Source organism: Neoehrlichia mikurensis (genome assembly GCF_019186785.1).
Classification (GTDB): Bacteria; Pseudomonadota; Alphaproteobacteria; order Rickettsiales; family Anaplasmataceae; genus Neoehrlichia; species Neoehrlichia mikurensis.
The window spans coordinates 1-115,343 of sequence record NZ_CP066557.1; the positions used below are offsets into that span (position 1 = coordinate 1).

Consider the following 115,343-nt stretch of genomic DNA (forward strand, 5'->3'; position numbering starts at 1 on the left):
TTCAATAAATTTCTCGCGGCGAAAACTGCTACATCCATTACCACCACTTCCAGCTTTCAAATATATCTTAGCTTCATCAATGAAATTCATATTTTATAATTATATATTGAAGAAATACCTAAATGTTCCTCTATACGCAATAGCTCATTATATTTTGCTAGGCGTTCAGATCTAGATAAAGATCCGGTTTTAATTTGACCACAGTTTGTCGCTACTGCTATATGCGCAATAGTAACATCTTCTGTTTCTCCTGATCTATGAGATATGATTACATTGTAATTATATTTTTGTGCAAGCATAATAGCATTTAATGTTTCGGTTAATGTACCAATTTGATTTGGTTTAATTAATACGGCATTTGCTATATTTTTTTGAATTCCATTTTTAATTAGATTACAATTAGTAACAAATAAATCATCTCCTACTAATTGGACCTTATTTCCTAATTCTTTAGTGAGAATTTGCCATCCTTCAATATCGCTTTCTGCCATTGCATCTTCTATTGATGTAATAGGATACTGAGTAATAATATCTTTATAATAATTAATTAACTCTTTACTTGTCGATATATGATTTGCAAAATTGTATATGTTATTATTGTAAAACGTTGATGCTGCAATATCTAATCCTAATGTAAAATTTTGATAAAGTTTATATCCAGATTTTTCTATTGCTTCAATCATAATATCAAATACTTCTGTATTTGTTTTAATATTGGGTGCAAATCCTCCTTCATCACCTATATTTGTATTGTATTTTTTTTTACGTAGTATTTTTTTTAAATTATAAAATACCTCAGCAGACATTCTTATGGCTTCTTTAAATGTGGTAGCTCCCGAAGGTATAATTATAAATTCTTGAAAATCTAAGTTATTATCTGCGTGTAATCCCCCATTTATTACATTAATTAAGGGTATAGGCATTATTTTAGCTGTTGTTCCACCTAAGTATTGATATAAGGGAATATTCAAACTATTTGCTGCAGCTTTGGCAATTGCTATAGATACACCAATAGTGGAATTTGCACCTAATCTAGATTTATTTCTAGTATCATCTATTTTAATTAGAAGATTATCAATTTCTTCTTGATGAAAAGCATTCATTTGTATTATATTACTTGCAATTTCGGAATTGATAATTTGTATTGCTTTTGTTACTCCATATCCACAGTAATAATGAGGGTCGCCATCTCTTAATTCAATTGCTTCAAATTTTCCTACTGAAGCTCCAGAAGGAACTGAAAATCTTCCTATTGCTCCATCTGATAATGTTACTTCTACTTCTACTGTAGGATGCCCTCTGCTATCAAGAATTTCCCGTGCAAATACCTTTGTAATAGCTACCATAAATTTATTTTGTGTTTATTTTAATAATAGTAACTATAAAAAATTTTTATAAAAAGTAAACAATAGTTTATACAGGTTATGAATACTTGGTGATGGATTAATGTTATAAATAAGTAAAATATATTATATAATTAGCATTATAACTGATTGTTCAAAACATAATGCAAATACTTCTAAAATGATAGGTATATTTCATAATATTTTAAATATATATTTATTTTTTTAATAAAAATATTTTAATTATTAATATTAATAAGGAATTAATTATGATTAACTTATATTTGAAAGATAATATAAAAATATTTATGTAATCATTTAGAATTTTTCAATTTATAGAAAGTAAATATTTCTAATGATTACTACAGAAATGATTATATTATTTAGAAAATATAAAAAAATAACATTAAATAAGGATAAATGTCCTATTATTTCTGGAAGTATTAATATTTATTATATATTTTATATAAAGTAGAATGTTACAACTAAGACAATAAATTATTCTATAATATACGTTTTATTATTGCTTATTTTACTATTAATAATTATAATCTACCACGTTACTGTTAATTATTTTTAATAAAGTAAAAAACTAAGATAGTGTAATTTTATTAGTAGCGATTATTTAATATTAATTTTAATAATGCTATTGACATATTATTGCATATTGATCAATATTCTTTATAAACTTGAGAGATTTATATGTTTGCTATTATTGAAACTGGTGGAAAGCAATATAAAGTAAAAGAGCAGGATGTTATTAAAGTTGAAAAAATCAAGCATGATGTAGGTGAAACTATAACATTAAATAATGTTGTTGCTTTTAGTAGTAGATTAAATCATCTTTCTTGCATGGGGAAAATTTCTGTAATTGCTGAAGTGATAGAACAGTGTCGTGATAAAAAAATTATAGTTTTTAAGAAAAAACGTCGTAAGAACTATAGAAGGAAAAATGGTCATAGACAATATATGACAGTTTTACGTATTACCAAGATAAATGATAATATGGAGTAATGTATGGCTACAAAAAAATCTGGTGGTAGTTCCTGTAATGGAAGAGATTCTAAGGGCAGGAGGTTAGGGGTTAAAAAATTTGGCAGTGAGAAAGTTATACCTGGGAATATAATAGTACGTCAAAGGGGTACAAAATATCATCCTGGTAAAAATGTTGGTATAGGAAAGGATCATACTATTTTTGCTAAAATTTCAGGTTTTGTTTATTTTAGAAAAGGTGCTTTAAAAAGAACTTTTATTGATGTTCTTGAAGAAAAAAATATTGGATAGCTTTAAGGGTTTGTAGCTCAGGTGGTTAGAGCGCACGCCTGATAAGCGTGAGGTCGGAAGTTCAACTCTTCCCAGACCCACCATTTAAAGAGTTTACTGAGGTAAATTATATTTAATTTTATCCTGAAGGAATTATAAGGGCTTTTTTATTTATTTTACCCGATAAAGTGTTATATTTTATTGTATGAATATGTTTTATATTACGGTCTTTTATAATTTATATTAATTCTATAATACAAGTTTATGTCATATTTTAAAATGTTATTTAAGTAAATAATTTGGTATAAATCTTTCAGTATAGGTAATATAATAATTATTATGCTTTATTTTAACCAACTTGTTATATTTTTTCTACACAAAAAAGAATGTGCTTATATAGCTGAATTTTATATAAAGTAAATTAATTGTTAGGCTTTTATGTTTATTTAAAATGTAAAAGAAATTTTGTTTTTTTATACTAAAAGTATAAAAAGGCAAATTTTAATAATATTAAAGAATTATTTTTTGATGAATTATTTCATTTTAGAACTAAATAATTTTTATTATATGATTAATATAATTATTGTCATTCATCGAATGTAGTAATATCAATAAAAATCGAACTCTATTTTTTGTAGTATCATCTATTTTTCTTTTAATTATGAAAGGATTTATACTATTAAGTATAATTTCTATTATTAATAATTACTAAATTCTTGACATAAATAAGGTTTTTTATTAATTAGTGTAATTATAACATATGTAAATGATGACTACTCAAAAATTAGAGTTATGTAAGGTTTTATTAAAGAATCTTATACATGATATATATGGTTTTTTTTTTGATAGTATAAAAAAAATTATTATTGCTGATTCCACTAAAGAAGAATTATTGGGAAATGTTTTTATACAGGATATTGTGCTTGATATTAACAATGACCAATGCAGTAGGTTACTTGATCACATAATAAGTGACTTAACCTTTTTTAAAGATTTAGCTAAGGAAGTAGATAATAAAGTTATATTTATAAATTTTCAAGATGTTGCTTTAGAACAAAGACCATTAATAATAGGACATATATTTTCAGTAATTATTAACATAACAAGTAACTATATAACCTTTGATAAGGTACAAATATTATTTTCATATGATAGTAGGTTTTTTAAAAATAAAATTTGTCAAAAAGGTATTTGCCTTTTTCTATATGATATTTTGACAAAATTCAAAAATCATATTAGAGAATTACAAGCTGATTTAAGCTATGTAAGTGATATTTTTGATAAATTAAAGCAATATACTAATTATAAAAAATCATTATCAAATTGTTGCAATCAGGATTTTAGAATTTTAGTATATGTAATATTAGCTGTACTTAGTGGATATTGTGAAATTAAGGTAATAAAAAATCAGTTATCATGTAACATACCAGATAATGAGCAGATACAAAAGAAAGCTATGTTTTTTTTGCGGTACATACTATCTACTTGTGATATTTATCAGGACTTGATTAATAAAATATATATGTATCATCATAAGCAAATATTTCATCATGTTTTATATGAGGGTATTACTAAAGTATTAGCTACTAATAAACATCAACAAGAAATTGCTGATAAGAAAAAAGTTAATATGCATAAATTTATTGTTTTAAATAGTGCAATTTTAATATTGTTTAATATTCAAGAAAGCTTATGTGTTAGTTTTTATTCTAAAAATAGTGATATAAAAGCTGAACATAAATTGAATAATACACATATAGAACCAGTGACTATTAAGAAGAAGTTTAAATTATAATTTATTATTACTGTAAAAAATAAGGCTCATAATATTTATTATAATAAGAAATTATGATAGGTAAATCTATATACAAGTATTAACAAGTATATACATATATTTTTCACATTTGTATTCGTATTATCATATGAATTAGCACTTGATTTATTTACTGATCTTAAAAATTTGCAGAATAGAAATTCTATATTGTAAGATTTATTATGTTCTAATTATAAAAATAGCATTCCTATAATTTTACTATTTATAATAATGATTCCTACAAGTATTTATATATAATTGTTGAATAACATATAATATAGGAGTGTTGATAAAGCAAAATGATAAAAAAGTATATCTTTTTACATAAAAAATATGTCGTAATTTTTTATAAGCGCTTTTTTAGTTATTATATCTTTTAATTAGCTTTAACATTAGTTAATAAAATATCTTATTGAATAATATACTTAATTACATAGTATATAAAATACAATTTATTTATATTGTTAGGGTAGAAGGTTCTTGCAAAAAAAAACTATAATTGTTTTTTAACTATTATTATGTTACACTAATAAATTAAACTTAACATATTAATATTAGTGTAAAATCATATAAGATTTTATCTTAATAAGATATATGTAGTATATTATATGTATACAACAAAAAATTATTATTTTAAATATATTATGTTATACTTTATGATAAGTTTTTTTAAAGCAGGATAGCATAAAGAGAAGTGGTTACTATGTTATCAAGAGTATCTTTTTAAATATAAGGAGAGAAATTCAATATTAAAGTGCGATTTTATAATTTCAATATTGTTTTTTCTATCTTTATTCATGTTATGAAATAGCATTTTTAATAATTTTATTATATGCAATTATCAATATTAAAAGTATTTTATTATCCACAATTATGATATATAAATGTATTCAATTATAAATTAAGTATATTTCTTTATAAGACAACGCCTTATATTGTAAAAAATTATTTAGTATCTTATAAGTCTTTTATAGATAAAAGGTAATTCATAGTAAATTTAACTCATTATTTTAGAAATAGTATTTTTTATAAACTCTGCTTTTTATATAAAATGAATTTACTAGTATTTTTATTAATAATAATATATTGACGAACTATCATGAATTTCTATGCTTGTAAAGTAGTGATTTTAACGTAATTTCTTAGTTATATCATAAAATTTATATGTTTTGGCAACTTCCTGCAAATTTTAATATTGAAGTATTACAAGACAAGCTTGATGCATTTTTACAAAAAAATAAGTTAATAAATAAAAATATGTCAGCACATGCACTTCAATCACAATTAGGTATTAATAATTATTTTGAATATTTCGGTATATGCAAAAGTAAAAGTAATCTTGTAATAACATCAGATTGCAGCTGGTATAGCGAACACCAAAATATGCTGTATGAACACAAAAGTGCTAAAAATAAAACATACAGCCATAATAATCCAGTAATACAAAATCCACAACCTCAAAATGTCATTTCGTATTATGAAATAACAATTAAAAGATAAATCTATAAATAAAATTATGATAAAATGTTGTACTTGATATATTTGTATAAGAATTAACTAATATTATATTTTAATGAATTATTTAAAATTAAAGATCAACAAAATTAATAACACACTGTATTTTTTCAATTTTATAAAATTATCTTTTTAATATATATGTTAAACTATATTAAATTAAAAATGAGTTCTGGTACGCAAAATATTATAGTGACTTCAATCACTCAACCATTATATAAGAAAAAAATTATTTCAATAGCAAAGGATGCTGCTAAAGCTGCAAATCTTTATAATAAAGTAAAAGAACTAAATGATAAAGATACTCAATCCCCTGTTCTTGGAATAAAAGATGCAATTAGAATTTCTCAAATGTGATTATATGCTAATTTAGATAGTATTAAAACTTTATTATTAAAGTACATTTTTGAGTTTCTTTTACTATTATTTACTATATTTGCATTGTTAGATAGTATGTAACTAACTGAATTAGATATAAAATTAAAAAAATTATAAAAGGTAGTATTGATTGTATTTATATTATTTTTTAAACTAAAAGTAATTAAGTAATAAAGGCTATTATAAGTTGTAATATTACTGTCAATTATATTGTACTAGGTTTTATTGATACACTTGTGATAAAAGTATTATCGGAAAAGTAAAATTATATCTTGAAGAATAAAGTATTGAATGTAACTATATAAATATAATCTTTATCTAATAATATATTAAGTAATATATATCAACTGCTATAAAGATAATAAGCTGTATATTTTTTATTAATTTGTGTACCTAAAGGTACTTTTATTATTGTATTTTTACCTGACAATCCATATTTATTATTACTAGATCCATTTTTGCCATTAGCTGATTTTATATGATGTTTATATTTTAAATGTAATAGCGTATTTAAATGAATATCAGTAACTAAAATAATGTCACCTCCATCACCACCATTGCCTCCATTAGGACCACCAAATTCAATAAATTTCTCGCGGCGAAAACTGCTACATCCATTACCACCACTTCCAGCTTTATATATAATAGATAAGAGCCATATATTTATTTAAAATATATTACTAATATAAAATTAGCAGTACTTAACTTTAAACTATTAATCATATTTACTGATTAAAAAATTATTATATAATCATATATAATTCATTATATTTTAATAAAATTATTTATCCTTTAATTTTGCACTTGCAACTAAACTTTCATTAAAAAAATTACCTTTAACTTGCTTTGCTAACACAATATAGTTATTACGCTTTAAGTATTTTGCTGCAAGTTTTATTAATCTATCAGGACGATTAAGATAATGCCATTCTGCTTGTAATTCATTAATTTCAGCATTAATTTTTATAATATCTTTTTTAACTTGTAGTAAAGATCTTTGCATATCTTGAACGTAAAACTTAATCTTAAATAAACTTACAATACTTAAACACAATATAAATATAAATAATGTTAACTTATATTTCATAGTTATAACCTTATAGTTTTAATATTGAACGTAATTTTGCAGATCTTGATCTTGGATTATTATTGATTTCTTCTAATGTTGGCTGAATGATCTTTTTATTTAATAATTTAAATTTTTTCGTATCATTACACAAATATTTAAAGATTCTTTTTGTAATTCTATCTTCTAATGAATGGAAAGATATTACAATAATTTTACCATTAGTATTTAATACCTCAGATGCACATTTTAATCCTTTTTCTAATTCTTCTAATTCATTATTAACTAATATCCTTATTGCTTGAAAGGTTCTAGTGGCTGGATCAATACTATTAACTTTACTACGAGGAACAACAGAACTTATAATTGATGCAAGTTCTTTCGTATTCTTTATTAATTTTCCTTTTCTAGCATTAACAATAGCTTTAGCAACTTTTCTTGCATATCTTTCTCCTCCATATTGATAAATAATATTTGCCATATCTTCTTCACGCATTGTGTTAACAAATGTTGCAGCATTTATAGGTGAAGAAACATCCATTCTCATATCAAGGGGACCATCTCTCATAAAAGAAAATCCCCTACTACCATCATCAAGTTGTACTGAAGATAATCCTAAATCAAATATAACTCCGTCAACTTTATTAATATTAAGATCACAAATAATATTTTTAATATTACTAAACTTATCTCTATAAAAAGCAATCCTGCTAGGAAAATCTTGAGCTAATTGGTAATAAAAAATTTTTGCATTAGCATCTTGATCAATAGCATATACTTTACAATTAGCAGATTTTTGTAATATTTCTCTACTATATCCACCAGTTCCAAAAGTAGCATCTATGTATATATTATCATCTTGAGGAGATAAAATATCAATTACTTCTTTTAATAAAACAGGAATATGCATATTAACTACTTATTAAAAAATATTTTATCTTTTTCGGATTCAACAATTTGTGTCATTTTTTCTTTATATTTTTCAAATTTATCAGGATTCCAAATTTCAAAAATTCTTCCTTTCCCTACAAAAATAGCTTGATCTTTAATACCAACTTCAGAAAGTAATTTTTTAGGTATTACAACCCTTCCATCTTGATCGAATGATACATTAATACTATTACCTAATAAAAATGTAAAAAATGCATCTTTTATCTCAGGTAGTACTTGCATTTGCTCAATATTAATATTCAACATTTCCATACGTTTTATACTTGAACCTTCAAGACAATCATTTAAATAGGATTTATTTATAATTAATCCTGATAATATAGAATTTTCATTTTCTAACACCAATCTAAATGATGCAGGTATTGATACTCTACCTTTAACATCAACCTTATTATAGTATGTAGATAAAAATAACTTCATAGTAAAACATTATCATCTAATATGGTAAAATATGGGTTAATATGGAAATTTATGGAATAATAATCAAATTTATATAAAATAGTCAATTTTTTTTATCTTGATCTGTGACCATAAATTAAATTTATTATTTTGATAAGACATTTTACGTCAAACATTAGCACTATTTCATTGAATTATCTTGCCTTATTATAAAGATTTGCAGCTTTAGTATTGTTTTTTATTATTGAAGTAATTTTTTCTGATGTAATAATTTCATTATTAAGGTTATTACTAAATTTTATGTTTAAAAGATTACTATCTTTAATGAATTTATTAGTTAATATACTACCTATTAATACAATTATAGATAGTGTATAATAGTAAAAGAAAGTCAAAAATATACTCAAGTAAGTATTAAGAAATATCTTTAAATGTATTATTAACTATGTATTTTTGATTTATTGATTACATTTAGTTGTAACAAATTCTTTTAATTTTTGTACATTTTTATCATTAGATTCTATAGTGTTTATATAATGTTGTAGTCAATTCAAGTTTGCTTGTTGTTATATGACACTGTGTTAATACAGTGAAAACACATTTATATTCCTTACTGCATTGCTTATTATTAGCAATATTATTTTGCTAGATAATTAAGGATTTACCGTTAAATAAACACAATCAACATATTCATGATTTTGCAAATAACCCATTAATGGCAATACATCTATCTCACCATCAATAGGAATATATGCTACAATAATTGAATTATTATCCATCAATACATGATTAATGTAATTAGTCATAAATAAATATGATAATACAAATGGATTACTAATGTTTTTGCGGTAATAATCTATACCTATTTCTCAAATTTTGATTATCAATATTACACATTTATACTACATTATATTAATGCATATAATACACTATATACGGTATTATTTTATATATTAAGATCTGCAGCACCATTTTTACCTATCATAACAGAATCAATTTGGCAAAAACGGTATTACATATAAACTAAGATATTTCATATTAAATTATATAATAGATCATATAATCAAATATAAATAACCAATTCAATATTTTAAATATCATGTAAAATTTATAACTGCTTTATTTCTTCAATAACACAAGAGACATGATTTGTAACTTTAACATTACGCCATATTTTCCTTATTATCCCTTCTTTATCAATCAAAAATGTTGATCTATCTATTCCCATATATGTTTTATTAAACATGCTTTTTTCTACTAAAACATCATATGCTTGTATTAATTTAGATTCTGTATCTGCAATTAAATGAAAAGGTAGATTATATTTTTTTTTAAAATTTTCATGTGATTTTACATTATCTTTAGACACACCAATAACTACGGCATCTAGTGAAGAAATTTCCTTATAAGCATCTCTAAAATTTGCTGCTTCCATTGTACATCCAGGAGTATCATCTTTAGGATAAAAATATAAAATTATATTTTTATTATTTTTGTAAAATTCAGAAGTAACAAATCTTCCATCATCTAACAATATCGTAAATATGGGAGCAATATCTCCTATTTGTATACTCATATATTAACCTGGTAATTAACCTTTTGATCATAACATAAATATATTTACCATTACAATCATTTTTATTTTTACAATTTTTCGCTAAAGTATATAATCAAAATCAAAATATTAATTTTATAATTTATGAAAAAGTACTATCCTGATGCAAATAATAACCCACATTTTCCTTCTATAGAAAAAGAAGTCCTACAATACTGGGATGATAATGCTATTTTTCAACAATCAATAGATAATAATCCACAAGATAAGCATTTTATATTTTATGATGGTCCACCATTTGCAAATGGTTTACCTCATTATGGACACTTACTTACAGGATTCATTAAAGATACCATAGCAAGGTATAAAACAATGATGGGCTTTAGAGTAGAAAGAAGATTTGGATGGGACTGTCATGGATTACCTGCAGAAATGTTAGCAGAAAAAGAATTAAAAATTTCAGGTAAGTCCATGATTGAACAATTTGGAATCGAAAATTTTAATCAATATTGCCGTGATTCAGTTATGAAGTTTTCTAAAGACTGGAAAAAATACGTAAATAGACAGGCACGATGGGTTAACTTTGACAATGATTATAAAACCATGGATAATTCATTTATGGAATCCGTTATGTGGGCTTTTCATGAATTATGGAATAAAGGATTAATTTATGAATCTATAAGGGTAGTACCATATAGTTGGGCATGTCAAACTCCTTTATCAAATTTTGAAACTAAAATAGATAATTCGTATAGGGAAAAAATAAGTAAATCCATTACTGTAATATTCGAATTATTACAGAAACCAAAATTCGTTCAAGATCATATAAAATCATGTAAAATTCTAGTATGGACAACTACTCCCTGGACTTTACCTGTTAATTTTGCACTAGCTATTAATCAGAATATCAAATATATAGCTGTAATAATTGATTTAGAAGTTTATATCTTTGCTCAAAATTATCTTAATACCTTTAAAAATCATTGCACAAAAAATAATATACAATATCAAATATATAATGATAATATTGATTGTAATGATTTAATATCTTTGAACTATAAACCTTTATTACCTTACTTTAAAAATATTCAAAATGCTTTTTATATTATAGATGCGGACTTCGTTAACGAAAAAGAAGGAACAGGTATAGTACATATTTCACCAGGATTTGGAGAAGAAGATTTTACATTATGTAAAAAATATAACATACCTGATGTTGGTGAAAAAGTATCAGAATTATTATCTATTATTTGTCCAATTCAAGATGATGGAAAATTTACAACAATAATGAATGATTTAGCAAATTATCATATCTTTGATACAAATGATATCATTATTAGAAAATTAAAAGAGCAAAATTCTTGGTTTAATACTGAACAATATTTACATAATTATCCACATTGCTGGCGTACTGATACTCCTTTAATATATCGTGCTATGTCATCTTGGTATATAGAAGTAACTAAGCTTAAAGAAAAAATGATTCAATTAAATAAAAATGTTAATTGGATTCCTAGTCATATTAAAGATGGACAATTTGGTAAATGGCTTGAAGGAATCAAGGATTGGTCAATATCGCGTAATAGATTTTGGGGAACTCCTATACCGGTATGGAAATCTGATAACCCTGAATATCCTAGAATAGATGTTTATGGATCTATTAAAAAAATATTTCCTAATGTTAAAGCATTAGAAGAAGACTTTGATATAAATATCGAAGATTTACATCGCCCATATATTGATACTCTTACACGTCCTAATCCAGATGATCCAACAAAAAAATCAATGATGAGACGTATACCTGATGTATTTGATTGTTGGTTTGAATCAGGATCAATGCCATATGCTCAAGTTCATTATCCATTTGAAAATAAAGCTTTATTTGACAATAACTTCCCTGCAGACTTCATTACCGAATATATAGCTCAAACTAGAGGGTGGTTTTATACTTTATTTGTACTATCTACAGCTATATTTAATACTCAGCCGTTTAATAATTGTATATGCCATGGTGTAGTATTAGATATCAAAGGTCAAAAGCTTTCAAAAAGGCTTAACAATTATACTGACCCTATGGAAATCTTTGAAAAATATGGTGCAGATGCAATGAGATTTTTAATGCTATCTCACCCTATATCAGTAGGTGGAGAATTATTATTAGATATAGAAGGAGAAATGATACGCGATGTATTAAAAAACATCATTAAACCTATATGGAATAGTTATACTTTTTTTACAATATATGCTAATACTGATAACGTAAAAGCAGTCATTATAGAGCATATTGATCAAATAAGTAATATTATGGATCTTTATATAATAAATGAATGTATTAATACAATACAGGCAATATTTAATGCAATGGAAACAAACAATAAACAATGCGGATATAATATTCAATTATCATGTGAATATATTAAAAAATTTTTTGACATATTAAATAATTGGTATATTCGCAGATGTCGTGAAAGGTTTTGGTCATCACAAAAAAATACAGATAAAATAAATGCATATAATACACTATATACGGTATTATTTTATATATTAAGATCTGCAGCACCATTTTTACCTATCATAACAGAATCAATTTGGCAAAAATTAGATTTCAATCAAGAAGCTTCAATACATTTATCGAAATTTCCTCATAAAAACCCTTTTCAATTTACAACATTACATGCAAATAATATGCAGTATATGAAGCTTTCAATGGAAGTATGTAATACTGCATTATCGCTTAGAAATACACATAATATTAGAATCAGACAGCCTCTTAATAAAATTATCATATTTCCATACAATTGCGAAGAGTTATCAGATTTACCTATGGATTATCAAAATATAATACTTAATGAAACCAATATTAAAAAACTTACAATCAATTATAATATAAAAAGCATTGCAGATTTTAACGTAAAATTAAATTTTTCCATATTAGGAGCTCGTATACCAAATAAAATAAAATATCTTATATCATTAATAAAAAGCAATAAATGGAAATTGCTAAAGAAAAAACAATTACTAATTGGGGATGAATTTGGCGATTATTACATTCTTAATGAAGAAGAATATACTTTACAATTTACTATTAATAATCCTTACGCTTCTGCTATTATGTATAATAATGTATTAGTTGGTGCTGCATTGATAGATAGTAAATTAACCAACGAATTAATTCTTGAAGGATTAGCACGGGATATAGTAAGGTCAATTCAAAAAATTAGAAAAGATAGCAATTTTTCAATTACTGATCATATTTCTGTTACTATTCAAACTGAAAATAATCAATTACATAAAGCTATTGAATATTGGGAGCACTATATAAAACAACAAACTTTATCTGATAATATATTAGTTACGCATATACAACAAAATATAGCAGAAGAGTGTTATTATTCCGTTACTAAAGATAATAATGCATGCATTTTTATTAAAAAAGTAGATCATAAATTATAATGATAAAGACAACAACTTATAGTGCTGTATTAGGAATAATTGGTGCAAGTTCCTGTATGACTATTAATCTTGGTTTTTCAAAAGTTATTCTAGAAATGGACTTTGTGTACAATTTTTTTATTACAAGTCATAGTATAATAATATGTATTACATAATATATACCTTACTTGAGATTTAATAATATTTACGAATGGTAATACATTTTTTAGTTAATAAAAAATTGATTAAATATTAAAATAATAGGTATTACTTGTTATTATATATTAGTATCTTTCCATTTTTAAAATTAAAATTTATTGTAGCAAATACATCATTTCCTTCTAATTGAATAAAGATAGCTTAAGTTGTAAAAAAAAAAGCCTATGAGATGCTTCTTTTAACAATTTATTGCTATCAATTTTTGGCTTATTATAATGATGTTCTGCTACATTAGACTCCATGTAGCAAATTCAGCAGCTTCCTTTTATTGCCTAATATTTGTGAATAATTATATATTAAAATAGCAGCAGCTTCTTTTACAATCACTTTACTAAAAATCCTCTTATTATAATCTTGCTTAAGTGCATTGTTAATTATATATTTTCAATGGCTACAGAATTATTATTGCTAGCGTTTCAATTTCTAATTTAAAAATATAAAGAAAACAATAATAGAAAGAAGAAAAAGCCTACCTATGCTACAATGAATCCAGTTAAAAATAACAAAGCATATTCTTTTTTGTTGCACTATAACTCTTCTGATTATTAAAAGAATTACTAACTTAATCAATAAAACTATTTAATAAAGATGTTTTGTTATCTAAATGCAAGTATTTATCTATTTATTATTCAAATAAATTTGTTGTTTATCTGTTATACTTTAATGAACTTTATTAAAAAATCAGATTAAAAACAAATAATATTAGAATATTTGTATTACTAACTCTTATAATATAAGATCAAAAAATTAATACCTATAAAGGTTTTTCATATATCCAATATTGCAAATATCCTGCTTATATTCAATATGTCTTATTAAGCACAATCAATAAAAAAGATGATAATTTTAAGAAGAATTAATATAAAATACATACCAAAGTGTTAACTTTATATCAAATTACAGTATTACCGTAAATTCTTTTATGTTCTTGTATTGCAAAACGATCAGTCATGCCAGATATAAAATCGCAAATAACGATAGATTTTCTTATGTTACTATTCAACTTTCCCTGCCAATCTAATGGTAAATATTTTATTTCTTTATAATACGCTTTAAATAAATTCTTTATTATATACTTTAATTTATTTGTTATTCTCCTTACTTTATCATGCTGATATAACTTTCTATGTAAAAATAATTTTATTCCCTTTATATAAGAAATATATTCTAAAGAAAAATTAACTAATAAAATATTAGCATCTTTAACATCATATTGATTAACAATATTATATTCTTTAAGATTATGCTCTACTTGTAATACTACATTATCTATTACAATGTTATAGAATTGACGCAAAGACTCATTAATAATATATTTATTAGATAAACCTTTATTGGCATCAATAGTATTTTTTATAATCTTACCTATTAAAGGTAATTCTAGTAATTCTTCTATAATTAAAATACTTTCTCTGAATCCATCATCAATATCATGAATAGTGTAAGCAATATCATCCGAAATAGATGCTACTTGAGCTTCTAAAGTAGGAAATTTTTCTAATTCTAAATCGTAAATATTATCGCACTCTATGATAAATTCATGAATTTCCTTATCTTGATTCGTATCGTTTTTTACAATTAAAGGCCCATTATGCTTTGCTATCCCTTCTATCATCTCCCATGATAAATTTAAGCCATCAAATTCTATATATTTTTTTTCTAATAATAACAATATTCTCAATGTTTGAACATTATGATCAAATTTAAAGTCATTTTCTTCTATATCATTTAATGCATATTCTCCTGTATGACCAAAAGGTGTATGTCCTAAATCATGTGCCAATGATATTGCTTCCGCAAGATCTTCATTTAACTTTAATCTTCTAGATAACGATCTTGCTATTTGAGCAACTTCTAAACTATGTGTTAATCTTGTTCTATGGTAATCACCAACATTATAATTTATAAAAACCTGAGTTTTATATTGTAATTTACGGAATGCAGTTGAGTATATAATCCTATCACGATCTCTTTGATAACAATTACGATATTTATCTTCTTGCTCTTTATAAATTCTTCCCCTAGAATATAATGGGTTAGATGCATAAGCAATTGTATCAATGTTATTTGACATATATAAAATTTATGCTACAATCCAAATATAAATTTTACTAGAGATGATAATTATGTCAAATTTAAAAAATTCTAGCCTCATCCTCACAGATAATGCTATTAATAAAATAAAATCATTAATAAATCAAAAAAATAACTCATCTATATTTAAAGTTTCAGTTGAAGGTGGTGGATGTTCAGGATTTCAGTATAAGTTTTCCATTGATAATTCTTTTTCAGATGATAATGATCTAGATGATGATGAATATTATGAAGAAGAAGATGATGATGATGATTTTGATGAACTTGAAGGAGAAAAGAATGCCAGTAAATCAGACATCATTATATCAGATAATTACGGCAATCCATTAGTATTAATAGATCGCCACTCTAGTAAATTTTTAAAAGATGCTATAATGGATTATATAGAGGATATAAATGGATCAGGATTTACAATTAATAATCCAAGTACAAAATCTAGATGTGGGTGCGGTAATAGCTTTTCTATATAAATTATATGTTATGAAGTCACTGGTATACAATGGTTAAGAAAGGTTTTTCTATATTAAGGTTTTTTTGTACTTTATTTTTTGCTTTATTAATGGCATTAGTATTTCGTAGTTTAGCATTTGAACCATTTCATATACCTTCTGGTTCAATGAAAAGTACGCTATTAGAAGGTGATTATATATTTGTTAGTAAATATAGTTATGGATATAGTAGATATTCTTTTCCTTTTTCTTTTCCGTTATTTAGTGGTAGAATCTTTTATAAGGAGCCAAAAGCTGGAGACGTAATTGTATTTCGTAATCCCTATAAAACAAATATTAACTTTATTAAAAGGGTAATAGGGTTACCAGGAGATAAAGTACAAATTATAAATGGTCATTTATATATCAATGGCTCTAAAATGCATTACAAAACAATAGATAACTTTATTGATAATGATAAGACAATAACCCGTTATATTGAAACTTTGTATAATGGAGCATCATATGAAATATTAGATGAAGTAGAAAATAGTTCATTGGATAATACTCCTGTATACACAGTACCACAAGGACACGTTTTTGTTTTAGGAGACAATAGAGATAATTCAAGAGATAGCAGATTTATTACAGAAGTTGGATACATACCTATTGAAAATATTGTAGGTAAAGCACTGATAGTTGCATTATCATTTAAAAAAAGCAGCCCTAATAGTTGGTTGCCTTTTATCATTAGGAAAGAAAGAATTATTTGCCTTATTAAGTAGTACATTTTTTTATATTAATAGCTATGAATATTAGATATTACATTCATTTTTTTATTGAGCTAATAAGTAGTTTATTTCTTAATATGAAGGGAATGTTATATACATTAACATATATTTTTAAGCGTAAGGTTACATTAAATTACCCATTTGAAAAAGGATATTTAAGTACTAGATTTCGTGGAGAGCACGCATTACGAACATACAATAATGGGGAAGAACGTTGTATAGCATGTAAATTATGTGAAGCTATATGTCCTGCTCAGGCTATAACTATAGAAGCTGAAGAAAGGTCTGATGGTAGTCGTCGAGCTACACGATATGATATAGATATGACTAAGTGTATATATTGTGGTTTCTGTCAAGAGGCATGTCCAGTAGATGCTATTGTAGAAGGGCCAAATTTTGAGTATGCCACAGAAACAAGAGAGGAGCTTATGTATAATAAAAAAAAGCTACTGTATAACGGAAAAATATGGGAAGAAGCTATAGATTTAAGAATAAAAAAGAATCAAATTTATTATTAACTTCTTAATAATTAATGCAGCTTATTATATTTTGCCATGATATTATGTTTTATCATTAAATACTTGTCAAATTTTATACATAGCATACTTAATGTCTCTATCATTTTATCATTTGTACAATATAATATAATATTCTTATTATTTTTAATTTTATTATATTTATCATTCAGCAAAATAAGTAAATCTCCTTCTATAACTTGTAAAGCTTTAAACTCATAAAAATTAAATGTACGCAAATATTCTATCTCCTTCGTTATTATATAAATAATATGCATTTTTAATTCAATAATTTCTTCTAAAATATTAGACACCAAATCCTCTAAAAGTATTTTATATATCATTTTACGATAAAATATTAATTTTACTTTAACATCATAATTTAATTAATATCAAGAAGGTACATTTTTAAAGTACCTTTTTTAAAACAGTAGCTTTTTTTAATAAATTAATAAAAAAACATACTGATAAAATACTTAACAATATTTAAGAGCTTTTTTCTTCAAAAGATTAATAAATCATTTTTTCTGTACTCAATAAATAATACTTATATTAGCATAAAATCTTAATACCACATGTATGCTATTTTATTAATAAATATTAATATTATACTTTATATCAAGATTCATCTATTGAATATTTTAAATAAGTGCATTCTTTCAATAAAATACTTTACTAGAAAAATTTAGATAAGTATTCAATTTTAAAGCCATCTTTTGTTATGAAAAAAAATCGAATATCTTAATCATTACAAAGATAGACCTTTTATATGCCATAAAATGAATTTTGCTCTTTATTTCTAGTAGCACGTTTTCGATCATTAGGATCAAGAAATTTTTTTCTTATTCTAATAGATTTTGGTGTACATTCTACAAGTTCATCATCATTAATAAATGCTATCATTTCTTCTAAAGTCATTAACTTTGGAGGAGTTAATCGTACAGCTTCATCTGACCCAGAAGCCCTTACATTAGTTAATTGTTTCCCTTTTAAAACATTTACCTCAATATCATTATCACGATTATGCAATCCAACTACCATACCAGCATATACTTTATCTTGAGGCTTAATAAACATTATTCCCCTATCTTGTAAATTAAAAATTGCATATGCAACTGCATCACCCTTATCAGTTGAAATTAAAACACCATTATTTCTACAAGGAATAGCACCTTTATGAGGAGAATAACCATAAAATATACGATTCATAATACCAGTACCACGTGAATCTGTCAAAAACTCTCCTTGATAACCTATCAATCCACGTGATGGCATTAAAAATACCATTCTTACTCTATTTTTGCCTGATGGACGCATATCTTGCATATCTCCCTTACGAAAATTAAGCTTTTCCATAATAACGCCACTATATTCTTCATCTACATCTATTACAACTTCTTCAACAGGCTCAAGAATTTGATTATTCTCTCTTTTAATTAACACTCGAGGACGAGATACAGATAATTCAAATCCTTCTCTCCTCATAGTTTCTACTAAAACACCTAATTGTAGTTCTCCTCTACCACCAACTTCATAAGCATCACCTTTTTCTGTTTCCTTAACTGTAATTGCAACATTAGTTTCAGCTTCTGCCAATAATCTATTTCTTATCACAGTAGAAGTCAATTTAGTACCCTCTGTACCAGCAAAAGGAGAATCATTAACACTAATAGTTATAGCCATTGTTGGTGGATCAACAGGAGTAGATTTAATAGGTAGAGTAATAGCATTATCAACAATACTATCAGCAACTGAAGCCTTTTCAAGTCCAGCAATAGCTATAATATCCCCTGCCTTACCCTCTTCTACAGGAACTCTCCTTAACCCTATAAATGATAGCAATTTAGTTAACTTACCATATTCAATCACTTCTCCTTGTAAATTCAGAACTTTAACTTGAGAATTAATTTTTGCAACCCCCTGATATACTTTACCAGTTAATACCCTTCCAAGAAATTTATCAGATTCCAATAACGTTAATAACATACTAAATGGAGCATTATAATCATACTTCATAGGCTTTACATATTGAAGTATTAACTCAAATAATTGTACTAAATTCTCTCTTTTATCCGATAAATCTTTAACACACCATCCATTTCTTCCCGAAGCATATAAAATTGGAAAATCTAATTGTTCACTTGTTGCATCTAAATTAATAAATAACTCATATATTTCATCTAAAACTTCATCAATTCTACTATCAGGACGATCTACTTTATTAATAATAACAATTGGTAGTAAATTTGCTTTTAATGCTTTAGAAAGCACAAATTTAGTTTGAGGCATTGGACCTTCTGCAGCATCAACAAGCAATAAGACACCATCAGCCATAGATAATACTCTTTCTACTTCTCCACCAAAATCTGCATGACCAGGAGTATCAATAATATTAATCTTATGACCCTTCCACATAATAGCTGTACATTTTGCTAATATAGTAATTCCTCTTTCACGCTCCAGATCATTACTATCCATAACTCTATCAGCAATTTCTTGATTATCTCTAAATGTGCCGCTTTGCTTGAGCATATTATCTAAAAGAGTAGTCTTTCCATGATCTACATGAGCAATAATTGCTAAATTACAAACAGACTTATAATTATTTGGCATAAAACTTTTTTCTATTATTGATAAGAGAATCAATTAAATCTATAGATATCTATCAAAATAATCAATAACTTATTCATAAAAAAGTTATGCTAATTTATCACTTACTGATAAATCACAAAAATCATATATAAAACTTTTATTTTTAGCATCAAATATAATATTTACTTTCCCTCCATAAGATAATCGTCCAAATAATATCTCATTTGCTAAATGCTTTTTTATCTTTCGTGAAATAATATTTTCAAGACTTCTTACGCCATAATTTTTATTACATCCAATCTTTGCTAAATATAATATAGATGCCTCATCTATATTGATAGTCACTTTCTTCTTCAGTAATTGCTCCTTTAATTGTAAAATAAATTTATTAATTATTTTAATAATAACATCTGAATTTAAATATGAAAACGATATAACTGAATCTAGTCGATTACAGAATTCTGGAGAAAAAATTCTTTCTATAATTTTATCATCATTACTATAATTAAAATTCTTATCACGATGAAATCCAATAATATTTTTACTAAATTCATCTGATCCAGCATTAGTTGTTAAAATAATAACTACATTGTAAAAATTTACTTTTTTACCACATGTATCAGTTAAATATCCATAATCCATGATTTGCAATAATATATTATATATATCTTTATGAGCTTTTTCTATCTCATCAAGCAATAAAACACTATATTGATTCCTCGCAACTAAATCTGTTAACAATCCACCTTGATCATATCCAACATATCCAGGAGGTGATCCAATCATTCTAGAAACAGTATGAGATTCCATATATTCCGACATATCAAATCTAATCAATTTCATTCCCATATTTTCTGCTAATTGCTTAGCTAACTCTGTTTTTCCCACACCAGTTGGTCCAGAAAATAAATAACTAGCTAATGGTTTTTTATAATTTCTCAATCCTGCTTTTGCAATTTTTATAGAATCCACAAGCTGTAAAATTGCATCATCTTGTCCAAAAATTACATTTTTTAAATTCTTTTCTAGATCTTTTACCTTTTGCATATCATTTGCAAACAAATAACTACAAGGAATATCCGTAATTCTTGAAATAATATTTTCAATATCACTACTAGTCACAAGTTTATCATCAGTATTATTATTCAATTTACAATATACTCCAGCTTCATCAATTACATCAACAGCCTTATCAGGAAGCATTCTTCCTGAGATATATCTATTTGATAATTCAGCAGCAGATGTAATAGCCTGCTTTGTATAACGTACATTATGATATATTTCATAATAAGATTTAATACCATTAAGTATTTGTATAGTTTCATCAATTGAAGATTCATCTATATCAATTTTTTGATAACGTCTTGATAATGCTCTATCTTTTTCAAAGTTATTATACTCTTTATAAGTAGTAGCTCCAATACACCTCAATAATCCTCGTGCCAAAGCTGGTTTTAGTAAATTACTAGCATCTAATGAACCACCACTCGTAGAACCTGCACCTATAATAGTATGAATTTCATCAATAAATAAAATAGCATCTTTTTTATTTTCAATTGCCTTAATTACTTGTTTAATTCTCTCTTCAAAATCCCCTCTATAACGAGTACCAGCTAACAAAGCTCCCATATCCAATGAGTATATAGTTGTAGATTTTAACTGCTGAGGAACATCTCCTTCTATAATTTTTAAAGCCAATCCTTCAACAATTGCAGTTTTACCAACACCAGGATCACCTACATATAATGGGTTATTTTTCCTTCTTCGTAACAAAATTTCTATAGTTCTTTTTAATTCATAATGTCTACCTATTACATAATCTATCTTTCCCTGAGTAGCAAGATGATTTAAATTAATACAATATAATTCCAAATTCTCATTATCTTTAACCAAATTTTCTTTACTTATATTAGGAAATGTACTTACTAATTTATTATTATTAAGATCTCGAATAAATTCGTTATGCTCATCTAAATTTTCAATGCACATATTATTAGCAATACAATTTATTACATCTGAATATCTTACATTATGTTCATGTAAAAAGTATGCACTATAAGAATCTCTTTCAGAAAATATTTCTACTAAAACATTAGCTCCATTAATTTCTCCCTTCCCAGCATTATGAGCATGTATAATTGCCCTATGTATTACTTTTTCAAAAATAGAAGTAGTCTTAACTTCTATAATATTTTTATTTATTGCATTCATAGTTTCATATCTTAAAAAATTAATTATTGTGGTTTTTAACCTATCAACTGAAACACGACATACAAATAAGATACGTTTTACATCTATATCATCTATCAACGCTAATAATAAATGCTCTAAAGTAGCATATTCATGGTGAAAATCTAATGCTATTGATAGTGCTTTATGGATACTTGCCTCAAGACTTTTTGATAACACTCATATTACCTATTAAATATACAAGTATAATTTAGCACTTAAGAATTAAAATATATTGAAAATAAAAATTGATACCTAAACTTACAAATAGTAAGTTACAAAACATATAATAATTTTTTAAAGTTTTTTTATGTTACATGATATTATTATTGAATTTTTTATACTATTTGCGTTGGAAGTAATTTTAGGAATTGATAACATCATATTTATTTCCCTAGTAATAGCAAAATTACCTTATAATTTACAAAATAAGATACGAATTCTAGGACTTGGAATAGCACTAATAGGACGTATAGTTATATTATTGTGTGCGTCATTACTATTATCAGAAAATAAAAGTTTTATTTCAATATTTAATATAAAAATATCGTATTCAAATTTACTTCTAATAACAGGTGGAATATTTTTATTATATAAAAGCATTAAAGAAATATATATGGAAATTTATCAGCATAGTATCATGTCAGTAAAGACACCTTCAAATATTAAACTTAATACCTTTACTGCTATTATACAAATAATCATACTAGATTTAGCATTTTCCATAGATTCTATAATCTCAGCTATAGGAATAACAGATAAGATTTTTCTTATTGAAATTGTTATTATATTATCTATGATTACAATAGTTTTATTATCAAAACATATAGTAATATATATTAATACTTATAATAATATTAAAACTATAGCTATTACATTCATTGGTATACTCGGAGTAACTTTAATACTACATGGATTAAATATTAAAATATCTAATAATTATTTATATTCTATGCTTATATTTTCATTAATAATAGAAATAATTAATATTCTTAAAAAACGCATTTCTAAATCATTATAATTATGTAACATTCAATATAAATACTAAAATTCAACATAGGAAATTTAATAAGCTAGTATATTATAATGTAAAAATTATATCATTAAACATGGAGTGAACTGATTATGCTCAGTAAAAAACATTAAGACATTAAAATTGTCTCACAGCACTACTGAGCATATTATATATTATCTTTTAAATTTTCATTTATAAAAAAGTTATTAATCTTAGTAAAGTAATTAAACTTATAATCTAATTTAAAATATAATCTTGGTACATATCGCAATTGCACATAATTAAATATCGCTTTTCTAATAACATAAGAACAATCATTTAATTCTTTTATAATATCTACATTATCATTATAATACTTAGAAATAACAATTAACACTGTTGCATTTTTAGCATTATCACTAACCTTTACTTCAGAAACACTAATTATACGACTTAAATCACTATATTCCTTTATAAAAAGCTGCATAATAGCCTTATTAAGTACTGAAGCAATTTTTAAATTTCTAAAACTTACAGGCTGATACATTATTTTATTTCTCAACAATTTCTAAAACATTTACTATATCACCTACTTCAACAGATCCTGTATAGCCTATTAATATACCACATTCAAATCCACAGCTTACTTCCTTCACATCAATTTTAAACCTTTTTAAAGCTTTAATCTTCCCTTCATAAATCACATCATCATTACGTAATAACTTAATCATTGATCCCTTTTTAACAACACCACTTGTTACATAACAACCAATAACACTACCAGCTTTTACAGAAGAAAATACCTGCCTTACTATTAAAGCACCTATTTGAATTTCTTGTTGTAATGGTACTAACATACCATTCAACATACCCTTTACATCATCTATTATATCATAAATAACTTTATAATGACGTATTTCAATACCTTTTTGCTTTGCTAACTCCCTTGTTTGAGAATCTACACTAACATTAAAAGCTAAAATTAATGAGCGTGACACTTCTGCTAACATTATGTCAGATTTTACAACATTGCCAATACCACTATGTAAGATATTAAATCTCACTTCTTCATTAGAAATATGATTAATAGAATGAGATACCGCTTCTATTGAACCCATAACATCACATTTTAATATTAAATTAAAATCCTCTACCTTCTTACGCAAAGATAATTCTTGATACATTTCTAATGACAATTTCTTTTTAACGTCATCCTGCAACATATTTTTATGTCTATAATCTAATAAATCTTTTGCTTGCTTTTCAGAATCAACAACAACAAACTTATCACCAGAACAAGGAACATTATTTAATCCTAATATTTGCACTGGCATAGAAGGTAATGCTTCTTTCTGTAACTCATTGTTATCATTTAAAATAACTCGTACCTTACCATAAGAATTATTACCAACAACAACTATATCACCTTTTTTTAAAGTACCTTGCTGAATAATTACAGTAGTTACAATACCCATACTTTTATCAACTTTTGATTCTATAACAACTCCTTGGGCTTTACAATCAAAAGCAGCTTTTAAATCTAGTAACTCTGCTATCAATAGTATACTAGATTTTAATTTATCTAAATTTTCCCCTGTCTTTGCTGATACAGGAACAAGCATTACATCGCCACCTAATTCTTCAGGAATCACCCCATGTTGTAATAAATCATTAGTAATTTTCTGAATATCAGCATCATGTTTATCAATTTTATTAATTGCAACTATCATAGCAACATTAGCTGCCTTCACATGACTTATTGACTCAATAGTCTGAACCATAACACCATCATCCGCTGCAACAACCAATACTACAATATCTGTAATATTAGTTCCTCTAGCTCTCATAGAAGAAAATGCTTCATGTCCAGGAGTATCAATAAAAGTTATCTTTTTACCATCAACATCTATCTGATATGCTCCTATATGCTGCGTTATACCTTTAAACTCTTTCTGTGCAATATTTGATTGACGTATTGCATCCAATAAAGTAGTTTTTCCATGATCAACATGTCCCATAATAGCAACAACAGGAGGCCTTGATTTTAATTCTACATTATCAATTTTACATACATTACTTTCAATATAAGAACTATCAGACAACTTATATGTATGATTAAACTTCAATACTACAGCACAAGCTTGATCAGCATTCAATTCATCATTTAATGTCAAATTAATACCCATTTGTGATAACACTTGAAGAACATCTCTACTTTTCTCAGCCATAATATTTGCTAATTTCTGCACTGTAATCTTGCATGGAATTAGTACTTTACGCTGAATTTTATTCTTAATTGACTTATTAAATTTATTTTTTTTACACTTAACATGTATCTTAGTAATATTTTTTTCTGTATCTTCTTCTAAAGCTTCTTCTATTAATAATTTTGTATGCTTACTATATAAATCACCAAGATCAGATTTCTTTACTCCGCTTTTTTTCTCATCATAATCTTTTTCATATTTTTTTAATTTCTTTTCCTCTGCACTTTCACTCTTAATATCATTTTCTTGTACTATAATATTATTAATCTCTTCTAAACTATTCTTAACATCATTACATGCTGTATTACTATCTATTAAATCACTTACTTTATTATCATCCTGTTGCACCTCATTTATTTGCTCTTCAGAATCCATTGTACAGCTATTACCCACTATAACATCTGATTCTTTTTTTACATTGAGTTCTTTAACATCAACTTTTTTAGCATCATTTTTAACAAGAAGAGTAGCATTATGAATTGCGTTAATGCGCGAAATTTGTTCTTGTACTGTTAAAGAATTTGATTCTGCATCCTGTAAAGTTATAGGATAACCCTCTGTTGATAAACTACCTCTTTTCTTTTTACGCACTTCAATAGTTGTAACAGATTTTTTCAATGTAAATTTATTACTCAAATCATTAACTTTTAATTTATCACTAAGCTTTAATGTAGTACGCTTTCTACTAGGTAATTCATTATCATTAATTTTATCAATACCATCCATATGCATACCTAGAACACTAAACCCATCCAACTCTTTTTCGAGACTCTAATATAATAGAATCAACTTGTTCTTTGCTGAGTTTAATATTAGGAATCATATCATAAAATTCATCCGTACATAACCCTGCAATATCCTCCATACTTCCTATACCATTCTCTGATAATTTTATAATATCATCCATCTGTAAAAATGGTAACAACATAATTTCTTCACTTATAGATAATTCTTTTAACATTTTAGTAATATTATCACGTTTACGTGATAAATACTCTGATGCTCGTCTTTTTAATTCAATTGCAATTTCATCATTAAACCCATCAATAGCCATAATATCATCTACTGATGATTGATCTATATCTTCTATACTTAAAAATCCCTCAGCAACTAATAATTGACCCATAATTTCTTCAACATCCAAACCCTCAATAAATATCTTTGCACCAGCACTTAACTCCTTTGCTTTTCTTACAGATTCTGTCTCATCACCTACTACATCAATTTTCCAATTTACTAACTCAGATGCTAACTTAATATTTTGACCATATTTACCAATTGCTAAACTTACCTGATTCTCTGGAACAATAATCTCTATTTTTTCAGCATCTTCATCAATAATAACCTTAATAACCTCCGCTGGGGCAATTGCATTAATTACAAATTTTGCTAACTCTGATGAATACAATACAACATCTATTTTCTCTCCATGTAATTCAGAAATAATACTTTGTATTCTTACACCACGAGCACCAACACAAGCACCAACAGGATCTATATTTTTATCATTTGAAAAAACAGCAACTTTTGCTCTAGATCCAGGATCCCTTGCTATCGATTTAATGACCACAATCCCATCATACACTTCAGGTATTTCCTGTTTAAATAACTGCTCCATAAATCCCTTGCTAACTCTAGATAAAAAAATTTGCGGCCCTACACTTTCCTGCCTTACACTTTCAATATGCAATTTCAACCTATCACCTGGACGAAATACTTCACCCTTAATCATATTGTAAGCTGGTAAATAACCTTCATTACCATTAAGATCTACAATAACATTATTGTATTCTATTCTTTTGACAATCCCATATACCAAATCACCAACACGATTCTTAAATTCTTCATATTGCTTTTTACGTTCTTGTGCTAAAATCACTTGTGCTATTTTTTGTCGTGCAATTTTTGCAGAATTATAATCCAAATCTACTAATGGCAAAGGCTCTAATATAATGTCCCCTACTTTGGCATTATCTTTTGCTAATAATGCTTCCGATAAATCAATTAATTTATACTTAGTTAATTCATCCAAAGGAATATTATGATTTTTACTAAAATCACTCAAATCTTGACCATCTATCACTAAAGCTTGTCTGTAAATCGATATAATGCCTGTTTTTTTATCTACAACTACCTTAATTTTACAGCTACCATATTTATTATGACTAACTACTTGTATAGCTTCTTCTATTGCATTCATTATAACATCTAAATCCAATCCTTTTTGCTCAGCAACATCTTTAGCCACTTTTACTAGCTCTAAATTATCAAAATTAGCCATAACAATAATAATCCCTAAAAAAACCTGACAACAACTAACGTGCCTAATACTCTACAAAAGTTAATACTTATATAAACCGCCATAGAAGTTTATATTATAACTTTCATTTTAGTCAAGATATTTCTCTATACATCTATATTTTTTAATATAACAAATTCTAATAATATGAAAATTAAATCCATAATAAATTAATTTTATAAAAATATATAATGTAAAAAATAACATTATAATATATACATTATAAGTACTTTAAAGCATATACCTCAAAGTCTTTTCTTAATGTTACTAATCATTAAAAGAGATGGTGTAAAAAATAATGTTATTACTGTAGCTAACATCAGTCCTATAGATATAGTTATTGATAATTCAACCCATAATTGACTTGATGGAGAATCATATAAAATATCACGATGTAAAAAATCTATACTCACTTTAAAAATCATAGGGACTAATCCTAATACTCCTGTCACTACAGTTAACAAAATTGGCCTAATTCTTGTTAAAGCTGCTCTTATTATAGCTTCTTTTTTTACTGTGATATTATTTAAATTTGCACAAAATGCATCTATTAATAATATATTATTATTAACTATCACACCTGCAAGTACAATAATTCCTACACCTCCCATTACCACTCCAAACACTTGATAAGTGAGCAATAATCCAAAAAATACACAGGTAGTTGATAAGAAAATAGCTGTCATAATAGTAAATACATAATATAAATTATTAAATTCGATAATTAAAATCGCAGCAATTAACACTATAACAATAATAAAAGCCTTAAGTAAAAAATTCTCAGAATCTTTTTGATTTTTTATTTCCCCATCAAAATTAATTAATACTTTTGAATCCCAATCTTGCTTTAATTTACTTTGTAAATACTTTATCCTTTCATCAGCAAAGTACCCTGCCTCTAAATTAGAAGAAATGCTTAATGTTCTCAACCCATCAATACGTTTTATTTTTTTAACTTTATAAAAAGCTTTCTTAGTAATAAAATTTTCAATAGATACAGGTCCATATATTGTATTAATAAAAAGAGTTTTTAAAGCACCAAGACGTCGATAATCTTTAGTAAATTTAGCAATAATATCTACTTCTTCGTTTGAATTACTGGGATAATATTTATTAAGTATTACTCCATCAGTAATCATTTTAAGAAAGTCCCCTATCATAGAAACATTAGCTCCAAATTTTGCTGCTTTATATCTGTCAATATCGATTCTCCACTCCATTTCCAATGACGAATTATCACTTACAATATCAATAAATCCTGAAGATTTTGCCATTAAAGAAGTAACTTTTGCAGCAGCAGAATTTATGGATTTTATATCATATGAACTTAAATTTATTTGTATAGGCTTCCCTTTATTAGGTCCCATTTTTTCTTCTTCAATATTAATAATAATACCTTTAATATCTTTTATAAGATAAAGCATATCTTTTAATATTTTTCTTGACTTACGACGAAATTTCCAATCTTTTAATTCAATATGAATCTTTCCAATTAATTCATCAGATCCAATATCACCAATTTTAGAGTAAAAAAATTTCACATCATCAATATTTGCAATTTTCTCTTCAATCTCTTTAATGATATTACTTTTTTCATAAATAGATAAATTACTATCAGTTTGAACATTTATTATAATCATACTTGGCTCAATATTTGGAAAAAATTTTACCCCTGGACCAATAGTAAAATATGTAATTGTTGACATTAATAGTATAGCAGTTACTATAAAAATAAATTTTTTAGGATAATCAAGCACATTATTTAACATATATGCATAATATCGAAAAAATATTCCTAACTTACTTATATCTCCACTTTCTATTGCATTAATTTTTTCCATATCTTCTGAACTAGATACCGAAGGCTTACCAAAAATAGATCCTAAAACAGGCATAAATATTATAGCCATAATCCAAGAACCTGTAAGTGTAGTTATAAGAGCAATTGGAATATATTTCATAAATTCACCAGTAACTCCTGGCCAAAACAATAAAGGACAAAATACTGCTAATTTCGTTAAAGTAGCGGATGCTACTGGCCAAAACATATCATAAGCTGCCTTCTGAAAAGCTTCTTTTTTAGAAAATCCACTTATCATTTTCCTATCAGCATATTCATTAATAACTATTGCATCATCAACAAGCATGCCAACTGCCATTATAAGTGAAAATAAAATAACCACATTCAATGTACATCCCATAAAATACATTGCTGTAATTCCCAATAAAAAAGATATAGGTATCGATAAAGAAACTAAAATAGCGACTCTCACACCCATACATATCATCATCACTACTATAACAAGCAAAATTGAAATAATAATAGTATTCTGTAACTCATTCAAAATATCTAATATTTCATGAGATTGATCTTGTAAGTAAATTATGGATAAATTTTTTGGGAAAAAACTCTTTACATCATTAATAAGATTCTTTACTTGCTGTATTGTCTCTATGGTGTTTTTACCAGATTTCTTTGAAACCTCTAATACTAAACATGGGTTACCATTAACTCTAGCAAAGCTTTTAGCACTCTCAAAAGTTGGACGTACTGTTGCTATATCTTTAACTGTTACAACAGAATTACCATCAACTTTAATCGGTATATTCATAATATCTTGATAATTTTTTAACAACCCCTCTATATTTAAAGTATAATTTCCTACATAAGATTCTAAATTACCTGACTGTATAAATTTATTATTACGGGCAATAGCAAGTAAAATTTCTTCCATATGCAAGTTATACATATTAATAGTATCAGGAGAAATAATAACCTCTAATATATCTTTACGCATCCCTATAATCTTTAAGCTTAAAACATTACTTAATGTTTCAATCTTATGTTGTAATTCTTGAGCTATTTTCATGAGCGTTCTTTCTGGAATATCTCCTACTAATCCAATGCTTAATACTGGAAATAAGCTTAAATCTATTTCATGAATTACAGGAAAATTAGCTTCTTTCGGTAATCTTGAACGTATACTTTCCAATTTTGATCTAACATTTTCCATAGCTTTTTTATGATCAAATCCTGCTATAAATTCTAGCATAACATTTACTATTCCATCTCGTGCTATTGAAGTAATTCTTTCTATACCTTCAATAAACTTCACTTCTTTCTCAATAGGCAATATTAGCAATTTTTCAGCATCCTCTGGAGACATACCTTGTACTGAAGTACTAATTGATAAAATAGGTATCTTTATTTCAGGAGTCTTTTCTCGCGGAATATTAATATAAGAATATAAACCAAGACATAAAATAGATGCTAATAAAAACAATGTAAATCTATTTTTTTTGAAAAAAAAACCTGCAATTACTTTCATAAAAATTACTTATAAATACCTTTTTTATGATATTCTAAATTACATTTACCATTATAAAAATATTATTAATATAAATTAGTAATATTAAATTACATATATGATAAGCAAATAAATTAACAATTTCTTTCTATATACTTACATGCCAGTATTGAAGCTTCATATAATAGAATCATAGGCACAGCTAACCCTACCTGACTTAAAACATCAGGAGGAGTTAATATTGCAGCAACAGTAAAGATAATAACTATAGCAACTCTACGCTTATTTACCAAGCTTTTTGCAGATATTATTTTCATTCTATTTAATAAAGTTAAAATAACAGGTAACTGAAATGCTATCCCAAAAGCAAACATAAGTTGTAATACTAAATCTAAATATTCACTTACTGATGGCATAAATTCTATTGGAACTCCTATTGAAGCATCAAGATTTTCAAAAGCAATAAAAAATTTCCACGCCAAAGGAAAAATATAATAATACACTATTGCTCCTCCAATGGTAAAAAGTACAGGTGCAGCTATTAAATACGGTAATAATATAAATTTCTCTTTTTTATATAACCCAGGAGCTAAAAACATATAAAACTGCCATGTAAAAACAGGAAAAGAAAAAAATAAAGCTGCCATTACTGCTACTTTTAAATATACAAAAAATGCTTCTGTTAAAGCCGTATATATTAATGAAAAATCCTTATTATTTCCTTCAAGTTCTATCAAAGGAATAAGTAAAAAATTGTATATTTTATCAGAAAAAACATAACAAATAGGAAATACAATACAAAAAAAAGCAAAACTTATTAGTACTCTTTTCCTTAATTCTAAAAAATGCTCTGAAAGACGCATTTTACCTTTTTTATCCTTACGCATTACATAACATTGTATAAATATATAATCATGAAATACTATTAATTATAATTCCTTGCAATATAACTTTCTATAATATCTTTAAATTGACAAAAAATGTCATCTCCTTGCAAAGTACAAAGCTTTTTTCCATCTTCATATACAACAGCAACAGCTTTTTCTCCATCACCAGGCAAACTAATACCTAAATTAGCATGCTTGCTTTCACCTGGACCATTAACTACACATCCCATAACTGCAACAGTCATATGCTCAATTACTGGATTATTAACTTTCCAAGTTGTTATACGTTCAGATACATAATTATTAACTTGAGTAACTAATGTATGAAAATTTACAGGATTTGTCCTATTACACCCAGGACAAGAAGTAATTTGCGGCGAAAAATAGCGCAATCCTAACGATTGTAAAATTTCTTGACATACTTTTACTTCATTAATTCGAGATTCTCTACTAGACGTCAATGATACACGAATTGTATCACCTATCCCTTTTAATAAAAGAGGTGATATACCTGCTACACTACTAACAATTCCTTTAAGTCCGGAACCAGCCTCTGTTAATCCTAAATGTAATGCATAATTAGATAACTGTGATAAAGCCGTATATATGTAAATTAAATCTTTAATGTTACTTACTTTACAGGAAATTACAATTTTATTAGCTGGTAATCCAATATTTTCAGCATGTTGAGCACTGGATAATGACGAAATAATTAATGCTTTCCTCAATACAACATAATCAGGCTTTGGAGAACTTAAAGCAGCATTTTTATCCATCAATTCTGCAATTAAATATTTATCCAAACTACCCCAATTTACTCCAATTCTCACAGGAATATTATACTTAATTGCATATTCTATAACCTGTTCAAAATTTTTATCTCTTTTATCTCCAAACCCAATATTTCCTGGATTAATACGTATTTTTCCCAGAGCAGAAGCACAATCCGGATAACATCTTAAAAGTCTTGCAACTTCATATTGTCCACATCCAACTATCATTTTGCTATCAAAATTATTCTTTACTAGTTGATCTCTTATATAAGGTATGGATCTCATAGCTTTATCAGAATTTATTGCTACTCTTACTAATTCTGACCCAGCTTTTGCTAATTCAATAACTTCTTGTGCATTATTAGCATCATCAGAACCACCTAATGCCATTGACTGTACAACTATAGGATTATTTCCACCTATAGATACACTCCCTACTTTTACTTCGTGCGTCTTTTTTTTTTTAAGAAAATTACTATCATAAGATTTATCTATAAAATCATTAAACTTCTCATAAGAAAACTTCATATTAAAAACTCTCTTTTCTTAAACAAAAACTTAACTATTATAAAAAGCATTAATCATATTGAATAACATAATCATTATTGGAATTTTCTTCTAAATCAAAAAACTTCAAATCATTATCATCATATTCTGAAATATCAGATTTATCATTAGGAGCATCTTGCAATTTTTGATTGTTATCAGAATCTTTCTCATAAGGCAACTTATGGTTACCATCATCAGAAGAGTGATTACTTATAGCATCTCCCTTATCATTCTTCTTATTTAATAACGCATTACTATTATCTAATTTTTGTTTATTACTAAGATTAGAATGAGCTTTTCCTTGAGATTTTTTATCTTTTTTATATTGCTGTTTATGATTTTTTAAATTATCAACTACTTGCAATGCATCACTTGACAAGCTTTTTTGACCTTTATCCACAGTACTTTTGCTACTATGATTATCATCATGTCTCTTATCTGATTCCTTTTTGCGTATAGCATAATTAAAATTATCTTTTAATTCTTTTCCACTAAGATAATGTTCAAATTCTACAAAATCGCTAACATTATCATTTGATAAAAGCTTTTTGCTTTGATTATTATTATGAATTTTATTAAATTCTCTTTTTGAAAGTTGTTGATCATTACCTTTTTGACTTCTACTTAGTTCCTTCTTATATTGCTGCTTATATTGCTGATCATCCTTAGCTTGAACTTTATCAGAATTACTTATCATTCTACCACTTTGTTGATCATTACCTTTTTGACTTTTACTTAGTTCCTTCTTATATTGCTGCTTATATTGCCGATCATCCTTAGCTTGAACTTTATCAGAATTACTTATCATTCTACCACTTTGTTGATCATTGCCTTTTTGACTTTTACTTAGTCCCTTCTTATATTGCTGCTTATATTGCTGATCATCCTTAGCTTGAACTTTATCAGAATTACTTATCATTCTACCACTTTGTTGATCATTGCCTTTTTTGACTTTATTTAATCCTTTGATATGCTCTTGATTGTCATTATCTTTAATTTTATCCAATTTTTTTACTACTTTAGTATGCTTTTGGACTTGAGAATTAACTATTTCATTATCACTATAATCATTTAACTTTATACTCTTATGCTTTTTATTAAATTTATTTTGTTGATCTATTACCTTTGGCTCCTTCACTATTTGTTGTTTAGTTATATTATTCAATTTCTTATTTTTATCACTAGAGTTTGCTATTGTATTAAATTTTTTAACATTATCTTTTTTTTCACTATTATTTTTCTGCTTAACATTGCTAATTCTCACTGTTTTATTATCTTTCAAACGAACAGAATGAAAATGACTTTTATCTCCTTCAACTTTACTTCCATGATTATCAATTTCAATAAACTTTGCACCATCTAACTTAGATAAATCAATACCATCCCTATTTATCATTGCATCTTTTAAATCAGTAGATCCATACTCTTCTAACTTATCCATAATCGCTATATTAGAGAACTCATTTTTATTAGATTTATTACTGTCTAAATTTTTATTTACATCCTTTTGTAAAAACATTTCTCTTCTTTTCTTATAAAGATTATAAGCATTATAAAAATCTTTATCAGAATAAAAATATTCTCCACCAGGATTATATATTGGAGTATATTTTTTACTAAAATGCAATACAGAACTTCTAAAACAAGAACTCACTAAAATCATTACAATGATTAATAAAGTATTATACTTAAACATGCGGTACCTTAACAACATCACATTACCTTATATACCCGATTATTTATACTTAGTATATAAATATAAAGTAAAAACCTTTTCTATTTTTTTTATCATTAAACATAAAAAAAATCTTTACAAAAAGTACAATATTCTCACAACCATGTAAAATATTTTTCTATGTTATAACACTCTATATATTCTTATTAAGATGTAGTATAAAATCTTCCTTGCAAAAAATCACTAAAATTAAAAAACATATTTAATACAATACCTTGATAAAATTTTTAATCTTATGAATAAACCTTATATTTAATACAAATAAGAATTATACTTATAACTCACTCAAATAATAATTTAATATATACTTGTTAAAAACTACTAATGATATCTTTAATTATTCTTCTACTAAATAAATCACATTCAATAATTGACGCTAAAGAATTTATACTTCCATAATTTATCTTATCTAATGCCTTATATATAATATTAATAATATCAAGAAATCCTATTCTCAAATTCAAAAATTCATTAACAGCAATTTCATTTGCTGCGTTAACAATAATACTATTTGCATGATAATTCGATGATCTTAATACGTCAAATCCCAATTTTAAGGCTGGAAATTTATGAATATTAGGTTTAATAAATGTCAATTTACCCTGCGATATTAAATCTAGCTTTTTACTATAAAACTTTCTTTCTGGCCAATATAATGTATAAAGAATAGGAATATTCATATCAGGTATTGACATTAATCCTACAGATGAACCATCTATGTAAGAAATCATCCCATGTATCACTGCTTCAGGATGAATTATAATATCAATCTTACAAGGATTTAATGAAAACAAGTGATAAGCTTCTATTACTTCAAGAGATTTATTCATCATGGTAGCACTATCAACAGAAATCTTTTTACCCATTTTCCATGTAGGATGATGTAATGTATCTTTAGGTGTAACTGTTTTCATCTTATCATAATCTAAAAATAAAAATGGCCCACCTGATGCAGTTAACGTGATTTTATCTATATAACTTTTATCATGAAATATTTGAAAAATAGCATTATGCTCCGAATCAATAGGTAATATATTTACTTTTTGCTTTCTTGCTTCATTAAGTAACAACTGCCCTCCGCATACTATACTTTCTTTATTAGCTAAAGCTATAGTACTTACACCAAATTTAATTAAATTCATTACAGAATATAATGCTGCAATCCCTGAAATTGCTACTACCGCACAATCTACATTCAAAGAGCTAGCAATTTTTAATCCTTGTTCACCAGCTTCAACTTGAATATTTGTATCAGATAATAATTCTTTTAATTCCGTATATAAATTAGTATCAGCAATTACAACTCTTCTTGCATTTATTAATCTTGCTTGTAAAGCCAATAATTGTATATTCTTTTTTGATGTTAAAACCTCTACTGTAAAATCATCTGGATTATCAAATAAAATTTGTACCGTTTTCTGACCTATTACACCAGTAGAACCAAATATTGAAACTCTTTTCACTATACATTTAATGATAAAATCATAATTAAGCAATTATCTATTTAAAAAAATAAAAGTCAAATAAATAACCTAAAAAACCTTTTATATAATTCATGTATGTATAAAAGAATAAATTAGCTGCAGCAGAAATAAATAAAATTATTACTAAACCATTATTTTGTAAATTATGCTTATACAAACTATTACATGAATCAAAATATATAACCCTTATAATACGTAAATAATAATAACATGCTACAACACTCATTAATGCAAACAGCACTGCTAACTTAATAAAATTATTTTCAATCAAACTCAATAATATATCATACTTTATAAAAAATCCTCCTAAAGGTGGAATACCAGCCATAGATAATATAATAATTGTAATACATAAAGCTGTTAATGGATTTCTACTACATAAATTAGTAATATTTAATATATCACAATCATCATCTTTATATTGAAGTAACATAGCAAATAATCCTATATTCATAACCGCATATAATATTAAATATGATATTGATGCAATTATACTACTATTAGTAAATATAGATATTGCTACTAACATATAACCAACATGTCCAATAGCTGCATATGCAAAAAGCCTTTTTAAATTATTTTGTTTTATTGCACCAAGTGATGAAACACAAATAGATATAACTGATACACAAATTAATATTTGTTGCCAATACATAATATGCCCACTAAATACCTCACTTAATACTCTAATCAGTAACAAAATAAATGTTGCTTTTGGAATAATTGAAAAAAATGCTGTAACAATTGTCGGACTACCTTGATAAACATCAGGAGTCCACATATGAAATGGCGCAACAGATAATTTAAAACAAAAACTTATTAAAATAAAAATAACTCCTAATATCACACCTATTGGTATACTCTTATTTTCAAAAAAATATTTTGATAATTCATTAAAATCTATAGAATTAGAATATCCATATATTAAAGATATTCCATATAACATAATACAAGAAGCTAATGCACCTAATATAAAATATTTTATTCCTGATTCAGAAGATCGAGGTAAATGTTTATTAAAGCAAGTTAATGCATATAGAGATATACTTTGAATTTCAAATGATAAATAAAAAGATAGTAAATTATTTGCACCAATAAGCGTTATAAATCCAAAAACTGCAAATAATATCATTATAGAAAATTCATAACAATATTCTTGCTTTGATAGTAAAAACATTAGCAAAATAACTTCACTTAAGCTTAAGATTATAAGCTTAGATAGCCAAATATATAAACTTGATTTCAATAATGAGTTAAAAATTATAACTTCATTAATGTAAAATCTATATATTAATAAAAGTATTGTGATAAATATAGTAACCATAGATGATATATGTATCAGTGTTTTATCAAACTTAATTCCTAATAACAATAAAATTAAAGATGAACTAATTAAAAAAGCTTCAGGTATAATATATAAAAAACCACTCCAAGACATATTTTACACCATTAGGACATCAAAAAATTTTCTATTAACAATTGTTTAACTGGTAATTCGAGATAATTTAAAAGAATAGAAGGACATAATCCTAATATTACAACAAACATCGCTAATAAACTTAAAAGTACTAATTCAATCTTAGTAATATCACCTACTATACAATTATTATCTTGTCCCCATATTATCTTTCTGCATAAATACAGCATATAAACCGCACTTAATATAACACCTATTACAAAAAATGCTGAAATAAAACTTAAATTTTTAAAAATACCTAAAATGGATAAAAATTCACCAATAAATCCAGAAGTTCCTGGTATACCTATCGAAGCCATACTAAAAAATATAAACATAAAAGAGAATTTTGGCATTGATGATGCTAATCCGCTATATTTATCTATATCTAAAGTATGTGCTTTATTATATATAATACCAACTAATAAAAATAATGCAGAAGAAATAAATCCATGACTAACCATTTGAAAAATAGATCCTAAAATCCCATACTGATTAAACGAAAATATACCAGCAGTCACAAAACTCATGTGGGCAATTGAAGAATATGCTATAAGTTTTTTGATATCTTTTTGGGCAAAAGCTACTAAAGAAGTATAAATTAACGCCACAATGCTTAAAATTATTATCAATTTTGAAAAATAAATACTAGCTTCTGGTAACATTGGAAGCGAAAATCTTAAAAATCCATAGCCACCCATTTTGATAAGTATACCTGCAAGTATCACTGAACCTATAGTAGGAGCTTGTACATGAGCATCAGGAAGCCAAGTATGAAAAGGAATCATTGGAATTTTTATTGCAAAAGATACAAAAAATGCTAGCCATAACCACCTTTGTTCATTAAGAGTAAGTTTATTAGGAAGAATATTACTTAATTGCTCTATATTAGTAACTCCTTCAGTTAATACATATATATATATAATTGCTACTAAAAATAATAATGATCCAACTAAAGTATAAAGAAATAATTTAAAGGCTGCATATACTTTATCTTGATAACCCCAAATACCAATAATAAAAAACATAGGGATAAGGACAGCTTCAAAAAATATATAAAACACAATGATATTAAGTGATGCAAAAACACATATAATTAATGCTTCAAGAAGCAAAAATAATGCTAAAAATGATTGTAAATTTTGAAATTTATTACTTAAAGCAAATATGCTACATATAAAAAATAAAAAAGTAGTTAGTGAAACAAATATTATCGATATTCCATCTAATCCTAGTCCTATATTTTCTAATAACTGCTGAGTGAATTGAAATTCTAATGCTTCATAATTAAATCTTAAAAGCAATATTATATTAATAACCAATACTATACCAGAAACTAATACAGGCACTATCTTAATATATAAAGAATTACCTTTATTTATTATTGATAAAAATATTGATCCTATTATGGGAAAGATAACCATTAAAAATATCACTATTTCTAAAACCCTATATTATAAATAAAGTACATCACAATCCCTATTAAGCCTAATAGCATAACAAAAGCATAATCAAAAACGTATCCCGTTTGAATTTTCGTAGTATATCTTGCGCAAAAAATCACCGCTCTAGTAATACCACCTAAACAAAAATAATCAATAAATTTTTTATCAATCTTCATCCATAAAGCATAAGATAATTTTTTTACTGGCTTAGTAATAGCATAATTATACACTTTATCAAAATACCATTTATTACATAAAAAAACATATAATATTTTAAAATGCAAATATTTATAATACTGACAAAAATAGATTAAATATGCTGCTATAATGCCCATAATACCACAAATAAGAGGTAAATATTTTATAAATAATTCAACTTCATGATGATGAGAAATAATAATACTATCTTTCCAAAAGTCAACTGTACTAATAAAATGTTCTGCCAACATTCCAGAAATCATAGACCCTACAGCTAACACTAATAAAGGTATTAACATCATATACTTTGATTCATGAATTGAATTATCCTCAACCCCAGCACCATGAAATACCATAATAACTAATTTCCAAGAATAACAAGCTGTTAAAAATGCCACTATATTCCCAATAACAAAACTAAAAATACTTACATGATAGCTACTTTCAATAATTAAATCTTTGGAATAAAATCCTGCAAATGGAAATATTCCAGCAAGAGCCAACGAACCTATCCATGTCAGTAAATATGTATATGGTATTTTTTTCCAGCTATTACCACTCATATTACTAATCTGTTGTTCACCTTTCATTGAATGAATAATATTACCAGCACATAAAAATAACAAAGACTTAAAAAATGCATGAGTCATTAAGTGAAATATAGCAATATTATATGCTGATGCTCCACATGCAATAAACATATATCCTAATTGACTACATGTTGAATAAGCTATTATTTTTTTTATATCATCTTGCACAATGGCAACAGTAGCTGCAAAAAAACAAGTAATTCCACCTATTAATATTATTAAGTCACGAGCAGGTTGAGATAATTCAAACAAAGGTGAGCATTTAGCTACAAGAAATACTCCAGCCGTAACCATTGTAGCAGCATGTATAAGAGCTGAAGCTGGAGTTGGACCCTCCATTGCATCAGGTAACCAAGTATGCAATCCAATTTGCGCAGATTTCCCCATACACCCAATAAAAAGCAGTATACAAATTATATGAATTGGATAAATTGTAATTTGATGACCAAATGCATAAATAATGTAATTAACCGTACTAGTATTTACATAATGAAATATTTTTACAAAATCTAATGTGTTAAACACTACAAAAATTAATAAAATCCCTAATATAAAGAAAAAATCACCTATCCTATTAACAATAAATGCTTTAACTGCAGCTTTAATAGCTGATAACTTATTGAACCAAAATCCTATCAATAAATAAGAACATAATCCTACTCCCTCCCAACCGAAAAAAAGTTGTAAAAAATTACCACTAGTAACCAACATTAGCATAAAAAAAGTAAATAAAGATAAGTAGGAAGAAAATCTAATAGCACTTTTATCATGACTCATATATCCAATTGAATATAAATGCACAACTGAAGATATTGTAGTTACTATTATTAACATCATTACTGTCAATCGATCTATATAAATAGACCAATTTACTTGTAGAGCATCTATATAAATCCAAGGTACAATATTTATATTATAACTTTTCTGAAAGCTAAAAAATAAATACCACGACAATATAGTAGAAACAATAACACCACAAGAAGCTAATATTTGGGAAAATAACTTTTTATTTACCAATTTACATAAAATAGAGCCTATTAAAGGTAAAAACACACATAATAACTCAACAGTAATCATAAAAATTTCTTGATATAAATTGACTTAAATAACGCATTTTTACACTTCTCAACATTAAATAATATATATTACATAACATAATTAAGTACAATAATTACTCTTTTAAAAAATTAGCCTTATCAATGTCAATATTACTATAATTCCTAAAGTATACAACAATGATTGCAAGTCCTACAGCAGACTCAGCCGCAGCAACAGTTAAAATAAATATAGTAAAAACCTGTCCTAAAATATTTTCCTGATACACAGAAAAAGCAACAAAATTTATATTAACAGCTAATAACATTAACTCTATAGATAATAATATAGTAATAATACTTTTACGATTAATAAAAACCCCACACATACCTATAGTAAACAACATAGCTGCTAAAATAAGAAAATGATTTAATGTAATACCAGCTTCAATCAAAATCTTCATCTGTGACTCCTTGCAAAAATTTAGGATCTGCTAATTTTACAGATGAATCTCTAGACACTTGTTTATGTACATCCTGCTTCAATGCATCATCTTGATGATAAAGTGCTAATACTAATGCACTTACTATTGAAACTAAAAGTAAAATACCAGATAAATGGAATGCATACATATAATCCGTATATATAACATTACCTATCATAAACACATTTTCCATATTATTTTGATTTTTTACCATATCACTACGCATATGAGAATTTTGAATAACTAATACTACATCAACAAAAAATACTACTCCACACATTAAACTTATAATAAAATACTTGGTAAAGCCCTGTTTAATTCTAGAATAGTCAATATCTATCATCATTACAACAAATAAAAATAGTACTGCTACTGCTCCGACATACACTATAATAATAAGCATTGCTATAAACTCCGCCCCAAGTAATATAAATAATGTACTAGATATAAAAAAAGTAAGAATTAAACTCAATACAGAATATACTGGATTTGAAGCTATTATTACTGTAATAGCAGAAACTACCAAAAAAAATGAAAACAGATAAAATAAAAAACAAATCATTAAAACACTAGCATTATAATTTAATATCAAATTATTTTATAGTATACTATATGAAAAAATATTAGCAACATACAACAATATCTACACATTCAAAAACATTATAAGATGATGGCGTACAATAAAAATACATTAACATTCGATAATATTACAAAAAAACTTCATTTATCTTTTTCAAATAAATTCTTCAACTTTAAACTTGAAATACATTCTTCATAATATATTTATTAAATATTAATGCAAATATTGTTTTTTACTTACATTTCTGTATACAATTTTCAACATTTCCATAAAATAAAATAATTTCCTACAAAGTAAATGTAATAAGCTTTTTTTTATAATAAAAAATAAAACTATTATATATTTTTTAGATTATACTGTTACTACGTTTATTGGTAAAAGTATATACAGCTTTTAAATTATTTCCTTGTACTTTACTTGAGTCATTATTATTTTCATTAGCAATTTATATATGTATTAGACTAAAAAATTAAGTATAAGGTAGTTCAAGTAATATTATTCTGTATAAGCTTACTTTAATAATTAAACTCAAAATATTAAGTCTTCTGCATTAAAAAGTGCTAAAAGGCTGTTTAAATAAAAATCAAGTTACATCTAAAAATACAAATAGTATTATTTCATATTTTAAAAGCACACTTTCAAAAAATTTATAGTAATATATTCTTTTAATAATTATGTTTTAATATAATACAAACTACCATAATATTAGCTATCTTAAATAAAGATTGTCAGATATTTTTAATTACTTTTATATATTGAAATAAAAAATTTAAAGATATGCTAATCAATTCTAACAATTAAAATGCAAAAATCATTTCATTTACTAATAAATAGATAAGTCAATTGATCATCTTTCTTGTATATTAAAAAAAATTTACATGATATAATTCTATTATCTTTTTATAATTTTACTTTTTTCTATATTAGCAGTACTATAGCTTTTAATTTGTAAATCCATGCGAATAAGGGTTTTAATTGTTAAAAACATACATATATTTATATACGTAAAACAGAATATGAGATATACGTACTTATTAAAGTGATTTCATTAATTGATTAAAATGAATAATCCAACAAGAAATAAACATGTTCTATATGATTACAACACTACATTCAGATATTACAATTTTTATTAAGATAAAATCCACTCAAAAAATTTTTTAGAAAATAAACATATAATAGCCTTAAATAAATTAAAAACTTTAGATTTATAATCTGACTATAAGAACTTGAGTAACTTTACATCTTAGCCTATATTATATCTAATATAATTGACAAATAACCTATTTATATTTCTTTCAATGTATAATTAAGATACATTCTTAATCATAGCTGTTTTCTTTCATTTTATAGTTTTACATTAAGTTTAAAAATTTTGTAAGCATTATTCTTCATAAGTAGACTAAATTTATAAATTTCAATGTTCCTTTAAATATAGTTTAGTAATTTTATAAAATACCTTATTTGATAGGCTGCTGTAAAAAATTTTTCATAAATTAATTATTACATATTTATCTTATATAATATTAAGAATTTAAGTCTACTAAAATATCATTGATATAAGTAACATGATAACAATATTTCAAGAATTTGATGAAAGCAAATTAGCTTTATTAGCAATTTTATGTTCAACAACATGACTAAAATGCCTTAGTAATCCTTGAATAGGCCATGCAGCAGCATCACCTAAAGCACATATAGTATGTCCTTCTATTTGAGTTGTAATGCTAAGTAATAAATCAATATCTTCGTAATTAGCATTTCCATCAATTATTCTTCTCATTATTTTCCAAATCCATCCTGTACCCTCTCTACATGGGGTACATTGTCCACAAGATTCATGCATATAAAAATGAGATAGCCTTTCTATAGCCTCAACTAAATCTGTAGACTTATCCATAACAATTAACCCTGCTGTTCCTAATCCTGATTGCACAGCCCTTAAAGAATCAAAATCCATATTCACATTATCACAAATTGACTTTGGTAACATAGGAACAGATGATCCACCAGGAATTACAGCTAATAAATTATCCCATCCTCCACGTACTCCACCTGCATATTTCTCTATTAATTCCCTCATTGTAATTCCTAGCTCTTCTTCAACATTACAAGGATTATTAACATGTCCAGAAATACAAAAAACCTTCGTTCCTGTATTATTTGGCTTACCAAGAGAAGCAAACCAATCTCCTCCCCTTCTTAAAATATCACCAACAACAGCAATAGTCTCAACATTATTAATAGTAGTTGGACAGCCATACAACCCTATAGCTGCAGGAAAAGGTGGTTTTAATCTTGGCATTCCTTTCCGTCCTTCTAAAGATTCTAATTGTGCACTTTCTTCCCCACATATATATGCCCCTGCTCCTCTATGAATAAAGATATCTAAATCGTAACCTGAATCACAAGCATTTTTACCAATCAAGTTATTACTATATGCCTCTTCTAACGCACGAAGTAGAACTAAATATTCATTATAAAACTCTCCTCTAATATAAATATAAGCAGTAGTAACATTCATTGCAAAACCTGCGATCAATATTCCTTCTATAATTTTATGAGGCTCATATCTAATTATATTGCGATCCTTACATGTACCAGGTTCTGATTCATCAGCATTAACTACTAAGTATGCATTTTGACCTTTAGGCCGATTTTTTGGCATAAAACTCCATTTCATGCCCGTAGAAAATCCTGCACCACCCCTTCCACGTAATCCTGAATTTTTTATTTCTTCAATAATATACTCCGAACCTAATGATAATATTTTTTTTGTATTATCCCAAGTACCACGTTTTTTAGCAGAATCTAAATATGGACTATCATGACCATTAAGATTAGTAAAAATTTTATCACTATCCCTTAGCATATTATCAAAGATACCTTTACAAACAAAAATATTGTAACTTTAACAAAAAGAATAATCCATTATTTTTTATATAATATCTTATATTAAGATATTATTAGTTTCTTGTATAAATATAAAAAAGTTATAACATTATTAATAAAAAATAGTAGAGTATTGTAAATACTGATGATGTAAAATTTTTTTACTCTAAAATTTATGAGATTAAATTTGATGAATTAATTAAAAGATTCATCTTGAACTATAAGACTAAAAACTTCAAAAACATATCTACTTGTAATTAATGATACTAAATATAATACAATGCAATATTATAATAAATAATATTTTTAAATAAGCATAATTTAAATATTAAACTTATTAATAATCTTAGATAATTCATATTTTAATTCATGACTCGATTTAACAATATTATCAATTGTTAAAATATCACTTCCAGTTATTTCAGCAATATATGTTATGTAAGCAGAAACACTTGATAGCGTAGAATATATAAAACTTTTATATTTATCAATGTTATCTAAATCATATATATGAGAATTTTCTGATTTATATAACCCTGTTGATAAATCTAGCATCTGATTTACACTACCATGATACGTATCATATTTACGATAAAATCCTCCAAGAATACTATGACATCCCGTAACCTTATCAGCTATCATTTGAAAAATAACTTTAGGTATTTGATTATAAGCTAAAAACAATAAGTCATCTTTCGCTATATTAACAATTAACTTATTTAACTCTGATATAAATATATCTAATCCAATACTATCCAATAACCGAAAAATTCCTAACCTTGAATTACAAATATGCTCATTAATTAAACTATCAACAATATCTATATCTATCTTAAAATTATAAGAATTTATTAAAAAATTAATAATCCAAAAATATCCTATTCTATTAATTAATAATCCAGCAATATCAGCACAAATGATAACTTTTTTATTTAATTTGATTTCACAAAATTCATGAAATACCGTTAACATATCATTGGTATTTCCAGAATGAATCACACATTCTAACAAATCTGAATTTTTAAATATATAAGAAAAATGTGCTATAATTAACTTATGAGAAACTTTTGACGGCAATCTATCACATAAAGCATTTAATGATATTATTGAACTATTTAAAGAAATAATAGCATTTACATTAATATAATTAATAATTTGATGATATAATTGACATTTATCATCTAAATTATTAGCCATTGAATCAATTATCAAATCTGCAAACTTTAAACTATCAATACCACTCTCTAAATTGCTTATTTGAATTAAGGAATTCACATCATTAACTACATTTAGACATAACATATCTTGAGAATTGATACAATACATCACCACTGGAATTCCTATATTTGCTATGCATTCAGCTATATGCGTACTATGAAGGTTAATCCCTAAAATTGCAACCCTTTCTATCTGCACAAACTCCCTCTTAGTATCAAATTATTAAATAATAAAAAAACAGATTTCATAGCTTATTTAAAAAATATATTAAAAATACAAAAATTAATTTACATCATGAACCACCATACTCATCTTCTATCTTTTTTACAATATCTTCTGGAGGATTTTCACCCCAACCAGAGTATAATATCTGACCATATAATGCAACATCTATAGATCCACTTCTGCTTTTTGCAAGAAACATTTCACGCTTATTTTTATCAACTAATACATAATGCCATGCACATCTTCCTTTATCTTTACCACGTACAAGAAATAAACAATCTATTCTGCTTTTTTTTGCTGATTCAGCAAAGCTTTCCCTTTTACTATTTCTTATAATACTTTTCCTATCAGAAAATGCTCCTTCGTCACTTTTCTTTTTCATAGAATCTGAAAATTGATTATCAGATAAATTTTCATTATCCTTAAATTTTGCAGTAAATGAACCTATTTTTTTAAATTTGGAAATAAAGCTATTTTGAGAAGCATCATCTTGATTTACCATGATATTTATAACCTATCGTAATTAGCTATTATTACAGAATAATTATAACTTCAGCATACCACGTGTTATAATAGAGTTCAATAATATTTCAGTAATATTAATTACAAATTATAAAATTAATGGGTGAATATTATCTTAATTATATATTAGTAATATAATATAAAAAAAATAGAACCTCATTTAAAATTACTGCTATTTATTAGCATATTACTTTATATAATTTTACGATAATTATGAAATATGATATTTATAAAAATACATAAAAACTTTATAAGCTTTATATATTTTTATAATACCATAGTTATCTTTAAAAACAATATATCAATTATCATCCAAACGGACAGTAAAGGTAAAAAATTCTTTGCGATATACTAAAATTATTAAAATGTAGTTTCAATGAAAAAGATAAATAATTCAAGTCAGTACAAAAGATATTCAGTACAAAAGATATTGAGTAATTTTATTAAAATCATATCTAATATAAAATATGAGAATTAACCTTTTACAATATTATATACTAAATTATATCATTATCATGCAATAATACTTGGACTTAATTGCAATAGCAGTTATGATATTTATCAATACATTATAATTGCCCTACCCTTGACTAAAAGATGATTATTAATATAAATAAGTAAATATTATAATAATTGATAAATTCACTAATAAAAAAACATCTATATAATACATAATTTGTATAAAATTTAAGAGATTCTGGCCTCATCATCATAGATAATGCTATTATTAAAATAAAGCCATTGCATATACAATAAACATTTTTAGTACAGATAGAAAGCATGTTACAATAAATTTAATATACTCCTTATATTATAAAAATGAATGATATATTAATAATTACTGGACCCACAGCTTCTGGTAAATCAAAAATTTGTCTAGAAATTGCACGTAATCATCGTTGTGTAATTATAAATTGCGATTCAAAACAGATATATCAAGGAGTGCCTATTATAACAGATCAACCAGCTTCTAATCAATACGTTGACTATAAATTATATGGATATGTTTTACCAACATACAATTATTCTGTTGGATTATGGCTACAAGATGTAAAAGAACAAATACTACATGCATGGAATCAAAATTTGCTTCCCATCATTACGGGCGGTACTGGTATGTATATTAATAGTCTTATAAATGGATTATCTCCAATACCTTCAATAAATCCTGAAATTAGATATAAAACTAAAAAATTATTTGAAACTTTAGGAAGAGAAGAATTCTATAAATTACTTATAAAAAAAGATCAGTTAGCAAGTAATTTACATCCAAATAATACTCATAAAATATTACGTGCATTTGAAGTTATTGAACAAACTAAAGTCTCAATATTTACTTGGCAAAAAAATAAACATTATCCATTATTTAATAAGTATCATGTACATATAATACTTCCTAATAGAGAGCAATTATACAAAAAAATCAATCAACGCTTTATAAATATGATAAATACTACTGCAATAAAAGAAGTAGAATATTTATTATCTCTTAATTTATCTTATGATCTACCAATTATGAAAGCTCATGGTGTTCCAGAAATAATACAATATTTAAATGGAAAAATAAGTCTCTCACAAGCAATAGAAATCTCTCAAAAAAATACCCGCCAATATGCAAAGCGCCAATATACTTGGTTTAAAAATCAACTTCCTAATGCAATGTTTTTTGACGATCACAATAAACTTATCGAATATGTAATGTCAAGTATTGGTGCTAATATTAATAAAAATATATCATATATTAATATATAAAAAATTATAAATAAAGTACACATCAATTAAAATAGTATCACAATATTTTTCTTAATAATTATAAATAAAATTATTAAATACAATATTGCAGCATAGTAAAAAATAAAGATGATTTTAAATTCTATATAAATAACAACTCAAAATATATAAGATTAAGTTTATTATCAAACCAACACCTTTTTCTCTAAAACATTTACTATATCACCTACTTCAACAGATCCTGTATTGTTGAGAAATAAAATTTTTATATTAATAACAGCTTATATTAAATTATTACCTTCTTATATAAAGATAAAAAAAATAGTAGAAAATTGTAAATATTAATAATTATAACTTATCAAATATTTTACTTTAAAAATGCGTGTTATTTATATAATACTTTATTTTCATAAATGAACTTAAAAAATCCTCAATCAATATACTGATAGCTATGTACCGTAAATTCAAATGGCATCACACCTGATATAGCCATTTTTATATTTGATAAAGAAAAATCTATTTGCACTGTTACAGCTTGTGACTTCACTACAGCTCCACTTACAAAAAATTTCTTATTAGCTTGAATGATAGCACTATTTAATGATGATGAGCTTTGCTTTAACAATGTGACATTCTGAACATTAGTTTCTATTTCTACAACTTTATATGGATATTTAGGAATTAAATTTTGTAAAATATTATATTCTATAGTATTCTTAAATGCCAAAAACACTTTTCTTGAAGAATTATTCTTTATAAAATTAAGTTGATTATTTAACTCACTATGAGAATATGATTCATGTCGTTTAACATATTGACCAACAAGATAATTGGCAAGAAGCACTTCTTCATTTTCTTCATTATTACGACTTAATTTTTTTATCTTTGAAAATTCATCACTATAGCGATCTGAGTATTTAATAAAAGTAAAATCTTTCTTCATGGGGAATAAAGAATATATATTAAATATTAATGCAAATAAAAATATTAACAAAATTAATACGGTGCTAGCTAACCATGATCTTTCAGTAGCACAAAATAAATATTGTTCACAATACCAATCTATAGCATCTTCAAAATACTTTTGCTTATCAATTTTTTGCATATTTCTACAGCCTTTTTATTTATTAAAATGTTAATATCTTATACACAATAAGATCTATTATATCTATAATTCATTAAATTACATTAAAGCCATTGAATACAATAATAATACCAATTCTCACTTAAATTCATCATAGCAGTATTGAATATAAATTTATAACTGACATAACACTATATATAATTAATAATATGCTATGTTTATAATGAATATATAAGCAATATAAAGTTATAATGCATAATTATTTATATAATATCAAAAAAAAACCTACACACCTAAGTTATTCAGTAATATATAAAATGACAAAACAAAAAATAATATTAATATACAAAATTACTAATAATATAATTACAGGAAATTATATTTCTTGATAATGTTTATTAGCTTATTACATATATACTACATTATTATAATAATAATTATTAATGGCATTACATATTAACTAGATATTTCTATTATGTTAAATTATATATTATTCCATTTTATATTGATTGTATTACATTAATTAAGTATTTCAAATTTTATGAAATAATTAATACAATCATAATATAAAAATAATTGAAAAATTTAATGTCACTTAATTTACTAAAATATAAGAAATTCTAACATTGCTCATAATTCTGTACTAGACTCTACTAAACAAAGAGCATCTCGCAAAAAGGACATGCTATTTATGTATGAAGTATTTTTAATGATATAAATTATTTTATTCCATAGAAAGTGACTTTGCAGAAAATAAAATTAGACTTATTATTGCTAAGGCCACTAATTAATATCTTAGTATTTATTTATAAAATCAAATCACATGAATTATCTATTTTTTATAGTTAAATTTACTTAAACATAGATAAATAATTTTTACATACCATCTAAATAATAGTATCCCCCAAATTTATTACATTATTACTTTTAATAGATTATATAATTGACTTTAAAAAAAGACCACCACTCCATAACCAATATCTAATAAGGAAAGTAATGATAATTGACTAAAATAGTGTAAGATAATTTACTACATAACATACTCTTAATTGTAATAAGTTTTGACACCTTATTACAAGTCACATGATTATTCTTTGAATGATATAAATTAAGTATTATAGTTTTAGCAATAAATGTACTTGCTTATCAAGCTTACATATATTTAATAAAATGTGGGTAATATAAAATTTTAAAAATATAGTTACGCATTACTTTAAAACAAATCAGTTTTAAAAATAAACAACTTAACATATTATATCCATATATAATTTATATTATGTAATTATTAATTAAAGAATAATATAAATTCATCACAGTATAAATACTTAAAAATATATACTCAGAAAGAATATTACAAGTTTATATAAATAATGTATCATTACAAATGAATTTAGAAAATTATTCTACACATTCTAATTTTTTTGAAGTTTTGACCCCAAGGTGCTTTAAGTTTTGAGTACGAGATAAAATATTACCATGCCCCTCTGACAACTTTTTCATAGTATCACTATAAATACTACTTACAATATCAATCTGCTTACCAAGTTTTTGCATATCAGTCACAAATCCTACTATTTTATCATAAAGTGCACCACCCTGACGCGCTATTTCCATAGTATTACGATTTTGCCTCTCTAATCTCCATACAGATTCTATTGTTTTAAGAGTTGCAAATAACGTCGAAGGACAAACTATAACTATTTTTTTATTCCAAGAATACTCATGTAACAACATATCTTTTTGAATTGCAAGAAAATATGCACCTTCTATAGGAATAAACATTAATACAAAATCTGGGGCATTGCAATTATCAATATTTTGATACTTCTTTTCAGCAAGAGTATTTATATGACACCTTAAAGATGTAGTAAATTGCTTTAAATGCATTATCTTTGACATTTCTATTTTTTCAGCACAATACCTTTCGTAATGAGTTAAAGAAACTTTTGAATCAACAATAATATGTTTATTTTCAGGTAAAAGAATAACAACATCAGGATACTGCTTATTACCTTCTTCTCCAGTAAAATTCATACCTGAACTTTGTAACTTATAATCTTGATCTTTACGCAACCCAGAATCTTCTAGCATTTTTTCCAATATTACTTCACCCCAATTACCTTGAATTTTAACTTCACCCTTTAAAGCATTAGCTAAATTTTCAGCTTGTAAAGTAATTTTTTCATTTGCTAAAACAATACGCTGTATTTCATTTCGTAATAAAAACTGATCTTTATTATGATCAATAAATGTAGTCTCTATTTTTTGCTTAAATGTTTGTATACTATCTCTAAGAGGATTAATAATACTATTTAAGCTTTCTTGTGATATTTTATTAAATTTATCTGTTTTCTCATCAAAAATACGATTTGCTAAATTTTCAAAATACAATCGATATTTTTCATCAATTTTTTGCATAAAATCAACTTTATACAAATTAAAATTATTTTCTAAATTTTTCTTTTCAACTTCCGTTACAGTATACTTATTACTAATATCCCATAACTCTTTTTTTAAAGATTCATTTTCATCTTCTATTTTTTTTAGTTTCTCATCAATTAATTTTTTATTAGTATTTAAAATTTCATAATCAATTTTAGAAATACGAGTTCTTAAAGCAATGAAATAAGCTATAATAGCAATTAATATTCCTTCAATAAGCAACGCTACTATAATATTCATAATTACCTTACTTAAATAAATATCTTTAAAAATTGATAATATATAATATTCTAAAAGAAAAAAATCGATTATATAATGATTAATAATAATTCCATATAAAAATATGCATAACATAAATTTTATAAGAAATAATCCTAAAGAATTTGATAATGCAATGCAAAGTCGCAATTTTGAAAAAATTGCTCATAAAATAATTACATTAGACTCTATAAGAAAACAACTACTTACTCAATTATATGAATTACAAAAACAACATAATAAAATTATAAAAGAAATTTCAATTTTAAAGAGCAGTAATATCGATTGCGAACAACAAATACAACTATCAAAAAATCTTATAACAAAAATTGAGGAAATAGATAGTAAGTTAAGATTCAATAATGAATTAAATGATATTCTCAATAACCTTCCAAATATTCCAGATATTAAAGTTCCCATTGGAAATGATGAGACTAATAATATTGAAGTTAGAAAACATGGAACTCCAAAAATTTTCAATTTTCACGTAAAAACCCATCACGAAATAGGAGAAAAATTAAATTTAATGGATTTTAAACAAGCAGCTAAATTATCTGGTTCAAGATTCGTTATTTTAAAAAAACAATTAGCACAATTAGATAGAGCTTTAGTTAATTTTATGTTAGATACACATACACAAGAATTTGGCTATACTGAAGTATCTCACCCTATACTTGTCAATGAAGTTACTATGTATAATGTTGGTCAATTACCAAAATTTTCTGAAGACTCTTTTAAGACCACAAACAATTTTAGGTTAATACCTACAAGCGAAGTTGCTTTAACAAATTTAGTATCAAATACAATGTTCCCATTAAAAGATCTTCCTTTAAGATTTACAGCTGCTTCCCAATGCTTTCGCTCTGAAGCAGGAAGTGCCGGACGTGATACTAAAGGAATGATTCGACAACATCAATTTAATAAAGTAGAATTAGTAAGTATAGTAGCTGAAGATAAATCAGAACAAGAATTAGAAAGAATGGTCAAAATTGCAGAGAATATTTTACAAAAACTAGAATTACCATACAGAGTAATGCTTTTATGTACTGGAGATATGGGATTTTCTTCAAGCATGTCATATGATTTAGAAGTTTGGATGGCAGGTCAAAAAAAATATAGAGAAATTTCTAGTTGTTCCAATTGTAAAGATTTTCAAGCACGAAGAATGAATGCAAAATATTTTACAATTCATAATAACCATAAAATTAGCACATTCGTGCATACTTTAAATGGATCAGCATTAGCAATAGGTAGAACAATTGCTGCTATCATAGAATATTACCAAAATAAGGATGGTTCTATTTCAATTCCATACGTATTAAGAAAATATATGCATAATCAAGAAGTTATACAATAATCTTACAAATATAAATAACAACATTTACCAGAAATTTTACCATATAAACTTATACCAGTACTACACGTCAAATAATTTATTCACTGAATTTAATATATGATATTATGCATATTTATAAAAAAATCCAATAACCTAACAAAAAATATTATCTCTTAGTTTTTTATAGATACTTAATATGTTAATTTACTTAAAAAGCATAATATCGCAACAATTATCAATTTGATAAATAAAAACTTTATATTATATTTTCAAGCTAGTTATACTGCATTATAACATACCCTTTTTAGCCGTGGGTATATTACATAATAATATTATCAGATTAAAGAAAGCTAACATAACACCAGATACAACCACTCACTATCACCACAGATTATTTATCTATCATTACAAATTATTTATTTATCACATTAAAAATTTATAATTCATCTTTATACTCCTTAGCAACAATTTTAGTAATGCAAATATCAGACCATACATTTAATGCTGTTTCAAACATATCTATAATAACATATACTGGCAATATTACTCCCATTAAATTAAGTGGTATTTTCATAGACATAAGACAACTCATAGAAACAAAATAACATCCCATTGGAATTCCTGCATTACTAATAGCGGCCCCTGTAGCAATAAATACCCATAAAAACATTTCCCAAATGGAAAAATAATGTAAATTCATTTCAGAAACAAATAAAACTGTAGTTAATATAAAAGCAGCACATGCATTCATATTAATTGTAGTACATATTGGTAATACAAATGATGTTAATTTTTTTGACACTTTAAGATTATTACTTACACAATCAATAGTAGTTGGCAATGTAACAGTAGAAGATTTAGAAAAAAATGCTATAATCAAAGCTGGCATTACACCTCGCACAACACTATGTACAGATATGCCTTTATATCTTATTAATAATGGTAATACTATAAATGCCTGAATAAAATTTGCTAATACTATGCATATAATATATTTTATTATATTAGAAAAATCATACCCATCCTTAATAGAATATAAAAAAGTTGTAATAAATGCCCAAATTGCTATTGGCATAAATTTTAATATCAACTTTGCAATTTCTAAAAAAGTATCAAACAACGATGAAAATAACTTATATAAAAACTCGTGTTTTTCACTAGAAATTGTAATAACTCCACCACCAATCAAAAAGGCAAATATAATACATCCAACTATATTATTATCTAAAAAAATTTTAACAAAATTGTACGGCACTATTGATATTAAATAAGATAAATAACTATCACTACTAACATCTACATTTTTTAGCGAATTTAATGCCTTATTTTGTTCTGACGGATTAACTATCAAATATATCATTAGAGCAACAACAGCTGCACAAATAGTAGTAAGAAGGGTATAAAAAATAATTTTTTTTAATAGAATTTTAATTTGTACTATATTCTTTAAACTAGAAATCGCAGTAATAATAGAAAGAAACACCACAGGTAAGCTTACCAATTTTAGTAAATTAATAAATATATCTCCAATAACTTTTGCACAATTAAAAAGCCATACACTATGAATCAAATAAGCTGACACAGCAAGTACTATAACAATAGGAATTTTTAATTTATTAAATATATTTATCACTATAAAAACCAATCTTTAATTTATTAACATAATAACCAACAAATGCTACGCTAGTATATATAATAACAATTATGTATCATAATCATCAAATAAACTCAACACCAAGTATACTTTAAGATTAAAAGATCTTATCCTTCTATTATCATTTATCGTAATAAAAATACATTTATTCCCACTTCACTAAAGGAGGCATTGACATCATAATAGCATCTGGATTACCATGTGTCATAATGCCAAATTTTGTACCACGATCATAAAGTAAATTAAATTCAACATATCTGCCACGCTTGATTAATTGAAAATTTCGCTCTTCTGTTGTCCATTTTTTATGCATATTTTTACGAACTATTACTGAGTAGATTTCTAAGAAAGACTTACCAACTTCTTTTATATACATAAAATCATGATCCCAATCTCCTGAATTAAGATAATCAAAAAATATACCTCCTATACCTCTAGATTCTTTTCTATGATGTAAAAAAAAATAATCATCACACTGTTTTTTAAATTTTTGATAATAATCTAAATTAAACTTATCACATACTGTACGTAAATTTGTATGAAAAAAATTTTCATCCTCTGCATTAAAATATGTAGGAGTAAGATCAATGCCTCCACCAAACCAATTTTGTGAAGTACAAATAAATCTGGTATTCATATGTATTGCAGGTATAAAGGGAGATTGCATATGTGCAACTACCGAAATACCGCTAGCCCAAAAATTACCTCCGTTATCTAATGCTCCAGGTATTTCATTAGCAAAAACATCATCAAATTTACCATGAACTACCGAGAAATTAACACCTACTTTTTCAAATACTTTTCCATAAATTTTGACATATTTTCCACCTCCACCACCTCTTCTATCCCACTTATTAGTACTAATCATAGGCTGACATACGGAAAAATCTTTCTCTATACATAAACACATATCAACAATATTTTCCTGTAATTCTTCAAACCAACAAGCAGCTTTTTTTTGCCTTGTTATCATCGCTTATACCTTTTTTAGTCAACAAAATAACATTCTTCCTAAAATTTATTACTAGCATTTATAAGAATAATTTTATTATATTAATACACAACCAATAGATACAGGATAATATTGCCTACATTAAGTAATACTTATATAGTAAGTAATTTAATAAAAATTACTTACTACAATACTGTAGCTGATATTAGAAAATATTATAGTATGCATCATAGTCAATAAGTAGTGTTACTATTAAATACAAAATCATAGGTATTTTTATATGTAAGTTCGTATTTTTCCTTATCAGAATTATCTTCTTTTACTAAACCTTTAATTGAAAAATAATTTATATCAATATCACTCAGCTTAGAACATCTATTTTCTAAATTATTTTTATTCTTTACAATCATATAAACAGCCATACAAAGAATTATTAAAACAAAAACCACAGCAACTATTATGAGCGTAGTTTTCACCATATCATTTAACATATAGCTAAATATTTCATAATATAAACCCTTTGAAAATTATATTTTTATAAATACTTTATATAATTATTTTAATAAAATAAATAAATATATTTTACATAATATAAATTTATTAATACTTTAGATATAAGAAATTTAATATAAGCTAATTTAAGCAAAATATTTTATATAAATGCACTTACATTAAATTTTCAGTAATAGTTAATCTCATTTACTGGATATGTAATTACTACCATCTTCTATCATAAATTTAAAAACACCTTAATTATAATCTCCTATTATTAAATTAACATCAAATCAAAAAAATCAGTAAATAAATACCTTGATCAATATCTGATATTAAATCATTAACAGAAATACTTCCATTTTGAATATAAAAATTACTTACTCCTCGAACAACTGCAGCATTACTACGTTTAATAACATTATTTATTCTAATCTAATTATTTTAATAATTCTATTAACATATTTAACTAATATGAAATATAAACTTATATATCAGGTTTACATATATCAAAAAATTACTCATAAAATAAAAAAATCTTCATAAAATATTTAAAATAATATATATTTTTTTTACTTAGATATAAAAATCAGCATGCAATATCCGCCTACATTAAATATCAAATTATAAAGCTCTGCCAATAATTAATATCTGAAAGATAGCTTATAGAAATTTATAAGCTATTAAATTTCTAATAGTTTTATTATTAAATAAATTTCATCTTAAGTATAAAAATATAAAAATTAATTTACATGAACATAAAAAATCTATGCAAATGCATAATATAATACAAAAAATTAATAAATTTAATAATTAATCTAATAAATTTTCTGATAATACATCTCCTGCTAAAAATAATGAACCACAAATTAATATAATAACACTTGAATTCTGGTTACCAATACTCAATATTTTGCCTACAGCAGATCGTAAAGTATCATGAGTAGATACACTCATATTTAAATATAAAGCTGCTTGTAATATTTCTTGTGCAGTTTGAGCACGAGGTTCATATTTTACACACACAGAACATAAATGTTTAGTAAATGGTTTTAAATATCCCAAAAAGGCAATAGTATCTTTATCTCTCGTCATACCACAAATAACATATATTTCATCATTATTTTGTTGTTTCATCCAATTAGATAACACTTTTGCACCCGCAGGATTATGTGCACCATCTAAAAACAAACTCCATAATTTAGGAAGCATATCAAATAAAACGCCTTTTTTAATTTTTTCTAACCTTGCAGGCCAATAAACTTCAGATAATCCTTGTGTTATATCATCGTAGTCAATTTTATAATTAAACTTACCAGATAAAATACTACAAGTAGATATTGCATTTCCTGCATTAATAATCTGATGATCACCTAATAAGCCAGGCATAGGAAAAGATGATGTTTCTATATTATTACTAAATACCATCATGTTATCGCTTTTATTACAACACCAATCAATACCACCTCTATAAATAATAGATTTTTTTTTAATAGCACATTTTTCAAGTACTGTCATAACTGATTCAGATTCTTGAGGGGCAATAACACATGTAGTATTGTGTTTCATAATACCAGCTTTTTCTATAGCAATTAACTCTAATGTTTCTCCTAATGATTCTATATGTTCAAGTGATATAGAAGTAATTATTGTCACAATTGGATACACAACATTTGTTGCATCCAACCTACCACCCATACCAGTTTCTATTAATACAATATCCGCATCAACTCTTGAAAAGGCAAGTAAAGCAGCTGTTGTAGTACCTTCAAAAAATGTTAGAGGTATATCCTTACTTGCTTCTCTACATTCTTCTAATATTTCATGTAAATATCCATCACATATTTTTTCGCCATTTAAAATAATTCTTTCATTAAAATCTACTAAATGAGGAGATGTATACACATGAACTTTTAATCCTGCTGCACGCAAAATACTATTAATAAAAGCAATAGTTGATCCCTTGCCATTAGTACCAGCAACATGTATTACAGGAGGCAACTTTTTCTCAGGATTACCCAAATTATTTAATATCTGAATCATTCTATCAAGTAAAAGATCAGAAGGTCTAAATCCTAAAGGTTTAGGCCAATGTGGCATATGTACCATATTATAATTCTCAATTCACGTGTATAAAAATAATAATATATAAAAATTTTATCCACAAAAATCCATAATATACTTTTACTAAGTAACTTAGTAATACATTAAAGTTAACAATATCATTATAATAAGTATTACCGTATAATCATCAATAAAATGACAGATAATACTATGGTAAGTATATTAGCAAATAATAAGTTTATGATAAAATATATCTTTCTATAAAAATATAATTTTAATTATAACAGTACTTAATTTTTTATAAAATAAAGTTATATTCACTTATTATGATAAAATAATTTGCAGATCAAACTCTCCTCTCATGCAATATACTTATTAGAATATCTTAAAACTAATGATATGTTTTATATAACACCATAATTTTGTCAACTATCAACACTTAATATACTTGATGTGAATTATATAAGATTATAATCATAATTATTAATGAACAGCTAGTTTAGCATTATAAATGGTAACTTGTAATATATTAAAACAGCTTTCCTTGATATATCAATCCACAATATGAGCAACTTAACAACAAGTGAGTAATTTATAAAGTGAAAAAAAATTGCTCTACTAAATAATGAACCCTTAAGCATAGAATTTAAAATCTGATATCCATAAGTAGCATTATTATAAATTAATAAGCAAAATCAAAAGCAGATATCTTCATATGCAACCTATTAAATTAGGCCTACTTTACAATTTAGAAGTAAAAGTTTATTATAAAAATAATATAACGCAATAAATTCACATTTTTTACAATAAATGTAAAATACTATTAAAATAACAAAACTAAAAATACTTATATGATAACTACTTTCAATAATTAAATCTTTAGAAAAAATCCTGCAAATAGAAATATTCTACCAAGAGTTAAAGAACCTATCTATGTCAATAAATATGTTATTCTTTTCCAGTTGATTTTTTAAGTAAATCAGCAAATTTTGCAATTACCTAATTAAAATTTCCGCATAATCGTCGATTAGAAAACAATATTATATTGCAAACACATAAAAATAACAAAGACTTTAAAAAAACACATGAATCACTATTAAATATATTAATACTATATGCCGATACTTCACATACAATAAACATATATCCTAATTGATTACATGTTGAATAAACTATTAATGACAATTACACCTATAATCACTTAACACATACAAAGAAATTACTTACAAAATATTCAAATAATTTTCTATAGTAAATGTAAAATATATTAAAATAATAAATATATTGCGATTATAATACAGCACTTAATTACCATACAATTTATCATTATAAGTATTTACTCATACTATTTAATTCATACATAAAAACTTGCAATTTTTACTTTATAAAAAGGGAAATTAATACTTCTATCATAGCATTTATCAATAAACTTTTAGTATTTATTATACTTCATAATACAATAACTCCTATATATATACTAATAATATAATATTATAGCTTATATTATAAAATTACATTTACTTTTATCAACAATCTTTATTAAAATTTTCAAATAACTATAAAATAAATTCATACTACTACATAATTTACAAAAATAGTCACCTTATAAACATTTTTTCAATAATATTCGATTGCCTTACCAATAAAGTATGGTAACCTACTTACATTAAGTATATTATGTTTAAGATATAATAATGAAAGAACTGCTTAAGTTATCTATTGTAGAAATGCATCATGGATTAAAAAATAAAGATTTTTCTGCTGTAGAATTGGCAAAAGCACATATTAATTCTGTTGAAAATGAAAATCTAAATGCATTTGTTACAAAAACTCCAGAAATAGCATTAAAAGCAGCACAACAAGTTGATATTTTATTACGCAATAATACTGTTATAAGTCCAATGGCAGGTATTCCAATTGGAATTAAGGATTTATTTTGTACAAAACATATTAGAACTACTGCATGTTCTAACATATTGCGAGAATTTGTGCCTACCTATGAATCAACAGTTTCTAATAAATTATTACAGCATGGCGCTGTAATGCTCGGAAAATTAAATATGGATGAATTTGCAATGGGATCAACAAATCTCAATAGCTGTTTCGGTCCAGTAAAAAATCCATGGAAAAGATCAGATCAAAAAGATTTAGTGCCAGGAGGATCTTCAGGAGGATCAAGTGCAGCAGTTGCTGGATTTTTATGTGCTGGAGCTCTTGGTAGTGATACTGGTGGTTCAATTCGTCAACCTGCAGCCTTCTGTGGAATAGTAGGTATAAAGCCAACATATGGACGATGCTCTAGATGGGGCATGATTTCATTTGCTAGTTCTCTTGACCAAGCGGGTGTGTTAACACGTACTGTAGAAGATGCGGCTTTAATGTTAGAAGCAATATGCGGATATGACAATAAAGATTCTACTTCTTCTAAAGTACAAGTTCCACACTTTATAAACTATATCACTAATGATATACAGGGCAAGCGTATAGGTATTCCTAAAGAATATCAACTAATCAAATGTCAAGAAGATATTAAAGAAGTATGGAAACAGAATATACAATTTTTACAAAACTGTGGTGCTGAAATTATTGACATAAGCTTACCTCATTCTAAATATTCACTACCCATATACTATATCATCGCATCATCAGAAGCATCTTCAAACCTTGCACGCTATGACGGAGTAAAATATGGAGCTAGAGTATCATCAGATAATTTAAATGATATGTATGAATTAACAAGAAGTCTAAACATAGGGCAAGAAGCAAAAACAAGGATATTAATAGGAGCTTATGTCTTATCTTCTGGATACTATGATGCTTATTATGATAAAGCACAACGTATTCGACATTTGATTATGCAAGATTTTGTAAAAGCATTTGAACAAGTTGATTATATACTCACTTATGCCACTCCAAATGAAGCTTTTGCAATTGATGAAAAACCTGATGCTTTAAATATGTACGCAGAAGATATCTTCACTGTACCTATAAATTTAGCTGGACTTCCTGCAATATCTGTACCAGTTGGATTATCTAAAAATAAGCTACCTTTATCTCTACAATTAATTGGTAATTATTATGACGAAGGAGGTATACTTAATGTTGCCAATATAATCCAAAAATCTTACGTAAGAAATACACTAATATAATAACAAAAGCTATATTAGGTTAATAGATAGAAAATAGCAACATGTATTCAAATATAAAGCTATGAATTTTAGCTATAAATAAAACTCAATTTATAAAAAATAATACAAACATATTTGATATCACAATTTATTTTATATATAAATAATTTAAATAATATTAACACTTTCATTTGTCATGTTAAAACACTAGCAGTTAAAGCTTCTTTATTGGTAATAACAAATTTGAGTAATGATATAGCATATTCAATTGTAAAATATATAGCTTTACATTTATCTGATTTTCACAGAATAAGTGGAGCATTAAAAAATTTAACAGCTAGTGATTTATCGCAAGAAAGTACTGCACCTATGCATGAAGGTACAAGACAATATTATAAGGAAGTAGGTATTATTAAGTAGCTTATCAAGTACTTATAATAATTTGTGATATGAATCTTTTATTGAATCATAAATTTAATAGTGATGTGTTGATGAAAGATTGTTGTTGTGTGGATAAGGAAAGTTATATTATAACTATAATATTATACTTAGAAGCTTATATAATGATTATTTTTAATAAATAGTGATGTAAGCCTATCCCTATCAATACAATATATAATATCCATTCAATATAGATACAAAATTATAATGTACTAACAAAACTTACTTTTGAATATACATTTGCCAATTATTTATGTTATAAACTTCTATAATACTTTAACATTTAAAAAAACATTATACTTCCATAATGACTTTTCCACATAACTTTTATAGCATAGGTTATATCGTATATTATACAACTTTCTTCAATATTGCTAAAGTTTAATATACAAACATTTTGCTCATTTATAAGACATATTAATGTTTAACAAAAATATTATATAATTAAAAAATAAGGTATATAAAAAACATTCTGCTTTTAATAATATCATATGTATAATCGCATATGCTTAATTTTTATATAGGGCTACATATCATCTTAACATTTTAAGTTAAATATCTCCATGATTAATATACTAAAAAATAGAATTACAAAGCTTTATTAGTTAATGCTGCTGTTATAAAATCATCTAGATTTCCATCTAAAACCGCACTCACATTACTACTTTCATATCCTGTTCTCAAATCTTTTATCATTTGATATGGGTGCATAATATATGACCTAATTTGATTTCCCCATCCTATATCGCATTTTTTATTATGTACATCAGCCATTTTTCTTTCCTTTTCTTGCAATCGCATTTCATATAAACGACTCTTCAACAAATTATAAGCTTCAGCACGATTCTGATGCTGAGACCTATTATTTTGACATTGAACTACTATTCCTAATGGAATATATGTAATACGTACCGCACTTTCTGTTTTATTAATATGTTGACCACCAGCTCCAGAAGCCCTATAAGTATCTATGCGTAAATCTTTTTCATTAATTTCTATAGTAATATTCTGATCCACTACCGGAAAAACTTCTACACTAGCAAAGCTTGTATGACGTTTAGCATTAGAATCAAAAGGAGATATTCGTACCAATCTATGTATACCACTTTCAGTCTTAGCCCATCCATAAGCATTATCTCCTTTAATTTTAATAAGAACAGACTTAATACCAATTTCTTCACCATTAAGTCTATTTACTATTTCAACAGTAAATTTATGATATATCTCTGCCCATCGTATATACATACGAAGTAACATATCAGCCCAATCATTACTTTCAGTTCCACCTGCTCCTGAATGAATTTCTAAAAAACAATCGTTATAATCTGCTTCTTCAGAAAATAAACATTCTGCTTTTTTTTGATAGATCTGCCTTTTAAGTTTTACAAGATTTTTTTCAATCTCACAAAGAAAATCATCATCATCAGTAACAATATTTAAAATTTCAAGATAATCATTATATTCCTTTTCAAGATCATAAAAAGAACTTAATGTTTTTTGAATTTTTGACTTTTTTTGCAACACATTCCGTGCTGCATTGCTATCATCCCATAAAGAGTCACTAGCGCACTGTGCTTCAAGTGCTTCTAAAGACTTTTTAAGGTTAACAATGTCAAAGATAGTCCTTAATTAATTGTAATACCCTACCTAATTGTAAAACATCCTCTATAATACCAAATTTTGTACTCATAACTAGTTATTCAACCTTCGACATAAATTTATTCAAAATAATATATAATAAGAATAGGCATAATAAAACCTTTAACATAAAAACCATTATTGTATAATGTATTAATACTACCAAAATATACATAAAAATCAAGTTACAAAAAAAATACATAGATATTTATATTAAAATTTAGTTACTTCAATAGTTATTTTAGTATAAAAAAGTTAATATTATTGCATTACTTAGTAATTATAATGTTTTTAAAAGAATTTTAAAATATTTAACAGTACCCATAACCGCAATTTTGTTTTTTAAATAGAATTTCAAAACTAATCCTAATATAAAAAAATATTAATAGGCAGATTAAATTAAAAAACACATTTTGCTATCATAAAATAAAATTTTATAATATACTTATGATTAAGTATGCTTGCATACAATATCTACTTAAAAAGCAAAATTTCCTTTAACATATTGAACATCATCATTATCTTCTAGTGTATGAATTAAATTTTTAATTTTTATCTGTAGATCTAAGTTCTGTATTTTTATTAATTCTTTAGGCCTCCATGATAGCTTAGCAATTTCAGCATCAAAGAATTTCTTAGATAAATTATCTCTAATATTCCCAAAATCATTAACATTACAAATAACATAATATAGCTTTTCTTGATTATCATTTACTATATGCTCCTCTATATCATTAGCGTTTAATTCAAGCGCAATATTAAAAAAATCATTAAAATTATTAATAGATTCAGATTTATAAGCAATAATACCAACATGATCAAATAGAAAACTTACACTACCGCTTTCTCCTAATTTACCATTACATTTTAAAAAAATATGCCTTAACTCAGCTGCAGTACGATTACGATTATTAGTAACAGCATGAACAATTATTGCAATTCCTCCTGGTCCATAACCTTCATAGGTTACTTCTTCATAATTATCATCAACTGCATTACCAGAAGCACTTTTTATTGCCGCTTCAATCCTATCTTTTGGCAAATTTTCCTTCTTAGCAGCAGAAATTGCTGATCTTAACATTGGATTAAATTCTGGATCTGGTAACCCTTTTCTCGCTGCTACAATTATTTCTCTTGTTAATTTTGTAAACCTCTTAGCACGCTTAACATCTTGTACACCTTTTCTATGTTTTATATTCGCAAATTGTGAATGACCAGCCATATAATACCCCAAAAATTAACTTTAGCCAATAATCACCCTCATTTTATTTTCTTACATTTTTTACACATCAATCAAAAAATATCCTATAAGCACACTTACATCCTGCTTACATTATTAGTTTTTATCATTTTAAAATTAAATTAACAACATGTATAACTATATATCAAAAAATACTTTTTATAATAAAAAAATCATAATTAAAGCAACAACTTGATATATATCACTAACTTATTAATAATATTATCATAAAATCATATAAAAATTTATAATAAAAAAACTTTCCGACTTTAGTGACATAGTAAAAATTCAATTGCTATATAAAGTCAATATATCATTTTAATTAGTATTGTCAAATTACTACAACTATGTTATCCTTTTAAGCTTAGAGAATAATCTTCATTGCCCTTTCCTTAATTATTACAACGCAGTAAATTTTATTTCTTCTTTCAGAATATTTTTTATATATTAAATGCCAAAGTATTTTTCTAAGATAAATAATAATTACTCTATTGATTTAATATAAAATTAACAATGAAAACTAATAAAACACACATTAACACAATGTTTGTGTATTTATATACTACCCTTACTTAATTGTAATCTACTTATGCTAGTTACTTCTTCTTTTACAAGTCCTATAATATAACTATTTAATAATTTACTATATTTTTTACTAACTTCATTTCTTGCAGCATAAATAATTTGATTAATATTATCGTTTAGATTGTGCTTAGTAATAAAATTACTTAAAATATCATATCCTATTTTCACTTCATTCGTCACATATAATGTTCTTAAATCCTTAAATTTATTTTCATTATACTTCTTACATTTTTCAATATAAGAATGTAATGCTATCATCAATTTTGACTGAGTATTATTATAAAGCAAAGATTTCTTGATTAAACAGCTCGTTTTATTATTCAAAGTATCAAAGTAACATGCTATAATATCTTCATCGCCAATTTGTAAATCAAGTTTCTTGATATATTCTTCTTTATGTAATATTTCATGCAAATTTGTATATTCACATGACCTTTTTATTATTAAATCCATAATATCTTTTATCAAGATCTTCAAATCATTGTTGGTCAATTTATTAAAATCATGTTCTTGTAAATATCTTAAAGCATCACACAAATTATCTCTTAATTTATCAGATAATAAATTGCGAATTTTGCTACTACATGGAAAATTTTTTAATATATACAATAATCTATTATTTAAATAATAATTATTACAATTCTCTGATAAATACTTCTCTAATAACCATATATGAATTGATTTTTCATCTACACAAAAATCTAACAATTTTTTTAATTCATCAATCGATAAAATAATAGATTTGAGGTGCAAAATATTATACCTTATAAATTTTTTTTCCTTAATATTTATTATTATGTTAGGTTTTGCATGCAAAGAGGTAAATGGCATAATTCTTTCTTTTATGCTTCCAGGCTTACTAATAAAATATATTTTAATTTGAGCATTAATACTATTTACCGGATTATTTATATAATCTTGAATTAGTATTTGTCTATCAGCATTATCTGTCGTATATCCACTTATTACTTTTTTATCTAATGTCACTTGCAACATTGAGCAAGCATTACAAGAATGTTCCTTATTATAAATTTCAATCTTTAATAAAGGGGCATCCAGTATAAATGATTCTTTATGATTTTTCAAAAAAACATTAATCTTTCTATGAAAAAACATACAATAAATTCGTAGCAATATTAATGTTAAAATACTAACAGAAAAAATGCACACTAACATAGCACGTTTTCTGTCTTGTGTCGTTCTAGATTCAATAATAATTTCTGATCCTACTATAAAAGCTAATAAATTACTTATACAAATAGCACCTTGCTTATTAATCATCCTCATTACTTTTACCTCAAGATCAATTTAAGCACGGTAGGTTAACAACTAATTATAAAATATATATTAAAAAAGAATTATTTATAACATGATAAATATTTTTATTATTAATATAATTCAGATTTCTAATACAATGATCAACAATGTCTTGTTACTTAAATTATTATATAAATTTTTTAAGATTTATATAATCTATTACATATATAGGGATTAGATAAAATATAAAAACACTATTAAGTACATAATATTAATAAAGTAATAATCATATATACTAGGTAATTGTTTTACATTTCATGAAAAAGCTGTATTTTCTTAAAAAAATTATTTCTTATCTATATAACTTTATACATAATAAAGATTAGTACATATATGAAAAATATAAATTAAGAAATTAATTTTATATTAACAAAGGAAGTGCTACTTATGATTTAATCAAAATAATTTATATTTTAAGAAAATCCTTCAAACATTGAATCATGTCTTCTAAAAAATCATAGTGATTTACATTAATAAAATTCGTAATTTCATCAAAATTTATATATTAATTAGTTATTATATCTTAAATATTTATTAAAGATTCATAAAAATAATATATAATAAATTTAAGACTAAGTAATAATAACTCAATTATAAAAATTAGCTTTATAGACATAAAAAATTATCAGCAATATATTATAATTAATACTTTTTTTTAAGATTATAATGTCTATATTAAAAAATTTTAGTAAATTAAAGTATACTTTTACTTTTTAATTTGCTATAATCTAACTTTATAATTATTAATATACATTTAATATGCCCAACAAAACAAGTAACGCACAATCTGATATACTTCAAATATCCAAAATGCCAATAATACCAATAAATAATTCAATGGTAACTATGATGTTATCTAGCATATGCTTGATTGGAATAATTGGATCAACATGTATGCTACATAAGTATCTTAAGAGTAATCCTTTTTATATAACACTATGCTCAATAACATTAACTGCTTTTCTAATGCTTTTAATGTCTTTTATTATGTATACAGTTCAAAATATAGCCAGTCAAAAAGAAGAAAAATCTATAAAAGCAACTCTTACGGATGCTTCAACCGTACCTAGTGATGCCACAAACTCAACTAAAACTCAAAAAAATAATATGTCATCAAATGCATCAGTTACAAATACTAAAGACACTAAAGATGCTAAAAAAAGCAATGCTCAAAAATCACTATGTGCAACTACATTATCAGCTTTTATATTTTCTATGACATGTTTTACACTTGGACTATATTGCTTTACACAATCCTTAAAGTACTTCAAAAGTAATGAACTACCTATTAATAACATACATTTATTAATTATCTTCATAACAATTTCTATGGTTGCTGGTGTTCATTCAATCATATCTTTGTTTTTCAATGATGAAATTCACTCCTTAAATAATATTACAACAGAAAATCATAATGTACATGCAGTACAAAAATAAGTGCAAATCTTTTATTGCACCGTAATTTATTATACTTGCAAAAGATCCCTTATATCTAGTATTTTTCTTTATATAAAGGATCTTCATGCATATATAAATCAAAATTTAAAAAGTATTAAACACCAATATTAAAAATATTATTAAATTTAAAGTTGAAAAATCATTAAGTAATATATATATATAATACTGATATAACTAAGTATAGTTGTTATGCCTCATCCTATATTAATTATGAGCGCTTTAAATGCTGCAGCTTCAGTGTTATGTATTATTACACTAGCATCAGGGTCACGTACTTGTAGTAAAGCTAACATAATTATGGGTGTTACTTTATTATTCGTTAGTGCAGCTATAATTTATGCATTTACTATTATATGTTATAAAGCATTTACAATGTTAAAGAACAAAACGCTTACTAAGAAATTATCAGATAAGGAAGTATTAGCAGAGCTACAAAAAAGTCATTCTCTACTTATTATAGACCCAATATATACAGCAACAGATCAAAATTTAAATAATTTAATTAAAGAAAATAAAATAGAAGTAATAAAAGTCATAAAAACAGGACAACAAGGTCATAGGTTAATTGCTTACTTCTTATCAGAAGGAAAGAAAGAATTTCCATGTAAGGTAATTTTTCAAAATGTCTCTATGACATCACTAAAAGAAATAATAGCATATAAACAAGTCGGTAAATTATGTTTTACAGCACATAAAAAATTTCTTAAAAACAGTAATCCTGAACAATTATCACAAATAATAATACAAATTACAAAATATAACAGTGAATACAGAGCCTTTAGGAAGGGCGTTAAATCATATTATCCTATCCGTGGGCTTCTTGCATGTAATGCTACTTTATACTATGATAATGAAGTAGAATGTAATATAATGGCTCATGTTGATAAGGAAAGCCATAGCCAATCGAATGGTGTATTATCTAATTACAAAAAAATTATTGCTCCTTCTCACACTTTTAAGATATTTTATCATTTTGACAAGGAAAGCCATAGCCAATTAAATGATATATTATCAGTACCTGCCACTAATCACTCATTAAATAGTTATAGAAATATTGCTTCTATATTATTTGATAAATATATTAATAATATAAAGAAAGGCATAAATCTTAATAAGGCATGTCTCATATGTAAAGAATATAGGTGGCTTATATTACATCAAGATACAGTACTGATAAATGATTTAATAAAAAATTGTGATTTTCCGCAATCTATGCTTAATGTGATATATCAAAATTTATTTGTTGATGCATTGTCCTTATATTTTGACCAAAACTTACAATATAGTAAGCTATATAATATAATGAATTACAATATAGATATACATAATAACACACAAAAAATTAGTCATTTAATACAACAGGAATTACAAAATAATGAGGAATTTGCTTTAGCAGTTATAATTGCTACTAGCAATAATAAGCACTTATCTCAAAATTCAAGATATCTTAACACAAATACCGCGCTATCAATGCTATTAAGTAATCATAACAAAGAACTACAATCTCAAATACAACAATTTTTCAGTGTTAACGTTACATTACCTAATAATAAAGATCTATCTCATGCATCTCGTATAATTCAGCATTTTATACAAGGAAAATTTGTTCGTCAATATTCCGATTATTATAACTTTAAAGAAATGCCAGTGTCTTACTTTATACAAGAGATACAAGTTTTAGTATCAAATTATTTAAAAAACTTCCTATTTCATTACATAGCAGAAATAGCAATTAATAGACATCTAGACAATCCTACTGTGCAACTTAATATAAACGAAAATATAAAAATTATACAAGATACAGATGGGTTATTTATAAAAGAGCATTCTCCAAACTATATTTCATTGCATTGATAAAAAATTTATAGCATTATTACAAGAGTATTAGTTACAAATTATGCAGTTTTATAAAAAAATACCTGGTTATAAAAAGCTTAACATTACAGTTGAAAATTTTATTTTAACAAAATGTAATGAGTATAATATTAGTAAAACAGAAATGCGTATTCTACTTAATTGGAGTAATATCGTAGGTAAAGATATAGCACAGATTTCCCGTCCAGAAAAATTATCATTTCTGCAAAATAGCAACTCTGGAACTTTACATCTTATTGTTAATCATGGAGGTAACGCTATTCATATTCAATATGCAATACCAATAATTATAGAAAAAATATCAGTATATCTTGGATTCAAGGCCGTATTTAATATCAAAATAAAACAAAAAATTTAATATAACATAATACCTCATATACTATATTAAAATCTGCATATACTAATAAGTACCTATCGTATAAACAATAATACAAATTACTTCTATTGATTAAATAAAATTATAAATATATTATTTATAATTAAAACTATTTTTTTTATTTTACAAATATGATACTTATGATGTTCTATTGTCCATCATCAATATCATAAAAAAATAACTATTAATAAAAAAATTTGTAAAATTAAAGCATAGTTTCTTACATTACAATAAAACTTATTACAGTATACTTTGATAATAAGCAAAGAATACATTTATGTTAATCTTGTACTTTTAATGCCTGAATAAATGCATTTTGAGGAATATTAATATTACCAATAGATCTTAATCTTTTTTTTCCTTTTTTCTGTTTTTCCAATAACTTCATTTTTCTAGTAACATCACGTCCATAAACCTTTGCAGTAACATCTTTCCTATATGGTGCTATAGTTTCACGGGCAATAATTTTTCCTCCTATTGCTGCCTGTATAGCAATCTTATACTGCTGTCTAGGTATTAATTCTTTTAATCTATTACATATTTCACGTCCTCTAATCTCTGCTTTCGTTTTATGAACAATACAAGAAAGAGCATCAACAGGCTCAGAATTTATTAAAATACTTAATTTAGCGATATCACTATCTATGTATTCATCCATATCCCAATCTAAACTTGCATAACCTTTAGATACAGATTTTAATCTATCATAAAAATCAAATACTATTTCAGCTAATGGAAGTTTATATTTTAATAGTGCTACATTTCCCGTATATGACAAATCATTCTCTTCACCACGCTTATTATTACATAATAAAAGCACAGCACCTAAATATTGATCAGGAACCATAATAGTTGCTAAAATCCAAGGCTCCTTAACATTTATAATATCACACATTTCAGGTAAATCATTAGGATTACAAACATCTTTTACTTCATGATTTTTAGTAGTAATTTGATAAATTACACTTGGAGCAGTAGTTATTAAATCTAAGTCAAATTCCCTTTCAAGTCTTTCCTGAATTACTTCTAAGTGCAACATACCTAAAAATCCACAACGAAACCCATATCCAAGAGCGTTAGAAGACTCTAGAGCAAATGTAAAACTAGCATCATTAAGGTGTAATTTCTTCAATGCTTCACGTAAACATTCAAAATCACCTGCTTCACTAGGGAATAAGCTGCAAAAAACTACAGGACGTATAGTACGAAATCCAGAAAAAATCTCATCACATCTTCTACCTTCTTCAGTGATAGTATCACCAACTTTACAATCTGCAACTTCCTTAATAGAAGCAGTGATAAACCCAATTTCACCAACAGATAACTGATCAACTATTTGTTTACGAGGTGTAAAAATACCAACATTATCAACTTGATACACAGCATTACTACAAACCATAAGTATCTTCATTCCCTTTTTTATAATTCCATCTTTAATACGAAGCAATATCACAACTCCAAGATATACATCATACCAACTATCAATTAAAATAGCCTTTAATGGGCTATTTAAATTTCCACTAGGAGCAGGAAGCTTATTAACAATTGCTTCTAATATATCCTGAATTCCTATTCCTATCTTTGCAGATGCAAGAATTGCATCATTTGTATCAATACCTATTATTTCCTCAATCTGTAATCTCACTTTTTCTGAATCAGAAGCAGGTAAATCAATTTTATTCAATATAACAATAATTTCATGATTACTTTCTATAGCTTTATATACATTTGCCAGAGTTTGTGCTTCAACACCTTGACTACTATCTACTATAAGTAAAGAACCTTCGCAAGATGCTAAGCTTCTACTAACCTCATATGAAAAATCGACATGACCAGGCGTATCCATTAAGTTTAGACAATATATTTCTCCATTTTTAGCTCTGTAATTTAACCTTACAGTTTGAGCTTTAATTGTAATACCACGCTCTCTTTCAATATCCATAGAATCAAGAACTTGATTCTTCATTTCCCTTTGTTCTAATCCATTACACTCTTCTATTAAACGATCAGCTAAAGTAGACTTACCATGATCAATATGAGCAATTATTGCAAAATTTCTTATATTATTTATCATGAACTATCCTAAATAAGAATTTATTATACATATTACTGATTAACTCCTTTTAATATAATAATCTCAAATACTGCTGACACATTTATTCCATCACTTGAAAAAAATTCCTTATATAAATTCCATGTATTATCAATAATTTCTCTTGTTAGTGATTTACTATCATCTCTAGCACTTAAAACATTACCTTCTCCCATATTTTTTAAATCATGAAGCAAAATATATATATCATCATACTTAAATTTAATAACATCAATATCTACTACTAAATCTGTATAGCCACTATTTTGCATTAACAGTATTGCTTCTTCGGGCTTAATAAATGGAAGTATTCTAGGTGCAACACCACGACTCATTTCTGCTCTAATAAAAGACATTTTCAACTCAAACAATGTCTTACTTCCAAAAAGTGTAGCAATTAAAATACCCTTCTTTTTTAATAAATTGCGTATATTTCTTAATACATTTACTAAATGATTAACATTATGCAAAGACATGTTACTAACTACAACATCAAAAGTATTTTCTTTAAAAGGCAAAGCTTCATCATCTGCTACAACCTTATACCCAAATTTTACTTTTGATAAGAAGCCATAAGATATATCAGATTGCAAAACTTGATTTACATTAGATATTACCTTCTTTTGCAGCAAATTTTCTAGCAATGTACCATTTCTACATCCTAAATTTAGTAAAAAACATTCCAAATCAAGATGTAAAAACAGCAACCTATCTACTATTATACCTACTATTTCATCAAATAAAACACCGGAATAAAGACCATTCTCAATGACTCTATCTTTATAAGATTTTACAAGACTTCTATTAAATATAGGCATTTACATCACTAAAAAAACCTTGGCTTTTTTGGCACAGTAACATCATTACCATTACGATTGTTATAACGATTATTCCCATCACCATAATAATTAGAAGAAGAACGACGAGAAGAAGTACGACTATTATTTCTCCTTTTATCACCACGATTACCATAATCTTTTATTGCACTTCCTCCCCCATGAAAGTCATCAGAAAAACTTTTTTTTGGAGGATTATACAATTCGCCTTCAATCATATCCCCAGTATCCTGATTAACTCTACGTATAGACAATTGAATATATTCTCGATCAATATCTATTACTAAAACTTTTACTTTATCATTTAAAGATAAAACTCCTTCTACTGAGCTTATATGCTCATTTTTTATTTCACTAATATGAACTAATCCTTTTTTACTTCCTAAGAAATTTATAAATGCACCAAATTTTACAATTTCAGTTACCACCCCATCAAAGACTTTACCTATTTCCGGTTCTGTAACAGATTCAAGAATCATATCCTTTGCTTTTTCAACAGCACTATTATTAACAGCATAGATCATAACTACACCTGTTTGTAAAATTTCAATTTTTGCACCAGTTTTTTCACAAATATCTCTGATATTCTTTCCCCCTGTACCTATAAGACTTCTTATTTTATTTTTATCAATAACTATAGATTCTATTCTAGGAGCATGATCCTTAATTGATTCACGAGCCTTATTAATAACTTCATTCATCTTATCAAGCAGATGAATCCTCCCTGTACGTGCCTGAAGTAACGATTGCTTTATAACTTCAAAACTTATACCACAAATCTTCATATCCATCTGTAAAGCAGTAATACCTTCAGATGTACCCGCAACTTTAAAATCCATATCACCTAGACAGTCCTCATCTCCCAATATATCAGACAATATGATACATTGATCCTGCTCTTTAATAAGACCCATAGCAATTCCAGCAACAGGAGATTTTATAGGAACACCTGTATCCATTAAAGCAAGAGAAGTACCACATACTGTAGCCATAGAAGATGATCCATCTGATTCTGTAATTTCAGAAACCACTCTAATAGTATATGGGAAATCTACTTTATCAGGCAATACAGAATGAATAGCTTTCCAAGCAAGCTTACCATGACCTATTTCTCTTCTACCAGGAGGACGTAAAGCTGAAGCTTCACCTACTGCATAAGGAGGAAAATTATAATGCAATAAAAAGTTTTCTCTCCGATCACCATCAAAATCATCAACTATCTGCTCATCTTGAGGAGTACCTAAAGCAGTAATAACTAATGCTTGTGTATTGCCACGAGTAAACAAAGCAGAACCATGAGCCTTAGGAACAATGTCTATTTCCATTTCAATTTGACGTATTTCATCAAACGACCTGCCATCTATTCTTTTCTTATGTTTAATGATATATTCCCTAATTAAAGATCTTTCAAATACCTTAATAGCATAAGTAATATCTTGCTCTAAATATTTTACCCCTCGTTCTTCACAGTTTTCTTTTAAATGATTAAATACCTTTATTCGCAACTCATCTAATTTTAGAGTTCTTATTATTTTATCTTGCTCAGAATATGCAGACAAAAAATCATCACTATAAAGACTACCAATAATTGATAAATAGTTACTAACATCATAAGATGCAAATTCTTCACAAGATTTACCAACTACATTAGAAAATTCTTTTATTAAACTGATAACTGGCTGACAACTCTTATGAGCAAAAGTCATTGCATCTAACATCTGATCTTCTGCTAATTCACAAGCCGCAGACTCAACCATCAAAACAGAATCTTCATTACCGGATAAAAATAAATCTAAACAACTATCATTCATATCCTCAACCGAAGCATTTAATAGGTATTTATCTTCTTTCTTTAAATATCCAATTCTTGCACCAACAACAGGCCCATTAAAAGGAATACCTGATATTGATAAAGCCGCAGACACACCTATTAATGCCACAGCTTCTGGAGGACTAATTGTATCATATGATAGCAAATTACATATAACACTTACTTCATCACAAAACCCTGAAGGAAACAACGGTCTGATACTTCTATCAATTAACCTTGAAACTAACATTTCTCTATCAGAAGGTTTCCCCTCTCTTTTTAAAAACCCACCTGGTATCTTACCTATAGCATAACTCTTTGCAATAAACTGCACAGTTAATGGCAAAAAATCAACAGGCTCCTTGGATTTTCCTATTACTACAGTTGCTAATACTGAAGTGCCACCATAATTCACAACAACAGAACCACTTGCCTGACGGGCAATTTTACCACTTTCTAAAACTAAAGTTTGCCCTCCCCATTCTATAGACTTTTTTATTATATTAAACATATTACTAATTCCTATTCCTACAAAAAATACCTATATAAACCAATTAATGAAAAATATCTCTAATGCCTAACTTTTTTATTAAGTTTAAATATGCTTCATTACCATATTTCTTTTTAATATACCGCAGCTCCTTACGTCTCTTACACACTAAAACTATTAAACCTCGCCTACAATGAAAATCCTTTTTATGAATTTTTAGATGCTCAGTTAAATTACGTATTCTTTCTGATAAAAGTGCACACTGCACATAAGAGGAACCTGTATCATTCTCCTTGATACGATATTCAGCAATTAATTCACTTTTTTTTTTAGATGTAATTGACATAAATAAAAAACCAAATTTACTAATTTTATACATTAAAAACACGTACTGGCTTTATAACCTTATCTATTATGCTACAAACGGCTACTGGTATATTACCTGTACTAACATAACACATATCATACTTCTCCCATACATACAAGTCATTTAACTGCACATTTTGACCATTTTTTACCTTTTTCATATCCTCATCACTTATATATACGTGTGGCATATTATTCATAATACAATGCAATGGTAATACAATGTTATTATGTTTATTAATATTATACAAGGATTCAAGCTCATTTAAATTGACAGCATCTTTTTCAAAAAAACAACCGACTCTTAATCTTCGTAAATTTAACACATATCCAAAACACCCAAGTTCTATACCTAAATCTCTTGCAAGAGACCTAACATATAATCCCTTATCACAAGTTACAGTAAAATTTGATGTATTATTTTTTTTATCTACAGAAATTAATTCCATTTTAATTACACGCACAAACCTAGGTTGTAAAGTAATACTACTAAAATCTTTTCTAGCTATCTTATAAGCCCTAGTACCATTAACATTAATCGCAGAAAATTTAGGAGGAATTTGCTTGATAACTCCTTGAAATTTTTTCATAGCTTCCATAATATCTGCGTATCCAGGTTTAAAGGAGCTTTGATCAATAATTTCTCCCTCTGCATCATCTGTTGAGCGCTGACACCCCCATTGTACAGTAAATGTATAAGACTTTACAGAATTCACAGCATAACTCATCACTTTTGTAGCTTCACCAATAGCTATAGGAAGTACTCCTGTAGCTAAAGGATCTAAAGTACCAGCATGCCCAGCTTTTTTTACATGAAAAATTTTTTTTAATTTATTAACAGCACCTGCAGAACTTATTCCATAAGGTTTATCTAAATTTATCCACCCATACATAGGTAAGTTTACTTTTAATAATTAAATTTCTTAATTGCAAAAAAAATATTATAAAGTATAATGCTAGCATTATTTATACCAGGGTGCAATATAATAACATTAGCACATATAAAGAAAAACACTATAAATGCAGATAATATTGATATATACTTAATTTACATATTTTAGGCACATGTACTAGTTATGACATATTTATCAAAACCATTTAAAGCACAAGTGAGTAATTTTCTACAGAAATGTAGCGATATTTTAATGCTAAAACACTTATTTGCAAATGATCTTGCAATCGATTTAGGTACAGCAAATACACTGGTATACGCAAAAAATAAAGGTATAGTGCTTAATGAGCCATCTGTTGTCGCATTATTACAAGAAAAAGGAAGTTATGTACCTTATGCATTCGGTACAAAAGCAAAAATGATGTTAGGAAAAACCCCTGGAAGTATAGCAGCAATTAGGCCACTAAAAGATGGAGTAATAGCTGATTTTAAAGGCGCAGAAGAAATGATAAAATTCTTTATAAAAAGTGTCAATAAATGTAAAACTATTAATAGTCCAAATATAATTATCTGTGTTCCATCAGGATCAACTCCTGTTGAAAGACGTGCTATACAAGATGCGGCAGAAAGTGCTGGAGCACATGAGGTATTTTTAATAGAAGAGCCTATGGCTGCAGCTATAGGTGCAAATTTGCCAGTTATTCAACCTGAAGGATCAATGATCATTGATATTGGAGGTGGTACAACTGAAGTAGCAGTTATTTCACTGGGAGGAATTGTATATTCACGATCAATACGTGTAGGAGGTGATCTTATGGATGAAGCAATCATTTCATATATAAGAAAACACCACAATCTACTCATTGGAGAAACAACTGCTGAAAAAATTAAAAAAAGTATAGGATCAGCTGCTCCTCCTACTGAAGGAGATGGTGATATAGTAACAATTAAAGGAAGAGATTTAATACATGGTATACCAAAAGAGATGCCGCTATCTGAAAAGCAAGTTGCTGAAAGTTTAATAGATCCTATTAATCAAATTATATCAGCAATAAAAGTAGCTTTAGAATGCACGCCACCAGAATTATCATCTGATATTGTAGACAAAGGCATTATAGTATCAGGTGGTGGGGCAATGCTTAGAAATTTAGATAAAGTTATTAGCAAAGCAACAAGCTTACCTGTTTTTATTGCTCAAAATCCCTTATGCTGTGTCGCATTAGGAACTGGCAAAGTGCTTGAAGAAATGAATAATTTTTCCCATATACTATTTAAGCAAAATTAAAATAACTTTTACTCCTGCAAATAAATCATAAACTCCGTATTCCGCGTTAAATATGCAGCGCATAGTAATATACGCTTATAAAAGTAATTAATTTTGCCTCAGTAATAAGTAAAAGCTTACTTATTAATAAGTAAAAAATTATTGTTATTTAAAATAATCAATCCTTATCAAGGTAAAAATATTACCTAAATTTATCTTATATAAATTGATATTTAATAAATAATGAAAACATTGTAACTCATAAATAGCAAATACCTTATATGAAAGAAATAACTAAAATTCAAAAGCAAAGATTAAGTACTATCTAATCAATAAAGAACTTGTATTCTATAATAGATAAAAACAACTTTCAAAATACCAATAATTAAATTAATATGTAATATTGTCTTAACTCTTCACTTACACAACAAACAAAACTTCCGCTAATATTATTAAATATATTATTCTTATAAATAATCATTTGTTTTACAAAATAAGTAAATCAATTATAACTCACATATAAAATTATATTTTAAAGTTACAGAAATGGTTGCATCTTAAGAAAAAAGATCATTTTACCTATACAATGTTAACTAACTTAATAAAGTATAAAAATATTATAATAATTAGTATCTATTTTTTTCTTCTATTAAAGATATTCAAGATGGAGAAATTGTAATAACAATGGGAGATAATAAGAATTTTCCTTATGGTATATATGTAAACAATGTATTAAATTATAACTTATAGAGTTTATCAAAATATTACAAATACATAAAATAACAAGAACTACATACTATATTAAAAGCTTCTTATAAGTCTTATTAACATAATCTTAATGCCATACAAGTTTATTTAAATGAGCATAGATTTTTTAAGTAAAAACTTTAGTTATCTTTTTTTATAGCAAAGTACATATCTATTATTATTTACTGTTATGATATAATTCTCAAAATAATCCTACAGCATGGTATACATAAAGGAATAATTAAAAAATGATAGTAATTTATAAAAAATAATGTTTCACTGTAAACTTAAGACACTTACAAAATTTAACTCCTGTAAATTTACATTTGTAATTACATTATTTTTTAATACATTGCCTACATATATACCATAAGGAAAATTCTTATTATCTCCCATTGTTATTACAATTTCTCCATCTTGAATATCTTTAGTAGAAGAAAAATATGTTAATTTCAGCTTTTGATCAATAGAACCAGTCATAATAGCATTTATCCCACTCTCAACTATCATAACTGGCACATGAAAATCTTTATCTGTAATAAGTAATATACGTGAAACATGATTTCCTACATCTACAACTTTACCAACTAACCCATGTTCATTTACTACTGCTTGATTAGCTTTTATACCACTTTCACTACCAATAGGAATAAAAGCAAAGTTATTTATCCCATTATATACTACACTACTTATAATATGAGACGTAATATACTTTACATTACCATAATATGATAAAAAATTTAGTAACTTTTTAAGTTGTAAATTCTCCTCGTATAAGGTCCTCATTAATAGTATATTTTGATTTAATACATTACTGTGAAACTCATAGGGTGTTATTGTATTTTTAAATGTATTAAAGTGTTGTTTTAAAAAAATATCAAAATTATTAACAATAGTCAGACTTTTATCTACAATAACAGTACGTACAAATTTTATTGCATTATTATATGTAAAATTAGTAATAAATAAAGCTATACTAATTACAATAAAAAAATATACTCGAAATTTAAAAAACAAAGCTGAATATTTATAAATAACATTACTTAAATTATTTTTCTGTTTAATATTAAAATATTTCATTATATTACAACATTTTTTATTTACATATTATCAAAAAATTTTATTTACATATACTATTATATAGCTATTATTTTAGTCGTGTTTAATCAGCACCCTTAGCTCAGCTGGATAGAGTTTTTGACTACGGATCAAAAGGTCGGGCGTTCGAATCGCTCAGGGTGCATTTTGCAAAGTTTATAACATGAGCTACATATCAATGCCATTAAAGTTTATAACATGAGCTACATATCAATGCCATTAATGCTAATAGTAATAATAACCTGCTCTTTTGCATTTGCAGACTTAATACCATATTATATTAAGTCAATGGCATATTCTTTAAGTTTATCTATTAAGGAAGTATTAATATTTACATTGCCATTCATTGTTTTTTCTCTTATTTTTCATGCAATTAATCAATTGCAAAGTAGTAATGCTTTTAAAATTATGATTTTACTAGTGGTTACAATAACAATTTCCAATACAGTATCTGTTCTTATTGCTCTTTTTATAGGTATTAAAGCTACTGCTGTATTTTCTCAAAATAATATTATACCTCATACAATAAATCACGGCATTCTTGAGCCTTTATATAAATTTCACTTGCCAGTAATTATTAGTAATAGTCATGCTTTAATATTAGGGATTTGTTCTGGAACTATACTATCAAAAATAAAAAAGGATAAAGCAGCAAAGATAGCACAAATGTTATCACAAATTAGCATGTTTATTTTAAAAAAAATATTTATACCAATAATACCAATATTTATTATTGGTTTCATATTTAAAATGCATGACGATAAAGTCTTATCATATTTATCAGAGCATATAATAATACTATCCATTATTTTTGCGTGTGCTTATGTCTATGTGATTATTTTATATATTGTTAGTAATAATTTTATTTTACATAAAGCAATGCTATCCATAAAAAACATGTTTCCAGCAGTTATATTAGCGTTTAGTACAATGTCAAGTTTAATTACAATGCCTATAACTTTATCTGCAAGTCAAAAAAATTCTAATAATGAAATCGCAAATATAGTGATTCCTAGTGCCACAAACATACATTTAATTGGGGATTGTTTTTTTATAGTTATTTTATCATTATTAATATCTTCAGTTTTTAAAGTATATCCTATTAGCAATACTGATTACTTATTTTTTATAATTTATTTTGTAATATCAAAATTTGCTGTTGCTGCATTGCCAGGTTCAGGAATAATAATAATGCTTCCTATATTAAAGCAGTATTTACATTTTTCTCCTACAATGATTTCATTAATTACAATATTGTATTTAATTTTTGATCCTATTATTACTTCAATAAATGTTTTCGGCAATGGTGCATTTGCGATATTGTTTTTTAAAATTTATAAATTTTTACAAAAAAAAGGAAATCTCTTGTGAATATCATGAGCATAGATACATCTAGATCCATATGTTCCGTTGCTATTTTAGATGAAAAAAATAATATTTTTTATAAAGAAAACTCTTTACACAATCAACATACTAAAGATTTATTCTCATTAATTCATTCAATATTTGAAGAATCCAAAAATAACTATAATAGCATTACGGATATAGCTGTAGTTGTAGGACCAGGCAGTTTTACAGGCATCAGAGCAGGAATAGCCGCTGCTCAAGGAATACAATTGACAACTAATATTACAGTTCATGGCATTAGTACATTAGAAATGCAAGCCTATTCCATACATAAATTCATAAAAAATACAGATAAACCCATTAAAGCTATAATAAGCACACATCATACAATTTATACTCAAATTTTTACATCAAATATACTACCACTAACTAATATTAGCATAGTGAGTAATAGCGATACACATGAAAACAGTCATATTACTTATAAAAATATTCCAGAAATTACAATAAATGCTAAAACTGCAGCAATGACATTAGTGCATAAAATTAACAACAAATTACCATCACTAAGTTTAATTCCTATATATGAAAACACAAACTTTAAAAAAATATAACTAGATATATTAGTAGCTAATCAATTTATTAGCACTATAGCGTATATCTGTCCTGTACAAATTAACAATTATAGATAAATTTAAACACCTTGCAATGCATACCTTTTTTATATATTAGTTATAAAAATATCAATTAAAACAGTAACTTGAATTTATAAATACCATTCTTAAGTAGAACAAATACTTAAATATCATTCTACTTTTTTACTAATTCTTGATTACTTTATAGACACTTTTTCATTAAATACTTAAGATTTTGTAATATCTACTCTATAGTTTATATATAAAATTGTGTTTATTAAACCTAATTTTTTCTATAGGATAATTCTAATAAAATTTAATTGTTATAATAAAAGTTATAAATAATATTTTAAAAATATTTTTTAGCAAAACAAAAAGCAAACACAAAAATTTATCATTTTTTATATCAATAACTTAATAAATGAAATCTAATATAAATCTGGAACTTAAAATTCTTATCTAATAAATATCAATCATCATCTAGTGCTATATATTTATGAATTGTATTGCATAATAATATAAATTATATTACGTAATATAATCTAATATATTAAATTCTTTTAATTAATTATTTTACGTAATCTGTTATTTTAGCTTTTTATACAATCTATTTTTTAACAAATTCAATATTTACAATCAATAAAATTAATATACCTATTACTTTAACTATAAAAGTAATACATTTCTTTAAAAGAAAAATAAATATAATAAATTATCGTTAATACAAACAATTATGTACTTCTATATTATCACAACACAAATTAGCACTATAAATACTTTTAGTCATAGTATTTATAAAAAGGTATAAAGCTAAACAATAGATTATAAAAAAAATACTAAAGGTTAATGTATATGTTAATATTAAATCTTAACTTATTGTTAATAATATATAACATTCTTCACTAACTATTATTTTAATTTTACATAAAAGTGATTATTAAGCTAGAAAACGTTTGCACATGAGATTTTGTTTGCTATATTAATGCAAAATATTCAATTATGTTGATGAGCTTATGAAATTAAAAGGTGTTTTTATCAAATTATTGTTAATAGTATTACTATGCTCTTTAGTATTCATTACATTTGGAAACTATTTTTTATCAAATTATAAAAATGAAAAATATGTAGCTACTGTTGGAAGTAGTAAAATATCTCTACAAGAATTTCAGACTGCTTATAATAATGAGTTAACATATATACAACAGCTTATCAATCATCAATTATCTGATGAACAAATTAATCAGTTTCACATTAAGTCCTCTGTCTTACATAAGTTAATAGAAGAAAAAGTTTTACAAAAATTAAGTCATGATCTTAATTTAAAAATCGGGAAAGAAAGTATATTGGAGTACATTAAAGGTATTAAGTATTTTCATGATAGTAATGGAAAATTTAGCAAAGAAAAATTTCAGCAAACACTTTCAAGTGCTGGTATTAGCGAAACATCATATATAAGCAGTTTACATAATTCATTTCCTATTGCAATATTAATGAATTGCTTATTTAGTGATGCAGCAAATGTTTATCTACAATACAATGATAACATTCTTAAAAAAATATTTAAAGATCTACATCAGTCACGCATAGTGGATATTATTGAAATTTCTCTCAAAGCAATTAAAAATGTGCCTATCCCTGATGATAAAGATTTAAGGAATATTTATGATAAAAGCAGTAAAGATCTATCTTTTCCAGAATATAGAGCTGCAAAGTATATAGCAATAAGTGAAGAAGATTTCATTCATAAGGTAACTGCTTCTTCAGAAGAAATCAGTAATGATATAAAAAATAATGAATTAGATAACCAGGTAGACATCTTTAATTTAGTGTTTTTAACTCAAAAAGAAGCTGAATCTGCTTATCAATTGCTTAAAGAAGGAAAAAGTTTTAATTCAGTAGTTAGTGATGTTGCAAAAACTACATTACAAGATATAACTTTAAAAAATATTACAAAAAACATGCTGCCAGATAATATTAGAGGAATTGTTTTCAAATTAAAAGAAGAAGAAATAAGTGGTGTTTTACATAGTGTATTCGGATGGCATATTATAAAAATAAAAAGTATACATAAAATCTCTGATGATAATCTAAAAGAATTAAGTGCGCAAGTATCATTAAATATAAGAAGACAGAAAGCTTCTGATTTATTAGCTAAATTTGTAAAAGAAATCAATAATCAAATTCATCAGGGAATATCTTTAGAAAAGTTAGCAGAACTACATAAATTAAACATTAATTCTATAGCAAGCTTCGATATTAACGGCAATGATGCAAATGGCAATCTCGTTAATATGCCAAGTTTTCTAGATAAAAAAGATGACTTTACAGTAGTAGCATTTTCATCACAATTAAACAAACCTTCTAGTTTTGTAAGTAGTGGCAACGGTTATTTTAGCATAAATGTAACAGAGGTTACTCCTCCTCGTAATAAAACTTTTGAAGAAAGTAAAAATATTTTAATTAGTAAATGGCAAAATACTTTTAAAATAAACGCAATGTATACATTAAGTAAAGATTTAGCAGAAAAGTTTAAATCTGGGAATAATGTTGAAACAGATGGTGTATCATTAAAAAAAGATCAAAAAGTAAGTAAAATAGATGTTGCATCCACTGATAATCCTGGACAAGATTATCCTTATGGATTAGTAAATGATATTTTTAATATAAATATAGGCGATTCTACTACTGGGTTTATGAATGCTAATAACAGTAAGCTTTATATAGCAATTCTCAAAAAAATTAATACACCACAAGAAATTAAAGAATTAGATTTGATACAATTTAAAACACAAGTTAACAATAATAATATAGATTCGTTAAAAGATCAGTTACTTAAATATTTAATGAAAAAATATTCCGTACAAGTAAATCAAGAATTAGTTAATAAAGTAAGATAGTATTTTGTAAATTTTATACATCAATAAGGTAACCTATTGTGAACAATAAAGATTATTATAAAAAGCTTATTAATAATACCACAACAACATAATTCAAGTAATTAATCATAAAACATGAATATAAAATTATAAATAAGATTTTATATAATTTATTAAAAATCTTATCACTTAATTTAAGTAATAAGAAGATTGTAATTACTTAACATGATGCATTATTGTTAATGCAATAACATAAAGTTTGATACAATTTAATTGTTAAACTTTCGTACTAAATTTAGCCTCTTAGTTGTTTATATTTTAAATATTAATTGCTATTATATCAGTTGTATCTTCATGACACCATCATAGCTATTATATACCAATGATTTACAATAAAGCTATATATCAGTGATTAATTTTTATATATAATGTTTTTGTTACTGTAAATTATAAATCCCATTACGATACACTATATAGATCTGTACAAGCTTGAGTAATTCTCTCACATGCTCTTAATAAAAGCTTATTAGATGTTGCATATGATATTCTGAAAAAATTTTCAGCACCAAAAGCACTACCTGGAACAACAGCAATATTATAATCTTGAAGTAAATATTTAGAAAAATCAGTACCATCTCGTATTATCATGTTATTTTTAGATTTCATACCTATCATTTTTTCACAAGATACAAATACATAGAATGCTCCTTGAGGAGAAATAGCAGATAAGCCAGGAGCATGGTTTATCATATTCATGACTATATCACGTCTTTCAGAAAATAATTTTAATCTTTCTTTTAAAAAATCTTGATCCCCCATTAATGCTTCAATTGTTGCAGCTTGAGCTATAGAATTAGGATTTGTTGTACTTTGAGATTGTATCATAGAAATTGCTTTTATTACTTTTTCATTACCAGTAACATAACCTATTCTCCATCCTGTCATAGCATATGCTTTTGATACCCCATTCACTATAAATACTCTATCATATAAAGAAGGTTCTACTTGTACAATATTAAGAAACTTTACACCGTAAACTAATTTTGCATATATATCATCTGTCATCACATGTACATGTGAATACTTAAGTAATACTTGAGCAATATCTTTTAATTCTTTTTTTGTGTATACCATACCTGTAGGATTATTTGGAGAATTAATAATTAGCCATTTAGTATTCTCAGTAATTGATTTTTCAAGTAATTCTACACTTATCTTAAAATTTTCATTACAATTAATAGTAACAGGTTTACCTCCTGCAATTTTAACAATATCAGGATAAGAAACCCAATACGGGGATGGTATAAGCACTTCATCATTAGGATTCAATGTTGACATAAACAAATTATATATACACTGTTTAGCTCCTGTCCCAACAGAAATTTGATTAATGTTATATTTGATGCCATAATCTGCATATATCTTATAAGATATTGCTTCCTTTAGTTCTACAGTACCATCAACAAGTGTATATTTTGTTTTTCCAGCATTAATCGCTTTAATAGCTGCCTCTTTTACACTATTTGGTGTATCAAAATCTGGTTCACCTGCACTTAATGATATAATATCTACCCCCATTGCTTTTAATTGCATTGCTTTACTTGCAATCTCTAAAGTAGGAGATGGCTTAATATCATTCATTTTATCAGCTATAATTGACATATCTATTCAACTAATTAAAAATAACCCTTAATAATATGTTCATTTTTATAACTATTCAACATTATTAATAAAATTATTGTTGTAATATTATAATTTATATATGATTAATCTTTATAACCATTATTTCATAGGTTTTATATGAATCTTATAACAAAACAAGCTATTGATTTTACAGCAAAAGCTGTAATGCCTAATGATAAAATTTGTGACTTCAATTTAAAACAATACATTTCAGGAAAATGTGCAATTTTATTTTTCTATCCTCGTGATTTTACATTTGTATGTCCTACAGAAATTATATCTCTACATAACAGAATACCAAATTTTACTGAACAAAATACTGAGGTTATTGGCATTAGTACAGATTCAGAATTTTGTCATAATCATTGGCGTAATACTAATATAAACAAAGGTGGTATAGATAAAGTTAGTTTTCCTTTAGTTGCAGATGATTCACATTATATATCACAAAGCTATGGTGTATTGCATGATAATAAGGTTGCACTCAGAGCAACATTTATAATTGATAGTGACTTTATAATTAGATATCAGTCAATTAATGACCTTTCTATAGGACGTAATATAGATGAGCTTATACGTATAATAGATGCTATATATCACCATAAAAAATACGGAGAAGTCTGCCCAGCTGGATGGTCAAAAGGAGAAGCTGCTATGGAAGCATCACAAAACGGCGTTGAACATTATTTAAAATCACATCTTGACAATCTTGAAAAAAATTAGAGATGTAGAATGTCTAAAATTTATACAACAAAAACTTTAATTATAGGGTCTGGTGCAGCAGGATATACTGCTGCTATATATGCTGCTAGAGCAAATTTACAGCCTATTTTAATTACAGGTATGCAACCTGGTGGCCAATTAACTATTACTACAGATGTTGAAAATTATCCTGGTTTTGCTACTGCAGTGCAAGGTCCAGAATTAATGGAACAAATGAGACAACAAACTGCCAATGCTGGTGCTACTATCATACTTGATGAAATTAGTAATATAAATACAAATAAATACCCTTTTGAGTGTATTAGCACTTTTAATGATAAATATATCGCTTATAGTATAATTATTGCAACCGGAGCACAAGCAAAATGGTTAGGTATTAAAAGTGAAGAATTATTTAAAGGAAGAGGTGTTTCTGCATGCGCTACTTGTGATGGAGCATTTTTTAAAGATAAGCATGTTGCTGTAATAGGTGGAGGCAATACAGCTGTGGAGGAAGCTATATATTTAACCAAATATTCCCAAAAGGTATTTCTTATACACAGAAGGGATACATTAAAAGCTGAAGCAATAATGCAGGATAGATTATTTAATAATAAAAAAATTCAGGTTATATGGAATAGCACATTAGAAGAAATATTAGGTGAGCAGAATGTTAGTGCTATAAAAATAAAGTCCATCAAAGATAGTAATATAAGCATTATTAATGTACAAGGAGTATTTATAGCAATTGGCCATTCTCCTAATACTAAGATACTTCGCGATACAAAGATAAATTTAGATAATGATGGATATGTTATTACTTATAATTCTAGTACTGCTACAAGTTGTCCTGGTATTTTTGCTGCAGGTGATGTTCAAGATAAAATATATCGCCAAGCTGTAGTAGCAGCAGGCACAGGATGTATGGCTGCAATTGATGCAGAAAAATTCCTTTCTACCCAAAATATATAATAGTATAAATATTGAAAATTCAGTAATAACTAAACACTTGTTTTCTAAAAACTGTCATAAAATTAGTTTCAATATAAATCTATAAAATGACTATCAATCTATTTTATTATGTTAAGTAAATTTTTTAATAAAATAACACTGATAATATTTATTTAATACATACATGACATATAATACAAATTATCTTAGTTTTATTTTCTTTATAAATTCAATCAACAATAAAATCAAATGTTTATAATACTAACAATTAAGTGTATTAATGGAAAAAATATAAATATATATTAAATAATTTGCAATAAAATAACACTATTGCACTATATCTTAAAAAAATTCTTAAATAACCCTATATTATAGTAAACTGCTTCAGATATTGAATATCGCAGTAACATTATTTACATAAAATAAAGTATTATAAGAACATAATATTATTGCTAAATAGTTAATCTATATTTCATAATAAAAAAACTATCATTCAATTTTATGTTAATGCTTCAGCTACTTTATATAATATGAAATACTGCAAAACAAATCCAAAGTACATAAAAAAGATATATCACTCACATAATCAAAAAGTAATAAATAAGCAATTACCAAATTATAAAATCTCTCTTCTATTATTTATTACAAGAATAACCTAATCTAAACCTTGATAAGAAAGTTTCTCAAATACTATGCATCAAGTCTTGACGTTATTGCATTAATAATAATGAATCATGTTAGTAGTTATAATTCTATTATTATCTAAATATTGATATAGTATTACATGATATTATATTTACTTGCTCTCAATTCACGTTACTTTTTTAATATATTAATATTGACTAAATTTATAACTATAAATTATACTTATAATAAGTTTTTTAATGATAAAAAGGTGTGTAATGGTACAATTTCTATTAATCAATATTCAAACTAGTAATGAATATTTTCAAAAAGGTGATTTCAGTAAAACCTTAGCTCTACCTTTTCCTCCCCCAAACCTATCTAACCAAAATTTAGACATTATATCTCATGAAAAATTCACACGTTACTTTGCTATAAGTTATTCAAAAGAAAAGACAACAAAGTACTCCACTGAAAAAGCTAGTGAAAATATTTATGGTAATATTGAAAGCTGTTTTGGAAGTTATTTTAATTGGAAATGTAAATTAGCAGGAAAAAATATAACAATTAGATATCATGGAACAATCTATGTCAGCAATCCTGATGATGTAAAAATACTACAAGATAAACAGTCTCTTATTTATAGTATTAAAACATGCAATAAATATGATGCCCATATTGAAAACACTAACTATGAATACCAAATTGAGTACAACAAGCATAATTTCACTGAATGTAATAATCATTCAACGTTAGCAGAACAAAATCATCAATATAATGGATATAATGACACATATGACGATGCTACTGAATGTAATAATCATTCAACGTTAGCAGAACAAAAAGAAACTCCTAGCTCAAAATGTAGTATCAAAGATGTATTTTTTTGTTGTTTTTCTAAATCTACTTGCATAAAGTAATAATTATTTTTAAAAGCATTAATAGTCTGTATGTTGATAATAAAACTTTTACTATTATACATCCTATTAATTAATCGTTGTTTTATTTGTATATAATTATATTAATTAGGTTTATAAACAATAAATACAGTACTTTAAATTTGTAAATCTACGTTACATTATTTTTCACACATGTTAATATGCTTGCTACAAAGTAACATTCTCTAAAATGTTACTTTGTCATAGGTTATCTATATAAATACAACAGAAAGCTCATCTGTAACCATAAAATCAATTTTTGATAATTATAAATTATAATACTAATCTAGTGACAATTATTAATCTATAATGTGTATTATCTTTTGAAAAAGTGTACATCCTTGATAAAAAAAATACTGACAATATAAAGATTATGATTATTTTGAATAAAAATAAAGTTAGTTGAAGTATACAGTAATTATATAAATCAATTTGTATTAGAAATATGATACTACAGAAATACTAAAAGATAAACAGTCTCTTAAACTAAGTCAGTATATTGATAAACATGAGCTTTTATTAAATATACTAGTCATGACTGTTATTGCAAAAACCAATAATCAAAAAGCTAAATTTAATAAGAAAGTTTCTCAAATATAATTAACCTGCATCAAATCTTGATGCTATTTCATGAATAACAATGTATCACTATAATACTTCTATGTTAGCAATTTTTAGTATATAAGATTATCCATTATTTAACTAATAGGTTGTATTATACCATTTCAATATAAAGTATTGAATAATTTATAAAAATATCTTGATAAGGCTTCTTATTCAAGTAGGATATGTTAATTTTAAGGTTTAAAATATTAACTAAATATAAGGGATTTTTTAAAAATGTACTATGGTTAAAGCTTTATTAATTAATATTAAGGCTATTAATGAAGATTTTCCAAGCGCTAATTTTAACAAAACTTTAACTCTACGCTTTCCCCCTCCACTGTCTTTTTCTAGAAAAATGTTAAATGCTATACTTAATGATAACTACAAATGTTATTTTGACATAAATTATTATAGAACTATGATAATAGGATATCCTTTATTAAATAAAAAAAATGCTTACAATGCTAAAATTTATTTTTATTGGAAATGCAATTTAATTGGAAAGCATTTTATAATTAAATATAGAGGAACAATTAATGTTAACGATCCTTATGCTATAGGAATACTAAAAGATGTACAGTCTCATATCTATAGTTATCAAATATGTGATAATAGCGATAATGTTATTAAATATAGTGACTATGCATGTGATGTTAACAATACCACTAATCGTAATCTTGCACCACCGCTAAGAGATAATCCTCCAAATACACAATTAAATGGTATCAGATCTTTATACTGCTGTGTTAGTAATACTGCATCACGTTAAATAATAATTTTAAGTATATGTATTTAATTATAAGCACCAATATATCGACTTACATAATATAAATTTTATGTAATTTATATAAATAGATATTCAGCAATTCTTCTATAGTTTTATATTAAAATATAAATATTGACGAAAAAATAAGCAATATTTTATAATCTTATAAGAAGTGTTATTAAGGTGTGCAATGACAAAGGTTATATTAATTAATATTCAAACTAATAAAAAGCGTAATTTTAGTAAAACTTTAGCCGTACCATTTCCTCCTCTTCAATTATCTCAACAAAATTTAAATATCGAATCCTTTGAAAATTATAAAAAGTACTTTGTTATAAATCATTCACAAAATACAGATAATGAAAGTACTTATTCTGCTATTAAAGACTATTCTAAAGATTATAGCTCTTTTGCTTGGAAATTAAAATTAGTTTCAAAAAATATAACAATTAGATATCATGGTACAATGTATACTAGGGATGTTAATTTGGCAGAAATACTAAAAGATGTACGTTCCCATATCTATAGTTGTGAAATACGTGATAATATTGATAATACTATTAAATATAATAACTATGCATGTAGAGCTGACAATACTACTGCTAGTGATCTTGCACCACTACTAAGAGATAATTCTTCAAACACACAATTAAATGGTATCAGATCTTTATGCTGCTGTATTAGTAATACTGCATCACGTTAAATAATAATCTGTATTTATATAGTACTAAAAGCTAAGTATAAGAAAACTCTTAGCTCAAAATGTTATATCACAGATGTATTTTTTGTTGTTTTTTTAAATCTACTCACATAGAGTAATCATTATTTTTATCAGTTAATGTTGCATTAATGTATGATTGCTTTCTCTTTTTTTAAAGTATTAATAGTATGTATGTTGATAATAAAATTTATACCATATACATCCTATTAGTTAATCGTTATTTTATTTGTATATAATTATATTAATGAGATTTATAAATAATAATGTATCACGTTAGTAGTTATAATCTACTTGCCTATTAAATATTAACATGGTATTAATATGTAAGTTTTTATTTGCTTTCAATTTACGTTATTTTTTCTCATATATTGAATTTAGTACATAGTTGAAGATTATACTCGTAGTAGTTATTTATTAATGATAGATGTATAACAGTAGGGCTTTTATTAATTAATATTCAAACTAATAAAAACCATAACATCTAACATTGCTTATTTCTAGCTCTGTCATCAAGTTTGCAATATTTACACTAAATGGCACTTATAACATATAAGAATCCTAACATAAAAACAATATTCATAATGTCAAAAAATTATTCTGATTGGCATATAAAATAGTTGAGATAACTTTATAATTAGATATCGTGGAATAATTAACATTAATAATTCTGATATCATAGAAATACTAAAAGATACAAACAATTTGATACCTATACCTTATAAATACGCGATAATATCAATATTCAATACAGTAGCCATAAATGTCGTGCTAAATATGCTAGCAACTTCTCACAAAAAGAAGAAAAAAATAACAGTGTTTCACGCACAATCAAGTATTTACATAGTTATCTTGCTATATTAGCAAAACTATGTAACGTGGATAATATTTTCTATTTAGCAAATAATATTAATATGTACTCATTTTTTATGTATTAACATTAATGTAATACTCTAAACTTGCAAAGTATATTACATTATTTGCTAATTATATATTAATATACTTGTTAAAAAATAAATCTTTTTAATACCTCTCAAATATCATCTGTCAAATAGTATAATCGTTCTTCATATATTAATTTTATCTTTGGATATTAAACATTAACTAAAAAAATAGGCAATATACTTAAATTATAAGAAGTTTTATTAACGATAAAGGTACAATTATGGAGAATTCTATTAACATACAGATTTAGTAATGAGTTCTTCAAAAATTTAGCAAAATCTAACTTTTTCTTTTTTTTATCTTTACAGCTATAATACAGTGCTGAATAATTACAAACATACCTAATAACAGAATAATTCTTCCTTTGAACTTATAAATAACAAGATCTATTTTATTAAAAATTCAAATAAGTTGAAAATAATTTTTCAATTAAATATCATAGAGTAATTTAAAAGTACACAATCCCATGTCCATAATTGTAAAACATGTAATTAAGTATAATGAATGCTAATATTAAAACAATAATAAATGTCAAGTGAAATGTAACTTTAATGCACTACAAAAAGCAAGAGATAATCTTTTATCTCACAATCAAATATCAGAAATGTCAAGTATCTTTCAAAGATATTCTGTTACGTTATTAACACTATATAAAGTTTTACTAGTAAAATTTTTTATATTAATACTTAATGCGTGCTCTGCTTTTATAACTAAATACCACTATAATTGCTTAAATTATAAGTATGATAACATATTAGATATAATATTTAAATTCCCAAAGATGCACTATGCTATCTTGAATAGAAAATATTATGATATATTAGTCACAATAAATCTTTGACAATATTTCTTAATAAAATTATAATATAATTATAATTAATATTAAACATAAAATAATTATGGCAAAAGTTTTAGTAATTAATATCTTTCATAATAACAAGTATAAAAAAATTATTAAGAAGATTTCTCTTACTCTTCCTTTGTCTAATTTATCATGTAATAACTTAGGTTTAGATGCTTATAATAATGAAACATCAAGTAATGCATTTGGCATGTTAAAAATAACTAAGAGTTATAAATCCCTTGTATCAAGTTATAGTCCACACGGAAAACACTTGCGTGCTGTAACTGCAACAAGTGATCTTTTTAGTATAAGTTGTTTTCATTGGCAATTTGCATTATATTATAATAATATATTAATTCGATATCATGGGTATTATAGTATACCACATTTTATACTATCATCACCTGTATATACAAAAGCATATATAAAAAATATAAGGGATGTTGTTATTAGTTATTCTCCATGTAATATAAAAATTAAAGTTGCAAAACAGAATAGTAAAGACTGCTATTATGGGCAGCAACCGCAAGATAATTTATTAACTATGCCATTAAATACCCTCAATGATATGTCATCTAAGCAAATAGATAATGTACCATTAGCAAAAACCACTTCTCTCCCTGAAACAATCATTACTAATAATGTAACCATAGAACATTTTTATAACAATGAAAATAACAAACATGTTACTACATTAAGGTGTATGGTTTAAGCTTGACCTTTCCCCCCTGCCCTGCTACTTTATAAACTATAAAAATTATTATAGCTATATCATACAAACTTAGATCACTTACTAAATATTGATAAAGGTTTGCTCCCTTATTATAAATTTATTGATAAAGATATACTCACTGATTCTAAATTCCTTTTTTATAAATCTGGTGCTATACATGACATATATTCTATCCATTGGAAATTTAGTATATTTAACGACAAATTTTCTATTACATATTGTGGAACATATGACAATGAACTAATATGTCAAAAAGAAACTATTTACTATTCCTGTAAATTTAAACATATACCTGCTAGAGAAGCTGCTGATATTAATTATACTCCTTTGACAAAAGTAAAATTTAATATTTTCAATCCATCATCAAAATTATATCACATTAAGAGCATTGATATGAAAGAGGATTTATATGGAGAAGGATTCTCCTACCATATATCATGCTAATCTCAAAGTTATATCATCTTTTAAGAAACTTAATAAATATCTCATAAAATGTCATTATAAGTTATTAATAAGTTATTAAATTTTTATTGAAGTGTATAGTAATAAGGTTTATAATTTTTATATTATAATCTTAATAGTAAATCATGATAATATGACAAAAGTTCTATTAATTTATCTAAAAAATGAAAATTACAACAAAACTCTAACATTACCTTTCCCCCCCCCCTGCTACTTTATAAACTATAAAAATTATTATAAGCTATATCATACAAACTTAGATCACTTACTAAATATTGATAAAGGTTTGCTTTCTTTTGATGCTAGATTCAATGATAAAAATTACTGTTACTTAAATTGGAAATTTTTTATACTTAATGACACATTGTCCGTTAAATATTATGGAACAATATATGATAATAAGATAGCACATGCACAAGAAACTATTTACTATTCCTGTAAATTTAAACATATACCTGCTAGAGAAGCTGCTGATATTAATTATACTCCTTTGACAAAAGTAAAATTTAATGTTTTCAATCCATCATCAAAATTATATCACATTAAGAGCATTGATATGAAAGAGGATTTATATGGAGAAGGATTCTCCTACCATATATCATGCTAATCTCAAAGTTATATCATCTTTTAAGAAACTTAATAAATATCTCATAAAATGTCATTATAGTTATTAATAAGTAAAAAAATAAAATTCTATTAAAAATACTTACCTTTATTAGCTCTTTATTCCCTACAAATAATAAAAATATAATATCATTCAAATTTAAAATTTAGACCCCTAATAATTCACTATATATGCTTGTAATTGACAATACTTACAATCTTTCCACCAAACTTTTAATATATGAATTACATATAAATCAAAAAATACCATATTTATTAAATAACTTTTTTATCAATCTAACAGACCTATAATTCTAAAATTTAAGAATACCTAAACTAAATTTTATTAAAATATAATAGTAATTTCTAAATATAAAATAACCCTTTTATTAATTAGCAAAAAAATTCCTTAATTGTAGTATTAATACCTATATCCTATAAAAAAATAGTAAAATGCAATCCTATAATGCTTTAATTTATTGTCTCTTCTTATTTTATAATTCATTATGAATAATAATTATTATTACATAACTTTCAATTAAAGCTTTTTATAAAAATCTTTTATTAATAAGATTAAATACTATTTCATAGCTATTTATACAATAAATTATAGAAAACAGTATCAAGTCATGTTACATAATTTAATACTAGTAACCCAGAAAAGTAAATTTAGTAAAAAGATACATCAGTAGCTTTGTTTACTATAGTTTATCTTAAGATTACTCTTATAAATACATAAAATATTTTATAAAAAAAACCTATAATCATTAAAATTGCAATAATTTTTATTTACATAACACAATGAAATAAATTACACTAAGTATAGTTAAGGATAAGGTATAATTAAATGGTAAGAACTCTATCATTATCACTAAATGCACACTACAATAAAAATTTTACTATATCACTGCCTAAAGTAATAACACAAAACAATGTTGATAAATATAGATGTTCATTACTTATGAAATTTATGACAAATAATTGTGCTCAGCAATTGCATTATTATTCACCACTTATAGAACCATCTTTGATATCATCACAATATGATTCTTACTATATATTACAATCTTATGGATTAATAAATTTAAAAAATTGTCATGATATGAAAGATAATGCTATTAATTGTACATTTATGTTATCAAATAATAAATTATCAATTCAATGCTCTTTTACATGGCATATTAACACTAATGAACATGCATATATTACAGATATACTTAAACTTCAACCTAATATAAATATAAATATTAGAAATTTAGAGAATTATTACAATTATTACCATGCATCTGACATAAATGTCTCAACTGTCTCTGACTATCTCTCCCCCTCCTCATCAATTAATAATCCTATAGCAAGACATGCCTTACATAAAAAATATTCTACTACTTTAAGAATTAATTTATCATGCTAACGTATATTTATTACAAAGATCTACCAATATAGTTTCCACACTCAACACAATGCCTACAAATTAAACTTAGGGTAGCTTTTGCATTTTATGCATTTATATACATATATTATATATAATTCTACGGTAATTAAATATGATACAATTTTCATTAATATATAAAAATATACAATATTTTAGCAAGACATACGCATTCTATAAAAGATATCAATCTATAAATACAAGCTTTAATAATATTAGGCATTTTTCTTGTATGCCAAATAAAAATTCCTATATTAATCATAATCATAATAATAAACTAATAAAGGGACTATCAATAGATCTTAAAAGCGGTCAGTATAATAATAACTTTACATTACTTTTTCCTAATGACTGCAATTATACTCCTCAATCACATAATTATAAATACTATTTCCGTATAATTAATAATTCATCAAATACTTGGCAGTGGGAATGTAGAATAACCAATAGCAATTTTTCGTTTAAATGTTGCAATAACCTACATCTTAGTGATAATGATATTAAAGAAATTATTGAAAATAATTCCATAATTGAAGTAACTCTTCAACCGAAGAATATATTACAAATCAGTCAACATCACATACAAACAACTTCTAATTCTAACATAAGTCAAAATAGTGTTACTACATTATATCCTAACACACAATTAAATGATATTAAAACAGATAAGATATATAATATCATCTGCTTATTACCATCATAATATGCTTTACTCAATGTTCCTACACTAATATAAATATGTTTATTATGTTAACTTATAAAAAACTATGTCACATTAATAGTATTTTATTACTATATAAACTGTCATAGCATTTAATGCATAATCTACATTACTTTTTCATATAAACATCTTATACTTATATATAAGTGCCATATTTGAATTCAATATTTGACCATAATCAAAATATCAATTCTAATATTGCAAATTGTACATCACTAATCAATTTGTACAATTATATAAAAAATATTACAATAATAAAAAGTCTATAGATGAATAAGTCTTGTAATAATCTTATCAAGCAATACTCTCGATAGTACTTGCACACTCATATTTTTATAATAAAAAAAGCGTATGTAAAAATATTATCTATTTTCTTTTTCCAACTAAAAATATTATTGACTATCAAATAAATTACTTTTCACAATAACTTATCATAAATTATTAACTGTTGTTCCAGTTCAGCATTTTAATCAAACTACTCCTAAATATACCGAAACAAGTTTGGTTTAAAAAAAAGCATAACAACTTATAAAACATAAATCACTTAATTATAACAAATAAAGTTATTTCAATAAATGTTCAAGAATTCAATTAAATCATACTTTCTTTACAATTTTAAATACCTTTGTAACATTAATAAAATTAACTTTAATATAAAATAATAAATAATAAAGATTCCAATTTATTTATTAATTACGTAGGTAATTAGTAAATTATTATTCAGAATACTAGAGATAAAATTGAATGTGAATTATATAATTCGTAAAAAAAAATTTTCTAATTTACTTTAAATATATCAGACTTTCAATATTATACAAAAAATTTAAAATAACTTTCAACAGTATAAAAAATCTTAAATATAGGATTAATTATACTATTCACTCATTAATATAAAAATATTAAATAATTAAAAAATTTATAATTTCATTCAAAAGTCCTTGTAATTCATGATATTCATTTTTACAAAAGAAAATTTTACTTAATGAAAATATTCTATTATTGATTATTTAATAAGAGGGGATAAATATCTTGTGACATTGTATATTTAAAAATAAATTTTAATGAATCTATACCTGTTAAATGTTACTTATTTATTTTTTCTGTTATTGTTTAATGCTATTTATTTATTAGTGCAAATTTATGCACAATAACTCATTATGTATAATTCCTAATATAATTATAGAATTTTGCATTAAAGGTATATTAAATAATAAATTAACAACTCCTTTTAATATATCAACAGCAATAAATCAAACCACAAGAACTTATAAAATCACTACTCACTTTAACTAAAACTATAATAAATACAGCAAATAATCCAATTTATTAACGAAATTAATAATAGAATACTAAAAATCAATATAATATATAAAAGCACATTGATTTTTAAATAACATGATTACTCATTATAAACCTCTTTTAAATATTTTTGAACATTATAAGGTACAAACATATCAACATTCCCTCCCAATCTAGCAATTTCCTTAACAAATTTAGATGAAATAAATTGCGTATCTTCAGAAGCAGGTAAAAAAATTGTTTCTACTTTTGATGTAATTTTATAATTTATCCAACTCATTTGAAATTCATAATCAAAATCAGATATAGCCCTCAATCCCCTAATTATAACAAAAGCTTTTTTTTCTTGTGCAAAATAAGTCAATAATCCATTAAAAACTATAACCTCTACATCAATATTTAAAGTTCTCATTTCATGAATTATCATTTTTGCACGCATTTCAGCTGAAAAAATAGTCTTTTTATTAGCATCTTTTGCTACTCCGATAACTAACTTATCAACTAATTTACAAGCTCTTTTTATGATATCTATATGACCAAAAGTTACAGGATCAAAAGTTCCAGGATATATTCCTACTCGCATAATCATTTACTTTATTATTTTAAAAAAAATATACTACAATAATATAAAACTTAATACATTATTTTTGATTTTTGCTTGAAGATGATAATTTATGTTATATAATAACCAATTATACATAATAATAATAATAATAATAATAAATAATAAATCTTTATTTACGATGTTTTGTGTTATATGACAATGAATGTACGGCTTGATAGCTCAGTTGGTAGAGCAAAGGACTGAAAATCCTTGTGTCGTTGGTTCAATTCCAACTCAGGCCACCATCACAGTAGTATTGTGTATTATTTATGTTTTTTTTAGATAAGGTAATAATAAGGTAATAATAATGAAGTATTGCTTTCAGCTTTTTTCTCTCATTTTAACTCTTATGATAGCACTTACATGCTATAATTTTGCAAGTGCAAATAACCTTTATACTAACAATAGAGCAATTGTTGGGTTTTTACAAACTAAAAGTGAAACTTACCCTAATGAGCTAACGTTTTCACATAATATTACTGAAATGCTTACTGTATTAGGAGCAGAAGTCATACGCATTGATTACAATACTATTGTAGATTTTACACAAATTAAAGGTCTAGAATCAAGTACACCACAAGTTACTCTTCCAAAAGAGGAATCAAAAAAAATTAAAAATATTGTACTTAAATTCTTACAAGATAACAAAATTAATAGAATTCTCATACCAGGAAATTATTACAATGTAGATACAGATCCTTATCCACCTACTCCTAATCGTCAATTAATTACCAATGCATTAGTTGAAATAGCGCATGAAAATCCTAAAATACACATTATGGGAATATGTGGTGGTCTTCAAGGTATAATGCATGCACTTGGAATAGAAATAATTAGGGTACATAAGATTATGCAATCCAACAGATCTGCTGATACTCATAGCATATCAAATCCTGATCCACACGCAAAAGAAGTAGCATTACATAAATTACAAGTTATACCAAATAGTAAGCTAGCATCTGTCATTTCAAAACATGTAACTCCTGATGAAAATGGATGGTTATCATTATATTTTCCAGATGCACACGGAGGGGTTATAAATAATAATAAAGAAAATATTGATAAGTTAAAATCATTAGGGTATGAGGTAGTAGGTTTTTCTGATAGCGGTATTATAGAAGTAATAGAAGATACAAATGGTAATATTCATTTCCAGGATCATCCAGAGGGACTGCTAATTAATGCATTACAAGATCTTAGCATTTTGAATATTGACAAAATAAAAGATAATGTCAGCAAGGATGACCATAGAAAACGCTATGAAGCGGCACTATCAGCTATTGCTATTATGCATCATTTTTTATATCGTGAATGATGTTGTATGGTTATGTGACAAATACTATTATTAGTATAATTGTGTATTCAATTAGAAAAATTAATATCTATTATTTATTAAACCTATCTTCAATTTAATTTATATTTTAGAAAAACCTTATAGAACCTAAAATTAAATCAATTAAAGAATAATAATTCTTCAATTCATATATTAAATATGTTCTTTAGTATTAAAAAATAAATCACTATCCTATGACACATAATATAAATTATGTACGCAACATATCATTCTATGTACATTTATAACATATTAATGCAAAATGTTATTATACCATTTTAATCTATTACTAAATACATAGATTATTGCAAATTTTTCATTTAATTTAAATTAATATGAAAATGTTCCTTCACAAATTAAGTTAAAAACATTTCAGTTTTTACACAATTTTATGTAAAATTTGCCTTTATACTATTCTTGACTATGCAAAGTTTATGTGTTACTTTTGGTAAAATTTGCCTTATTTTGCAATGCGCTTATCAAGCTATTATATTCCAACTTTAAAAGAAGTTTCTTCGGATATTACTGCAGTTTCTCATAAATATTCACTAAGGGCTGGTCTAATAAAACAAGTGGCTTCCGGTATTTATTCTTGGTTACCATTAGGATTAAAAGTCTTACAAAATATAGAAAATATAATTAGACATGAGATAATGAAGATAGGATACTTAGAAATGCTTATGCCATCTATGCAGCCTGCAGACCTATGGAAAGAATCAGGACGATATAATAATTATGGCCTAGAAATGTTACGTATACAAGATCGTAATAATAGGGAACTTGTTTTTGGACCTACTCATGAAGAAGTTATGACTGATCTTGCAAGGTCAACTTTAAAAAGTTATAAGGATCTTCCTTGCTATTTATATCAAATTCAATGGAAATTTCGTGATGAACTACGTCCAAGATATGGAATAATGCGCAGTAGAGAATTCTTAATGAAGGATGCATACAGTTTTGATAAAGATATTAATGGTGCAATAAAATCCTATAATAATATGTTCAAGGCATATATAAAAATCTTTAAAAAAATGGGATTAACTCCTATTGCAGTTAAAGCTAATAGCGGTGCTATAGGTGGAACATTAAGTCATGAATTTCACATATTAGCAAACACTGGAGAAAGTACTTTATATTATGATAAGCAAGTGCTAGATTTAATAAACGATGATAATGTTAATATAAATCATATAAAAGATATATATACAGCAACTGATGAAATACATGACAAAAAATCATGTAATACATTATCAGAAAATTTAAAAATTAGTAAAGGTATAGAAGTTGGTCACATTTTCTATCTAGGAGATAGATACTCATCACAAATGAATGCAACATTCTACGATAACAATGTCAATAACCATTATATTCAAATGGGATGCTATGGTATAGGAATATCAAGATTAATAGGAGCAATTATCGAAACCAATCATGACGATAAAGGTATTAAATGGCCAGAATCAGTAGCTCCATTTAAATTTGGTTTAATTAACTTATGCATAAACAGTAATGGTAAGCATATTTCTGAACATATACACCAGCTATACGAAAATAATATATTATATGATGATACATATGATAGTGCTGGTATCAAATTTGCAAGAATGGATTTAATAGGTCTACCATGGCAAATAATTATTGGTAAATCAGTTATAAGTGATAATGTTGTAGAATTAAAAAATCGTGCAACAGGAACCATAACAAAAATTAATATAAATCAAATAACACAAGCATTTTTAGACAAAAAAATAATATGATAATAGGAATAGGGACAGATATTGTTTATATACCTAGGATTTTAGCTTTATGGGAAAAATTCGGTGATAAATTTATCAACAGAATATTCTCTTCTAAAGAAATACAGGATAGTTATAATTACAATATATATGAAGCAAAAATTAATCATTTTGCAAAAAGATTTGCTGCAAAAGAAGCATATATAAAAGCTATTGGAAAAGGATTTAGCAAGCAAATAGCAATGAAAAATATAATTATATATAACAATAATTATGGAAAACCATACATTAAATCACCTTGTAGTTGTGATCATATAATAGAATTATCACTCAGCGATGATAATGATTATGCCATGGCTTTTGTAATATTACACACAAAATAAAATACATACATTCTTTTTTTTTAAAGACAAAGCCATTAATATAAAATTATTTATGTTTCACACAATAGAAAAATTATAAATATCAATAATAAATAATTTTTTATTATAAATTATGTATAAACTGATAATATTCATTAAGTTAAAAGAACAGTAAAAATATATTGCGGAACAAAAAAAATACAAATATTATTTAGTTGCTATAATATGCTATTATAAATGATATTTTCAATCCATCATCAAAATTATATCACATTAAGAGCATTGATATCATCTTTTAAGAAACTTAATAAATATCTCATAAAATGTCATTATAGTTATTAATAAGTAAAAAAATAAAATTCTATTAAAAATACTTACCTTTATTAGCTCTTTATTCCCTACAAATAATAAAAATATAATATCATTCAAATTTAAAATTTAGACCCCTAATAATTCACTATATATGCTTGTAATTGACAATACTTACAATCTTTCCACCAAACTTTTAATATATGAATTACATATAAATCAAAAAATACCATATTTATTAAATAACTTTTTTATCAATCTAACAGACCTATAATTCTAAAATTTAAGAATACCTAAACTAAATTTTATTAAAATATAATAGTAATTTCTAAATATAAAATAACCCTTTTATTAATTAGCAAAAAAATTCCTTAATTGTAGTATTAATACCTATATCCTATAAAAAAATAGTAAAATGCAATCCTATAATGCTTTAATTTATTGTCTCTTCTTATTTTATAATTCATTATGAATAATAATTATTATTACATAACTTTCAATTAAAGCTTTTTATAAAAATCTTTTATTAATAAGATTAAATATTTAGGTACTAATATTTCAAACAATATATATTATCAAATAAAAGATAGATATATTCGTTAAAATAAATGATTCATGTAAAAAAATTTATATCTATACAATTCAGCACAATTAAATTACGCAATAAACAACTAATTGTACCTACAATAGCTTATATAAAAATACATACTACGCTTATAATTATAATATGCATTATAATGCTATTTAGTAAAACATATAAGTTTTTGTTGCATACAACAAATATAAAATGTATATTACATAAGGTATTTTATTTTTCCTCGGTAGCTCAGTGGTAGAGCAATTGGCTGTTAACCAACAGGTCGCTGGTTCGAATCCGGCCCGGGGAGCTTTACTTTTCTATAAATTATTGCATTGTAGAGTTTAGGTCTTTTTATATATAGAATTATCTTGACATCATAAAAATTTTCTTGTAAAATTCAAGCGTGGTTTTTTTTTATCCACTATGGCAATAAAAACTTCTTAGAATAAATGTATTGGACCCGAGGGCAGTGCTCGGCATCTCCACATTTTTTAAGGGGATGAAACAGGATTGACATGCATAGTAAAGGGGAATGTTGTTGCTCGGTGAGAATACAGCCGTAAATGTTCAAAATTATAAGTGCAAACGACAATATCGTTGCTGCTAATGATAACTATAGCTACGCTAATTTAGCAGCTGCTTAGTAATCTTTTAGCGCGGTTTTTACGAAGGTTAACCGGGCAACAGAAAAACTTTCGTATGATTATTTATTGAAGCATAAGGCTTATATGAACAACACAATAAATTATCGTCAATTAATATACAACTCTATGTGCAATATTATAAAAGAAGCTATTAGTACTTTTGCTAATCAAGAATATTATAAACAAATTCATATTGCTGTAACCTTATCAACAAAATATAAAGGTGTTGTTTTACCTGAATATATAAAAGAAAGCTACCCTGATATTATTACTTTAATAATACAACATCAGTTTCGTAACCTTAAGGTTAATGATAATGATTTTAGTGTCATACTAAGTTTCAAGGGAAAAGATGAAAATGTTATTGTACCCTTTAAATCTATTACTAAGTATGTAGATTTATTAGCCAATTTTTCCTTAGATTTAAATCAATATGAAAATATTCACTCACAAATTAATGAAGAAGTTAAAAAAGAATCAACTAATACTAATAATATTTCACGTACTTCCCAAGATAACATAATATTTATAGATAATTTCCGTAAAAATTAACAATTTTTTACTTATTTTTTATTCGTTATTGGAAAAGACTGTGATTGATTTTTTAAGTAATTTACCGATTGTTGTGATAAATCTTTTGAATCAATCAAATTACATTTAAATTTTGACAATTCTTCCTTAGAAGATTGAGGCAAGGATATATAATACTGTTGCTTTACTAACACAATATATTTTAAGTTACGTACATAATAATCATATGTTATTGGAAAAGCATCCAGTTTTGCATAAAAATCTGTAATTTGTAGATTACAAGGTAACATTTTATATTTTATTTCACCTACTCTATTATAAGCAATGATGCGCAGTTTATCACCATATCTATGGTAATTATGTTTGATAACTTGCAATTCATGTTCTTCTTCCGGTATAAGCTTATTATTCACAAATAAACTTGCATTAGATAAGGTTGTACACAATAAAACAATAATAAATACAATGTACTTCATATTTTAGTCATTAGAAAGTTATTCACGTAAAAAATAGTACAATACAAAAGTTAACATTATATAAGGTATATATGCAGCACTCTACAAACCTAAAATTTAATTTAATATTACAAAACCAGTCTCAAAAAGAGATCACCGTTAATGAAGCACTTATTAAAATTGACGCTTTAATGAATAATTGTGTATTAAGATTATACTCTAATAACCATATTAATCCTCCTAAATCAGGTGATATGTATATCATTGGCAATAATCCAACTACGCAAGAGTGGATTAATAAACCATATTACGTTACTTATTATTATGTAAATAATTGGTACTTCATAAAACCACAAACAGGATTAACATTATGGATTAAAGAAAAAAATCAGCTATACACTTATGTAGAAAATAAATGGATACCTAGCAAATGGATTAAAGAAAAAATCAGCTATACACTTATGTAGAAAATAAATAGTAAACAAAGATAACATGTTAATCAGTAATACTATTACTAAAATAGTAAATTAATTATGCTCACTATATTACTTGCTACACAAATACTCAAGACAAACTATAAAAATAGGATGAACTATCTAAATGAAACAAATACAAACACATAAAATAATGAAAATCCATAAAGTATTTACTAAGGTACAACAATTTACAATATTTTACATAAAAATATTATTTTTTATTACAGCTTACTACTAATTAACTTTATAGCATCTGATAAATCTATATTTTCAGTATCATTTTTAAGAGCAACATTTATTTTATCACACTTTAAATAAAATCCATATCTACCTTTACAAATATATATTTCTTTACCTGTTTTTTCATATATTCCTATAAATTTTGCTTTCTTACTTAAATCATTATCAATGATAGTAATAGCTTCCTCAAGAGTAAGGTTAAAAAAATCTTCTCTGTTTTTAATCGAAAAATATTTATTTTGGTATAAAATATATGCACCAAATTTTCCAATGCCTATTTTTATTTCTTGTTGCGTTTCTGGATAGCACCCTAAATTTATAGGTAAAGATATAATTTTCTTTGCCACATCAAAACTTATATTTTGTATATTTTTTGGTATAGCAACACGTTTACTATTCTTATCATCACCTAATTGTAAATACATTCCATAAGGACCTTTCTTAAGATATATTTCCTTACCTGTTACATCATCAATACCTAAACCCTTAGGTATTATTTCATCTTCATCACAATAATAATCATTATCACCTATACCTTTAACATATTTACATTCTGGATACTTAGAACAACCTAAAAACATTCCCTTTCTATTAAGATTTAACACCAATTCTCCATCCATACATGTAGGACACTTTTTATTAATTGTACCATCTTGATTACGAGTAAAAATATAATTTTCCATACTGTTAGTCACAGATTTTAGTATTTCACCAAATTCTATGTTTTTCACTGAATTAATATTCTCTATAAAAGCACCCCAAAATTGCTTTAATACCTCTTTCCAATTCATTCTACCATTAGAAATTAAATCTAGTTCTTCTTCAAGATTAGCAGTGAAATCATATTTTACATAACGACTAAAAAAATTTATTAAAAAAATATTTACAATTCTTCCACGTTCACTAGGAATAAATTTCTTATTTTTTAAAAAAGCATACCCTCTATCTTGTAAAACAGAAATAATAGATGCATAAGTTGAAGGACGACCAATACCTATTTCTTCCATTTTTTTTACTAAGCTTGCTTCAGTATATCTAGGAGGAGGTTGAGTAAAATGCTGAACTGGAGTAACAGTTAATAATTTACAATGATCTCCTACTTCCAACACTGGCAAAGTTTTTCTTATATCTTCATTATCACTATAAGCCTTATAATATCCATCAAAATAAAGGGCTGAACCCACTGCATGAAGAATTACCATTGCATCTTTTGATTGAACACTTACCACAACTTGATTAATAACAGCAGATTCCATTTGACTAGCAATAGCTCTCTTCCAAATAAGCTCATATAGCTTAAATTGTTCATTTGTTAAATATTTTTCTATGCTACTGGGAGTAATAGTAATATTTGTAGGCCTTATTGCTTCATGAGCTTCTTGAGCATTTTTAACTTTTTTTACATACTTACGTATAGACTTTGACAAATACTTTTCTCCAAAATAAGACACAATCATATCTCTAATGCTATTTACTGCTTCATCAGCAATATAGAACCCATCCGTACGCATATATGTAATTAACCCTACTATTTCACCTCCTATATCTATACCCTCATATAATTTTTGAGCTGTCATCATAGTGCTCTTTGCAGAAAATCCAAGCTTTGTTGATGCTTCTTGCTGTAAACTTGATGTAATAAATGGAGGATAAGGATTACGCTTAACTTGCTTATTTTCAACACTTACAACATAGTAATCTTTTCCTTTTACAATATCTGACAATTCTTGTGCTTTTTCATCACTTTGAATATCAAACTTCTCAAACTTATGACCATCATAATATTTTAAAAACATAGAAAATTTATCTCCACATTCATTTTGGAGCTCTACATCAATACTCCAATACTCCTGTATAACAAATTTTTCTACTTCATCTTCTTTATCACAAATAAGCCTCAATGCTACTGATTGTACTCGTCCTGCAGATCTACTTCCTGGTAATTTGCGCCATAATACAGGAGATAATGTAAATCCTACCAAATAATCTAATGCCCTACGGGCTTGTTGTGCATATACAAGATCCATATTTATATTTCTAGTATTACTGATAGCAGAAGTTATTGCTTTTTTAGTAACTTCATTAAAAATCATTCTAGCAACACGCACATTATCATTAATAGCATTTCTTTCCTTTAATACCTCTATAATATGCCAAGCTATTGCTTCTCCTTCACGATCTGGATCTGTTGCAAGATATATTTCTTTTGTTTCATTACTAACAACCTGCACCATTTTATTAACATATTTTTCTGAATTTTTTATAATTTCATACACCATAGCAAAATCTTTATTAGGATTTACAGACCCATTTTTTGCAGGAAAATCCCTTATATGTCCAAATGATGCTATTACTTTAACTTTATTTCCTAAATATTTACTAATAGTTTTTGCTTTTGAAGGAGATTCTACAATAACAACGCTCATTTGATACCTAAATGTAACCTCAACTAGAATAGAGTTAATATTATAAAATAATGCTTTTGAAAAGAATTTTTACTAAAAAAGCATGCTACCATATACTTATAATCAGTAAAATATTACACAGTATATTATTTAGTTATAGATTATAAATATTCTTTAAAGTCATCATATATTCCATTAACATATTAAATTCATCACATAACATCAAACATAAATTTAAAGTAAAAATACTTTTATGGTAGAAATTATTTTAAATGTCATCAAAAACAACATAATACACAAGCATTATATATTATAATATGCTTAAATGTTCTATAAAAAATTAATTATCTTGATATTGACCACAATTAATATGCAAAATATTTTTACATTCTACAATCAATTCATTTCCTATTAAAAATAGACATATCCTAATTCCATGTTACAAGACTTACTTATTTTAATAATGCTCCCACATTGCTGGATTCTAATGTAATTTATTGCATTCGTGCTTAGAACACAAGAGATAATATTGGATTCATAATAAGTAAATTCTGTAATTAGATATGCTTTAACCTTAAATATATCATTAATAGAAAGCACTTAAAACAACAGGAATTTGCATTATAAGATCATCTGCAATAAGTCCATAAGCATATTTTTTTCCACATTCACTATGTACCCATACTCCACAACAAGCAGCTAAAAAAGGATCCATTCCACAAGATACAAGTCCTGTTATTATTCCTGATAATACATCCCCGCTACCCATTGTTGCTAAAGTACAATTAGCATTATTATTAATTGATATTCTTCCATCAGGTGCAGCAATTACTGTATCATGACCTTTAAGAACAATTATTGCTTTGGATATTGCAGATGCTTTTTTAGCTTTTTCTAACGTATTACCAGTTAATTCAGGAAATATACGCTTAAACTCCCCTTCATGAGGTGTCATAATTACATTATCTTTTATACATGAAAAAAGCGTTTGTTGATCATCACAAAAAATTGATATTGAATCTGCATCTATAATGCAATTACTTTTACTTAACGCTTTTATAGTACGCTCTTTTACACATTTACTCAATCCACATCCTGGACCTATCAATATTGCATTAATCCTTTCATCATCTATTACATCATCATATAATTTATACATTATTGCCGTTAAAGAGCTAGCATATAACGCTATTGCATTGCTATCGCAAGCAATTGTCACAATTCCTGCCCCTGCTCTTAATGCAGACATAGCTGCAAGTTTACTAGCTCCTACAGATTTATTATCTATTGAGCATACTATAGCATAACCTCTATTATATTTATTAGATTTGTAATTCAACTTTGGAAGATGCTCTTTCCATAGTAAGGGAGAATTGTGATATACTGCTGATCCGTTATATTTTAATCCAATATCTGAAATACAAACTTTTCCCGAATAATGCTTGCCTGGAGATATCATGTGCCCTAACTTAAGATAAGAAAAAGTAACTGTTAGATTAGCAAATAGTGCAGCACCCATTATTTCCCCACTATCACTATTTATACCACTAGGTACATCAACAGCAACTACTATCTTATTGCTTTGATTAATATAACTCACAACACCCAATAAGCTACCACAAATAGGTCGAGTTAATCCTGTACCAAAAATTGCATCTACAATTAACGATGAATCATCTCGCTTTAAATTTTCTTCAGATATTATATCACAGCTATTTATGCTTTTACCGTAATACATAACCTTCACTTGCCAGCCTTCTGATTGGAGATACTTGGCTGCAACATATCCATCTTTTCCATTATTTCCAGGACCACATAAAACTAATACCTTTTGTTTAAAAAAGCGATTTATAATTTCCTTAGCAACCGCTAATCCAGCTCTTTCAATTAACGTATTAACACTTACTCCTGAAGCATTCTCTGCAATAACACATTGTTTTGTATTTAATACTAACAGCTCAACCCCCTCTAAAAAATAAGACGACTATACCATAGGATATTAAGTACTGTAACTATTATATAACTATATTATGCAAATTCTGGCTCCTTTTGATACTTTACTTGGGAATTATCAATCTTTTCTACAACTGAACCCTCTGATAATGTATGAGATTTACGCTTTCTCCTTGATTCATTACCAAATTTAATACGTTCAAAATCTCTTTTCTTTTTATGCCACCCATACGGATACATAGTTATCTTATTTTCTATAAGCGCTATGGTACCATCATAATATACTACCATATCCATACCTTTTTTTTGTGCTTCAAGGAATTTTTCCCTATATTTATCACGATATGCTGGATCACTTAAAACAGAATTGCTGCAATTATTTGGTTTCATAATATTATTGCCTACTTGTTTTCGTATTATTTCATGCGTATAAAAACTCATTTACTTTTACCTCTCCTTATTTTAGAAAACTCATAACATAATGTCAGTTATAACATAAAATCAAGATCGATAAACAACATAAATATTATTATGTCACACTTTTACTTATCTTATGTGATAATTTTACAATTTTATTTAAATACTTTCAAATATAAAATTGTATTTTTTAATAACTTGACAAAAATACATACTAAGGTTATATCCTATTAAAAAAAATCAAGTATACATGAGAGACAAAATTCTAGATAAAAGGTCACAATATATAAACGATCTTTTTTCTATAAATGATCAAGATATTATTGATGCACATTCCTCTACGTCAGATCAACACCAATTCATGCAACTTAGTCTTGTAGAAGGGCAAATATTACAATTATTAATACAAATGAGTAATGTAAAATCTATAGTTGAAATAGGAACTTTTATAGGATATTCTGCAATATGCATGGCTAAAGCTTTACCAAAAGATGGTCATCTATATACGATAGAAAAAAAATTGCAATACATCCATCAAGCAAAAGAAAATATAAAAAAATGCCATGTATCAGATAGAATTACAATCATACATGGAGATGCACAAGAGCAACTAGCTAGTTTATCACAATTTGCACCTTTTGATATGATATTCATCGATGCAAATAAATCACAATATCATTGTTATTTAGATTGGGCAGAAATATATATTAAACAGAATGGGCTTATTATCGCTGATAACGCATTTTTGTTTGATAGTGTATTTGATAATACAATAAAAATTTCTCAAAATTCTTACAAATCTATAATCAACTTTACTCAAAGAATAGCAAATAAAAATAAATTTTTATCAACCTTAATTCCTACAAAAGAAGGCATGATTATAGCTCTAAAATTATAAGTGCTATAAGCATTTAATAATAATAGCATCACCTAAATTATTAAATAAATACACATTCAAGTAGCTATAATTACTAATAATATAATACCTCTATAAATTTTTGTTAAACCTACTAAAAGTAAATAATCTACTCTAAATCTACATAAAGCCTATGTGACCAAATATTGTCATAATAAATTTTAATAAAAATAATATTATAATAAAATTATTTATCTTATATCTAATCTAATTTATATTTTTGCATTTATAGTATATAATGGCATGCGCTTATGTTAATGATTTAAAAAAAATTATGAAAATAGATAAAAGGTATATTGATAATGTACAAAATAAAGTAGATTTTGTAACACGAGATTACGGTATATCTATTACAAGAATAGTCATACTTTTAATTTTTCCTTTATTATTTATTTCTAGCTTACACTTACTTGACATAGATAATAAATTTATCAATATATTCATTCATTTCACAATTAGCGGCATAGCAATAGTATTAATATTTAAAAAATTATCATGCTATTTAAATATTATCGCATCTATTGAATATCAAAATATGATTTTCGCTAATGCCTTAAATCATAACACGGAATTTTGTCTAATTATAAAAGATGATGGAGTAGTAATATATTCTGACGCTAGATTTAATACAAGATTTAAAAATTATCCACAAAAAGATAAGCTTAATGTATTTAGTATACTAAAATTGTGTAATATAAGTGATCAAGAAATTAAAAATTTTCAAAATGCCCTTGCTAACAAATCATCTGTACAAACATACTTTTCTATTAATAAGCAAAATAGTATTTTAAACTTTTCACTTATACTTGATCCTATAATAAATAATCCACAAATTGATATTAATACTAACTACACCTTTAGTTTATCACTTAATCCATTGTCAAGAACGCAAGAATATTTTGTACTAAAAGCAATCAAAGTCACTAAAGAACAAGTATATGAAAGGCTAATACAAAGACATTGTATAGGATCGTACGTATTAAATTCAAGTGGAGTTATATTGTCCACAAATGAAATTTTTTTAAAAATGTTTGAGTTGGATTATCTAAAAAAAGGCATGTTATTCACTGATTTATTAGCTAAAAATTATTTGTACAATAACAATAATAATGAAGTATTTTTATCAACTTTTACTGGAATTGTCTTTAAAGCATACATTACACAATCAATATTTTATGATAAAAATAACCATAGCTATATTTATGGTCTTATAACTCCACAAAAATATGACTTTATAAGTTATCAATTACATCCCTGTTTTGCTGATGCCCCAATAGCTATAGTACAATGTGATGCAAATGGTAAAATTATAAAATATAATAAATCTTTTCAAGTATTAACTCATGATGAAAATCAAGATTATATCTTCTCTTATATTGAAGATTCTTATAATAAGAAAATAAAAAAATACTTAGAAAATAATATAATTAATAATATGTCAATAGAAGCCCAACTATGTAATAAAGCGTATGTAAAAATATATTTTCATAAATTCATACATAATGATGACATTTTTATTATATGTTATATTACTGATAGTGCCGAAAGAAAAAATCTTGAAATCCAACTTGAACAATCTCAAAAAATGCAAGCTGTTGGACAACTAGCTGGAGGTATTGCACATGACTTCAATAATATTTTAACAGCAATTATAGGATTTTGTGATTTACTTTTAGTACAACATCCTTCAACAGATCAATCATTTACAGATATTATGCAGATTAAACAAAATGCTAACAGAGCAACAAATTTAATTAAGCAGTTATTAGCTTTCTCCCGTAAACAGACATTACAACCTAAAATTCTTGATGTAAATAATATCATTGCAGATCTTTCGTATATGATAAAAAGGCTTATTAATGAAAACATAAGTTTACAAACACAATATGACAACAATATAGGATTAGTCAAAGCAGATTTATGTCAATTAGAGCAAGTAATCATCAATTTAGCAGTTAACGCAAGAGCTGCAATGGAATTAGGGGGCACTTTAACAATCCAAACTTTTAATTTAAAAGTAGATTCTTCAGTAACATTTAAAGATATGTTTTCACCAGATAAAGAGCATGCTGAACATGGTGAATATGTTGCTATAAAAATAGCTGATACTGGATGTGGTATTAATAAACAAATTATGAAAAAAATATTTGATCCTTTCTTCTCTACAAGAGACCCAGCACATAATACTGGTCTTGGATTATCAACAGTATATGGCATTATTAAACAAACAGGCGGTTACATATATGTAAGTAGTAAAATCAATATAGGAACACAATTTCTCATTTTATTACCTAAAATACATGTAACAAG

Annotated in this window: 88 protein-coding genes, 4 tRNA genes, 1 other RNA gene and 2 pseudogenes (1 of these 95 running past the window's edge); 45 read left to right on the forward strand and 50 right to left on the reverse strand. The window is 25.6% G+C overall.

Translation table 11 applies throughout. The features are described 5' to 3' along the window. Positions 1 to 90 (reverse strand): annotated as a pseudogene (locus HL033_RS00005) (hypothetical protein); the annotation flags it as partial. After that, positions 87 to 1,346: a phosphopyruvate hydratase gene (gene eno / locus HL033_RS00010; RefSeq protein WP_218194082.1), complete on the reverse strand. Its 1,260-nt coding sequence runs from the start codon at positions 1,344 to 1,346 to the stop codon at positions 87 to 89. The pseudogene HL033_RS00005 and the gene eno, both read right to left, overlap by 4 nt. Positions 1,347 to 2,045: 699 nt before the next feature. On the opposite strand from eno, the gene rplU reads away from it, so the two are divergent. The 6 genes from rplU to HL033_RS00040 all read left to right on the forward strand — a co-directional run bounded on the left by rplU (position 2,046) and on the right by HL033_RS00040 (position 6,291). Continuing rightward, entirely contained in the window at positions 2,046 to 2,357 is a 312-nt protein-coding gene (gene rplU / locus HL033_RS00015; protein WP_218194083.1) for a 50S ribosomal protein L21, read from the forward strand. A 3-nt stretch (positions 2,358 to 2,360) separates the two neighbouring features. Then, positions 2,361 to 2,627 (forward strand): 50S ribosomal protein L27, encoded by a 267-nt coding sequence (gene rpmA, locus HL033_RS00020; protein ID WP_218194084.1) that lies wholly within the window; start codon positions 2,361 to 2,363, stop codon positions 2,625 to 2,627. 6 nt (positions 2,628 to 2,633) lie between these two features. Then, positions 2,634 to 2,710 (forward strand) — tRNA-Ile (locus HL033_RS00025). A 665-nt stretch (positions 2,711 to 3,375) separates the two neighbouring features. Continuing rightward, a complete protein-coding gene (locus tag HL033_RS00030; RefSeq protein ID WP_218194085.1) occupies positions 3,376 to 4,401 on the forward strand; it encodes a hypothetical protein in 1,026 nt (341 codons plus the stop codon). Between the two features lie 1,182 nt (positions 4,402 to 5,583). Beyond that, positions 5,584 to 5,919 (forward strand): hypothetical protein, encoded by a 336-nt coding sequence (locus tag HL033_RS00035; RefSeq protein WP_218194086.1) that lies wholly within the window; start codon positions 5,584 to 5,586, stop codon positions 5,917 to 5,919. Positions 5,920 to 6,099: 180 nt separating this feature from the next. Further along, positions 6,100 to 6,291 carry a hypothetical protein gene (locus tag HL033_RS00040; RefSeq protein WP_218194087.1) on the forward strand — a complete coding sequence of 64 codons (192 nt, stop codon included), beginning with the start codon at positions 6,100 to 6,102 and terminating at the stop codon, positions 6,289 to 6,291. A gap of 403 nt (positions 6,292 to 6,694) precedes the next feature. Here the strand turns inward: HL033_RS00040 and HL033_RS00045 are convergent. The 5 genes and pseudogenes from HL033_RS00045 to HL033_RS00065 form a co-directional block, all read right to left on the reverse strand. Further along, positions 6,695 to 6,979 (reverse strand): annotated as a pseudogene (locus HL033_RS00045) (GTPase ObgE); the annotation flags it as partial. Between the two features lie 114 nt (positions 6,980 to 7,093). Beyond that, positions 7,094 to 7,399 (reverse strand): cell division protein FtsL, encoded by a 306-nt coding sequence (gene ftsL, locus HL033_RS00050; protein ID WP_218194088.1) that lies wholly within the window; start codon positions 7,397 to 7,399, stop codon positions 7,094 to 7,096. Positions 7,400 to 7,409: 10 nt separating this feature from the next. Next, complete coding sequence (gene rsmH, locus HL033_RS00055) at positions 7,410 to 8,288, reverse strand: 16S rRNA (cytosine(1402)-N(4))-methyltransferase RsmH (protein WP_218194089.1); 879 nt, start codon at positions 8,286 to 8,288, stop codon at positions 7,410 to 7,412. Between the two features lie 5 nt (positions 8,289 to 8,293). Continuing rightward, the gene (locus HL033_RS00060; RefSeq protein ID WP_218194090.1) at positions 8,294 to 8,749 is read right to left on the reverse strand and encodes a division/cell wall cluster transcriptional repressor MraZ; all 456 of its coding nucleotides are present in this window, start codon (positions 8,747 to 8,749) and stop codon (positions 8,294 to 8,296) included. A gap of 632 nt (positions 8,750 to 9,381) precedes the next feature. After that, complete coding sequence (locus tag HL033_RS00065; RefSeq protein WP_218194091.1) at positions 9,382 to 9,534, reverse strand: hypothetical protein; 153 nt, start codon at positions 9,532 to 9,534, stop codon at positions 9,382 to 9,384. A 93-nt stretch (positions 9,535 to 9,627) separates the two neighbouring features. Between HL033_RS00065 and HL033_RS04555 the strand changes: the two genes are divergently transcribed. After that, on the forward strand, positions 9,628 to 9,750 hold the full coding sequence (locus HL033_RS04555; RefSeq protein WP_410522114.1) for a class I tRNA ligase family protein: 123 nt from the start codon (positions 9,628 to 9,630) through the stop codon (positions 9,748 to 9,750). 86 nt (positions 9,751 to 9,836) lie between these two features. Here the strand turns inward: HL033_RS04555 and HL033_RS00075 are convergent, their stop codons facing one another. After that, complete coding sequence (locus tag HL033_RS00075; protein WP_218194092.1) at positions 9,837 to 10,304, reverse strand: peroxiredoxin; 468 nt, start codon at positions 10,302 to 10,304, stop codon at positions 9,837 to 9,839. A 123-nt stretch (positions 10,305 to 10,427) separates the two neighbouring features. Between HL033_RS00075 and ileS the strand changes: the two genes are divergently transcribed. Both ileS and HL033_RS00085 read left to right on the forward strand, forming a co-directional pair. Then, complete coding sequence (gene ileS, locus HL033_RS00080; RefSeq protein WP_218194093.1) at positions 10,428 to 13,736, forward strand: isoleucine--tRNA ligase; 3,309 nt, start codon at positions 10,428 to 10,430, stop codon at positions 13,734 to 13,736. Then, entirely contained in the window at positions 13,736 to 13,891 is a 156-nt protein-coding gene (locus HL033_RS00085; protein WP_218194094.1) for a hypothetical protein, read from the forward strand. The genes ileS and HL033_RS00085 overlap by 1 nt, the downstream gene beginning before the upstream one ends. 935 nt (positions 13,892 to 14,826) lie before the next feature. Here the strand turns inward: HL033_RS00085 and HL033_RS00090 are convergent. Further along, positions 14,827 to 16,008 carry a deoxyguanosinetriphosphate triphosphohydrolase gene (locus HL033_RS00090; protein WP_218194095.1) on the reverse strand — a complete coding sequence of 394 codons (1,182 nt, stop codon included), beginning with the start codon at positions 16,006 to 16,008 and terminating at the stop codon, positions 14,827 to 14,829. 52 nt (positions 16,009 to 16,060) lie between these two features. Between HL033_RS00090 and HL033_RS00095 the strand changes: the two genes are divergently transcribed. From HL033_RS00095 to nuoI, 3 genes are read left to right on the forward strand one after another with little or no spacing between them, the layout of a single operon-like run. After that, entirely contained in the window at positions 16,061 to 16,498 is a 438-nt protein-coding gene (locus HL033_RS00095) for a HesB/IscA family protein (RefSeq protein WP_218194096.1), read from the forward strand. Positions 16,499 to 16,527: 29 nt separating this feature from the next. Further along, entirely contained in the window at positions 16,528 to 17,241 is a 714-nt protein-coding gene (lepB, locus tag HL033_RS00100; protein ID WP_218194097.1) for a signal peptidase I, read from the forward strand. 23 nt (positions 17,242 to 17,264) lie between these two features. Then, entirely contained in the window at positions 17,265 to 17,765 is a 501-nt protein-coding gene (gene nuoI, locus HL033_RS00105) for an NADH-quinone oxidoreductase subunit NuoI (RefSeq protein WP_218194098.1), read from the forward strand. An 11-nt stretch (positions 17,766 to 17,776) separates the two neighbouring features. On the opposite strand, the gene HL033_RS00110 is transcribed toward nuoI, so the two are convergent. From HL033_RS00110 to HL033_RS00120, 3 genes are all read right to left on the reverse strand, one after another. Beyond that, complete coding sequence (locus tag HL033_RS00110; protein ID WP_218194099.1) at positions 17,777 to 18,106, reverse strand: hypothetical protein; 330 nt, start codon at positions 18,104 to 18,106, stop codon at positions 17,777 to 17,779. A 421-nt stretch (positions 18,107 to 18,527) separates the two neighbouring features. Further along, complete coding sequence (gene typA / locus HL033_RS00115; RefSeq protein ID WP_218194100.1) at positions 18,528 to 20,375, reverse strand: translational GTPase TypA; 1,848 nt, start codon at positions 20,373 to 20,375, stop codon at positions 18,528 to 18,530. Between the two features lie 84 nt (positions 20,376 to 20,459). Continuing rightward, entirely contained in the window at positions 20,460 to 22,763 is a 2,304-nt protein-coding gene (locus HL033_RS00120; protein ID WP_218194101.1) for an AAA family ATPase, read from the reverse strand. A gap of 130 nt (positions 22,764 to 22,893) precedes the next feature. Between HL033_RS00120 and HL033_RS00125 the strand changes: the two genes are divergently transcribed. Further along, positions 22,894 to 23,604: a TerC family protein gene (locus tag HL033_RS00125; protein WP_218194102.1), complete on the forward strand. Its 711-nt coding sequence runs from the start codon at positions 22,894 to 22,896 to the stop codon at positions 23,602 to 23,604. A 160-nt stretch (positions 23,605 to 23,764) separates the two neighbouring features. Here the strand turns inward: HL033_RS00125 and HL033_RS00130 are convergent, their stop codons facing one another. The 16 genes from HL033_RS00130 to HL033_RS00205 all read right to left on the reverse strand — a co-directional run bounded on the left by HL033_RS00130 (position 23,765) and on the right by HL033_RS00205 (position 47,504). Further along, positions 23,765 to 24,124 (reverse strand): ribosome-binding factor A, encoded by a 360-nt coding sequence (locus tag HL033_RS00130; RefSeq protein WP_218194455.1) that lies wholly within the window; start codon positions 24,122 to 24,124, stop codon positions 23,765 to 23,767. Positions 24,125 to 24,128: 4 nt separating this feature from the next. Continuing rightward, a complete protein-coding gene (infB, locus tag HL033_RS00135; protein WP_218194103.1) occupies positions 24,129 to 26,570 on the reverse strand; it encodes a translation initiation factor IF-2 in 2,442 nt (813 codons plus the stop codon). Between the two features lie 16 nt (positions 26,571 to 26,586). Next, positions 26,587 to 28,125 (reverse strand): transcription termination factor NusA, encoded by a 1,539-nt coding sequence (gene nusA / locus HL033_RS00140; protein ID WP_410522098.1) that lies wholly within the window; start codon positions 28,123 to 28,125, stop codon positions 26,587 to 26,589. A gap of 263 nt (positions 28,126 to 28,388) precedes the next feature. Continuing rightward, positions 28,389 to 31,472 (reverse strand): efflux RND transporter permease subunit, encoded by a 3,084-nt coding sequence (locus HL033_RS00145; RefSeq protein WP_218194104.1) that lies wholly within the window; start codon positions 31,470 to 31,472, stop codon positions 28,389 to 28,391. A gap of 113 nt (positions 31,473 to 31,585) precedes the next feature. Next, a complete protein-coding gene (tatC, locus tag HL033_RS00150; RefSeq protein WP_246575262.1) occupies positions 31,586 to 32,338 on the reverse strand; it encodes a twin-arginine translocase subunit TatC in 753 nt (250 codons plus the stop codon). Between the two features lie 38 nt (positions 32,339 to 32,376). Next, a complete protein-coding gene (ispG, locus tag HL033_RS00155) occupies positions 32,377 to 33,639 on the reverse strand; it encodes a flavodoxin-dependent (E)-4-hydroxy-3-methylbut-2-enyl-diphosphate synthase (protein ID WP_218194105.1) in 1,263 nt (420 codons plus the stop codon). Positions 33,640 to 33,688: 49 nt separating this feature from the next. Beyond that, entirely contained in the window at positions 33,689 to 35,356 is a 1,668-nt protein-coding gene (locus HL033_RS00160) for a TRP75-related protein (RefSeq protein ID WP_218194106.1), read from the reverse strand. Between the two features lie 350 nt (positions 35,357 to 35,706). Then, positions 35,707 to 36,858, reverse strand: coding sequence for a 1-deoxy-D-xylulose-5-phosphate reductoisomerase (gene dxr, locus HL033_RS00165; RefSeq protein ID WP_218194107.1), 1,152 nt, complete (start codon positions 36,856 to 36,858; stop codon positions 35,707 to 35,709). Between the two features lie 37 nt (positions 36,859 to 36,895). Beyond that, entirely contained in the window at positions 36,896 to 38,317 is a 1,422-nt protein-coding gene (locus HL033_RS00170) for an NADH-quinone oxidoreductase subunit N (RefSeq protein ID WP_218194108.1), read from the reverse strand. Between the two features lie 11 nt (positions 38,318 to 38,328). Next, a complete protein-coding gene (locus HL033_RS00175; RefSeq protein ID WP_410522115.1) occupies positions 38,329 to 39,774 on the reverse strand; it encodes a complex I subunit 4 family protein in 1,446 nt (481 codons plus the stop codon). 2 nt (positions 39,775 to 39,776) lie between these two features. After that, positions 39,777 to 41,645 carry an NADH-quinone oxidoreductase subunit L gene (nuoL, locus tag HL033_RS00180; RefSeq protein WP_218194109.1) on the reverse strand — a complete coding sequence of 623 codons (1,869 nt, stop codon included), beginning with the start codon at positions 41,643 to 41,645 and terminating at the stop codon, positions 39,777 to 39,779. Positions 41,646 to 41,739: 94 nt separating this feature from the next. After that, positions 41,740 to 42,066 carry an NADH-quinone oxidoreductase subunit NuoK gene (gene nuoK / locus HL033_RS00185; protein WP_218194110.1) on the reverse strand — a complete coding sequence of 109 codons (327 nt, stop codon included), beginning with the start codon at positions 42,064 to 42,066 and terminating at the stop codon, positions 41,740 to 41,742. Beyond that, positions 42,050 to 42,649 carry an NADH-quinone oxidoreductase subunit J gene (locus HL033_RS00190; RefSeq protein WP_410522099.1) on the reverse strand — a complete coding sequence of 200 codons (600 nt, stop codon included), beginning with the start codon at positions 42,647 to 42,649 and terminating at the stop codon, positions 42,050 to 42,052. The genes nuoK and HL033_RS00190 overlap by 17 nt, the downstream gene beginning before the upstream one ends. A 1,600-nt stretch (positions 42,650 to 44,249) precedes the next feature. Then, entirely contained in the window at positions 44,250 to 45,539 is a 1,290-nt protein-coding gene (gene nuoF, locus HL033_RS00195) for an NADH-quinone oxidoreductase subunit NuoF (protein ID WP_218194111.1), read from the reverse strand. Positions 45,540 to 45,880: 341 nt separating this feature from the next. After that, complete coding sequence (locus tag HL033_RS00200) at positions 45,881 to 46,975, reverse strand: 3-hydroxyacyl-CoA dehydrogenase NAD-binding domain-containing protein (protein ID WP_218194112.1); 1,095 nt, start codon at positions 46,973 to 46,975, stop codon at positions 45,881 to 45,883. Between the two features lie 94 nt (positions 46,976 to 47,069). Next, entirely contained in the window at positions 47,070 to 47,504 is a 435-nt protein-coding gene (locus tag HL033_RS00205) for a hypothetical protein (RefSeq protein ID WP_218194113.1), read from the reverse strand. 839 nt (positions 47,505 to 48,343) lie between these two features. On the opposite strand from HL033_RS00205, the gene miaA reads away from it, so the two are divergent. Further along, the gene (gene miaA, locus HL033_RS00210; RefSeq protein ID WP_218194114.1) at positions 48,344 to 49,276 is read left to right on the forward strand and encodes a tRNA (adenosine(37)-N6)-dimethylallyltransferase MiaA; all 933 of its coding nucleotides are present in this window, start codon (positions 48,344 to 48,346) and stop codon (positions 49,274 to 49,276) included. A 409-nt stretch (positions 49,277 to 49,685) separates the two neighbouring features. Here miaA and HL033_RS00215 read toward each other — a convergent pair whose 3' ends face one another. Beyond that, the gene (locus tag HL033_RS00215) at positions 49,686 to 50,360 is read right to left on the reverse strand and encodes a VirB8 family type IV secretion system protein (RefSeq protein ID WP_218194115.1); all 675 of its coding nucleotides are present in this window, start codon (positions 50,358 to 50,360) and stop codon (positions 49,686 to 49,688) included. Between the two features lie 1,377 nt (positions 50,361 to 51,737). Beyond that, the gene (locus HL033_RS00220) at positions 51,738 to 53,021 is read right to left on the reverse strand and encodes a DNA recombination protein RmuC (protein WP_218194116.1); all 1,284 of its coding nucleotides are present in this window, start codon (positions 53,019 to 53,021) and stop codon (positions 51,738 to 51,740) included. A gap of 103 nt (positions 53,022 to 53,124) precedes the next feature. Between HL033_RS00220 and serS the strand changes: the two genes are divergently transcribed. Beyond that, positions 53,125 to 54,396: a serine--tRNA ligase gene (gene serS, locus HL033_RS00225; RefSeq protein ID WP_218194117.1), complete on the forward strand. Its 1,272-nt coding sequence runs from the start codon at positions 53,125 to 53,127 to the stop codon at positions 54,394 to 54,396. A gap of 415 nt (positions 54,397 to 54,811) precedes the next feature. On the opposite strand, the gene HL033_RS00230 is transcribed toward serS, so the two are convergent. The 5 genes from HL033_RS00230 to HL033_RS04560 form a co-directional block, all read right to left on the reverse strand. Beyond that, on the reverse strand, positions 54,812 to 56,008 hold the full coding sequence (locus HL033_RS00230) for a dicarboxylate/amino acid:cation symporter (RefSeq protein WP_246575267.1): 1,197 nt from the start codon (positions 56,006 to 56,008) through the stop codon (positions 54,812 to 54,814). A gap of 166 nt (positions 56,009 to 56,174) precedes the next feature. Then, on the reverse strand, positions 56,175 to 57,002 hold the full coding sequence (gene hemF / locus HL033_RS00235) for an oxygen-dependent coproporphyrinogen oxidase (protein ID WP_218194118.1): 828 nt from the start codon (positions 57,000 to 57,002) through the stop codon (positions 56,175 to 56,177). A 212-nt stretch (positions 57,003 to 57,214) separates the two neighbouring features. Next, positions 57,215 to 57,460, reverse strand: coding sequence for a hypothetical protein (locus tag HL033_RS00240; protein ID WP_218194119.1), 246 nt, complete (start codon positions 57,458 to 57,460; stop codon positions 57,215 to 57,217). An 826-nt stretch (positions 57,461 to 58,286) separates the two neighbouring features. Continuing rightward, entirely contained in the window at positions 58,287 to 59,582 is a 1,296-nt protein-coding gene (locus HL033_RS00245; protein WP_218194120.1) for a bifunctional folylpolyglutamate synthase/dihydrofolate synthase, read from the reverse strand. A 954-nt stretch (positions 59,583 to 60,536) separates the two neighbouring features. Beyond that, entirely contained in the window at positions 60,537 to 60,680 is a 144-nt protein-coding gene (locus tag HL033_RS04560; protein ID WP_410522116.1) for a hypothetical protein, read from the reverse strand. 551 nt (positions 60,681 to 61,231) lie between these two features. Between HL033_RS04560 and gatA the strand changes: the two genes are divergently transcribed. Together gatA and HL033_RS00260 are read left to right on the forward strand one after the other, a co-directional pair. Then, complete coding sequence (gatA, locus tag HL033_RS00255; protein WP_218194122.1) at positions 61,232 to 62,686, forward strand: Asp-tRNA(Asn)/Glu-tRNA(Gln) amidotransferase subunit GatA; 1,455 nt, start codon at positions 61,232 to 61,234, stop codon at positions 62,684 to 62,686. 222 nt (positions 62,687 to 62,908) lie between these two features. Then, a complete protein-coding gene (locus HL033_RS00260; protein WP_246575268.1) occupies positions 62,909 to 63,085 on the forward strand; it encodes a TAXI family TRAP transporter solute-binding subunit in 177 nt (58 codons plus the stop codon). 609 nt (positions 63,086 to 63,694) lie between these two features. Here HL033_RS00260 and prfB read toward each other — a convergent pair. The 3 genes from prfB to HL033_RS00275 all read right to left on the reverse strand — a co-directional run bounded on the left by prfB (position 63,695) and on the right by HL033_RS00275 (position 67,850). Then, positions 63,695 to 64,796 (reverse strand): peptide chain release factor 2 gene (gene prfB / locus HL033_RS00265; RefSeq protein ID WP_410522100.1). Its coding sequence is split into 2 segments (ribosomal slippage): positions 63,695 to 64,732 and positions 64,734 to 64,796, totalling 1,101 coding nucleotides; the frame shifts between segments, so codons are not numbered across the junction. A gap of 426 nt (positions 64,797 to 65,222) precedes the next feature. After that, positions 65,223 to 65,966 carry a YebC/PmpR family DNA-binding transcriptional regulator gene (locus HL033_RS00270; protein WP_218194124.1) on the reverse strand — a complete coding sequence of 248 codons (744 nt, stop codon included), beginning with the start codon at positions 65,964 to 65,966 and terminating at the stop codon, positions 65,223 to 65,225. A 573-nt stretch (positions 65,967 to 66,539) separates the two neighbouring features. Further along, a complete protein-coding gene (locus HL033_RS00275; protein WP_218194125.1) occupies positions 66,540 to 67,850 on the reverse strand; it encodes a hypothetical protein in 1,311 nt (436 codons plus the stop codon). Between the two features lie 795 nt (positions 67,851 to 68,645). Here HL033_RS00275 and HL033_RS00280 point away from each other — a divergent pair. From HL033_RS00280 to HL033_RS00290, 3 genes are all read left to right on the forward strand, one after another. Further along, complete coding sequence (locus HL033_RS00280) at positions 68,646 to 69,323, forward strand: hypothetical protein (protein WP_218194126.1); 678 nt, start codon at positions 68,646 to 68,648, stop codon at positions 69,321 to 69,323. A gap of 210 nt (positions 69,324 to 69,533) precedes the next feature. Beyond that, complete coding sequence (locus HL033_RS00285; RefSeq protein WP_218194127.1) at positions 69,534 to 71,198, forward strand: hypothetical protein; 1,665 nt, start codon at positions 69,534 to 69,536, stop codon at positions 71,196 to 71,198. A 43-nt stretch (positions 71,199 to 71,241) separates the two neighbouring features. Then, positions 71,242 to 71,577 carry a DUF721 domain-containing protein gene (locus HL033_RS00290; RefSeq protein WP_218194128.1) on the forward strand — a complete coding sequence of 112 codons (336 nt, stop codon included), beginning with the start codon at positions 71,242 to 71,244 and terminating at the stop codon, positions 71,575 to 71,577. Positions 71,578 to 71,875: 298 nt separating this feature from the next. Here the strand turns inward: HL033_RS00290 and lepA are convergent, their stop codons facing one another. The 5 genes from lepA to truB are packed head-to-tail and all read right to left on the reverse strand — an operon-like array spanning position 71,876 to position 78,082. Next, a complete protein-coding gene (lepA, locus tag HL033_RS00295; RefSeq protein ID WP_218194129.1) occupies positions 71,876 to 73,669 on the reverse strand; it encodes a translation elongation factor 4 in 1,794 nt (597 codons plus the stop codon). Positions 73,670 to 73,701: 32 nt separating this feature from the next. Further along, positions 73,702 to 74,505: a class I SAM-dependent methyltransferase gene (locus tag HL033_RS00300; RefSeq protein ID WP_218194130.1), complete on the reverse strand. Its 804-nt coding sequence runs from the start codon at positions 74,503 to 74,505 to the stop codon at positions 73,702 to 73,704. An 8-nt stretch (positions 74,506 to 74,513) separates the two neighbouring features. Further along, positions 74,514 to 76,844: a polyribonucleotide nucleotidyltransferase gene (gene pnp, locus HL033_RS00305; protein WP_218194131.1), complete on the reverse strand. Its 2,331-nt coding sequence runs from the start codon at positions 76,842 to 76,844 to the stop codon at positions 74,514 to 74,516. Between the two features lie 43 nt (positions 76,845 to 76,887). Then, positions 76,888 to 77,169, reverse strand: a complete 282-nt coding sequence (gene rpsO, locus HL033_RS00310) for a 30S ribosomal protein S15 (RefSeq protein WP_218194132.1) — start codon at positions 77,167 to 77,169, stop codon at positions 76,888 to 76,890. A 25-nt stretch (positions 77,170 to 77,194) separates the two neighbouring features. Next, complete coding sequence (truB, locus tag HL033_RS00315; protein WP_218194133.1) at positions 77,195 to 78,082, reverse strand: tRNA pseudouridine(55) synthase TruB; 888 nt, start codon at positions 78,080 to 78,082, stop codon at positions 77,195 to 77,197. 252 nt (positions 78,083 to 78,334) lie between these two features. On the opposite strand from truB, the gene HL033_RS00320 reads away from it, so the two are divergent. Further along, a complete protein-coding gene (locus tag HL033_RS00320; protein ID WP_218194462.1) occupies positions 78,335 to 79,366 on the forward strand; it encodes a rod shape-determining protein in 1,032 nt (343 codons plus the stop codon). 1,002 nt (positions 79,367 to 80,368) lie between these two features. On the opposite strand, the gene mreC is transcribed toward HL033_RS00320, so the two are convergent. After that, positions 80,369 to 81,172, reverse strand: a complete 804-nt coding sequence (mreC, locus tag HL033_RS00325) for a rod shape-determining protein MreC (protein WP_218194134.1) — start codon at positions 81,170 to 81,172, stop codon at positions 80,369 to 80,371. 89 nt (positions 81,173 to 81,261) lie between these two features. On the opposite strand from mreC, the gene HL033_RS00330 reads away from it, so the two are divergent. From HL033_RS00330 to HL033_RS00345, 4 genes are all read left to right on the forward strand, one after another. Beyond that, positions 81,262 to 81,335: transfer RNA gene (locus HL033_RS00330), tRNA-Arg, on the forward strand. 53 nt (positions 81,336 to 81,388) lie between these two features. Then, positions 81,389 to 82,561: a cation:dicarboxylate symporter family transporter gene (locus HL033_RS00335; RefSeq protein WP_218194135.1), complete on the forward strand. Its 1,173-nt coding sequence runs from the start codon at positions 81,389 to 81,391 to the stop codon at positions 82,559 to 82,561. A gap of 5 nt (positions 82,562 to 82,566) precedes the next feature. Continuing rightward, a complete protein-coding gene (gene tsaB / locus HL033_RS00340; protein ID WP_246575369.1) occupies positions 82,567 to 83,151 on the forward strand; it encodes a tRNA (adenosine(37)-N6)-threonylcarbamoyltransferase complex dimerization subunit type 1 TsaB in 585 nt (194 codons plus the stop codon). A 1,034-nt stretch (positions 83,152 to 84,185) separates the two neighbouring features. After that, positions 84,186 to 86,069 carry a peptidylprolyl isomerase gene (locus HL033_RS00345; RefSeq protein ID WP_218194137.1) on the forward strand — a complete coding sequence of 628 codons (1,884 nt, stop codon included), beginning with the start codon at positions 84,186 to 84,188 and terminating at the stop codon, positions 86,067 to 86,069. Between the two features lie 438 nt (positions 86,070 to 86,507). On the opposite strand, the gene HL033_RS00350 is transcribed toward HL033_RS00345, so the two are convergent. Next, positions 86,508 to 87,710, reverse strand: a complete 1,203-nt coding sequence (locus tag HL033_RS00350) for a pyridoxal phosphate-dependent aminotransferase (RefSeq protein ID WP_218194138.1) — start codon at positions 87,708 to 87,710, stop codon at positions 86,508 to 86,510. Between the two features lie 138 nt (positions 87,711 to 87,848). On the opposite strand from HL033_RS00350, the gene HL033_RS00355 reads away from it, so the two are divergent. The 10 genes from HL033_RS00355 (at position 87,849) to HL033_RS00400 (ending at position 98,755) form a co-directional block, all read left to right on the forward strand. Beyond that, entirely contained in the window at positions 87,849 to 88,454 is a 606-nt protein-coding gene (locus HL033_RS00355) for a peroxiredoxin (RefSeq protein WP_218194139.1), read from the forward strand. A 9-nt stretch (positions 88,455 to 88,463) separates the two neighbouring features. Beyond that, on the forward strand, positions 88,464 to 89,405 hold the full coding sequence (gene trxB, locus HL033_RS00360) for a thioredoxin-disulfide reductase (protein ID WP_218194140.1): 942 nt from the start codon (positions 88,464 to 88,466) through the stop codon (positions 89,403 to 89,405). A gap of 881 nt (positions 89,406 to 90,286) precedes the next feature. Continuing rightward, complete coding sequence (locus HL033_RS00365; RefSeq protein ID WP_218194141.1) at positions 90,287 to 90,928, forward strand: hypothetical protein; 642 nt, start codon at positions 90,287 to 90,289, stop codon at positions 90,926 to 90,928. A gap of 865 nt (positions 90,929 to 91,793) precedes the next feature. Further along, complete coding sequence (locus HL033_RS00370) at positions 91,794 to 92,321, forward strand: hypothetical protein (protein WP_218194142.1); 528 nt, start codon at positions 91,794 to 91,796, stop codon at positions 92,319 to 92,321. Between the two features lie 187 nt (positions 92,322 to 92,508). Beyond that, positions 92,509 to 93,021, forward strand: a complete 513-nt coding sequence (locus HL033_RS00375) for a hypothetical protein (protein ID WP_218194143.1) — start codon at positions 92,509 to 92,511, stop codon at positions 93,019 to 93,021. A 1,859-nt stretch (positions 93,022 to 94,880) separates the two neighbouring features. Further along, positions 94,881 to 95,537 carry a hypothetical protein gene (locus HL033_RS00380; RefSeq protein ID WP_218194144.1) on the forward strand — a complete coding sequence of 219 codons (657 nt, stop codon included), beginning with the start codon at positions 94,881 to 94,883 and terminating at the stop codon, positions 95,535 to 95,537. Between the two features lie 99 nt (positions 95,538 to 95,636). After that, positions 95,637 to 96,002, forward strand: coding sequence for a hypothetical protein (locus HL033_RS00385; protein ID WP_218194145.1), 366 nt, complete (start codon positions 95,637 to 95,639; stop codon positions 96,000 to 96,002). 151 nt (positions 96,003 to 96,153) lie between these two features. Continuing rightward, positions 96,154 to 96,627 carry a hypothetical protein gene (locus HL033_RS00390; protein WP_218194146.1) on the forward strand — a complete coding sequence of 158 codons (474 nt, stop codon included), beginning with the start codon at positions 96,154 to 96,156 and terminating at the stop codon, positions 96,625 to 96,627. 843 nt (positions 96,628 to 97,470) lie between these two features. Then, positions 97,471 to 98,034, forward strand: coding sequence for a hypothetical protein (locus HL033_RS00395; protein ID WP_218194147.1), 564 nt, complete (start codon positions 97,471 to 97,473; stop codon positions 98,032 to 98,034). 250 nt (positions 98,035 to 98,284) lie between these two features. After that, on the forward strand, positions 98,285 to 98,755 hold the full coding sequence (locus tag HL033_RS00400) for a hypothetical protein (protein WP_218194148.1): 471 nt from the start codon (positions 98,285 to 98,287) through the stop codon (positions 98,753 to 98,755). A gap of 1,417 nt (positions 98,756 to 100,172) precedes the next feature. Here HL033_RS00400 and coaD read toward each other — a convergent pair. Then, positions 100,173 to 100,655 carry a pantetheine-phosphate adenylyltransferase gene (gene coaD / locus HL033_RS00405; protein WP_410522101.1) on the reverse strand — a complete coding sequence of 161 codons (483 nt, stop codon included), beginning with the start codon at positions 100,653 to 100,655 and terminating at the stop codon, positions 100,173 to 100,175. A gap of 190 nt (positions 100,656 to 100,845) precedes the next feature. Between coaD and HL033_RS00410 the strand changes: the two genes are divergently transcribed. The 7 genes from HL033_RS00410 (at position 100,846) to HL033_RS00440 (ending at position 106,192) form a co-directional block, all read left to right on the forward strand. Then, positions 100,846 to 100,921 (forward strand) — tRNA-Phe (locus tag HL033_RS00410). A gap of 62 nt (positions 100,922 to 100,983) precedes the next feature. Further along, the gene (locus HL033_RS00415) at positions 100,984 to 101,991 is read left to right on the forward strand and encodes a gamma-glutamyl-gamma-aminobutyrate hydrolase family protein (protein WP_218194150.1); all 1,008 of its coding nucleotides are present in this window, start codon (positions 100,984 to 100,986) and stop codon (positions 101,989 to 101,991) included. Positions 101,992 to 102,479: 488 nt separating this feature from the next. After that, positions 102,480 to 103,766, forward strand: a complete 1,287-nt coding sequence (gene proS, locus HL033_RS00420; protein ID WP_218194151.1) for a proline--tRNA ligase — start codon at positions 102,480 to 102,482, stop codon at positions 103,764 to 103,766. Then, on the forward strand, positions 103,763 to 104,128 hold the full coding sequence (locus tag HL033_RS00425; RefSeq protein ID WP_218194152.1) for a holo-[acyl-carrier-protein] synthase: 366 nt from the start codon (positions 103,763 to 103,765) through the stop codon (positions 104,126 to 104,128). The genes proS and HL033_RS00425 overlap by 4 nt, the downstream gene beginning before the upstream one ends. Positions 104,129 to 105,231: 1,103 nt before the next feature. Then, positions 105,232 to 105,303: transfer RNA gene (locus tag HL033_RS00430), tRNA-Asn, on the forward strand. Positions 105,304 to 105,360: 57 nt separating this feature from the next. Next, positions 105,361 to 105,695: a transfer-messenger RNA gene (gene ssrA / locus HL033_RS00435) on the forward strand. Positions 105,696 to 105,724: 29 nt separating this feature from the next. Then, positions 105,725 to 106,192, forward strand: a complete 468-nt coding sequence (locus HL033_RS00440; protein WP_218194153.1) for a ClpXP protease specificity-enhancing factor SspB — start codon at positions 105,725 to 105,727, stop codon at positions 106,190 to 106,192. An 11-nt stretch (positions 106,193 to 106,203) separates the two neighbouring features. Here the strand turns inward: HL033_RS00440 and HL033_RS00445 are convergent, their stop codons facing one another. Further along, positions 106,204 to 106,647, reverse strand: a complete 444-nt coding sequence (locus tag HL033_RS00445; RefSeq protein WP_218194154.1) for a hypothetical protein — start codon at positions 106,645 to 106,647, stop codon at positions 106,204 to 106,206. A gap of 71 nt (positions 106,648 to 106,718) precedes the next feature. Between HL033_RS00445 and HL033_RS00450 the strand changes: the two genes are divergently transcribed. Then, a complete protein-coding gene (locus tag HL033_RS00450) occupies positions 106,719 to 107,093 on the forward strand; it encodes a DUF2793 domain-containing protein (protein ID WP_218194155.1) in 375 nt (124 codons plus the stop codon). A 230-nt stretch (positions 107,094 to 107,323) separates the two neighbouring features. On the opposite strand, the gene topA is transcribed toward HL033_RS00450, so the two are convergent. The 3 genes from topA to HL033_RS00465 all read right to left on the reverse strand — a co-directional run bounded on the left by topA (position 107,324) and on the right by HL033_RS00465 (position 112,090). Continuing rightward, positions 107,324 to 109,768 carry a type I DNA topoisomerase gene (gene topA, locus HL033_RS00455; RefSeq protein WP_218194156.1) on the reverse strand — a complete coding sequence of 815 codons (2,445 nt, stop codon included), beginning with the start codon at positions 109,766 to 109,768 and terminating at the stop codon, positions 107,324 to 107,326. Positions 109,769 to 110,333: 565 nt separating this feature from the next. After that, the gene (locus HL033_RS00460) at positions 110,334 to 111,704 is read right to left on the reverse strand and encodes an NAD(P)H-hydrate dehydratase (protein WP_218194463.1); all 1,371 of its coding nucleotides are present in this window, start codon (positions 111,702 to 111,704) and stop codon (positions 110,334 to 110,336) included. Between the two features lie 71 nt (positions 111,705 to 111,775). After that, a complete protein-coding gene (locus tag HL033_RS00465) occupies positions 111,776 to 112,090 on the reverse strand; it encodes a hypothetical protein (protein WP_246575344.1) in 315 nt (104 codons plus the stop codon). A 277-nt stretch (positions 112,091 to 112,367) separates the two neighbouring features. On the opposite strand from HL033_RS00465, the gene HL033_RS00470 reads away from it, so the two are divergent. Both HL033_RS00470 and HL033_RS00475 read left to right on the forward strand, forming a co-directional pair. Further along, on the forward strand, positions 112,368 to 113,015 hold the full coding sequence (locus HL033_RS00470) for an O-methyltransferase (protein WP_218194158.1): 648 nt from the start codon (positions 112,368 to 112,370) through the stop codon (positions 113,013 to 113,015). A gap of 298 nt (positions 113,016 to 113,313) precedes the next feature. Next, on the forward strand, positions 113,314 to 115,343 hold the 5' portion of the coding sequence (locus HL033_RS00475) for a hybrid sensor histidine kinase/response regulator (protein ID WP_218194464.1). The gene runs 439 nt beyond the window's last position; only the first 2,030 of its 2,469 coding nucleotides appear in the window; it begins with the start codon at positions 113,314 to 113,316; the stop codon falls past the right edge of the window.

Bases quoted from the DNA above. Each gene is read 5' to 3' on its own strand.
- eno (WP_218194082.1), bottom strand. From the start codon at position 1,346: ATGGTAGCTATTACAAAGGTATTTGCACGGGAAATTCTTGATAGCAGA.
- rplU (WP_218194083.1), top strand. From the start codon at position 2,046: ATGTTTGCTATTATTGAAACTGGTGGAAAGCAATATAAAGTAAAAGAG.
- rpmA (WP_218194084.1), top strand. From the start codon at position 2,361: ATGGCTACAAAAAAATCTGGTGGTAGTTCCTGTAATGGAAGAGATTCT.
- HL033_RS00030 (WP_218194085.1), top strand. From the start codon at position 3,376: ATGACTACTCAAAAATTAGAGTTATGTAAGGTTTTATTAAAGAATCTT.
- HL033_RS00035 (WP_218194086.1), top strand. From the start codon at position 5,584: ATGTTTTGGCAACTTCCTGCAAATTTTAATATTGAAGTATTACAAGAC.
- HL033_RS00040 (WP_218194087.1), top strand. From the start codon at position 6,100: ATGAGTTCTGGTACGCAAAATATTATAGTGACTTCAATCACTCAACCA.
- ftsL (WP_218194088.1), bottom strand. From the start codon at position 7,399: ATGAAATATAAGTTAACATTATTTATATTTATATTGTGTTTAAGTATT.
- rsmH (WP_218194089.1), bottom strand. From the start codon at position 8,288: ATGCATATTCCTGTTTTATTAAAAGAAGTAATTGATATTTTATCTCCT.
- HL033_RS00060 (WP_218194090.1), bottom strand. From the start codon at position 8,749: ATGAAGTTATTTTTATCTACATACTATAATAAGGTTGATGTTAAAGGT.
- HL033_RS00065 (WP_218194091.1), bottom strand. From the start codon at position 9,534: ATGACTAATTACATTAATCATGTATTGATGGATAATAATTCAATTATT.
- HL033_RS00075 (WP_218194092.1), bottom strand. From the start codon at position 10,304: ATGAGTATACAAATAGGAGATATTGCTCCCATATTTACGATATTGTTA.
- ileS (WP_218194093.1), top strand. From the start codon at position 10,428: ATGAAAAAGTACTATCCTGATGCAAATAATAACCCACATTTTCCTTCT.
- HL033_RS00085 (WP_218194094.1), top strand. From the start codon at position 13,736: ATGATAAAGACAACAACTTATAGTGCTGTATTAGGAATAATTGGTGCA.
- HL033_RS00090 (WP_218194095.1), bottom strand. From the start codon at position 16,008: ATGTCAAATAACATTGATACAATTGCTTATGCATCTAACCCATTATAT.
- HL033_RS00095 (WP_218194096.1), top strand. From the start codon at position 16,061: ATGTCAAATTTAAAAAATTCTAGCCTCATCCTCACAGATAATGCTATT.
- lepB (WP_218194097.1), top strand. From the start codon at position 16,528: ATGGTTAAGAAAGGTTTTTCTATATTAAGGTTTTTTTGTACTTTATTT.
- nuoI (WP_218194098.1), top strand. From the start codon at position 17,265: ATGAATATTAGATATTACATTCATTTTTTTATTGAGCTAATAAGTAGT.
- HL033_RS00110 (WP_218194099.1), bottom strand. From the start codon at position 18,106: ATGATATATAAAATACTTTTAGAGGATTTGGTGTCTAATATTTTAGAA.
- typA (WP_218194100.1), bottom strand. From the start codon at position 20,375: ATGCCAAATAATTATAAGTCTGTTTGTAATTTAGCAATTATTGCTCAT.
- HL033_RS00125 (WP_218194102.1), top strand. From the start codon at position 22,894: ATGTTACATGATATTATTATTGAATTTTTTATACTATTTGCGTTGGAA.
- HL033_RS00130 (WP_218194455.1), bottom strand. From the start codon at position 24,124: ATGTATCAGCCTGTAAGTTTTAGAAATTTAAAAATTGCTTCAGTACTT.
- infB (WP_218194103.1), bottom strand. From the start codon at position 26,570: ATGGATGGTATTGATAAAATTAATGATAATGAATTACCTAGTAGAAAG.
- nusA (WP_410522098.1), bottom strand. From the start codon at position 28,125: ATGGCTAATTTTGATAATTTAGAGCTAGTAAAAGTGGCTAAAGATGTT.
- HL033_RS00145 (WP_218194104.1), bottom strand. From the start codon at position 31,472: ATGAAAGTAATTGCAGGTTTTTTTTTCAAAAAAAATAGATTTACATTG.
- tatC (WP_246575262.1), bottom strand. From the start codon at position 32,338: ATGCGTAAGGATAAAAAAGGTAAAATGCGTCTTTCAGAGCATTTTTTA.
- ispG (WP_218194105.1), bottom strand. From the start codon at position 33,639: ATGAAGTTTTCTTATGAGAAGTTTAATGATTTTATAGATAAATCTTAT.
- HL033_RS00160 (WP_218194106.1), bottom strand. From the start codon at position 35,356: ATGTTTAAGTATAATACTTTATTAATCATTGTAATGATTTTAGTGAGT.
- HL033_RS00170 (WP_218194108.1), bottom strand. From the start codon at position 38,317: ATGTCTTGGAGTGGTTTTTTATATATTATACCTGAAGCTTTTTTAATT.
- nuoL (WP_218194109.1), bottom strand. From the start codon at position 41,645: ATGATTACTGTTGAGTTATTATGTGTGTTTTTACCTTTAATAGGCTCT.
- nuoK (WP_218194110.1), bottom strand. From the start codon at position 42,066: ATGAAGATTTTGATTGAAGCTGGTATTACATTAAATCATTTTCTTATT.
- HL033_RS00190 (WP_410522099.1), bottom strand. From the start codon at position 42,649: ATGATTTGTTTTTTATTTTATCTGTTTTCATTTTTTTTGGTAGTTTCT.
- nuoF (WP_218194111.1), bottom strand. From the start codon at position 45,539: ATGCTAAGGGATAGTGATAAAATTTTTACTAATCTTAATGGTCATGAT.
- HL033_RS00205 (WP_218194113.1), bottom strand. From the start codon at position 47,504: ATGGTAAATCAAGATGATGCTTCTCAAAATAGCTTTATTTCCAAATTT.
- miaA (WP_218194114.1), top strand. From the start codon at position 48,344: ATGAATGATATATTAATAATTACTGGACCCACAGCTTCTGGTAAATCA.
- HL033_RS00215 (WP_218194115.1), bottom strand. From the start codon at position 50,360: ATGCAAAAAATTGATAAGCAAAAGTATTTTGAAGATGCTATAGATTGG.
- HL033_RS00220 (WP_218194116.1), bottom strand. From the start codon at position 53,021: ATGAATATTATAGTAGCGTTGCTTATTGAAGGAATATTAATTGCTATT.
- serS (WP_218194117.1), top strand. From the start codon at position 53,125: ATGCATAACATAAATTTTATAAGAAATAATCCTAAAGAATTTGATAAT.
- hemF (WP_218194118.1), bottom strand. From the start codon at position 57,002: ATGATAACAAGGCAAAAAAAAGCTGCTTGTTGGTTTGAAGAATTACAG.
- HL033_RS00240 (WP_218194119.1), bottom strand. From the start codon at position 57,460: ATGGTGAAAACTACGCTCATAATAGTTGCTGTGGTTTTTGTTTTAATA.
- HL033_RS00245 (WP_218194120.1), bottom strand. From the start codon at position 59,582: ATGGTACATATGCCACATTGGCCTAAACCTTTAGGATTTAGACCTTCT.
- HL033_RS04560 (WP_410522116.1), bottom strand. From the start codon at position 60,680: ATGTTTATTGTATGTGAAGTATCGGCATATAGTATTAATATATTTAAT.
- gatA (WP_218194122.1), top strand. From the start codon at position 61,232: ATGAAAGAACTGCTTAAGTTATCTATTGTAGAAATGCATCATGGATTA.
- HL033_RS00270 (WP_218194124.1), bottom strand. From the start codon at position 65,966: ATGGCTGGTCATTCACAATTTGCGAATATAAAACATAGAAAAGGTGTA.
- HL033_RS00275 (WP_218194125.1), bottom strand. From the start codon at position 67,850: ATGATTAATAAGCAAGGTGCTATTTGTATAAGTAATTTATTAGCTTTT.
- HL033_RS00280 (WP_218194126.1), top strand. From the start codon at position 68,646: ATGCCCAACAAAACAAGTAACGCACAATCTGATATACTTCAAATATCC.
- HL033_RS00285 (WP_218194127.1), top strand. From the start codon at position 69,534: ATGCCTCATCCTATATTAATTATGAGCGCTTTAAATGCTGCAGCTTCA.
- HL033_RS00290 (WP_218194128.1), top strand. From the start codon at position 71,242: ATGCAGTTTTATAAAAAAATACCTGGTTATAAAAAGCTTAACATTACA.
- lepA (WP_218194129.1), bottom strand. From the start codon at position 73,669: ATGATAAATAATATAAGAAATTTTGCAATAATTGCTCATATTGATCAT.
- HL033_RS00300 (WP_218194130.1), bottom strand. From the start codon at position 74,505: ATGCCTATATTTAATAGAAGTCTTGTAAAATCTTATAAAGATAGAGTC.
- pnp (WP_218194131.1), bottom strand. From the start codon at position 76,844: ATGTTTAATATAATAAAAAAGTCTATAGAATGGGGAGGGCAAACTTTA.
- rpsO (WP_218194132.1), bottom strand. From the start codon at position 77,169: ATGTCAATTACATCTAAAAAAAAAAGTGAATTAATTGCTGAATATCGT.
- truB (WP_218194133.1), bottom strand. From the start codon at position 78,082: ATGTATGGGTGGATAAATTTAGATAAACCTTATGGAATAAGTTCTGCA.
- HL033_RS00320 (WP_218194462.1), top strand. From the start codon at position 78,335: ATGCTAAAACACTTATTTGCAAATGATCTTGCAATCGATTTAGGTACA.
- mreC (WP_218194134.1), bottom strand. From the start codon at position 81,172: ATGAAATATTTTAATATTAAACAGAAAAATAATTTAAGTAATGTTATT.
- HL033_RS00335 (WP_218194135.1), top strand. From the start codon at position 81,389: ATGAGCTACATATCAATGCCATTAATGCTAATAGTAATAATAACCTGC.
- tsaB (WP_246575369.1), top strand. From the start codon at position 82,567: ATGAGCATAGATACATCTAGATCCATATGTTCCGTTGCTATTTTAGAT.
- HL033_RS00345 (WP_218194137.1), top strand. From the start codon at position 84,186: ATGAAATTAAAAGGTGTTTTTATCAAATTATTGTTAATAGTATTACTA.
- HL033_RS00350 (WP_218194138.1), bottom strand. From the start codon at position 87,710: ATGTCAATTATAGCTGATAAAATGAATGATATTAAGCCATCTCCTACT.
- HL033_RS00355 (WP_218194139.1), top strand. From the start codon at position 87,849: ATGAATCTTATAACAAAACAAGCTATTGATTTTACAGCAAAAGCTGTA.
- trxB (WP_218194140.1), top strand. From the start codon at position 88,464: ATGTCTAAAATTTATACAACAAAAACTTTAATTATAGGGTCTGGTGCA.
- HL033_RS00365 (WP_218194141.1), top strand. From the start codon at position 90,287: ATGGTACAATTTCTATTAATCAATATTCAAACTAGTAATGAATATTTT.
- HL033_RS00370 (WP_218194142.1), top strand. From the start codon at position 91,794: ATGGTTAAAGCTTTATTAATTAATATTAAGGCTATTAATGAAGATTTT.
- HL033_RS00375 (WP_218194143.1), top strand. From the start codon at position 92,509: ATGACAAAGGTTATATTAATTAATATTCAAACTAATAAAAAGCGTAAT.
- HL033_RS00380 (WP_218194144.1), top strand. From the start codon at position 94,881: ATGGCAAAAGTTTTAGTAATTAATATCTTTCATAATAACAAGTATAAA.
- HL033_RS00390 (WP_218194146.1), top strand. From the start codon at position 96,154: ATGACAAAAGTTCTATTAATTTATCTAAAAAATGAAAATTACAACAAA.
- HL033_RS00395 (WP_218194147.1), top strand. From the start codon at position 97,471: ATGGTAAGAACTCTATCATTATCACTAAATGCACACTACAATAAAAAT.
- HL033_RS00400 (WP_218194148.1), top strand. From the start codon at position 98,285: ATGCCAAATAAAAATTCCTATATTAATCATAATCATAATAATAAACTA.
- coaD (WP_410522101.1), bottom strand. From the start codon at position 100,655: ATGCGAGTAGGAATATATCCTGGAACTTTTGATCCTGTAACTTTTGGT.
- HL033_RS00415 (WP_218194150.1), top strand. From the start codon at position 100,984: ATGAAGTATTGCTTTCAGCTTTTTTCTCTCATTTTAACTCTTATGATA.
- proS (WP_218194151.1), top strand. From the start codon at position 102,480: ATGCGCTTATCAAGCTATTATATTCCAACTTTAAAAGAAGTTTCTTCG.
- HL033_RS00425 (WP_218194152.1), top strand. From the start codon at position 103,763: ATGATAATAGGAATAGGGACAGATATTGTTTATATACCTAGGATTTTA.
- HL033_RS00440 (WP_218194153.1), top strand. From the start codon at position 105,725: ATGAACAACACAATAAATTATCGTCAATTAATATACAACTCTATGTGC.
- HL033_RS00445 (WP_218194154.1), bottom strand. From the start codon at position 106,647: ATGAAGTACATTGTATTTATTATTGTTTTATTGTGTACAACCTTATCT.
- HL033_RS00450 (WP_218194155.1), top strand. From the start codon at position 106,719: ATGCAGCACTCTACAAACCTAAAATTTAATTTAATATTACAAAACCAG.
- topA (WP_218194156.1), bottom strand. From the start codon at position 109,768: ATGAGCGTTGTTATTGTAGAATCTCCTTCAAAAGCAAAAACTATTAGT.
- HL033_RS00465 (WP_246575344.1), bottom strand. From the start codon at position 112,090: ATGAAACCAAATAATTGCAGCAATTCTGTTTTAAGTGATCCAGCATAT.
- HL033_RS00470 (WP_218194158.1), top strand. From the start codon at position 112,368: ATGAGAGACAAAATTCTAGATAAAAGGTCACAATATATAAACGATCTT.